Source organism: Lawsonibacter sp. JLR.KK007 (genome assembly GCF_036941135.1).
In the GTDB taxonomy this organism is placed as follows: Bacteria; Bacillota; Clostridia; order Oscillospirales; family Oscillospiraceae; genus Lawsonibacter.
Window position 1 is genome coordinate 1,293,879 of record NZ_JAYWSY010000002.1, and the last position, 115,343, is coordinate 1,409,221.

Annotated in this window: 104 protein-coding genes and 14 pseudogenes (2 of these 118 cut by a window edge); 84 read left to right on the top strand and 34 right to left on the bottom strand. The window is 56.1% G+C overall.

What is annotated here, in order from left to right; translation table 11 throughout:
• Positions 1-481 carry the 3' portion of a galactokinase gene (locus tag VV088_RS16280; RefSeq protein WP_334601768.1) on the top strand. Its footprint begins 821 nt before the window's first position, so 481 of the gene's 1,302 nt are visible here — the last part of the coding sequence; its start codon lies off the left edge, out of view; it ends in the stop codon at positions 479-481.
• Positions 482-618: 137 nt separating this feature from the next.
• Positions 619-2,115: a UDP-glucose--hexose-1-phosphate uridylyltransferase gene (gene galT, locus VV088_RS16285; RefSeq protein WP_334601769.1), complete on the top strand. Its 1,497-nt coding sequence runs from the start codon at positions 619-621 to the stop codon at positions 2,113-2,115.
• A gap of 46 nt (positions 2,116-2,161) precedes the next feature.
• Here galT and VV088_RS16290 read toward each other — a convergent pair whose 3' ends face one another.
• The 3 genes from VV088_RS16290 to VV088_RS16300 all read right to left on the bottom strand — a co-directional run bounded on the left by VV088_RS16290 (position 2,162) and on the right by VV088_RS16300 (position 5,193).
• Positions 2,162-3,691, bottom strand: a complete 1,530-nt coding sequence (locus tag VV088_RS16290) for a sodium/proline symporter (RefSeq protein ID WP_334601770.1) — start codon at positions 3,689-3,691, stop codon at positions 2,162-2,164.
• 204 nt (positions 3,692-3,895) lie between these two features.
• Entirely contained in the window at positions 3,896-4,486 is a 591-nt protein-coding gene (locus tag VV088_RS16295; protein ID WP_334601772.1) for a TetR/AcrR family transcriptional regulator, read from the bottom strand.
• A 2-nt stretch (positions 4,487-4,488) separates the two neighbouring features.
• Complete coding sequence (locus tag VV088_RS16300) at positions 4,489-5,193, bottom strand: hypothetical protein (RefSeq protein ID WP_334601773.1); 705 nt, start codon at positions 5,191-5,193, stop codon at positions 4,489-4,491.
• A 118-nt stretch (positions 5,194-5,311) separates the two neighbouring features.
• Between VV088_RS16300 and VV088_RS16305 the strand changes: the two genes are divergently transcribed.
• From VV088_RS16305 to VV088_RS16320, 4 genes are all read left to right on the top strand, one after another.
• A complete protein-coding gene (locus tag VV088_RS16305) occupies positions 5,312-5,974 on the top strand; it encodes a helix-turn-helix domain-containing protein (RefSeq protein WP_334601774.1) in 663 nt (220 codons plus the stop codon).
• A gap of 81 nt (positions 5,975-6,055) precedes the next feature.
• Positions 6,056-6,631, top strand: coding sequence for a 5'-deoxynucleotidase (gene yfbR / locus VV088_RS16310; protein ID WP_334601775.1), 576 nt, complete (start codon positions 6,056-6,058; stop codon positions 6,629-6,631).
• 14 nt (positions 6,632-6,645) lie between these two features.
• Positions 6,646-6,915: an ACT domain-containing protein gene (locus VV088_RS16315; RefSeq protein WP_334601776.1), complete on the top strand. Its 270-nt coding sequence runs from the start codon at positions 6,646-6,648 to the stop codon at positions 6,913-6,915.
• Positions 6,916-6,927: 12 nt separating this feature from the next.
• The gene (locus VV088_RS16320) at positions 6,928-8,286 is read left to right on the top strand and encodes a PFL family protein (protein WP_334601777.1); all 1,359 of its coding nucleotides are present in this window, start codon (positions 6,928-6,930) and stop codon (positions 8,284-8,286) included.
• Between the two features lie 50 nt (positions 8,287-8,336).
• Here the strand turns inward: VV088_RS16320 and VV088_RS16325 are convergent, their stop codons facing one another.
• Positions 8,337-9,254, bottom strand: a complete 918-nt coding sequence (locus VV088_RS16325; protein ID WP_334601778.1) for a 5'-nucleotidase — start codon at positions 9,252-9,254, stop codon at positions 8,337-8,339.
• A 21-nt stretch (positions 9,255-9,275) separates the two neighbouring features.
• Complete coding sequence (locus VV088_RS16330) at positions 9,276-9,758, bottom strand: deoxycytidylate deaminase (protein ID WP_334601779.1); 483 nt, start codon at positions 9,756-9,758, stop codon at positions 9,276-9,278.
• Between the two features lie 235 nt (positions 9,759-9,993).
• On the opposite strand from VV088_RS16330, the gene VV088_RS16335 reads away from it, so the two are divergent.
• From VV088_RS16335 to mnmE, 5 genes are all read left to right on the top strand, one after another.
• On the top strand, positions 9,994-10,389 hold the full coding sequence (locus VV088_RS16335) for a hypothetical protein (RefSeq protein WP_334601780.1): 396 nt from the start codon (positions 9,994-9,996) through the stop codon (positions 10,387-10,389).
• A gap of 322 nt (positions 10,390-10,711) precedes the next feature.
• Positions 10,712-12,100: an NAD(P)/FAD-dependent oxidoreductase gene (locus VV088_RS16340; RefSeq protein ID WP_334601781.1), complete on the top strand. Its 1,389-nt coding sequence runs from the start codon at positions 10,712-10,714 to the stop codon at positions 12,098-12,100.
• Between the two features lie 183 nt (positions 12,101-12,283).
• Positions 12,284-12,751 carry a hypothetical protein gene (locus tag VV088_RS16345; protein ID WP_334601782.1) on the top strand — a complete coding sequence of 156 codons (468 nt, stop codon included), beginning with the start codon at positions 12,284-12,286 and terminating at the stop codon, positions 12,749-12,751.
• A gap of 50 nt (positions 12,752-12,801) precedes the next feature.
• Positions 12,802-13,563: an MBL fold metallo-hydrolase gene (locus VV088_RS16350; RefSeq protein WP_334601783.1), complete on the top strand. Its 762-nt coding sequence runs from the start codon at positions 12,802-12,804 to the stop codon at positions 13,561-13,563.
• A 267-nt stretch (positions 13,564-13,830) separates the two neighbouring features.
• The gene (mnmE, locus tag VV088_RS16355) at positions 13,831-15,210 is read left to right on the top strand and encodes a tRNA uridine-5-carboxymethylaminomethyl(34) synthesis GTPase MnmE (RefSeq protein ID WP_334601784.1); all 1,380 of its coding nucleotides are present in this window, start codon (positions 13,831-13,833) and stop codon (positions 15,208-15,210) included.
• Here mnmE and VV088_RS16360 read toward each other — a convergent pair.
• Complete coding sequence (locus VV088_RS16360) at positions 15,170-15,481, bottom strand: hypothetical protein (RefSeq protein ID WP_334601785.1); 312 nt, start codon at positions 15,479-15,481, stop codon at positions 15,170-15,172. The two genes, mnmE and VV088_RS16360, sit on opposite strands and share 41 nt — an antisense overlap.
• Between VV088_RS16360 and VV088_RS22850 the strand changes: the two genes are divergently transcribed.
• Positions 15,404-15,574, top strand: coding sequence for a helix-turn-helix domain-containing protein (locus VV088_RS22850; protein WP_442913181.1), 171 nt, complete (start codon positions 15,404-15,406; stop codon positions 15,572-15,574). The two genes, VV088_RS16360 and VV088_RS22850, sit on opposite strands and share 78 nt — an antisense overlap.
• Positions 15,575-15,611: 37 nt before the next feature.
• On the opposite strand, the gene pta is transcribed toward VV088_RS22850, so the two are convergent.
• Entirely contained in the window at positions 15,612-16,586 is a 975-nt protein-coding gene (gene pta, locus VV088_RS16365) for a phosphate acetyltransferase (RefSeq protein ID WP_334601786.1), read from the bottom strand.
• 267 nt (positions 16,587-16,853) lie between these two features.
• On the opposite strand from pta, the gene VV088_RS16370 reads away from it, so the two are divergent.
• From VV088_RS16370 to lepA, 3 genes are all read left to right on the top strand, one after another.
• Positions 16,854-17,570 carry a helix-turn-helix domain-containing protein gene (locus VV088_RS16370; RefSeq protein WP_334601787.1) on the top strand — a complete coding sequence of 239 codons (717 nt, stop codon included), beginning with the start codon at positions 16,854-16,856 and terminating at the stop codon, positions 17,568-17,570.
• 164 nt (positions 17,571-17,734) lie between these two features.
• Positions 17,735-18,001: a hypothetical protein gene (locus VV088_RS16375; RefSeq protein WP_334601788.1), complete on the top strand. Its 267-nt coding sequence runs from the start codon at positions 17,735-17,737 to the stop codon at positions 17,999-18,001.
• Positions 17,998-19,806, top strand: coding sequence for a translation elongation factor 4 (gene lepA, locus VV088_RS16380; protein ID WP_334601789.1), 1,809 nt, complete (start codon positions 17,998-18,000; stop codon positions 19,804-19,806). Before VV088_RS16375 ends, lepA begins: the two co-directional genes overlap by 4 nt.
• Before the next feature lie 60 nt (positions 19,807-19,866).
• Here lepA and VV088_RS16385 read toward each other — a convergent pair whose 3' ends face one another.
• Positions 19,867-21,243, bottom strand: coding sequence for a hemerythrin domain-containing protein (locus VV088_RS16385; protein WP_334601790.1), 1,377 nt, complete (start codon positions 21,241-21,243; stop codon positions 19,867-19,869).
• 146 nt (positions 21,244-21,389) lie between these two features.
• Here VV088_RS16385 and spoIID point away from each other — a divergent pair, with 146 nt between their 5' ends.
• The 3 genes from spoIID (at position 21,390) to VV088_RS16400 (ending at position 25,846) form a co-directional block, all read left to right on the top strand.
• On the top strand, positions 21,390-22,448 hold the full coding sequence (spoIID, locus tag VV088_RS16390; RefSeq protein ID WP_334601791.1) for a stage II sporulation protein D: 1,059 nt from the start codon (positions 21,390-21,392) through the stop codon (positions 22,446-22,448).
• A gap of 292 nt (positions 22,449-22,740) precedes the next feature.
• Entirely contained in the window at positions 22,741-24,294 is a 1,554-nt protein-coding gene (rny, locus tag VV088_RS16395; RefSeq protein ID WP_334601792.1) for a ribonuclease Y, read from the top strand.
• A 145-nt stretch (positions 24,295-24,439) separates the two neighbouring features.
• Positions 24,440-25,846 (top strand): MATE family efflux transporter, encoded by a 1,407-nt coding sequence (locus VV088_RS16400; RefSeq protein ID WP_334601793.1) that lies wholly within the window; start codon positions 24,440-24,442, stop codon positions 25,844-25,846.
• A gap of 69 nt (positions 25,847-25,915) precedes the next feature.
• Here VV088_RS16400 and rpsR read toward each other — a convergent pair whose 3' ends face one another.
• Genes rpsR through rpsF form a run of 3 tightly spaced genes read right to left on the bottom strand, consistent with a single transcriptional unit; the run spans position 25,916 to position 27,008 of the window.
• Complete coding sequence (gene rpsR, locus VV088_RS16405; protein WP_420908857.1) at positions 25,916-26,155, bottom strand: 30S ribosomal protein S18; 240 nt, start codon at positions 26,153-26,155, stop codon at positions 25,916-25,918.
• Between the two features lie 44 nt (positions 26,156-26,199).
• Positions 26,200-26,700 carry a single-stranded DNA-binding protein gene (locus tag VV088_RS16410; protein ID WP_334601794.1) on the bottom strand — a complete coding sequence of 167 codons (501 nt, stop codon included), beginning with the start codon at positions 26,698-26,700 and terminating at the stop codon, positions 26,200-26,202.
• An 11-nt stretch (positions 26,701-26,711) separates the two neighbouring features.
• The gene (gene rpsF, locus VV088_RS16415; protein ID WP_334601795.1) at positions 26,712-27,008 is read right to left on the bottom strand and encodes a 30S ribosomal protein S6; all 297 of its coding nucleotides are present in this window, start codon (positions 27,006-27,008) and stop codon (positions 26,712-26,714) included.
• Positions 27,009-27,150: 142 nt separating this feature from the next.
• On the opposite strand from rpsF, the pseudogene ilvD reads away from it, so the two are divergent.
• The 3 genes and pseudogenes from ilvD to VV088_RS16430 form a co-directional block, all read left to right on the top strand.
• Positions 27,151-28,656, top strand: a pseudogene (ilvD, locus tag VV088_RS16420) (dihydroxy-acid dehydratase); the annotation flags it as partial.
• Positions 28,657-28,915: 259 nt separating this feature from the next.
• Positions 28,916-29,794 (top strand): BglG family transcription antiterminator LicT, encoded by an 879-nt coding sequence (gene licT, locus VV088_RS16425; protein ID WP_334601796.1) that lies wholly within the window; start codon positions 28,916-28,918, stop codon positions 29,792-29,794.
• A 104-nt stretch (positions 29,795-29,898) separates the two neighbouring features.
• The gene (locus VV088_RS16430) at positions 29,899-32,034 is read left to right on the top strand and encodes a PTS transporter subunit IIABC (protein ID WP_334601797.1); all 2,136 of its coding nucleotides are present in this window, start codon (positions 29,899-29,901) and stop codon (positions 32,032-32,034) included.
• A gap of 110 nt (positions 32,035-32,144) precedes the next feature.
• Here VV088_RS16430 and rocF read toward each other — a convergent pair whose 3' ends face one another.
• Together rocF and VV088_RS16440 are read right to left on the bottom strand one after the other, a co-directional pair.
• The gene (gene rocF, locus VV088_RS16435; RefSeq protein ID WP_334601798.1) at positions 32,145-33,035 is read right to left on the bottom strand and encodes an arginase; all 891 of its coding nucleotides are present in this window, start codon (positions 33,033-33,035) and stop codon (positions 32,145-32,147) included.
• A 105-nt stretch (positions 33,036-33,140) separates the two neighbouring features.
• The gene (locus VV088_RS16440; protein ID WP_334601799.1) at positions 33,141-34,058 is read right to left on the bottom strand and encodes a LysR family transcriptional regulator; all 918 of its coding nucleotides are present in this window, start codon (positions 34,056-34,058) and stop codon (positions 33,141-33,143) included.
• 240 nt (positions 34,059-34,298) lie between these two features.
• On the opposite strand from VV088_RS16440, the gene VV088_RS16445 reads away from it, so the two are divergent.
• Entirely contained in the window at positions 34,299-35,717 is a 1,419-nt protein-coding gene (locus tag VV088_RS16445) for a YfcC family protein (protein WP_334601800.1), read from the top strand.
• An 88-nt stretch (positions 35,718-35,805) separates the two neighbouring features.
• Positions 35,806-36,972, top strand: a complete 1,167-nt coding sequence (locus VV088_RS16450) for a M20 family metallopeptidase (protein WP_334601801.1) — start codon at positions 35,806-35,808, stop codon at positions 36,970-36,972.
• Between the two features lie 48 nt (positions 36,973-37,020).
• Here VV088_RS16450 and VV088_RS16455 read toward each other — a convergent pair whose 3' ends face one another.
• Positions 37,021-37,938, bottom strand: coding sequence for a LysR family transcriptional regulator (locus tag VV088_RS16455; protein ID WP_334601802.1), 918 nt, complete (start codon positions 37,936-37,938; stop codon positions 37,021-37,023).
• A gap of 219 nt (positions 37,939-38,157) precedes the next feature.
• Here VV088_RS16455 and citD point away from each other — a divergent pair, with 219 nt between their 5' ends.
• The 5 genes from citD to citG all read left to right on the top strand — a co-directional run bounded on the left by citD (position 38,158) and on the right by citG (position 43,424).
• Entirely contained in the window at positions 38,158-38,460 is a 303-nt protein-coding gene (gene citD / locus VV088_RS16460; protein WP_334601803.1) for a citrate lyase acyl carrier protein, read from the top strand.
• Positions 38,457-39,371 (top strand): aldolase/citrate lyase family protein, encoded by a 915-nt coding sequence (locus tag VV088_RS16465; protein ID WP_334601804.1) that lies wholly within the window; start codon positions 38,457-38,459, stop codon positions 39,369-39,371. Before citD ends, VV088_RS16465 begins: the two co-directional genes overlap by 4 nt.
• A complete protein-coding gene (gene citF / locus VV088_RS16470) occupies positions 39,368-40,927 on the top strand; it encodes a citrate lyase subunit alpha (RefSeq protein ID WP_334601805.1) in 1,560 nt (519 codons plus the stop codon). The genes VV088_RS16465 and citF overlap by 4 nt, the downstream gene beginning before the upstream one ends.
• Before the next feature lie 90 nt (positions 40,928-41,017).
• Positions 41,018-42,055, top strand: coding sequence for a [citrate (pro-3S)-lyase] ligase (citC, locus tag VV088_RS16475; RefSeq protein ID WP_334601806.1), 1,038 nt, complete (start codon positions 41,018-41,020; stop codon positions 42,053-42,055).
• Positions 42,056-42,065: 10 nt separating this feature from the next.
• Positions 42,066-43,424 carry a triphosphoribosyl-dephospho-CoA synthase CitG gene (gene citG, locus VV088_RS16480; RefSeq protein WP_334601807.1) on the top strand — a complete coding sequence of 453 codons (1,359 nt, stop codon included), beginning with the start codon at positions 42,066-42,068 and terminating at the stop codon, positions 43,422-43,424.
• Positions 43,425-43,459: 35 nt separating this feature from the next.
• Here the strand turns inward: citG and VV088_RS16485 are convergent, their stop codons facing one another.
• On the bottom strand, positions 43,460-43,885 hold the full coding sequence (locus tag VV088_RS16485; protein ID WP_334601808.1) for a helix-turn-helix domain-containing protein: 426 nt from the start codon (positions 43,883-43,885) through the stop codon (positions 43,460-43,462).
• Positions 43,886-44,062: 177 nt separating this feature from the next.
• Between VV088_RS16485 and VV088_RS16490 the strand changes: the two genes are divergently transcribed.
• On the top strand, positions 44,063-44,257 hold the full coding sequence (locus VV088_RS16490) for a hypothetical protein (protein ID WP_334601809.1): 195 nt from the start codon (positions 44,063-44,065) through the stop codon (positions 44,255-44,257).
• Positions 44,254-45,504, top strand: coding sequence for a zinc ribbon domain-containing protein (locus VV088_RS16495; protein WP_334601810.1), 1,251 nt, complete (start codon positions 44,254-44,256; stop codon positions 45,502-45,504). Before VV088_RS16490 ends, VV088_RS16495 begins: the two co-directional genes overlap by 4 nt.
• Before the next feature lie 86 nt (positions 45,505-45,590).
• On the opposite strand, the gene VV088_RS16500 is transcribed toward VV088_RS16495, so the two are convergent.
• Positions 45,591-46,790, bottom strand: coding sequence for a hypothetical protein (locus VV088_RS16500; protein ID WP_334601811.1), 1,200 nt, complete (start codon positions 46,788-46,790; stop codon positions 45,591-45,593).
• 313 nt (positions 46,791-47,103) lie between these two features.
• Between VV088_RS16500 and VV088_RS16505 the strand changes: the two genes are divergently transcribed.
• Positions 47,104-47,814, top strand: coding sequence for a LytR/AlgR family response regulator transcription factor (locus VV088_RS16505; RefSeq protein ID WP_334601812.1), 711 nt, complete (start codon positions 47,104-47,106; stop codon positions 47,812-47,814).
• Positions 47,811-49,043, top strand: coding sequence for a GHKL domain-containing protein (locus VV088_RS16510; RefSeq protein WP_334601813.1), 1,233 nt, complete (start codon positions 47,811-47,813; stop codon positions 49,041-49,043). The genes VV088_RS16505 and VV088_RS16510 overlap by 4 nt, the downstream gene beginning before the upstream one ends.
• 187 nt (positions 49,044-49,230) lie before the next feature.
• On the opposite strand, the gene VV088_RS16515 is transcribed toward VV088_RS16510, so the two are convergent.
• The 9 genes and pseudogenes from VV088_RS16515 to VV088_RS16555 form a co-directional block, all read right to left on the bottom strand.
• A complete protein-coding gene (locus VV088_RS16515) occupies positions 49,231-51,537 on the bottom strand; it encodes a LysM peptidoglycan-binding domain-containing protein (RefSeq protein ID WP_334601814.1) in 2,307 nt (768 codons plus the stop codon).
• Between the two features lie 384 nt (positions 51,538-51,921).
• Positions 51,922-52,775 (bottom strand): annotated as a pseudogene (gene istB, locus VV088_RS16520) (IS21-like element helper ATPase IstB).
• A complete protein-coding gene (locus VV088_RS22855; RefSeq protein ID WP_442913160.1) occupies positions 52,768-53,400 on the bottom strand; it encodes a Mu transposase domain-containing protein in 633 nt (210 codons plus the stop codon). The pseudogene istB (VV088_RS16520) and the gene VV088_RS22855 overlap by 8 nt, the downstream one beginning before the upstream one ends.
• A gap of 35 nt (positions 53,401-53,435) precedes the next feature.
• Positions 53,436-54,047 carry an IS21 family transposase gene (istA, locus tag VV088_RS16530; protein ID WP_334601815.1) on the bottom strand — a complete coding sequence of 204 codons (612 nt, stop codon included), beginning with the start codon at positions 54,045-54,047 and terminating at the stop codon, positions 53,436-53,438.
• A gap of 75 nt (positions 54,048-54,122) precedes the next feature.
• The gene (locus VV088_RS16535; RefSeq protein WP_334601816.1) at positions 54,123-54,551 is read right to left on the bottom strand and encodes a phage holin, LLH family; all 429 of its coding nucleotides are present in this window, start codon (positions 54,549-54,551) and stop codon (positions 54,123-54,125) included.
• Positions 54,552-54,566: 15 nt separating this feature from the next.
• On the bottom strand, positions 54,567-54,812 hold the full coding sequence (locus VV088_RS16540) for a hypothetical protein (protein WP_334601477.1): 246 nt from the start codon (positions 54,810-54,812) through the stop codon (positions 54,567-54,569).
• A gap of 14 nt (positions 54,813-54,826) precedes the next feature.
• Complete coding sequence (locus VV088_RS16545; RefSeq protein ID WP_334601817.1) at positions 54,827-56,035, bottom strand: hypothetical protein; 1,209 nt, start codon at positions 56,033-56,035, stop codon at positions 54,827-54,829.
• A 13-nt stretch (positions 56,036-56,048) separates the two neighbouring features.
• A complete protein-coding gene (locus VV088_RS16550; protein ID WP_334601818.1) occupies positions 56,049-56,411 on the bottom strand; it encodes a hypothetical protein in 363 nt (120 codons plus the stop codon).
• Complete coding sequence (locus VV088_RS16555) at positions 56,412-56,663, bottom strand: hypothetical protein (protein WP_334601819.1); 252 nt, start codon at positions 56,661-56,663, stop codon at positions 56,412-56,414.
• Between the two features lie 734 nt (positions 56,664-57,397).
• On the opposite strand from VV088_RS16555, the gene istA (VV088_RS16560) reads away from it, so the two are divergent.
• The 7 genes and pseudogenes from istA (VV088_RS16560) to VV088_RS16590 all read left to right on the top strand — a co-directional run bounded on the left by istA (VV088_RS16560) (position 57,398) and on the right by VV088_RS16590 (position 64,065).
• Positions 57,398-58,009, top strand: coding sequence for an IS21 family transposase (gene istA, locus VV088_RS16560; protein ID WP_334598916.1), 612 nt, complete (start codon positions 57,398-57,400; stop codon positions 58,007-58,009).
• Between the two features lie 32 nt (positions 58,010-58,041).
• Positions 58,042-58,677, top strand: a complete 636-nt coding sequence (locus VV088_RS22860) for a Mu transposase domain-containing protein (RefSeq protein WP_442913119.1) — start codon at positions 58,042-58,044, stop codon at positions 58,675-58,677.
• Positions 58,670-59,523, top strand: a pseudogene (istB, locus tag VV088_RS16570) (IS21-like element helper ATPase IstB). Before VV088_RS22860 ends, istB (VV088_RS16570) begins: the two are co-directional and overlap by 8 nt.
• Positions 59,524-59,651: 128 nt before the next feature.
• Entirely contained in the window at positions 59,652-61,148 is a 1,497-nt protein-coding gene (locus VV088_RS16575) for a hypothetical protein (protein ID WP_334600064.1), read from the top strand.
• A gap of 84 nt (positions 61,149-61,232) precedes the next feature.
• On the top strand, positions 61,233-62,048 hold the full coding sequence (locus tag VV088_RS16580; RefSeq protein ID WP_334600065.1) for a rolling circle replication-associated protein: 816 nt from the start codon (positions 61,233-61,235) through the stop codon (positions 62,046-62,048).
• A 116-nt stretch (positions 62,049-62,164) separates the two neighbouring features.
• Positions 62,165-62,356 (top strand): hypothetical protein, encoded by a 192-nt coding sequence (locus VV088_RS16585; RefSeq protein WP_334600066.1) that lies wholly within the window; start codon positions 62,165-62,167, stop codon positions 62,354-62,356.
• 95 nt (positions 62,357-62,451) lie between these two features.
• Positions 62,452-64,065: a recombinase family protein gene (locus tag VV088_RS16590; protein WP_334600067.1), complete on the top strand. Its 1,614-nt coding sequence runs from the start codon at positions 62,452-62,454 to the stop codon at positions 64,063-64,065.
• A 243-nt stretch (positions 64,066-64,308) separates the two neighbouring features.
• Here the strand turns inward: VV088_RS16590 and VV088_RS16595 are convergent, their stop codons facing one another.
• Positions 64,309-65,955 carry an RNA-binding domain-containing protein gene (locus VV088_RS16595; RefSeq protein WP_334600068.1) on the bottom strand — a complete coding sequence of 549 codons (1,647 nt, stop codon included), beginning with the start codon at positions 65,953-65,955 and terminating at the stop codon, positions 64,309-64,311.
• Between the two features lie 84 nt (positions 65,956-66,039).
• Positions 66,040-66,462 carry a hypothetical protein gene (locus VV088_RS16600; protein ID WP_334600069.1) on the bottom strand — a complete coding sequence of 141 codons (423 nt, stop codon included), beginning with the start codon at positions 66,460-66,462 and terminating at the stop codon, positions 66,040-66,042.
• Between the two features lie 456 nt (positions 66,463-66,918).
• On the opposite strand from VV088_RS16600, the pseudogene VV088_RS16605 reads away from it, so the two are divergent.
• From VV088_RS16605 to VV088_RS16635, 7 genes and pseudogenes are all read left to right on the top strand, one after another.
• Positions 66,919-67,264 (top strand): annotated as a pseudogene (locus tag VV088_RS16605) (helix-turn-helix domain-containing protein); the annotation flags it as partial.
• A gap of 280 nt (positions 67,265-67,544) precedes the next feature.
• Positions 67,545-68,009 carry a hypothetical protein gene (locus tag VV088_RS16610; RefSeq protein ID WP_334600070.1) on the top strand — a complete coding sequence of 155 codons (465 nt, stop codon included), beginning with the start codon at positions 67,545-67,547 and terminating at the stop codon, positions 68,007-68,009.
• A 1-nt stretch (position 68,010) separates the two neighbouring features.
• Complete coding sequence (locus VV088_RS16615) at positions 68,011-68,670, top strand: Mu transposase domain-containing protein (RefSeq protein WP_334600071.1); 660 nt, start codon at positions 68,011-68,013, stop codon at positions 68,668-68,670.
• Positions 68,663-69,516: pseudogene (gene istB, locus VV088_RS16620) on the top strand (IS21-like element helper ATPase IstB). The gene VV088_RS16615 and the pseudogene istB (VV088_RS16620) overlap by 8 nt, the downstream one beginning before the upstream one ends.
• Before the next feature lie 77 nt (positions 69,517-69,593).
• Positions 69,594-70,301, top strand: a pseudogene (locus tag VV088_RS16625) (DUF4368 domain-containing protein); the annotation flags it as partial.
• Positions 70,302-70,554: 253 nt separating this feature from the next.
• Positions 70,555-70,770 (top strand): helix-turn-helix domain-containing protein, encoded by a 216-nt coding sequence (locus VV088_RS16630; RefSeq protein ID WP_334601820.1) that lies wholly within the window; start codon positions 70,555-70,557, stop codon positions 70,768-70,770.
• 92 nt (positions 70,771-70,862) lie between these two features.
• The gene (locus VV088_RS16635) at positions 70,863-73,169 is read left to right on the top strand and encodes a carbon-nitrogen hydrolase family protein (RefSeq protein WP_334601821.1); all 2,307 of its coding nucleotides are present in this window, start codon (positions 70,863-70,865) and stop codon (positions 73,167-73,169) included.
• 51 nt (positions 73,170-73,220) lie between these two features.
• Here VV088_RS16635 and VV088_RS16640 read toward each other — a convergent pair whose 3' ends face one another.
• A complete protein-coding gene (locus tag VV088_RS16640) occupies positions 73,221-74,030 on the bottom strand; it encodes a helix-turn-helix domain-containing protein (RefSeq protein WP_334601822.1) in 810 nt (269 codons plus the stop codon).
• A 529-nt stretch (positions 74,031-74,559) separates the two neighbouring features.
• On the opposite strand from VV088_RS16640, the gene VV088_RS16645 reads away from it, so the two are divergent.
• The 24 genes and pseudogenes from VV088_RS16645 to VV088_RS16760 form a co-directional block, all read left to right on the top strand.
• A complete protein-coding gene (locus VV088_RS16645) occupies positions 74,560-74,751 on the top strand; it encodes a hypothetical protein (RefSeq protein WP_334601823.1) in 192 nt (63 codons plus the stop codon).
• The gene (locus VV088_RS16650) at positions 74,741-75,079 is read left to right on the top strand and encodes a DeoR family transcriptional regulator (RefSeq protein WP_334601824.1); all 339 of its coding nucleotides are present in this window, start codon (positions 74,741-74,743) and stop codon (positions 75,077-75,079) included. The genes VV088_RS16645 and VV088_RS16650 overlap by 11 nt, the downstream gene beginning before the upstream one ends.
• Positions 75,072-75,365, top strand: coding sequence for a DUF3847 domain-containing protein (locus VV088_RS16655; RefSeq protein ID WP_334601825.1), 294 nt, complete (start codon positions 75,072-75,074; stop codon positions 75,363-75,365). Before VV088_RS16650 ends, VV088_RS16655 begins: the two co-directional genes overlap by 8 nt.
• Positions 75,362-75,877 carry a DUF5720 family protein gene (locus VV088_RS16660; RefSeq protein WP_334601826.1) on the top strand — a complete coding sequence of 172 codons (516 nt, stop codon included), beginning with the start codon at positions 75,362-75,364 and terminating at the stop codon, positions 75,875-75,877. The genes VV088_RS16655 and VV088_RS16660 overlap by 4 nt, the downstream gene beginning before the upstream one ends.
• Before the next feature lie 284 nt (positions 75,878-76,161).
• Entirely contained in the window at positions 76,162-77,199 is a 1,038-nt protein-coding gene (locus tag VV088_RS16665) for a restriction endonuclease (protein WP_334601827.1), read from the top strand.
• A gap of 28 nt (positions 77,200-77,227) precedes the next feature.
• On the top strand, positions 77,228-77,758 hold the full coding sequence (locus tag VV088_RS16670) for a hypothetical protein (RefSeq protein WP_334601828.1): 531 nt from the start codon (positions 77,228-77,230) through the stop codon (positions 77,756-77,758).
• 130 nt (positions 77,759-77,888) lie between these two features.
• Entirely contained in the window at positions 77,889-79,478 is a 1,590-nt protein-coding gene (gene mobQ / locus VV088_RS16675; RefSeq protein WP_334601829.1) for a MobQ family relaxase, read from the top strand.
• 120 nt (positions 79,479-79,598) lie between these two features.
• Positions 79,599-80,246, top strand: a complete 648-nt coding sequence (locus VV088_RS16680; RefSeq protein ID WP_334601830.1) for a CHC2 zinc finger domain-containing protein — start codon at positions 79,599-79,601, stop codon at positions 80,244-80,246.
• Positions 80,212-81,555, top strand: coding sequence for a virulence-associated E family protein (locus VV088_RS16685; RefSeq protein ID WP_334601831.1), 1,344 nt, complete (start codon positions 80,212-80,214; stop codon positions 81,553-81,555). Before VV088_RS16680 ends, VV088_RS16685 begins: the two co-directional genes overlap by 35 nt.
• Before the next feature lie 253 nt (positions 81,556-81,808).
• The gene (locus VV088_RS16690) at positions 81,809-82,006 is read left to right on the top strand and encodes a hypothetical protein (protein ID WP_334601832.1); all 198 of its coding nucleotides are present in this window, start codon (positions 81,809-81,811) and stop codon (positions 82,004-82,006) included.
• 6 nt (positions 82,007-82,012) lie between these two features.
• Positions 82,013-83,677 carry a recombinase family protein gene (locus tag VV088_RS16695; protein WP_334601833.1) on the top strand — a complete coding sequence of 555 codons (1,665 nt, stop codon included), beginning with the start codon at positions 82,013-82,015 and terminating at the stop codon, positions 83,675-83,677.
• A 94-nt stretch (positions 83,678-83,771) separates the two neighbouring features.
• A pseudogene (locus tag VV088_RS16700) lies at positions 83,772-83,855 on the top strand (Maff2 family mobile element protein); the annotation flags it as partial.
• A gap of 70 nt (positions 83,856-83,925) precedes the next feature.
• On the top strand, positions 83,926-84,789 hold the full coding sequence (locus VV088_RS16705) for a VirB6/TrbL-like conjugal transfer protein, CD1112 family (RefSeq protein WP_334601834.1): 864 nt from the start codon (positions 83,926-83,928) through the stop codon (positions 84,787-84,789).
• A pseudogene (locus tag VV088_RS16710) lies at positions 84,702-85,348 on the top strand (MT-A70 family methyltransferase). Before VV088_RS16705 ends, VV088_RS16710 begins: the two are co-directional and overlap by 88 nt.
• Complete coding sequence (locus tag VV088_RS16715) at positions 85,281-86,765, top strand: DNA cytosine methyltransferase (RefSeq protein WP_334601835.1); 1,485 nt, start codon at positions 85,281-85,283, stop codon at positions 86,763-86,765. Before VV088_RS16710 ends, VV088_RS16715 begins: the two are co-directional and overlap by 68 nt.
• Before the next feature lie 4 nt (positions 86,766-86,769).
• Positions 86,770-87,207, top strand: a complete 438-nt coding sequence (locus tag VV088_RS16720) for a PrgI family protein (protein WP_334601836.1) — start codon at positions 86,770-86,772, stop codon at positions 87,205-87,207.
• Positions 87,122-88,075: pseudogene (locus VV088_RS16725) on the top strand (VirB4-like conjugal transfer ATPase, CD1110 family); the annotation flags it as partial. The gene VV088_RS16720 and the pseudogene VV088_RS16725, both read left to right, overlap by 86 nt.
• 691 nt (positions 88,076-88,766) lie before the next feature.
• Entirely contained in the window at positions 88,767-90,560 is a 1,794-nt protein-coding gene (locus tag VV088_RS16730; RefSeq protein ID WP_334601838.1) for a reverse transcriptase domain-containing protein, read from the top strand.
• 122 nt (positions 90,561-90,682) lie between these two features.
• Positions 90,683-92,128, top strand: a pseudogene (locus VV088_RS16735) (VirB4-like conjugal transfer ATPase, CD1110 family); the annotation flags it as partial.
• 41 nt (positions 92,129-92,169) lie between these two features.
• Positions 92,170-94,152, top strand: coding sequence for a CHAP domain-containing protein (locus VV088_RS16740; protein WP_334602078.1), 1,983 nt, complete (start codon positions 92,170-92,172; stop codon positions 94,150-94,152).
• Positions 94,143-94,925 (top strand): phosphoadenosine phosphosulfate reductase, encoded by a 783-nt coding sequence (locus tag VV088_RS16745; protein WP_442913167.1) that lies wholly within the window; start codon positions 94,143-94,145, stop codon positions 94,923-94,925. The genes VV088_RS16740 and VV088_RS16745 overlap by 10 nt, the downstream gene beginning before the upstream one ends.
• Positions 94,919-95,371 (top strand): XF1762 family protein, encoded by a 453-nt coding sequence (locus VV088_RS16750; protein ID WP_334601839.1) that lies wholly within the window; start codon positions 94,919-94,921, stop codon positions 95,369-95,371. Before VV088_RS16745 ends, VV088_RS16750 begins: the two co-directional genes overlap by 7 nt.
• A gap of 2 nt (positions 95,372-95,373) precedes the next feature.
• Positions 95,374-95,625: a DUF4315 family protein gene (locus VV088_RS16755; RefSeq protein WP_204791401.1), complete on the top strand. Its 252-nt coding sequence runs from the start codon at positions 95,374-95,376 to the stop codon at positions 95,623-95,625.
• Positions 95,615-96,322: pseudogene (locus tag VV088_RS16760) on the top strand (DUF4366 domain-containing protein); the annotation flags it as partial. The gene VV088_RS16755 and the pseudogene VV088_RS16760, both read left to right, overlap by 11 nt.
• 12 nt (positions 96,323-96,334) lie before the next feature.
• Here the strand turns inward: VV088_RS16760 and VV088_RS22865 are convergent.
• Entirely contained in the window at positions 96,335-97,552 is a 1,218-nt protein-coding gene (locus tag VV088_RS22865) for an ISL3 family transposase (protein WP_442913182.1), read from the bottom strand.
• 301 nt (positions 97,553-97,853) lie between these two features.
• Here VV088_RS22865 and VV088_RS16765 point away from each other — a divergent pair, with 301 nt between their 5' ends.
• The 14 genes and pseudogenes from VV088_RS16765 to VV088_RS16830 all read left to right on the top strand — a co-directional run bounded on the left by VV088_RS16765 (position 97,854) and on the right by VV088_RS16830 (position 111,103).
• Complete coding sequence (locus tag VV088_RS16765) at positions 97,854-98,600, top strand: hypothetical protein (protein ID WP_334601840.1); 747 nt, start codon at positions 97,854-97,856, stop codon at positions 98,598-98,600.
• A gap of 72 nt (positions 98,601-98,672) precedes the next feature.
• Positions 98,673-100,748: a DNA topoisomerase 3 gene (locus VV088_RS16770; protein WP_334602080.1), complete on the top strand. Its 2,076-nt coding sequence runs from the start codon at positions 98,673-98,675 to the stop codon at positions 100,746-100,748.
• Positions 100,749-100,795: 47 nt separating this feature from the next.
• Complete coding sequence (locus tag VV088_RS16775; RefSeq protein ID WP_334601841.1) at positions 100,796-101,551, top strand: restriction endonuclease; 756 nt, start codon at positions 100,796-100,798, stop codon at positions 101,549-101,551.
• Between the two features lie 68 nt (positions 101,552-101,619).
• A pseudogene (locus VV088_RS16780) lies at positions 101,620-103,095 on the top strand (antirestriction protein ArdA); the annotation flags it as partial.
• A gap of 142 nt (positions 103,096-103,237) precedes the next feature.
• A complete protein-coding gene (gene istA, locus VV088_RS16785) occupies positions 103,238-103,831 on the top strand; it encodes an IS21 family transposase (RefSeq protein ID WP_334599453.1) in 594 nt (197 codons plus the stop codon).
• A 32-nt stretch (positions 103,832-103,863) separates the two neighbouring features.
• Complete coding sequence (locus tag VV088_RS22870) at positions 103,864-104,499, top strand: Mu transposase domain-containing protein (RefSeq protein ID WP_442913099.1); 636 nt, start codon at positions 103,864-103,866, stop codon at positions 104,497-104,499.
• Positions 104,492-105,289: an IS21-like element helper ATPase IstB gene (gene istB / locus VV088_RS16795; RefSeq protein ID WP_334601842.1), complete on the top strand. Its 798-nt coding sequence runs from the start codon at positions 104,492-104,494 to the stop codon at positions 105,287-105,289. The genes VV088_RS22870 and istB (VV088_RS16795) overlap by 8 nt, the downstream gene beginning before the upstream one ends.
• Before the next feature lie 64 nt (positions 105,290-105,353).
• Positions 105,354-106,040 (top strand): annotated as a pseudogene (locus VV088_RS16800) (ATP-binding cassette domain-containing protein); the annotation flags it as partial.
• Positions 106,033-106,764, top strand: coding sequence for an ABC transporter permease (locus tag VV088_RS16805; RefSeq protein ID WP_334601843.1), 732 nt, complete (start codon positions 106,033-106,035; stop codon positions 106,762-106,764). The pseudogene VV088_RS16800 and the gene VV088_RS16805, both read left to right, overlap by 8 nt.
• A 12-nt stretch (positions 106,765-106,776) precedes the next feature.
• Positions 106,777-107,508 (top strand): ABC transporter permease, encoded by a 732-nt coding sequence (locus VV088_RS16810; protein WP_334601845.1) that lies wholly within the window; start codon positions 106,777-106,779, stop codon positions 107,506-107,508.
• A gap of 543 nt (positions 107,509-108,051) precedes the next feature.
• A complete protein-coding gene (locus tag VV088_RS16815; RefSeq protein ID WP_120485201.1) occupies positions 108,052-108,480 on the top strand; it encodes a sigma-70 family RNA polymerase sigma factor in 429 nt (142 codons plus the stop codon).
• Between the two features lie 6 nt (positions 108,481-108,486).
• Positions 108,487-108,723: a helix-turn-helix domain-containing protein gene (locus VV088_RS16820; protein WP_120485200.1), complete on the top strand. Its 237-nt coding sequence runs from the start codon at positions 108,487-108,489 to the stop codon at positions 108,721-108,723.
• 437 nt (positions 108,724-109,160) lie between these two features.
• Complete coding sequence (locus VV088_RS16825; RefSeq protein ID WP_066535507.1) at positions 109,161-109,325, top strand: transposon-encoded TnpW family protein; 165 nt, start codon at positions 109,161-109,163, stop codon at positions 109,323-109,325.
• Positions 109,326-109,426: 101 nt separating this feature from the next.
• Positions 109,427-111,103: a recombinase family protein gene (locus VV088_RS16830; RefSeq protein ID WP_334601846.1), complete on the top strand. Its 1,677-nt coding sequence runs from the start codon at positions 109,427-109,429 to the stop codon at positions 111,101-111,103.
• Positions 111,104-111,156: 53 nt separating this feature from the next.
• On the opposite strand, the pseudogene VV088_RS22875 reads toward VV088_RS16830, so the two are convergent.
• The 5 genes and pseudogenes from VV088_RS22875 to VV088_RS16850 all read right to left on the bottom strand — a co-directional run.
• Positions 111,157-111,417, bottom strand: a pseudogene (locus VV088_RS22875) (protein kinase domain-containing protein); the annotation flags it as partial.
• Positions 111,418-111,459: 42 nt separating this feature from the next.
• A complete protein-coding gene (locus tag VV088_RS16835; protein ID WP_334600141.1) occupies positions 111,460-112,755 on the bottom strand; it encodes an ISL3 family transposase in 1,296 nt (431 codons plus the stop codon).
• A 98-nt stretch (positions 112,756-112,853) separates the two neighbouring features.
• A complete protein-coding gene (locus VV088_RS16840; protein WP_334601847.1) occupies positions 112,854-113,447 on the bottom strand; it encodes a protein kinase domain-containing protein in 594 nt (197 codons plus the stop codon).
• 242 nt (positions 113,448-113,689) lie between these two features.
• A complete protein-coding gene (locus VV088_RS16845; RefSeq protein WP_442913168.1) occupies positions 113,690-114,337 on the bottom strand; it encodes a precorrin-8X methylmutase in 648 nt (215 codons plus the stop codon).
• Positions 114,334-115,343, bottom strand: partial view of a cobyric acid synthase gene (locus VV088_RS16850; RefSeq protein WP_334601848.1) — the 3' portion only. 181 nt of this gene lie beyond the right edge of the window; 1,010 of the gene's 1,191 nt are visible here — the last part of the coding sequence; the start codon falls outside the window, past its right edge — the gene reads right to left on this strand; its stop codon occupies positions 114,334-114,336. The genes VV088_RS16845 and VV088_RS16850 overlap by 4 nt, the downstream gene beginning before the upstream one ends.

Below are 115,343 nucleotides of genomic sequence, written 5' to 3' on the forward strand. Positions count from 1 at the left end.
GGTGGCCGCCCACTTTGGGAAGACAGTCCTCCGGGAGGTGCCCCTGGCCAGCTTCCAGGCCGCCATCCCCGCCCTGCGGAAAGCGTACGGCGACCGGGCGGTGCTGCGTTCTATGCACTTCTATGACGACGACCGCCGGGCCTCTCAGGAGGCCGCCGCCCTGAAACACGGGGATTTTGAGGCGTTCCTGAATCTGGTCAATGCCTCTGGCCGTTCCTCCTCCCTCCTGCTGCAAAACACCTGGTCCATCCACGACCCCAAACAGCAGGCCATCCCCTTGGCCCTGACAGTAGGGGAGCACTTGCTGGACGGCATGGGGGCCATCCGGGTCCACGGCGGCGGCTTCGCCGGCACCATCCAGGCCTGGGTGCCCGAGGAGTACCTCCCCGTGTTCAAAAATGGCATAGAGGAGCTGTTCGGCACGGGCAAGTGCCATGTGCTCCACATCCGCCCCGTCGGCGGCTGTGTGGTGGCGGAATAAAAGAGAACCCCTCTGAGAGACGGACTGTAGGGCGGGACGACCCGGCCCGCCGCCCCCGTGGAATATCTCTTACAACAGCACGGCGCGCCGAGGTCGTCGCGCCCTACAATAAGTGCGGGTAACAAGGAGAGATGACTATGATTGACATTGCCATTGCCAAGCTGGCGGATTACGCCGTGCGAAACGGACTGATTGAGTCATGCGACTACACCTGGGCCATCAACACGATTCTGGACGTGTTGAAGCTGGACAGCTATATAGAGCCGGAGTTTACTTGGGATATAAACAGCCTGGAGCTGGCCCCCATCCTGGAGGAGCTGCTGGACGACGCCTATGCCCGGGGGGTGCTCACCGAGAACTCGGTGGTCTACCGGGACCTGTTCGACACCGAGCTTATGGGGCGGCTTACCCCCCGGCCCTCCTGGGTCATTGAGAAGTTCGAGTACATCCGCCATGACGACCCCAAAGTGGCCACCGACTGGTACTACGCCTTCAGCCAGGACACCAACTACATCCGCCGGGACCGTATCGCCAGGGATATCCAGTGGAAGGCCCCCACCGAATACGGGGAGCTGGACATCACCATCAACCTGTCCAAGCCGGAGAAGGACCCCAAGGCCATCGCGGCGGCCAAAAATCTCCCCGCCTCCGCCTACCCCCGGTGCCAGCTATGCGCCGAGAACGAGGGCTACGCCGGCCGGGTCAACCACCCCGCCCGGCAGAATCACCGGATCATCCCCATCGCCATCAACGGCTCCCCCTGGTTTTTGCAATATTCCCCCTATGTGTACTACAACGAGCACTGCATCTGCCTGAACAGCGAGCATACCCCCATGAAAATCGACCGGGCCTGCTTCGCCAAACTTCTGGATTTTGTCCGCCAATTTCCCCACTACTTTGTGGGTTCCAACGCCGATCTGCCCATCGTGGGCGGCTCCATCCTGGCCCACGACCACTTCCAGGGCGGGCACTACACCTTCGCCATGGAGAAGGCCCCGATTGAAACCCCCTTCACCTTCCCGGGATTTGAGGATGTGGAGGCCGGTATCGTGAAGTGGCCCATGTCGGTGGTGCGCATCTCCTCCAAACATCCCGAGCAGCTCATCGACCTGGCGGACAAGATCCTGCTGGCCTGGCGGGGCTACACCGACGAGGACGCCTTCATCTTCGCTGAGACGGAGAACGAACCCCACAACACCATCACCCCCATCGCCCGGCGGAGGGGCGAGAACTACGAGCTGGACCTGGTGCTGCGCAATAACATCACCACCCAGGAGCATCCCCTGGGGGTCTACCACCCCCACGCCGAACTCCACCACATCAAGAAGGAGAACATCGGCCTGATCGAGGTGATGGGCCTGGCGGTTCTCCCCGCCCGGCTGAAGGAGGAGCTGGCCGCCGTGGCCGATTGCCTGGCCTCCGGCGGCGGCCTGCGGGCCAGCGCGCTTACCGAAAAGCACGCGGACTGGGCGGAGGATTTCGCCAAGCGTTACACCATCACAGCAGAAAACGCCCTGGACATCGTCCAAAAGGAAACCGGCCTGGTCTTCGCCCAGGTGCTGGAGCACGCCGGGGTATACAAACGCACTCCCGAGGGGAAGGAAGCGTTCCTCCGGTTCCTGAACAGCATATAAAACTGAAGGGGTCCCACCAGATGGTGGGACCCCTTTCCGCCTGTGCTTATTTGTCGTACTCCTCAAAGGCTTTGACGACCTCAGCCTCTGGCGCAGGAGTAACCAAAGATACCACTACGATCGCCACCAGCGCCACCAGGAAGGCGGGGAGCAGCTCGTAGATATTCCAAATGCCGCCCAGCGGCTTGATCTGGAACTTCCATACAAAGATCATCACACTTCCGGCCACCAGACCAGCCATGATGCCCTGGCGGTTGCTGCGCTTCCAGAACAGGGCGCACAGCATAGCGGGGCCAAAGGTGGCGCCGAAGCCGGCCCAGGCAAAGGAGACGATCTGGAACACGTTGCTGTCCGGGTCCCGGGCCAGGAACAGGGCGATGATGGCGATCACCACCACGGTGAGCCGGGCGGTGAGCATGGTCTGCTTCTGGGTCAGCTTGACGCCAAAGACGTTCTGCACCAGATTCTCCGAGAAGGCGGAGGAGGCGGCCAGAAGCTGGCTGTCGGCGGTGGACATGGTGGCGGCCAGGATGCCGGCCAGGATGCACCCGGCTACAATGGCGGGGACGATGCCGAAGCTGGACAGCATGTCAGACAGCTTGACGATCACCGTCTCGGTGGCGCTGCCCTCCAGAAGGGGGATGTGTCCGGCGGCGGAGACGGCGTGGCCCACGATGCCGATGAACACCGCCACTCCCATGGACAGCACCACCCACACGGCGGCGATGCGGCGGGAGAGGGTGAGCTCGTTCTCATCCCGGATGGCCATAAAGCGCACCAGAATGTGGGGCATCCCAAAATAGCCCAGGCCCCAGGCCATCATGGAGACGATGCGGATCAGTCCATAGGGCTCGGCGGAATGGGTGGCCGCGTTGTAGGTCTCCCCAAAGCTGAGGAAGCCGGGCAGGGTGCGGGCGTGGTCCAGCACCGCGTCCAGACCGCCGGCCTGCACGATGCCGAACACCACAATCACAGCCAGGGCAATGGTCATGATGATGGACTGAATCAGGTCCATAGTGGCCACGGCGGAGAAGCCGCCCACCGAGGTGTAGCTGATGATGACCACCGCGCCGATGACAACCGCCGTCATATAGTCCCAGCCGAAGAGGCTGTTGAACAGCTTGCCAATGGCGGCCAATCCGGAGGCCACATAGGGCACGAAGAAAATCAGGATGATCAGGGCGGAAATGCACATGATCACCGGCTTCTTCTCCCCGTAGCGCTTGGAGATGAAGCTGGGGATGGTGATGGCGTCCAGCTTGACGCTGTAGCGGCGCAGCCGCTTGGCCACCAGCAGGAAGTTGAGGTAGGTGCCCGCAGCCAGGCCGATGGCGGTCCAGCTGGCGTCGGCCACGCCGGACAGATAGGCCAGGCCGGGGATGCCCATCAGCAGGTAGCTGCTCATATCGGAGGCTTCGGCGCTCATGGCGGTGACCAGGGGACCCATCCCCCGGCCGCCCAGGTAGAAGCCCTCGGCGCTCTTCTTGGAACGGCGGCCGATCATCACGCCGGTGAAGATCACCAGGCAGAGATATATCAGAATGGTCGCCATGATACAGGCTTGCGCGGTTGTCATAGTATTCCTCCCAAACACACGTGTTCCGGGACACACAGGACCGGAACAGGCAGATTTCTAACATCATACCAGAAAGCAAACCGGAACACAACATAGAATGTACTCCGTACTTAAAAAGATAAAACAGCCTATTTCCCTTGATATGATCAAGAAAACAGGCTGTACATTTTATCAAATTCCGTTTTGTACATTCCTACAAACTTTTCATGTTCCGGTCCGAAACCCCTGCAAAAACATGGGCATCATGGTCCGGCTGTACTGGGTGAGGGAGTAGTCCCCGCCGGACAGGCACCAGTCGTAGATGAGGGCCCGCTCGCACAGGGCGTAGGCCCGCACCATCTCGTTGACGGTGACGTCCCCCCGCAGCTCCCCCCGCTCCTGGCCCTGGAGGACGATCTGCCGCAGCAGCCGGTAGTAGATGCGGTTGTGGTCCATGAGGGACTTGTCCCCCCGGGTCACCAGCTGGGAGGAGTACAGCCGGGCCACCAGGTCCAGGGGGGTGGAGTTCTCCATCATGGCAAACAGCTCCTGGTTGAGGTACATCAGCTGGTCGAAGCGGTCCATCTCCGGGTCGATGGTCGCCATCAGGGCCTGGTACTTCTGGTCAAAAACGTCGGCCAGGGTGGACAGCAGGTCGTCCTTGCCCTGGAAGTAGTGGTAGAAGGACCCCCGGGAGGTGCCCGATTCCTCGATAATCTCCTCCACGGTGGTGTCGTCGTAACCCTGGCGGTAGAACAGCTTCCAAGCCGCGTCAATGATCTTCCCCCGAGTGTTCCGGGTGCTTTTTTTCGCCATAGTCAGCCCTCTTTGGTAATTTGATACGCCTTGCACTTGGCGTCGGACAAAATCGCAAGGACGGTCTTGGTGTCCGGGTCATAGCCGCAGCAAACCGCCAGGTCGAAAATACAAGGAATCATGGGAGCGTCCTCCGGCTTTTCGCACTCCGTATAGGTCCAGCCCTCCTCCTCCAGCACTTCCATCCCGGTATCGTAGGTTTCGCAGCACAGGACCGCGCACAGCACATATTTCAGATAGTCGGACAGGGTGGCGCTGAACCGCTTCCAGCCGGTGGGGGCATCCCCCTCGTGGAGCATATAGACGATCGGGTCCGGCTGGCTGAGGTCCCCCTCCCGAATGCCAAATTCCACCACTCCGGCAGCGTAGTCGCTGCCAATTTCCAGATAGTTCTCCACCAGTGTGGACCACTGCTCCTTGGGCAGCTTAAAGAAGGGGGCGAGGGGGTCGTCCTCCTCCAGCTCCTCCAGGTGCTCCTCATAGAATTCCCGGTCCTCCTCAATCCGCTCCTCAAGCACCTCGTAGGAGGTCCAATCTGAATGGCCGGTCCAGATGTCCGCCGTCTCGAACAGAGGGTGGTCACAGGCCCGGCTCAGAAAATCGTTCAGCAGGGCGGGGAGCCGGGGGTCAGGCTGGTAGTCGGGGTTGGGCTGGCAGCCCAGGATGTCCAGAAGCTCCAGAACGGAGATATCGTAGTGAAAAGCCATGTTTTTTCCTCCTTCAATCGGGCCGCAACTGTCAGTTGCGGAGATTTCCAAGCGGACTTGATTGCTTTTTGCCGCTCTGACAGTATAATAGAAGAAAATCGAGAGGAGGTCAAGGTCTATGACATTGGCGGAAAAAATATTGTCCCTGCGCACCCAGCGGGGCATGTCCCAGGACGACCTGGCGGAAAAAATGGAGGTCTCCCGGCAGAGTGTGAGTAAGTGGGAGACGGCCCAGTCCACCCCCGACCTGGATAAGATCATCCGGCTGGCCGATCTGTTCGGCGTGAGTGTGGATGAGCTGGTTCGGGACGGGGAGGCCCCTCAGCCCCCGGAGCCGCCGGAAGCAAAGGTGATTTACGTGGAACGGGAAAAGCGGGGGCTGACCCCAATACAGACCTTAGGTGTTATAGTTGAGGTAACTGGGGTGGGGCTGAGCCTAGTTGGACTGATGGGGGCGCCCGTCCTGATACTCCCCGGCGCGGCGCTGGTCGTCCTGGGCCTGCCCCTGCTGCTGGCAAAAAAGCATCCCTGGCTTATTATGGGCTGGCTGGCCGTTGGGCTGAGCTGTCTGGCTTTGAACCCATACACCAGTGTGTCCCCCTGGGGGCTGATAGGCGGACTTCGGCGGCTGTACTATTATATTACAATACCGGGGTTTCGAGATCCGTCCACGGTTTTCGCCATTGCGGTGGGCATTGTCCGGGGCCTGCTGATCCTGGCGCTCGCGTTTTTCACCTGGCGGGCGTGGAAAAAGAAAAAATCTTTGGAGAAGGACGGCTGAAAAGCCGTCCTTTTTTCAGTTTACAACCGCTTTCGGCTATGGTAGAATAAGGGGACTTCAGAAAAGGAGAGAAAACCTGCCGTGGCATACAACTTTTTCCCCATGATCTCCCGGATGCGGTACATCAACCGCTGGGGCCTGATGCGCAACACCCGGCTGGAGAACATTCAGGAGCACTCCCACCAGGTGGCTGTTCTGGCCCACGCCCTGGCTGTCATTGAAAACCGCTATTTCGGCGGTCAGATTGACCCGGGTACGGCAGCGGTAGCCGCCCTGTACCACGACGCCAGCGAAATTCTCACCGGCGACATGCCCACCCCCATCAAGTACGACAATCCGGACATCCAGTCCGCCTACAAGGATGTGGAGGCGGTGGCGGAGAAAAAGCTGCTGTCCATGCTCCCTCCCGACCTGCGCCCCGACTTTGAGGAGGCGGTCACCATCCCCGATCCGGATATCCGCGCCCTGGTCAAGGCGGCGGACAAGCTGTCCGCCTACCTCAAGTGTGTGGAGGAGCTGAAGGCGGGCAACACCGAGTTCAAAAAGGCCAAGGAGCAGACCTACGCCGCTCTGGTGCAAAATCCCATCCCCGCCCTGAACTACTTTATGGAACACTTCCTGGACGGCTTCGAGCTGACCCTGGATGAGTTGAATTAAGAAAGGAATTTTGTATGAAAGCCATTGTTACCGTCATCGGCAAGGACCGGGTGGGCATTACCGCCTCCGTGTGCTCCCTGCTGGCCCAGCACAACATCAACATTCTGGACATTACTCAGACCGTTCTCCAGGAGTTTTTCACCATGGTCATGCTGGTGGATACCTCCGCCTGCCAGAAGTCCATCGGGGATCTGGCCGGTATCCTGGAGCAGGCCGGTCAGGAGCAGGGCCTGTCCATCCGCATCCAGCGGGAGGACATTTTCAACGCCATGCACCGGATTTAAGCGGAGGTAACTATGCTCAACCAACATGAAATCATGCAGACCATCCAGATGATCGACCAGCAGCATCTGGACGTGCGCACCATTACTATGGGCATCTCCCTGCTCTCCTGCGCCCACAGCGATGTAAAGACCGCCTGTGACAAGGTGTACGACAAGATTACCCGCTATGCTGAGAGGCTGGTGGCCACCGGCGAGGACATCGAGAAGGAGTTCGGCATCCCCATTGTCAACAAGCGCATCTCGGTGACTCCCATCGCCCTGGTGGCCGCCGCCGCGGAGACGGACAGCTACGTCCCCTTCGCCCAGGCCCTGGACCGGGCCGCCAAGACCACCGGCGTCAACTTCATCGGCGGCTTCTCCGCCCTGGTCCAGAAGGGGATGACGGCGGCCGACCGCATCCTCATCAACTCCATCCCCGAGGCGCTGGCCTCTACGGATATCGTCTGTTCCTCGGTCAACGTGGGCTCCACCAAGGCGGGCATCGATATGGACGCGGTGGCCCTCATGGGCCGCACCATCAAGGAGCTGGCGGAGAAAACTGCCAACAGGGGCGGCTTCGGCTGCGCCAAGCTGGTGGTGTTCTGCAACGCCGTGGAGGACAACCCCTTTATGGCGGGCGCCTTCCACGGGGTGGGCGAGCCAGAGCGGGTCATCAACGTGGGGGTCTCCGGCCCGGGTGTGGTATACCACGCCCTTCAGGAGGTGAAGGGAAAGCCCTTCGACGTGGTAGCCGAGACGGTGAAGAAGACCGCCTTCCGCATCACCCGCATGGGTCAGCTGGTGGCCCAGGAGGCCAGCCGCCGGCTGGACACCCCCTTCGGCATTGTGGACCTTTCCCTGGCCCCCACCCCCGCCATCGGGGACAGCGTGGCCCGGATTCTGGAGGAGATGGGCCTGGAGGTCTGCGGCACCCATGGCACCACCGCCGCCCTGGCCCTGCTCAACGACGCGGTGAAGAAGGGAGGCGTGATGGCCTCCTCCTCGGTGGGCGGGCTGTCCGGGGCTTTCATTCCCGTCAGCGAAGACGAGGGCATGATCGCCGCCGCCCGGTCCGGGGCCCTCACCCTGGACAAGCTGGAGGCCATGACCTGCGTCTGCTCGGTGGGCCTGGACATGATCGCCGTCCCCGGCGACACCCCCGCCGAGACCCTCTCCGCCATCATCGCCGACGAGGCCGCCATCGGCATGGTCAACTCCAAGACCACCGCCGTCCGCATCATTCCCGCTCCCGGCTGCACCGTAGGGGATACGGTAGAGTTCGGCGGACTGCTGGGCTCCGCCCCCATTCAGCCCGTTCACCCCTTCTCTGCCAAGGACTTTGTGGCCCGGGGCGGACGCATCCCCGCCCCCATGCAGAGCCTGAAAAACTGATTGTACGAAAAGCCGGGAGCCGTCCAAACGGACGGTTCCCGGTTTTTTGCTTATACCAGAGGGCCGTCTCCCTCCCGATAGGGCACCACCGCTGCCGGGACCACCTCCGACGCCGGGTCCGCATGGACGTACTGGTCGTCAAAGAAGATCTGGGCCCCAAAGGCGGAGAGCACCTCTTTTTTGCTCACGCCGCCCAAAAAATAAGCCTCGTCCACATGCACTCCCCAGCTGCGCAGAGTCTTGATGGCCCGCTCATGGGCGGGGACGCTCCGGGAGGTCACCAGCGCGGTGCGGACCGGCGCCGGGTCCCGCTCCGCGAAGGTGGACTGGATATGGGCCACAGTCTCCAGGAACCGGGCGAAGGGTCCCCTCTGAAGGGGGATGTCCGCCTTCGCCCGCTCGTTTTCCTCAAAGGCCTCCAGCCCCTTCTGCCGGAAGATCCGCTCCGATCCGGCTCCGAACAGCACCGCGTCCCCGTCGAAGGCGATGCGGATCTGCCGGACCCCGGAGCTGGACTCCTGGCGGGGACCGCCGGGCAGGATCACTCCCGCCGCGATGCCGCTGTCCACCGCCTGCTGCACGTCCTCCCGGTTGGCGGAGAGAAACAGGTCTGTCTGAAAGGCTTTCAGGTAGGGGGCAATCTCCGCGCCGCCGGTCAGGGCGGCCCTGGTGATGTCCAGCCCGTAGCTCTGGATGGAGTGAAAAATGCGCAGACTGGTGTTGGGGCTGTTCCGGGAGGTCACGATAACCTCTACCAGCCGCTCCTCCTGCAGGCTGTTCAGCTCCAGGAAGGCCCGCACCAGTGGAAAAGCGGCCCCCTTCTGCAGCACCACAGTCTCGTGGCTCACCTGATAGCTCTCATAAGCGGCCAGGCCCTGCTCCTCATACAGCCTGTTCTCCGCTTCCAGATCGAACAGGGCGCGGGAGCTGATCCCGATCACCAGCGGGCGGGTCAGATCATAGGGCATAGAGCTTCTCCCCCCTCTCCATCAAACCTGAGCGGGCAGGGAGTCGTCCTCCCGGACCCAGTCCTCCACATGGACGACGGAATACTCCTTCTCTGTGTTGCGGATCACCACCCGCTCGATGCCGGCGTTGATGATGAGCCTGCGGCACATGGAGCAGGAGGTGGAGCCAGGGATGAGCTCCCCGGTCTTGGGGTCCTTGCAGACCATGTAAAGGGTGGCGCCCAGCACCTCGCTGCGGGCGGCGGAGATGATGGCGTTGGCCTCGGCGTGGACCGAGCGGCACAGCTCATACCGCTCGCCGGAGGGGATCTTCATGGCCTCTCGGGTGCAGTAACCCAGGTCCATGCAGTTTTTCCGCCCCCTGGGAGCGCCGTTGTAGCCGCTGGAGACGATCTCGTCGTGCTGGACGATGATGGCCCCATAGCACCGGCGCATACAGGTGGAGCGTTCCAGTACCGTCGCGGCAATGTCCAGGTAGTAGTTTTCCTTGTCGATGCGTTTCATGGGCAGGCCCTCCCTGTCATTTGAATTCTACAGACAGTATATCCTATTTTCCCCGCGCCCGCAAGCCTCCCCGCCAAAAAGACCGTTTTGGGGCGGAGAGCCGGGGGCCTTGCAGCGAATTTACATATTGTTTACGAATAACGCCTTGACGGAGCCTTTCCAAGGCGTTATCATAATAAGGTATATTGGCAGGCGGTATTCGCCTGCCGTCCCTATTCAGCCAAGGAGGCGCTCTATGATCCGCAATGCGATCCAGAGATTTATGTACGGCCGCTATGGAAACGACCCCCTCAACCTGTTTCTGATGGGCCTTTATCTGCTGCTCTATCTGGTGTTTATGTTCACCAGGGTGGAGCTGCTGTATATCATCAGCTTTGTCCTCCTGTTTGCCACGCTGTTCCGGCTCCTCTCCCGCAACATGGAACGGCGCCGTGCGGAGAACGCCCTGTTTATGCGGGCCGCCAACCCAGTCCTCCAGTGGCTGCGGCTGCGCCGCACCATCCATCGGGACAAGGAGCACGTCTACTTCAAATGCCCCAGCTGCGGCCAGCAGCTCCGGGTCCCCCGGGGACGGGGCCGCATCACCGTCACCTGCCGCAGCTGCGGCGCCAGCTTCCAGGAAAAAAGCTGAACGTACGCACAAGAGGAAGCAAGGCCGAGGTTTTTGGCCTGCGCTCTGATATCCTGTAGGAGCTGAGTCCGCCGTCCTTTCCGGCGATTTACCTGTACGCCTCATGTTTCTGGTTTGCACGCTTGAGCGTCTGCGTGTTTGCGGCTGCCGGCAGCCTGCATCTGGCGAAAACCAGATCCGAACGCATCTCATAAACGGCCTGCCAGGCTTGGCGGGCCGTTGCCTTTTGCCTGCGCCTGTGCTATACTGACAGGCGGGAAAACGGTCCCTTTTGCTTTCAAAGATCGAATCCAACCTATGGAATGGAGAGAGGAGCGCCACCATGAACGCCAAATACGACGTTGTTATCCTGGGCTGCGGCGAGGCCGGCATTTTTGCCGCCTATGAGCTGGTCCACCTGCACCCCCAGCTGAAGATCCTGGCCCTGGACCAGGGATCGGACATCTACCACCGCAGCTGCCCCATCGTGGCGGGCAGGGTCAAGGAGTGCATCCGCTGCCCCGTGTGCCACACCATGTGCGGCTTCGGCGGCGCCGGCGCCTTTTCGGACGGAAAGTTCAACTTCACCACCCAGTTCGGCGGCTGGCTCACCGACTTTATGGAGCCCGCTCATGTGATGGAGCTCATCGACTATGTGGACTCCATCAACGTGGCCCATGGGGCCACCACCGAGGTCTTTTCCACCGAGAGCGAAAAGGCCCGCCAGCTGGCCCGGCAGGCCCTGGCCTATGACCTGCATCTGCTCCAGGCCCGGTGCAAGCATCTGGGCACCGAAAACAACCTGCGCATCCTCACCAACATCTACGAGGGCCTGATGGACAAGCTGGAGTTCGCCTTCAACACCGAGGTGGCCTCCATCCAGCAGGCGGAGGGCGGCTACCGGCTGCTCCTGGCCAAGGGGGGCGAGGTGCAGTGCAACTATCTGATCGCCGCACCAGGCCGGTCCGGCGCGGAGTGGTTCTCCAACCAGTGCAAGGAGCTGGGGCTGGAGCTGCTGAACAACCAGGTGGACATCGGCGTCCGGGTGGAGCTGCCCGCCGTCATTTTCGAGCACATCACCAACGTGGTCTACGAATCCAAGCTGGTCTACCGCACCAAACGGTACGGCGACAGTGTGCGCACCTTCTGCATGAACCCCTACGGCCACGTGGTGGCGGAGAACGTGGAGGGGATTAATACCGTCAACGGCCACTCCTACGCCGACCCCGCCCTGAGAAGCGAGAACACCAACTTCGCCCTGCTGGTGTCCAACCGGTTCACCAAGCCCTTCAATGAGCCCTACCGCTACGGTAAGCACGTAGCCTCCCTGTCCAACATGCTGGCCGGGGGGGTGCTGGTTCAGCGCTTCGGCGATCTGGTGGGAGGCCGGCGGACCAACGAGCACCGCATGGGCAAGTCCACCGTCCGGCCCACCCTCACCGCCGCAGTGCCCGGCGATCTGTCCCTCACCCTGCCCAAGCGGCAGCTGGACGACCTGATTGAAATGATCTACCAGCTGGACAAGATCGCCCCCGGCACCGCCAACTACGACACCCTGCTCTACGGCGCGGAGGTCAAGTTCTACTCCGCCCGCCTCCAGCTCACCGAGGAGCTGGAGACCGCCCTGCCCAACTTCTTTGCCGCCGGGGACGGCGCGGGGGTCACCCGGGGACTGGCTCAGGCGGGGGCCTCGGGGATTCAGGCAGCCCGGGCGATTTGTGAGAGGCTGTAAAATGGCTCCCTCCCTGAGGGAGCTGTCGCCGCCGTAGGCGGTGACTGAGGGAGTGTCCCTCGATAAACTCCCTCCGTCACGGCTTCGCCGTGCCACCTCCCTCTAAGAGGGAGGCTTGCCGCCTACGGGCGGGATATACGGCCTTTGTAACTAAGTGTACGCGGCAGAAAAGGAGCATCGCGCATGAGTGCACAAGTCGATCAAGATGTGAAGAACATACAGGAATTGCTTTCTAAAGAGGAGCATCGGGCCATTTATGACCAGTATGCTCCCATGCTCCAGGACATGCTCTTTGTTCAGACTTCAGAGGAGTGGCTGGACTTCATTCAGCAGGAGGGCACACTGGAGGAGAAGCCGCTGCGGCTGTATCTGTCGGCCTGGCAGGGATTGTGCCTGCTGTTGGGCTGCTATGAGGGCGAGGTTACCCAGAAAGTGCTGGGCTGGCTCAAGGGCAGGATTCCAGATGAACTGTTGGAAAAACTAAGCGGTTTACCGCCCATTGTCATTGACGTGGATGAGATGAACGGAACCCTGGAAAATCAGATTGCCCCGTATCAGAAAATTTTGTCTCAAGGCGGAGTCCCGCTCCATATAGAGTTTGAGGATATCTACTGTGTGGGAGCGTATTTTCTTTCGATTGAGACACCATAAATCATGCAGGGGCGGCGATCGGCCGCCTCTGTACGCGAAAGGAGTTTTCTATGCTCCCCTGGTTTACCACCGAACAGCTTGCCCCCGACACCTGGGTTATCAGTGAGTACCGCCACTGGGAGGAGACCCACTGCTATCTTCTCACCGGCACAGACCGGGCCCTGCTCATCGACACCGGGCTGGGAATCTGCAATATTTACGACGAGGTGCGAAAGCTGACGGACAAGCCGGTCACCGCCATCGCCACCCACGTCCACTGGGACCACATCGGCGGGCACAAATACTTTCCGGACTTCTATGCCCATGAGGCGGAGCTGCCCTGGCTGAACGGGGAATTTCCCCTGTCCGCCGAGACCGTCCGAGAGATGGTGATGGACCGCTGCGACCCGCCGGAGGACTTTGATGTAAGTACATACACGATATTCAAGGGTAGGCCCGCCCGCCTTTTAAAGGGCGGTGAGAGGCTGGACCTGGGCGGCCGGGTGGTCCAGGCGCTCCATACCCCGGGCCACTCCCCGGGGCACCTGTGCTTTTGGGAGGAGGCACGGGGGGATTTGTACACTGGCGATTTGGTTTATCTGGACACCCTCTTCGCCTACTACCCCTCCACCGACCCGGAAGCCTATCTGGCCTCTCTGGAACTGATCGCCGCCCTCCCCGCCCGGCGGGTCCTGCCCGCCCACCACACGCTGAAGGTCTCCCCGGAGCTGCCCTGCCAGATGCGGGACGCCCTCCGCCAGCTGAAGCAGGAAGGGAATCTCCGCCATGGCGCGGGCACCTTCCAATATGACGGCTGGGCCATCTGGCTGTAAGACATAACATTCCGTTTGACGCTTGCTGGCAGGTTGTTATCCACTTTGTCCACATAGTTTTCCACAGCCGCTTTTCCAGCTGCGGCAGGAGTTTTCCACATGATCCACAGGGTTTTCCACATCTGTTAAACGGCTCTGTGGGACCTCAGCCCCTCCCTTTTGGTTTCCATAATGTCTGTCAAGACGAAATTATCCACAAACTTTTCCGGCCCGGGGCTCTTTGCAGGAACCCGTGCAGCCTCTGTCCAATGCGGAAAGGAGCCTCCCATGACCACTCAGACCGACACCATCGCCGCCATGTCCACTCCGCCGGGAGCGGGGGCCATCGGGATTCTCCGCCTGTCCGGGCAGTCGGCGGTCTCCATTGCGGAAACCTGCTTCAAGCCCTTGGGGCACAGCGGCCTGCGGGACCACAAGCCCCGTGAGCTGGTCTACGGCGATCTGCTGGACAGCGGCGGACAGCCCATCGACCGGGTGCTGTGTACCTACAGCCTGGGGCCCTCCAGCTACACCGGGGAGGATACGGCGGAATTTCACTGCCACGGCTCCCCCATGGTGCTGACGCTGGGTTTGGAGGCCCTCTTTGCCGCCGGGGCGAGACAGGCCGGGGCCGGGGAGTTCACCCGCCGGGCCTTTCTCAACGGCCGGCTGGACCTGGCCCAGGCGGAGGCGGTGGGGGACCTGCTGGAGGCCCAGAGCCGGGAGGGAGCGCGCCATGCGGCGGGCCAGCTGGCCGGGGCGCTGTCCAGGAGGATCGGAGATATCTACTCCGCCCTGGTGGACGTGATGGCCCACTTCCACGCGGTGCTGGACTACCCCGACGAGGACATCGACCCCTTCCGTCTGGAGCAGCTGGATGCGGCCCTGTCCGTCCAGGAGGGGGAGCTGAACGCTCTGCTGGCCTCCTGCGGACGGGCCAAGCTGCTGAAGGACGGGGCGGCCTGCGCCATTGTGGGCCGGCCCAACGCGGGGAAGTCCTCTCTGCTCAACGCAATGGTGGGCTACGACCGGGCCATCGTCACCGACATCCCCGGCACCACCCGGGACACGGTGGAGGAGCGGTGCGAGCTGGGCGGGGTGCCCCTGCGGCTCATCGACACCGCCGGCCTGCGGGACACGACCGACCCGGTAGAGAAGCTGGGGGTGGAGCGTTCCCGCCGGGCCATGGAGGAGGCGGAGCTGATCCTGGTGCTCATCGACTCCTCCCGGCCCGCGGAGGACGAGGATTTTTCTCTGCTCCAGGAGGCGATGGCCCTTGCCCCCACCATTCTGGTGTGGACCAAGGGGGACCTGCCTAGCCAGCCCTGTCCCATGAAACGCTATGAAGAGATCCGTTGCCCGGCGGTGACGGTGAGCGCCAGAACCAGGTATCTGGACGAGCTGTGCAATGAGATCTCCTGCGCCTTTCCCCAGGACCTCTGGGGGGGCTACGGCGAAATACTCACCAACGCCCGGCAGGAGGAGGCGGCCTCCCGGGCCAGGGAGGCTGTCCGCCGGGCCAGGGAGGCCCTCCAGGCTGGCATGACCCCCGACGCCCTCCTCACCGACGTGGAGGAGGCCCTGGCCGCCCTGGGGGAGGTCACCGGGCAGTCGGTCCGGGAGGATGTCACCGACCGGATTTTCCAGCGGTTCTGCGTGGGAAAGTAGGGGCGGCTGCGTCGCTGTCCACCTGCTGGGCTAAATCGTGCAGTTCATCCCCCTTGGCCTTGCGCAGAACGTCCCAGGCAATCGCTTGGGCACAAAGCTGTTCTTCCACTGAAAGAAGTTCCTTATCATTCATGGTGATGGTACGAGCCGATTGAAGGAACTGCGCAACGCAAAGGGTCTGTCCCAATTGCAGATGCAGCTTTTGACTGGGAATAACCAGAGTGATGACTCCAAAATCGAGAACGGAACGCGAACTCTGTCGTTCAGCCAATGTAAGCACATCGCGCTGGCGCTGGACGCCAGTATGGATGATCTGGCAGGTCTGACGGACCAGCCTGAGCCGTATCCCCGGGCAAAACAATAAACCCTCCGGCATAGCCGGAGGGTTTATTACGCAGCGTTTAGGCCAGGGCGGCGGTGATAATGGCCATGGAGTAGACCTCCTGGGCATTACAGCCGCGGCTCAGGTCGTTGATGGGGGCGTTCAGGCCCAGCAGGATGGGGCCGTAGGCCTCAAAGGAGCCCAGACGCTGGGCAATCTTGTAGCCGATGTTGCCGGCGCTGATGTCGGGGAAGATAAATGTGTTGGCGTAGCCGGCCACCTTGGAGTCGGGGCACTTGGTCTGGGCCACACGGGGGGCCACGGCGGCGTCGAACTGGAGCTCGCCCTCGATGGGCACCTCGGGCATGGCCTCCTTGGCCTTCTCGGCGGCGTTGCGCATCTTGTCCACGGCGGGGCCCTTGCCGGAACCGAAGGTGGAGTAGCTCAGGAAGGCCACCTTGGGGTCGATGCCAAAGATCCGGCCGCACTTGACTGTCTCCGCACAGATTTCCACCAGCTCGTCCTCGGTGGGGTCGATGTTAATGGCGCAGTCGGCCATGGCCAGCACCATGTTGCCGCCGGTGGCGTAGGGGCGCACCAGGATGAAGCAGGAGGAGACGATCTTGTTGCCCGGCTTGGTCTTCACCAGTTGAAGGGCGGGTCGGACGGTGTCGGCGGTGGAGTAGGTGGCGCCGCCCAGCAGGGCGTCGGCCATGCCCATGGCCACCAGCATGGTGCCGAAGTAATTGCCCTTGCGGAGCATGGCCCGGCATTCCTCGGCAGTCATCTTGCCCTTGCGCAGCTCCACCATTTTTTCCACCATGGCGTCCATGTCCTCATACGCCTCGGGGTCGTAGATCTCGGCGCCCCGGATGTTGAAGCCGGCCTCCTCGGCAGCGGCCTGGATCTCCTCCGCCTTGCCAATGAGGACAGGAGTCAGGAAGGTACCGGACAGCAGACGGGCGGACGCCTCCAGGATGCGGGGATCGGTCCCCTCTGTAAAGACGATCTTTCGGGGGTGAGCTTTCAGGCTATCAATGAGCTGTTTAAACATGTTGCATCATTCCTCCAAATCAAGTTGGTGCTTCTCACCAGAATTCCGATTATCATGGTAGCATTTCCCGGCAAAAAATGCAAGGGCCACAGGATAGTTTTCTGCCTCCAGCCCGGGAAAAATTCCACAGGTTTTTTAAAAATTCCTCTTTACCTATCGTAATGGTTCAGGTATACTATACGAAGCGTATATGAAACCTTCCGGGGCGGGCCCGACTTGTACAGGGCCGGCCCCGGCAGTCTGCAGTGTTGAGGTGGAGAAAGCGATATGAAGATAGAGAATCCCGAGTTTCCCCGCACCCTGTCCCTGCTGCGGCAGGAGAAGGGTGTCAGCCAGCGCACCGCCGCAGAGGCCCTGGGTATCTCCCAGGCCCTGCTCAGCCACTACGAAAACGGCGCCCGGGAGCCCGGCCTGGTCTTTGTGGTAAAAGCCTGCGACTACTATAACGTGTCAGCCGACTTCCTCCTGGGCCGCACCCTCACCCGAGACGGCACCACCATCACCCCCGATGAGTTGTACGATCTTAGCGACGAGAAGAACAACTCGCTGAAGGGGGGCGTGCTGGCCCTGCTGAGCAAAAAGCTGCTGGTGAACTCCATTGGTGTGCTCTTCGGCCTGCTGGGCAAAACGGGCAGCCGGGAGGCCATCCAGGCCGCCTCGGGCTATCTGTCCACGGCGGTGTATATCATGTACCGCCGGCTCTACGACGCCAACCCGGACAACAACCCGGACTTTTTCTCCGTCCCGCCCCGGCATTTCCAGGCCGGCCTGGCCGAGGCCGACATGCGCTGCTGCGAGGCCGAGCTGTCCGACGCCCTGGCCGCCCACAGCAAGGCCAAGGGGCCCTGGCCTGAGATGACCAACGACGCCCTGGCCCGGGACTACCCCGTCCTCTACCAGTCCATCCTCCAGGTGGTCCACAACACCGGCGAGCGGGTCACCGCCCTCAGTGCGGGACGGAAGGCAAAACAGGAAAAGAAATAACGTCCAGGAGCGCGCAAAAAGCCTCCCCCTTTATGGGGGAGGTAGCTGGCCGGAGGCCAGACGGAGGGGGTGCGGGCGGCGGTTCCCCCCTCAGTCACGCTTCGCGTGACAGCTCCCCCACAAGGGGGGGAGCCTTGCCCTGCGGGGGACGGAGGTGAAGGTATATGGATAACTACAGGATGCAGGAGTTAATCCGGCTCTATGAAGAAAAAATGGAGCTTCCCGACCCGCCTCATTGCTATACGCTCCGGTGTTTAACAGAGACTTCCACATGGATCGGGACTCTGGATCGTGCAGAGCAAAAAATGGTCTTTGAATACATCCGCTACCTTTTGAAGCGGCCAGGGGACAGCACCCTGAAAGCAAAAACATCTATGCTGTTGAAACAGTTTCCCGATTGGGAGAGATACCTCAAGGAGGCATATCTATGACCGACCAAAGTAAAATCCGAAATTTTTCCATCATCGCCCACATTGACCACGGCAAATCCACCCTGTCCGACCGGCTCATTGAAATCTGCGGGGCGGTGGAGCAGCGGCAGATGGAATCCCAGCTGCTGGACAACATGGACCTGGAGAAGGAGCGGGGCATCACCATCAAGGCCCGGGCGGTGCGGCTGGACTACCAGGCGGAGGACGGTCAGGTCTACCACCTGAACCTGATCGACACCCCGGGACACGTGGACTTTAACTACGAGGTGTCCCGCTCTCTGGCGGCCTGCGAGGGGGCGGTGCTCATTGTGGACGCCTCCCAGGGCATCGAGGCCCAGACCCTGGCCAACACCTACCTGGCCATGGAACACGATTTGGAGATTCTCCCCGTGGTGAACAAGATCGACCTGCCCGCCGCCGACCCGGCCAGGGTGAAGGAGGAGATCGAGAACGTCCTGGCCCTCCCCGCCCTGGACGCCCCGGAAATCTCCGCCAAGCAGGGGATCAATATCCCGGCGGTGCTGGAGGACATCGTACAGAACATCCCCGCCCCCGAGGGGGACCCCTCCGCCCCCCTGAAGGCCCTGATCTTCGACAGCCAGTACGACCCCTACGTGGGGGTGATCGTCTATTTCCGAGTCATGGAGGGCGCCCTGAAAAAGGGGATGAACGTGAAGATGATGGCCTCGGGGGCCAGCTATCAGGTGCTGGACTGCGGCTACCTCAAGCCCCTTGGGATGGAGTCCGCCCCCCAGCTGTCCGCCGGGGAGGTGGGCTGGTTCACCGCCTCCATCAAGAACGTGAAGGACACCAGCGTGGGCGACACCATCACCGGCGCGGAGGCTCCCGCCGCCGAGGCTCTGCCCGGTTACCGCCCCGCCCAGGCCATGGTCTACTGCGGCATCTACACCGAGGACGGCTCCAAGTACCCCGACCTGCGGGATGCTCTGGAAAAGCTCCAGCTCAACGACGCATCCCTGTCCTTCGAGCCGGAATCCTCCGTGGCTTTGGGATTTGGCTTCCGGTGCGGCTTTTTGGGGATGCTCCACATGGAGATCATCCAAGAGCGGCTGGAGCGGGAGTTTGATTTGGATTTGGTGACCACATTACCCTCTGTAATCTATGAGGTCACCAAAACAGACGGTACTGTGGTCCGGGTGGACAACCCCCACAACTACCCCGACCCCGGCTCCATCGCGGACGCCAGAGAGCCCTACGCCAAGGTGTCCATCATCTCCCCGCCCGACTATGTGGGCAACATCATGCCTATGTGCCAGGACCGCCGGGGGATCTTCAAGGACATGCAGTACCTGGACACCAATCTGGTGGAGCTGCACTACTCCATGCCCATCGGGGAGATCATCTACGACTTCTTCGACGCTCTGAAGGCCCGCACCAAGGGGTACGCCTCCCTGGACTACGAGCTGGAGGGCTACGAGCCCAGCGACCTGGTGAAGGTGGACCTGCTCCTCAACGGAGACCAGGTGGACGCCCTGAGCTTTATTGTCCACCGGGACAAAGCCTATGGCCGCGCCCGGCGGATCTGCGAGAAGCTGAAGGAGAACATCCCCCGCCAGCTCTTTGAGGTGCCCGTCCAGGCAGCCATTGGCGGAAAGATCATCGCCCGGGAGACGGTGAAGGCCATGCGCAAGGACGTGCTGGCCAAGTGCTATGGCGGCGACATCACCCGGAAGAAGAAGCTCCTGGAAAAACAGAAGGAGGGCAAGAAGAAGATGCGCACCCTGGGCACCGTTCAGCTGCCCACCGAGGCGTTTATGGCGGTTTTGAAATTGGACGAGGAATAAAAACAGCCGGCCGGTCTGCAGACCGGCCGGCTGTTTTCCATATGCCCTGCCTGGCGGCGCTTATTTGGCCGCCTTGCTCTTTTCAAAAAAGCTGTCGATCTTGCCCTTGATCTCGGCGGGCTTTAAGTATTTCAGCAAATAGCCCGCCGGCTTCAGGGCCAGCAGCTCCCGCACGATCTCCGGGTCGTCCCGGCCGGTCAGGAAGATGACCGGGATTCGAGCGAACGCCTCCTCCAGCCGGAGCATCTCCAGCGTCTGCTTGCCGTTGACCACCGGCATCTCGTAGTCCAGCAGGATCAGGTCCGGCCGGTTCAAGGTGATGGTGCGGATCGCGGCCACTCCGGACTCGGCCAGGGCCACCTCATAGCTCCCCTCCAGCATCTGCTTGACACTCTGGCGCACCGTCATGGAGTCGTCCACCACCAGCACCTTGGGCAGATGGCGGACCGCCTCCTGCCGCAGCTGCTCCTCCCGCTGCTCCAGGTACCGCGCCACCTCCTCGGCGGCGTTGTTGTTCTCGATGGGGGTGCCGATGCCGCTCTCCAGAATGTGGGGGGCGATGGCGCAGTAGGCAAAGTACCCTGCGCCGCCGGTGTTGAACAGCAGGCTGATCTGGGGCTTCTCCCGGTCGAACACCTTTCGGAACTGCTCATAGGACAGGAGGTTCTCCTCCTTCAGCTCATAGGCGTGCACCTCCGGGAGGTGCTCCATCACCCGTGTCACGAACTGCCGCGCCGTGTATCGGGCGGCGTTGATCAGCATGGAGTCCAGCTTATTGGTATGGAGGCCCAGGATCTTGCCCACGGTGTTGATGAGGAGCTTTTCCTCAAACACCATGATGACCTCCTGCTTTTTCTCCCCCTGGCCGGCCCCGAAGACCAGGCGGTAGTAGACCCCTTTTCCGAATTTTTCCCCGCCGTAGGCGTCGCTGATGGCCTGGGACTCCAGGTGGAACATATCGAACACCATTTGCGTGATGATCTTCTTAACGGCGGCGATCTCCTCACTGGGCAGCAGGTCCTTCCAGGTGCTCATCCGCTCCCCGGTGATGGCCTGATCCTCGGTGAGGGTGTGGCCGATCAGGAAGCCGGCGCACACACCCAAAAAGTGGTCCACCGCCTCCGGGGAGTAGTTGGTCTGCTCCAGCTCCTGCTCCAGGGCCGGCAAGGTGTTTTCCCGAAAATTCTGATGGATGCGCTGGTGCTGCTCCAGCCCCTCGTAGCCGATGGACGCCATGTAAGCCTCCTCATCCGAGAAGTGCTTGATGGCGTGGCCCTTAAAATATTTGATGCCCTCCTGACAGGTCCATTGGCTGTCCTTTTCCTCCTCCCGGAAGGTGAAAAGCTTGTTAATGATCTTGAAGATGCGCTGGTGTTCCTTGTCGATGCTCTCGACTCCAATGTTATATTCATCCTGCCATTCGAATTGTGTTTCCACATAGACCCCTCCCTGTCAGGTGCCCTGTTTGGCACCTTGATTTCTGTTTTCACATTATACTAGATTCACCGGAACATCGTCAAGGGGGATTCCGGAATATTCCAACCGCCTGTCCCATACCATGAAGAGAAAGGGAGGCGGAGCACATGGCACGAAACAGCAAGGGAAAGCGGTCCGGTCAGGGGGTGCGCCAGCCGGTGAACGCCGCGCTGCTGCTGACGCTGGTCCTGTTCTTTCTTCCGGCGCTGGTGGTGCGGGGGGAACCGGTCTACCAGCGGACCGACGTGGTGGAGCTGCCCAACGGGGAGAGCGTCCTCCCCCTGGACCCCACGCCCTCCGCCTCCCCGGCCGGGAGCCGGGACAAGGGCCGGGTGGTGCGCCTTCAGACCCGGGAGGGCGAGATCACCGAGCTGACCATGGCGGAGTATCTGTGGGGGGTGGTGGCAGCGGAGATGCCCGCCTCCTTTGAGGAGGAAGCCCTGAAGGCCCAGGCCTGCGCCGCCCGGACCTACACGGCGATCCTGCAGAACAGCGCCTCGCAAAAGCACCCGGACGCCGACATCTGCGCCGACAGCAGCTGCTGTCAGGCCTACATTGAGCGCTCTGCGGCGGAGGCCCGATGGGGGCTGAACGCCGGGGAGTACGGAGCCAAGATCGACCGGGCGGTGGCGGAGACCGACAGCCTGGGGGTCCTCTACCAGGGAAAGCCCATTCAGGCGCTGTTTTTCTCCTCCGCCGCCGGAAAAACGGTGGACGCAGTGGAGGTCTGGGGCAACTCGGTGGACTACCTGAAGAGCGTGGACAGCCCCGAGGGGGACGAGGTGCCCAACTACCACACCCAGGCGGCGCTGGGGGCGGAGGAGGTCAAGTCCCTCACCCTGAACGCCTATCCCGGCGCGGACCTGTCCGGGGCGCCGTCCCACTGGTTTGGCGAGGCCAGCCGCAACGAGGGCGGCGGGGTGATCTCCATGACGCTGGGGGGTGTCACCCTCACCGGCGGACAGCTGCGCTCCCTGTTCTCCCTGCGCTCGGCCACCTTTACCGTCACCTGGGACGGGGCGCAGTTCCTCTTCGACGTCACCGGCTACGGCCACGGGGTGGGCATGAGCCAGTATGGAGCCAACGCCATGGCCAAAAGCGGCAGCTCCTTTGCGGACATCCTCACCTGGTACTACACCGGCACGCAGGTGGGAGATCTTTGGTAACCTGGCAGGATAAGGGCCGTCCGGACCGCCGGACGGCCCTTTTTGGAAAAAATTTTCAAAAAACCTGCCCATTCAAATATGAATAAATCTTGACAGAAAAGCGATTGCCCTTTACAATATTAGGTGGACAAATATGAAAAACCTGTGGGGATGTTTTTCAGTTGCCGCATGGGAGGGAGACCCCGCCCCCTGCGGCCTTTTACTGCAAGTCCGCACCGGCCCATCCGCCGGAGGCGGACGCCGCGGCGGTCCGCCGCGGCTACGAAAAAATTTGGAGGTGTAACAAGACCCAATGGACCCAATTTTAGCAGTCATCGGCATGATCGTCACGCTGATTGTGGGCGCTCTGGGCGGGGCTGTGTTCGGCTGGAACCGCCGGAAGGCCACCGCAGAGCGGGAGATCAAGTCCGCCGAGGACGAGGCCACCCGCATCGTCAACGAGGCTTACAAGAGCGCCGAGAGCAAAAAGCGCGAGGCGTTGGTCGAGGCCAAGGAGGAGATCCTCAAGGCCAAAAACGAGCACGAAAAAGAGGTAAAAGACCGCCGCAGCGAGCTGCAGCGCCAGGAGAACCGCCTTCAGCAGAAGGAGGAGAACCTGGACCGGAAGACCGAGAACATCGAAAAGAAGGAAGAGCAGCTCTCCGCCCGGCTGGCCAAGCTGGACGCCACCCAGGCAGAAGCAGAGAAGCTGAAGCAGAAGCAGGTGGACGAGCTGGAGCGCATCTCCGGCTTCACCGCTGAGGAGGCCAAGAACTACCTGCTGAAGCAGCTGGAGGAGGACGTCACCCACGAGTCCGCCATGAAGATCAAGGAGATCGAGGCCCGGTTCCGGGACGAGGCGGACACCAAAGCCCGGGAGATCATCTCCCTGGCCATCCAGCGCTGCGCCGCCGACCACGTGTCGGAGGCCACCGTATCCGTCGTCCCCCTGCCCAACGACGACATGAAGGGCCGCATCATCGGCCGGGAGGGCCGGAACATCCGCACCTTGGAAACCCTGACCGGGGTGGACCTGATTATCGACGATACCCCCGAGGCCATCACCGTCTCCTGCTTCGACCCCGTCCGCCGGGAGATCGCCCGGCTGGCCCTGGAGAAGCTGATCCTGGACGGCCGCATCCACCCCGCCCGCATTGAGGAGATGGTGGAGAAGGCCAAGCGGGAGGTGGACATGGTCATCAAGTCGGAGGGCGAGCGGGCCATCTTTGAGACCAACGTCCACGGCCTGCACCCCGAGCTGGTCAAGCTGCTGGGCCGGATGCGCTACCGCACCAGCTACGGACAGAACGTGCTCAACCACTCCATCGAGGTGTCCCACGTGGCCGGGCTGCTGGCCGCCGAGATCGGCGCCAACGTCACCGAAGCCAAGCGGGCCGGCCTGCTCCACGACCTGGGAAAATCCATCGACCACGAGGTGGAGGGTTCTCACGTGCAGATCGGCGTGGAGCTGGCCCGGAAGTATCGGGAGAGCGAGCACATTATCCACGCCATCCACGCCCACCACAACGACGTGGAACCCAAGACGGTGGTGGCCTGCCTGGTACAGGCGGCCGACGCCATCTCCGCCGCCCGGCCCGGCGCCCGGCGGGAGAATCTGGAGAACTATATCAAGCGCCTGGAGGCCCTGGAGGAGATCACCTCCTCCTTCAACGGAGTGGAGAAGTCCTACGCCATCCAGGCCGGCCGCGAGGTGCGCATCATGATCAAGCCCGAGGTCATCAGCGAGGACCAGATGGTCCTTTTGGCCCGGGAAATCGCCAAGAAGATCGAGGACGAGCTGGAGTACCCCGGCCAGATCAAGGTCCACCTGCTCCGGGAGACCAAGGCCATCGAATACGCCAAATAACACACAACCCGGGACGCCCCCCAGCGTCTCGGGTTTTTTGATGAAAATTTTCCAGACAGCTGGGAGAAAACCGTCAAAAAGCCGCTAGTCAGACCGGGGCCCGATGACTATAATAATCCGAGATTCTCGGAAAGAAGGGACCTCTATGACCAAAGACCTCACCACCGGCAGCCCAATGCGGCTGATCATCGGGTTCGCCCTGCCCACCCTGTTCGGTATGCTGTTTCAGCAGCTGTACAATCTGGTGGACACCATGATCGTGGGCAGACTGCTGGGGGCCTCCGCACTGGCGGCGGTGGGCTCCACCGGCTCTATCAACTTCTTCGTCATCGGCTTTTGCATGGGGGTATGCAACGGTTTCGCCATCCCGGTGGCCCAGCGGATGGGGGCCAACGAGCCCTCCAAAATGCGCCGCTACGCGGCCAACGCCGCCTGGCTGTCCATCCTCTTTGCCCTGGTGCTCACGGCGGCCACCGGCCTGCTGTGCCGCCGGATTCTCACGGTGATGCTCACTCCGGAGGACATCTTCGCCAACGCCTACACCTATATTTTTATCATCTTCATGGGCATCCCCGCCACCTTCCTCTACAATCTGCTGGCTGGGATCATCCGTTCCCTGGGGGACAGCAAAACGCCGGTGTATTTTCTGGCGCTGTCCTCCATACTGAACATCGCCCTGGACTTCGCCCTGATTCTGGGCGTCCAGGCCGGGGTGGCGGGGGCGGCCATCGCCACGGTCACCTCCCAGGCGGTGTCCGGCATCGCCTGCCTGTTCTACATGCGAAAAAAATACCCCATCCTCCGCATGACCAGGGAGGAGCGGAAACTGGACCTCCACTCCTGCGCCGTGCTGTGCTCCATGGGAATCCCCATGGGATTGCAGTATTCCATCACGGCCATCGGCTCCATTGTTCTTCAGTCCTCGGTAAATGCCCTGGGCAGCCTCTACGTGGCCGCTGTGGCGGCGGGAGCCAAGGTCTACCAGCTGCTGGCCTGCCCCTTCGACGCCATGGGCGCCACCATGGCCACCTACTGCGGCCAGAACGTGGGGGCCTGCAAGCTGGACCGGCTGGGCCGGGGCATCCGCTCCTGCGCCCTGCTGGGGCTGGGCTGCTCCGCCATCGCCTTCTGCGCCATGCTCCGCTTCGCGCCCCAGTGCGCCATGCTGTTCCTGGACTCCAAGGAGGCGGATATGCTCCTGCTCACCCAGCTGACCGCCCGGTACATCATCATCCAGTCCGCCTTCTTCTTCCCCCTGTCCCTGGTGAACATTGTCCGGTTCTCCATCCAGGGGATGGGCTTCAGCCCCTTCGCCATCCTGGCCGGGGTGCTGGAGATGGCCGCCCGCACCAGCGTGGGTTTGATTTTGGTGCCCGCCTTTGGCTACACCGCCGCCTGCTTCGCCTCCCCCGCCGCCTGGGTGTGCGCCGACCTGTTCCTGGTGCCCGCCAGCGCCGCCTGTATCGCCAAGCTGCGCCGGCTCTACCCCAATACGCCCGAGGATACACCAGCCGCCCAGCCCGTCCCCCTTCGGGCGGGGGCAAACCGTTGAACAGCAAAACTGCTTTTTCTTCAAACACAAAAAAGCACCCCCGCCTCTCGGTGGGGGTGCAAGCTTTGATCAGTCGGTGACGTAGGGCAGCAGGGCGACCTGACGGGCGCGCTTGATGGCCTCGGTCAGCTGGCGCTGATGCATGGCGCAGGTGCCGGTGGTGCGGCGGGGCAGGATCTTGGCCCGCTCGGACGTGAACCGGCGCAGCTTGGCGGCGTCCTTGTAGTCGATCTGCTCCACTTTGTCGGCGCAGAAAGCACAGACCTTACGGCGCTTACGGCCGCGCATGGGCTTGTTATCGCGTTCCATAGCCATGGAAGTAACCTCCTTTTTACGACCTTATTTGGTCAAAGTCAAAACGGCAGAGGGCCGTCGTCAGTGGTAAGCTCAGAGAAGCTGTCGCCGTCCGCAGGGGGGGCGCCGTAGCCGCTGAGGGCATCGCCGCCGTAGGAGCCGGACCGGGGTGCGGGCTGGGAGTAGCCGCCGTCCTGGCGGTAGCCAGAGGAGTAGCTGCCTCCCCCCTCGCCGTCCCGCTTGGAGTCACCGAAGTAGACGTTGTCGGCAACCACCTCAGCGCTGGTGCGCTTGTTGCCGTCCTTATCGGTCCAGTCCCGCATCTGGAGCCGGCCCTCCACCACCGCCATGCGGCCCTTGGTGAAGTAACGGCTGACAAACTCGCCGGTCTGGCGCCAGGCGACCACGTCGATCCAGTCGGTAGCGCGCTCGCCGGTGTTCTTGTCCTTGAAGTCCCGGTCCACGGCCAGCCGGAAGGAGGCCACCGCAACCCCAGACTGGGTGTGCCGGAGCTCAGGGTCACGGGCCAGACGGCCCATAATAACAATGTGATTCAGCATGAGCGTCCTCCTTACTCATCCTTGCAGACGATCATGGAACGCATCACACCATCGGTGATCCGGAAAATACGGTCCAGCTCTGCGGGGATGGCGGCGGCGGCGGTGAAGGTCATCAGCACGTAATAGCCCTCCATCAGGTCGTTGATGGGATAGGCCAGCCGGCGCTTGCCCCACTCGTCGATCTCGGACACCGTACCGTTGGCCTCGACCACGCCCTTGAACCGCTCCACCAGAGCCTTGATCTGCTCTTCGTTCAGGTCGGGCTTCAGAATATAGAGCGCCTCGTAGTTCGCATTGATTTTTGCCATGTTTTGCACCTCCTTATGGACATATGGCCCCTGGAAAACCCCCAGGGGCAAGGATATGGCTGCCTCCATCTGGAGACAGGCTTTATTATTATACCGGAAATCCCAGAAAAGTCAAGGATTTTTTCAACTGTCCTCCTCCGGGGGTACCGACGGCATTAACTTCTCCCTGGCCAGCCGGGAGATGATCGCCAACATGCTGGAGATCCAAGCCAGCGCCACCCCCTTTGACGCAGGCGTCTACATCGCCAGCTGCGACAAGGGGATGCCCGGCAGCCTGATGGGCCTGGCCCGGGTGAACATTCCCTCGGTGGTGGTCACCGGCGGCACCATGGCGGCGGGGCCCGGCCTGCTCACCCTGGAGCAGCTGGGCATGTACTCCGCCCAGTACGAGCGGGGCGAGATCAGCGAGGAGAAGCTGACCTGGGCCAAGGGCAATGCCTGTCCCAGCTGCGGCGCCTGTTCCTTCATCGGGACCGCCTCCACCATGCAGATCATGGCCGAGGCCCTGGGGCTGGCCCTGCCCGGCTCCGCCCTCCTCCCCGCTGCAAGCCCCGACCTTGTGGACTGCGCCCGCCGGGCGGGGGAGCTGGCGGTAAAGCTGACCGGCATGGAACACATGCGCCCCTCCGACCTGGTCACCATGGACAGCTTCGAAAACGCCATCCTGATCCATGCCGCCATCTCCGGTTCCACCAACGCCCTGCTCCACCTGCCCGCCATCGCCCGCGAGTTCGGCATCGAGATTGACGGCAGCACCTTCGACCGCCTCCACCGGGGGGCTCACTATCTGCTGGACCTCCGCCCTGCCGGGCGCTGGCCCGCTGAATTCTTCTACTACGCCGGCGGCGTCCCCGCCATCATGGAGGAGCTGAGGGACGTCCTCCACCTGGACGCCCGCACCATCACCGGCAGGACCTTGGGCGAAAATCTGGCGGAACTCCGGGAAAACGGCTTCTATGACCGCTGCCAGCAGTGGCTGGACCGGGCCAATACCAAATACGGCTTATCTCTCACCCGTGCGGATATCATCCGCCCCTACGATCAGCCCATCGGCGCGGACGGCTCCATCGCCGTTCTGAAGGGCAATCTGGCTCCCGAGGGCGCGGTGATCAAGCACACCGCCTGCCCCAGGGAGATGTTCTCCGCTATCCTCTGTGCCCGGCCCTTTGACAGCGAGGAGGCGTGCATCGACGCCGTCCTCCACCACCGGGTGAAGCCTGGCGACGCGGTGTTCATCCGGTACGAGGGGCCCAAGGGCTCCGGCATGCCGGAGATGTTCTATACCAGCGAGGCCATCTCCTCCGACCAGGAGCTGGGCCGCTCCATCGCCCTGATCACCGACGGACGCTTCTCCGGGGCCTCCACCGGCCCGGTCATCGGCCACTGCAGCCCGGAGGCCCAGGCCGGCGGCCCCATCGCCCTGGTGGAGGAGGGGGATCTGATCCGGCTGGACGTGAAGGAGCGCATGTTGGACATCGTGGGCGTCAAGGGGGAGCGGAAAACACCCCAGGAGGTGGCGGCCATCCTGGCCGAACGGAAAAGACGCTGGCAGCCCAAGCCTGTCAAATACAAGCGGGGCGTGCTGCGCCTGTTCTCCGATCTGGCCGCCTCCCCGATGAAGGGCGCCTATTTGGAGTACGATCCATAAGCGAGAAGCGGGCTGTCAGCCCGCTTCTTTGGCGTAATTGTCAAAAATCGGCCTCCAAAATTGTACGAACAGCAGAAATTTCCAGGATCGCACACTCCTTGTCTTGACTTCTTTTTCCAATCAGGATATGATTGCGTTAAGTTGAATGTTGGAATGTTACCGGTCCGCCGGGCTTGACCAGCTCTGTCTGAAGTTGTCCTCTGCCGCTGAAGGGGATGTTGGACGGGGTTGGTTTGTTTTTTGTGGGGAGGGCAGAGGATTGCGCATTAAAAAAGTGATCAACAACAACATCCTCTGCATCGTGGACGGCAAGGGAAACGAGATGATCGTCACCGGCAAGGGCCTGGGCTTCAAGCGCAAGGTGGGAGAGCGGGTAGACCCGGCCCTGTTCGAAAAAACCTACCACATGGAGGACAAGGGGGAGCAGCGCAAGCTGCGGGAGCTGTGCGAGCAGATCCCGCTGGAGCATCTGCGGCTGACCCAGGACCTGATCGAATACATCAAAACCCAGATCACCACGCCGCTGAACGAGTCCCTGCTCATCACCCTGGCCGACCACATCAGCTTCGCCATCAAGCGCAAGGAGGAGGGCATTGAATTCACCAATCCTCTCCAGGGGCCCATCATGAGCTACTATCCCACCGAGTACCACCTGGGCCAGCACTGCCTGCGGGTGATCCGGGAGGAGACCCAGACCGATCTGAACCCCGCCGAGGCGGCCTTTATCGCCATGCACATCGTCAACGCGGAGCTGAACACCAGCATGACCGTGATGTATGACATCACCAAGCTCATTGAGGGGACGCTGGAGGTGGTGGAGTATTACTATCAAACGGCCTTCGACCGGGAGTCCCTGGACTTCAACCGCTTTGTGGTCCACCTGCGCTACTTTGCCCAGCGGCTGTTCCAGGCAGCGCCCCGGCATCCGGACGAGTACGACGCGGATTTTCAGGAGATGATCATCCGCAGCTGCAAAAAGCACTACAAATGCGCCCAATGCATCGGTGAGTATATCCAGAACGCCTATCAGAAGGAGGTCTCCGGCGAGGAGCTGATCTATCTGACCATCCACCTGAAGCGGATCAATCTGAGCAGCAAACAGCCGCCATCTGAGCGGGAAACATATACGGGATCGTGACCAATTCGGGCGAGACCCATGCGGTGTATACAAGTGATGCCCTTGTACGCATGGTATGGGTTTTTTATATTCTGCCATACTATTTTGTAAGAGGAGGACATTTTATGAAGGACAAGATCTTTGGTGTGCTTCAGCGGGTGGGCCGCTCCTTTATGCTGCCCATTGCCCTGCTGCCGGTGGCTGGACTGCTGCTGGGAATCGGCAGCTCGTTCACCAACCAGACCATGCTGGAGGCCTATGGCCTCACCAGTGTGATCTACGAGGGCGGCGTGCTCTACACCATCCTGGACATCATGAACCAGTGCGGCAGCGCCGTATTCAACAACCTGGCCCTGCTGTTCGCCATGGGCGTGGCCATCGGCATGGCCAAAAAGGAGAAGGAGGTGGCCGCCCTGTCCGGCGCCATCGCCTACCTGGTGATGAACACCGCCATCTCCGCCATGATCACCGCCCGGGGCGGCGTGGAGGCCATGGCCGCCAACTCCACCACCGAGATGCTGGGCATCACCACTCTCCAGATGGGTGTGTTCGGCGGCATCATCGTGGGCCTGGGCGTGGCGGCGCTGCACAACAGATTCTACAAGATCCAGCTGCCCCAGGTGCTCTCCTTCTTCGGCGGCACCCGGTTCGTGCCCATTGTCTGTACCGCCGTGTTCCTGGTGGTGGGCATCGCCATGTTCTTTATCTGGCCGGTGGTCCAGCTGGGCATTGCCGCGCTGGGCAATCTGGTGATTCAGTCCGGTTACGCCGGCACCTGGATTTACGGCATCCTGGAGCGGGCCCTCATTCCCTTCGGCCTGCACCACGTGTTCTACATGCCCTTCTGGCAGACCGCCGTGGGCGGCACCGCCATTGTGGACGGCGTTACCATCCAGGGCGCACAGAATATCTTCTTCGCGGAGCTGGCCTCCAAGTCTACGGAAGTCTTCTCCGTCTCCGCCACCCGGTTTATGGCGGGCAAGTTCCCCTTCATGATTCTGGGCCTGCCCGGCGCGGCCCTGGCCATGTACAAGACCGCCAAGCCGGAAAAGCGGAAGGTGGCCGGCGGCCTGCTCATCTCCGCCGCCCTCACCGCCATGCTCACCGGCATCACCGAGCCTCTGGAGTTCACCTTCCTGTTTGTAGCCCCCCTGATGTACGCCGTCCACTGCGTGTATGCCGGCCTGTCCTACATGCTGATGCACATCTTTAACGTGGGCGTTGGCATGACCTTCTCCGGCGGCATCATCGACCTGACCCTGTTCGGCATCCTCCAGGGCAACGCCAAGACCAACTGGATCTGGGTGCCCATTGTGGGCGTGGTGTACTTCGTGCTGTACTACTTCACCTTCTACTTCATGATCACCAAAATGGATCTGAAGACCCCCGGCCGGGAGGACGAGGGCGAGGAGACCAAACTCTTCACCCGCTCCGACTTCAAGGCCAAGACCGGCGTGGGCCCCGACGGCTCCTCCCCGGCGGGGGGCGTGTCCGATGCTGTCTCCGCTCTGATCCTCAAGGGCCTGGGCGGCAAGGCCAACCTGTCCGACGTGGACTGCTGCGCCACCCGCCTGCGCGTCACCGTCATCGACGCGGACAAGGTGAACGATGCCATGCTGAAGCAGTCCGGAGCCTCTGGCGTCATCCACAAGGGCAACGGCGTTCAGGTGGTGTACGGCCCCCAGGTGGCGGTGATCAAGTCCAATCTGGTGGACTTCATCGACTCCCCCGAGTCCGATCGTCTGGATGCCCTGTCCGCCCCCGCCCCTGCGGCCGCTCCCGCCAAGGCCGCTGCCAAGCAGAAGCAGGACGCCCTGATGGCCGCCCACATGACCGGCACCGTAATCCCCATGGCCGAGGTCCAGGACGAGGCCTTCTCCACCTGCGTGCTGGGCGAGGGCGTGGCCATTGAGCCCGACCAGGGCAAGCTGTACGCCCCCGCCGATGGGGTGGTGGATAACCTGTTCGACACCCACCACGCCATCGGTCTGATCACCGACGAGGGTGTAGAGCTGCTGCTCCACATCGGCATCAACACCGTAGAGCTGGGCGGCAAGCACTTTGAGGCCCACGTGGCCGTGGACCAGAAGGTGAAAAAGGGCGATCTGCTCATCTCCTTCGACATGGAGGCCATCAAGGCGGCGGGCTATCTGCTGACCACCCCCATGATCGTCTGCAACACCGACGACTACCAGAGCGTCACCCCCCAGGCGGAGGGCAAGATCAAGGCCGGCGCCCCCCTGTTGGCGGTCAAGGGCTGATCCAGCCCGACGCACCCATCCAAACATCAGCAGGCGCTCACCCCCGAACCAGGGGTGAGCGCCTGTCATTCCTTTTTGAACGCGGCCAGAGGGCCGCTGTCAAGAGCGGCTCAGTATACCGTCTTCCCCAGCGCGGACTGGATCAGCTCAGAGGCCAGGATGCCGGTTTTATTCCGCTCGTCCAGGATGGGATTGACCTCCACCATATCCATGGAGCACAGCTTTCCGGCTTCGGCCAGCGTCTCCACCGCCAAAAACGCCTCCCGGACGGTCAGCCCGCTGTGGACCACCGTCCCGGTCCCGGGGGCCGCCTGGGGGTCGATGGCGTCGATGTCAAAGCTGAGGTGGATGCCGGAGCCGCCCGCACCCGCGATCTCGATTGCCTGCGCGATCACCTGCTCCATGCCCAGCTTGTCAATGGCGTTGATGGGGAAAACCGTGACCCCCGCCGCCTTCATCCGCTGGCGCTCAATGGTGTCGATATCCCGGCCGCCGATCTGCACGCACCGTTTGACGTCCACAAAAACCGGCTCCGTCCCATAGTCCACCATGCAGCTGGGGCCATACCCGCACACCGCGGAAAAGGGCATGCCGTGCATATTGCCGCTGGGGGTGCTGTCCTCGTTGTTCCAGTCGCCATGGGCGTCGATCCAGATGACCCCCATGCCGGGGTCGTGCCGCACCGCCGCGGAGATGCTGCCCGCCGCAATACTGTGGTCGCCGCCCAGCACGATGGGAAAATGCCCCTGCTCCAGCGTGCGGGAAACCAGCTGAAACAGCTGCCGGTTGACGTCGATCACCTGCTCGTAGTTCTGCATGTTTTTGGCGGTCGCGCCGGTCACCGGCGGGACGATATCGCCCAGGTCATTCACGGTAAAGCCCATCTGCCGCAGGCCCTCGCACAGGCCGCCGTAGCGGATCGCCATCGGCCCCATGCTGACCCCCCGCTTTGACGCGCCCAGATCCATCTGCACGCCGACAAGATCCAGAATCGGTGCCAAACAAACTCCTCCTTTTCCACTGCCTGGCTGCTCTGCCAGCAAATTTCTGATTTTATTATATCCGGCAGGGAGAAAAAAGCAATTCAAATTATTTGAAGCCGCAATTCAGCATTGTTTTACATACGCCTGGAACACCTCTACCACCGCGTCATGATAGAAGGCGTTTTTCCTCTCCTTGGAGTACAGCAGCACCAGTGGAGAACAGGCAGGAGGATGGCCCAAAAAATAGTAGCAGACTCCCTTCTGCCGGCGCATCCCCTTGATATACCCCAACCGGTTGAACCCGATGCCCATCCCCTCGGCCACCATTTCGATGATGGTGTCAAAGCTTCTGATCTCGGTGATCCGGGCGGGCCGCAGGCCGGCCTCCTCCAGCAGCCGGTCGATCGTCAGCCGCAGGCTCTGGGTCCTGGGAGGCAGGATCATCTCCTGGCCGCCCAGCAGCGCCGGTTCGATCCAGGGATAGGCCAGCTCCGGATCGTGCCGCGCCAGCTGCTCAAAGGGATGGCCCTCCGGCGCCGCCGCCAGCACCGGTTCCTGCTGCAGCACCACGTGATCCGTTCCGGGAATGGCGTCCTCCAGGGTGTAAAACAGGTAGTCCGACTGCCGCTGCTCCCATATTTTCATCAGCTCCTTGTAATTCCCGTCCTGAAAGAGCACGTTTACATCGGGCAGCGCCTTGGTCAGCCTGGAATGCAGCCAGGGCACGGCAGAGATGGCCCGCCGCTCCTGCACCGCGATGCGGACCGTCCGCTTCTGCATGTCGTCTTCCTTCCTCAGCTTCCGGTCAAAGTCCTCCTTCAGCAGGAGCATCTGGCTGGCGTGCTGGATATACTCCCAGCCGATGGGCGTGGGCTCCAGCGTCTTGCCCGTCCGGCTGAACAGGCGCACGCCCAGATTTTTCTCCAGATTGCTCAAAAACATGCTCAGGGCAGGGGCTGTGATAAACAGCTCCTCGGCGGCCTTTGTAATCGTCCCGCAGCGGGCCAGGGTGCAGATATAGGTCTGTTCTTTCAGATTCATGTCATACCTCCAGCTCGGAATCTCCGTTTGCCTGACGCCTTGGAACTGTTCTTTGATTTTATAGTATATCACAGATATTCCTAGAAGAAAAGTCCGTCTTTGTAAGGGATGTCAATTTTCTTTAACCACCTAATAAAAAAAAGTGAATTGCTTTTTTGCCCAAAGCTTTTTATACTGATACTTGTCAAGATCGTCGGAAAGACGGTGTGTGTAAACAATTTGTAAAAGGAGTTGGAATTTATGTCATCTGGAACCTCCCCGCAGGCAAAGAAGAAAGGCTTTACCATGCCCCATACCTTTGTCATCCTGGTTGTCATCATCCTCATTGCAACGGCACTCACTTGGGTGATTCCCAGCGGCGAATACGCCCGTATTGAGGACCCCATCTCCGGACGCAAAATCGTGGACGCAACCTCCTTTACCTATGTGGACAATGTCCGCGTCAGCCCAATTCAGCTTCCCATGCTGATCATCAACGCTTTCTCTGCTAACGCTGACCTGATTACCCTGATCCTCCTCAGCGGCGCGGCCATCCATATGCTGACGGCCACCGGCGCCCTCCAGGCTTTGGTTGCCTCCATTGTGCGCCGGTTCAGCGGCAAGGTGAGCGTTTTTATTCCGCTCCTGATGCTGGTGTTCGCCTTGATCTGCACCACCCAGGGCGTAAACACCTTTATCGCCTTCGCACCCATCACGGTGATGCTGGCCCTGAGCCTGGGACTTGACTCCATCGTGGGCGTGGGCATCATCCTGCTGGGCGGCGCAATTGGTTTCTCCACTGGCACGCTGAATGTCAGCACCACGCTGGTGGCCCAAAAGATCGCTGAGCTGCCCAACTACTCCGGCATCGGCTACCGCTGGGTCTGCTTTGCGGTGTTCTATGTTATCACCTGCACTCTGCTGGTGCGCTACGCCAAGAAGATCCAGAAGAACCCCGAGCTCAGCCCCATGTACGACCTGGACAAGACCAGCCAGTTCAAAAACGCCAACCTGGACGAGTTCGGCACCCTGGACACCCGCAAGATTCTGTGCATCATCGCCCTGGTGATTGCCCTGGTGGCCATTGTCTACGGCTGCATCAACCTGGACTGGGACTTTGCCGAGCAGAGCGGAATCTTCCTGGTACTCAGCATCGCCGTGGGCATTCTGGGCGGCTTTGACGCCAACAAGATCTGCGCCGAGTTCATGAACGGCGCCAAGAAGATGCTCAGCGCGGCCTTCATCATCATGTTTGCCCGGGCCATCGGCAGCGTGCTCTCCGCCGGCGTCATCACCGATACCATCGTTCACTCCATGGCTGTGGTCCTCACCGGCCTGCCCGCCGCCCTGCTGGGCGTTGGTATGCTGGCCGCCAACACCCTGATCAATGTGGTACTCACCTCCGGCTCCGGCCAGGCCGCCGCCGTCATGCCCATTATGATCCCTCTGTCCGACCTGCTGGGCGTCACCCGCCAGACCTGTATCCTCAGCTTCAACTTCGGTGACGGCTTCTGCAACTACATCCTGCCCACCTCCACCGCCCTGATGGGGATTCTGGGCGCGGCCGATGTCCCCTACGACCGCTGGATGCGCTTCATGTGGAAGATCTTCCTGGTATGGCTGGCCGTAGGCGCTGTGCTGGTCGTCATTGCGCAGATGATCAACTACGGCCCCATGTAAGAAACTCAATCACGCTTCTTAACCCGAGGCGCAGACCGGTCTTCGCCTGGTTTGCGCCTCGAAATCCATCAAATTAAGGAGTTTTATCATGAAGGAAACACTGTATCAGCTCATCCTCGATCAGTCCGAGCGGCTGCTGGACATGTCTGACCGCATCTTTGACAATCCCGAGTATGATGGGGAGGAGCATTTCGCCTCCGGCCTGCTGGAGGACTACCTGGAGGAAAACGGCTTTCAGGTCCAGCGCGGCCTGACCGGCTGGCCCACCGCCTTCCGCGCCACCTGGAAACAGGGGGAGGGCGGCCCCCGGATCGGGCTGCTGTGCGAGTACGACGCCCTGCGCCAGCTGGGCCACGGCTGCGGCCACCAGATGCAGGGGCCCTGCATCTGCGGCACCGCCGTTGCCCTGAAGAACGCCGGCTTCGACCAGCCCTTTGAGCTGGTGGTCTACGGCACCCCCGCTGAGGAGACCAGGGGGGCCAAGATCACCATGTGGGAGAACGGCTGCTTCCGGGACATCGACGTGGCCCTGATGATGCACGGCGGCCCGGACACCTGCGTGGACGAGAGGAGCCTGGCCCTGTCCAATTATATCGTGACCTTCCGCGGCAAAGGGGCCCACGCGGCCCTGGCCCCCGACCAGGGCCGCAGCGCTCTGGACGCCCTGCTGCTCACCTTCAACGCCGTGGAGTTCCTGCGGGAGCACGTCCGGGAGGACACCCGGATGCACTACACCATCAACGAGACCCCCGGCCCGGCCAACGTAGTCCCCGCCAAAGCGGTGGGCGCCTTCTCCCTGCGCAGCTACTCCCGGGAGGTGCTCAACGACGTCTGCCGCCGCTTTGAGCAGATCGTCCAGGGCGCAGCCCTGATGTCCGATGTGGAGTATGAGATCGCCAAGGACAAGGATGTGGACAACAAGATCCCCTGCCTCGCCCTCAACGAGATCATTATGGACAACGCCGCCGCCTGCGGCGCGCCGGGCATTGCGCCCCCCCGCAAGAAGACCGGCAGCACCGACTTCGGCAACGTGACCAACCACATGCCCGGCTGTTGCATCCGGGTGAAATTCGTCCCCGCTGGGACCTCCAGCCACTCCCAGACCTACGTGGAGGCCGGAAAGAGTCAGGAGGCCCACGACGCCGTCCTCACCGGCGCGAAGGTTCTGGCAGGCACCGCCTGCGACCTAATCCAAACTCCCGGTTTGATCGACAAGCTGTGGATGGACTTTGAACAGGCCAAGCAGAACGCCTGAGTCCCTCTGTCAAACCGCAATCGCGCCGGCAGTCCGCCGGCGCGATTTTTACAGCTGTGCTGACAGCGCCTTTTGGCTGAGCACCTGTGCCGTGATCCGGATAAACTCCGCCGCATACCGGGACAGCTCTCCGTCCTTTGGATAGCAGGCGTAGAAATGCCGGTGGTTCTCATAATTTTTCAGGGGATAAAAGGCCCCATGCCGCTGCGCCAGATCGTCCATATACAGATTGGAGCACAGCATGCAGCTGCCCGTCCCCAGCGCCACCCGCCGGGCCACCTCGAAGGAATCGCTCTCCAGCAGAATCTTGGGCTGCAGGCCGTAACGGCGGAACAGGGCGTCCTGGACCACCCGGGCGCTGTGCCCCTCCTTCAGGCTGACAAAGGTGTCCCCGGCGGCCGCGTCCAGCGGCACCAGCGTACCGCCGGGAAAGCGGGATGCCAGCCGGGACCCCGCTCCGGCCAGGATGCCCGTCACCTCCTCCTCAATCAGCTCATAGCGCAGCCGGGGACTGGTGGAGTCGATCACCGCCAGGGCCACGTCCACCCCGCCCTTCAGCACCAGCTCCTCCAGGTCGGCGCTGCCCCGCTCGGTGATCTCCAGCGCCACATGGGGGAACCGGGCCAAAAACCAGGGCAGGGCCAGGGGGAGCACCTGCATCCCCCGCTGAACGCTGATCCCCAGCCGGAGCCGTCCCCGGCTCTCGTCCCGGATCTCCTGAAGCTGGCGCTCCAGCCGGTCATTGGCGGCCAGGATTGCCTCCGCCGCCTGAAGGCAGGCTTCCCCGGCCAGGGTCAGGTGAACGGGAGAGACGCTGCGGTCAAAGAGCGCGGCCCCCAGCTCCACCTCCACCTGCTTGAGCATCTGGCTCAGGGAGGGCTGGCTGATGTAGAGCTTCCGGGCGGCGGCGGTGATGCTGCCCTCCTGTGCGATCGTTTGGATATACCGGGCCTGTTTCAGATTCATGGAGCGGTCCTCCTGCTTTTTGCAAAATCCCCAAATATCATAGGAATGATCCTATCTTTATTATAGTATATCTTCTATTTTTGTCAATAATAAAGGTCCTCCCATAGGAAAAATCCTATGGGAGGAGGACAGGAAAGATATTTGTTCCAGCACCGTATTTCGTGTTACAATACAGATACCAAGGGCCATCATAACAATATGTCAAAGGAGGCGCGTAGTATGGAGATCTTAAAGCCGGCCATCGCCGGGACACTGGAGTCCAGCGACGCCCAGGTGACGGTAGAGCCGGGGCAGGACGGCATTGAGCTGTCCCTCACCAGCAGCGTGATGAACCAGTACGGACGGCAGATCAAAGCCACGGTGCTGGAAACGCTGGAGCGGCTGAACGTTCAGCATGTCCGGATCACCGTAGTGGACAAGGGGGCGCTGGACTGCACCCTGAAGGCACGGGTGGAGTGCGCGGTGTTCCGCAGCTGCGGCCAATCGGAAGAAAATATTCCCTGGGGAGGTGTGGTGCAATGATCCCTCGTCCCAAACCGGAGCGGTTCCGCCTGCGGCGGACCATGATGTTCATGAACGCCCAGAAGCCGGGGCTCATCAAGGACGCCTACATCTACGGCTGTGACTCCATCATGCTGGACCTGGAGGACGCGGTGGCTGAAAACCAGAAGGACGCCGCCCGCTTTTCCCTGTACCATGCTCTGAAAACCATCGACTACGGCGATACTGAGGTCATCGTCCGCATCAACGGCCTGGACACCCCCCACTGGCGGGAGGACATTCGCGTCTGTGTAGCGGGCGGGGTGGACGGCATCCGCATCGCCAAATGCGAGTCCGCTCAGGACGTCCACACCGTGGAGAAAGCGGTGGAGGAAGCTGAGAAAGAGTTCGGGGTCGAGGTGGGCCGCACCCTCCTGATGGCGGCCCTGGAGAGCCCCAAGGGGGTTCTGAACGCCTACGAGATCTGCTCCGCCTCGGAGCGGATGTTCGGCGTGGCCATCTCTGGCGGCGACTTCCGGAAGTGCATGCAGACCACCCCCCAGCACAACGGCATCGACATGCTCTTTGCCCGGGGACAGATGCTGCTGGCCGCCCGGGCGGCGGGCATCCAGTGCTTTGACACGGTGTTCACCGACCTGGACGATGAGGAGGGCTTCCGGGCCGAGGTGTTCCAGAACAAGGCCATGGGCTTTGACGGAAAGAGCCTCATCAATCCCAAGCAGATCCGCTTTGTCCACGAGGTCTTCGCTCCCACCGAGAAGGAGGTCATCCAGGCGGAAAAGATTGTCCGGGCCATCAAGGAGAACGCGGAAAAGGGCCTGGGTGTGTTTACAGTGGACGGCAAGATGATCGACATCGCCTTCCTGCCCGGCGCGGAGCGCACCCTCCGGCTGGCCAGGGCCTGCGGCATGTATGAGGGGGATCTGGTATGAAGAACGCAGTTGGAAGAGAAATCCCGGACTCCCTGCTGGTCAACGGCAGAGAGGTCTATCAGGGAAAGCAGTATATGGACGGCAAGTACCTCCAAAAGGCCGCCCCCCGCACCCGGCGGTATGAGAAGCCCCAGGAGAGCAAGCTCCTGGACTCCATCGCGGAGGCCCTCAGGCACTGCGGGGCCAAAAGCGGCATGACCTTCTCCTTCCACCACCACCTGCGGGACGGAGACTATGTGGTGAACATGGTGATGAAGGCCGCCATCGAGGAACTGGGCCTGGAGGAATTGACCATCGCCGCCTCCAGTCTGGGCTCAGCCCACGACCCTATCGCCGGCTACATTGAGGACGGCAAAGTGGTGGGCATTCAGACCTCCGGCATCCGGGGACGGATGGGCGAGGTGGTCTCCGCCGGCAGGCTGAAGACCCCCGCCATCATCCGCTCCCACGGGGGACGGCCCCGGGCCATCGAGGGGGGCGAAGTCCACATCGACATCGCCTTTATCGCCGCTCCTACCAGCGACTGCGTGGGCAACTGCCGGGGGGTGGGCGGCAAGTCGGACTGCGGCTCCATGGGCTACGCCATGACCGACGCCAAGTACGCCGACCATGTGGTGGTGGTCACCGACTGTCTGGTGGACTTCCCCAACTTTCCCGCCTCCGTAGAGGCCATCGACGTGGATGCCGTCGTAGTGGTGGACTCCATCGGCAACCCGAAAAAAATCGCCTCCGCCGCCGCCCGCATCTCCCAGAACCCCCGGGACCTGATGATGGCGGAAAACGTGGCCAAGGTCATCGCCTCCACTCCCTGGTTCCAGGACGGCTTCTCCTTCCAGACCGGTGTGGGCGGGCCGTCTCTGGCCGCCAACCTGTTTCTGGAGCAGTACATGGACCAGCGGAACATCAAAATGGGCTGGGCCATCGGCGGCATCTGTGGCCCCATGGTGGAGCTGCTGAAAAAGGGAAAGGTGGGAAAGGTCATCGACGTGCAGGACTTCGACCTGGACGCGGTGAACTCCATCCACCGCACGGAGCATCACTATGAGATGTCCGCCAGCCAGTATGCCAACCCCGCCAACAAGGGGGCCTTTGTCAACAAGCTGGACTTCGTTGTCCTGGCCGCCCTGGAGATCGACACCGGCTTCAATGTGAACGTTCTCACCGGGTCCGACGGCGTCCTCCGGGGCGCGCCCGGCGGGCATCCGGACACGGCGGCGGGGAGCAAGGTGTGCGTCATCGTCACCCCCCTGGTCCGGGGGCGGATGGCCACCGTCTGCGAGCATGTGGTCACCGTTACCACGCCGGGCGACTGCGTGGACGTGCTTGTCACCGACTACGGCATCGCCGTCAACCCCCTGCGCCCCGACCTGATCCAGTGCCTGGACGAGGCAGGCATCCCCCACGTCACCATCGAGGCGCTCAAGGAAAAAGCCTACTCCCTGGTGGGCCGGCCCGACGATCTGGAGTGGGAGGACCAGGTGGTCGCCATCCTGGAGGCCCGGGACGGCACCATCCTGGACGTAGTCCGGAAGATCAAGCCCTTCACTCTGGAGTGACCTGTTTCCCTGGCGTTTGCCAACAGCAGCGTCAGGGGACTTTTTTTCAAGAAAAATCTCTGCTATACTGATCCATAAGAGGTGATCATCATGGGCGATACGCTGACTACGATCTCCCCCAGGGATGTCCGGGGGCAAAGGCAGGTCGACGCTCTCCTGGAGCAGGAGGGCATCCGCCGGGACGGCAATCTGGACTACACCTGCGGCTTGTTTGACAGCAGCTGGCGGCTGGCGGCCACCGGCAGCTGCTTTGGGAATACCATCCGCTGTCTGGCGGTGGACCGCGTCCGCCAGGGGGAGGGCCTGCTCAATCAGATCATCTCCCACCTGATGGAGGTCCAGACCCAGCGGGGCAACACCCACCTGTTCCTGTACACCAAGCCCCAGAGCGCCCGGTTCTTCGGGGACCTGGGCTTTTATGAGATCGTCCGGGCGGAGGGGGTGGTCTTTATGGAAAACCGCCGCCGGGGCTTTTCGGACTACTGCGCCGCCCTGGAACGGACCCGGAAAGAGGGGACCTCCGCCGCCATCGTCATGAACGCCAACCCCTTCACCCTGGGCCACCTCCATCTGGTGGAGCGGGCGGCGGCGGAAAACAACGCGGTCCACCTCTTTGTCCTCAGCGAGGAGGCGGGTCCCATCCCCTTTGCGGTCCGGCGGCGGCTGGTACGGGAGGGAACCGCCCATCTGTCCAACGTGATCTGCCACGACTCGGGTCCCTACATCATCAGCGGGGCCACCTTCCCCAGCTACTTTCTTAAGGACGGGGATACCGTCATCCGCGCCCACGCCGCCTTGGATCTGGCCGTCTTCGGCAGGATCGCGCCCTGCCTGAACCTCACCCGCCGCTACGTGGGGGAGGAGCGGACCAGCCATGTCACCGCCCTATACAATGAAGAGATGATCCGCCGCCTCCCCGAGCTGGGGATCGAATGCCGGGTGGTCCCCCGTCTGGAGCGGGACGGACAGCCGGTGAGCGCCAGCACGGTGCGGCAGGCCATCCATGATGGGCGGCTGGAGGACATCCGCCCTTTGGTACCGGACGCCGCCTGGGACTACTTCACCTCCCCAGAGGCCGGGGCTGTCATCGCCGCGATCCAGGCGGAGCAGAATGTCATTCACTACTGAGGAGGGACATATGGAACGGGACGTCACCTTATTGGAGATGTTGGAGGCCAGGGAGGACAGAGCGCGCCGCCTGGAGGCCCTGCGGACCAGGCATGGCTCCGCCGCGGTCTCCTTCACACTGAATATCGCCGGGCCGGTGAAGGACTCCCCCCTGATCCGCCGGGCCTTTCAGGCCGGGCTGGAACAGCTGGAGGCCGGCCTGCGGGCCGCCGGACTGGCCGTGCTGGACCGTCTGGAGCGCCGGGCGCCCACCGGCTGTGAGGCGCAGTATGCCGTTGACGGTCCGGTCCGGGAGTTGCAGCGGGCATGCGTCTCCATTGAGGACGGCTCCCCCCTGGGGCGGCTCTTTGAGCTGGACGTTCTCACCCCGGAGGGCCGCAGGCTGGACCGGGAGGCGGCGGGCGGCGCTCCCCGGCGCTGCCTTGTCTGCGGCGCGCCTGGGACGGGCTGTGCCTCCCGGCGGATACACACGGCGGAGGAGCTCCAAGCGGCCACCCGCCGCCTGCTGGAGGGGCACTTTGCCTCTGCCGACCGGGAAAGGGCGGCCGCTCTGGTAACCCGCGCCCTGCTGGACGAGGTGGGGACCACCCCCAAACCCGGCCTGGTGGACCGGGCCAACACCGGCAGCCACCGGGATATGGATATTTTTACCTTTCACGCCAGCGCCGCCGCCCTGTTCCCCTACTGGGCCAACTGTGTGCAGCTGGGCCAGGAGACTGCGGACCAGCCTCCGGCCAGCACGTTTTCGGCGCTGAGGCGGGCCGGCCAGGGGGCGGAGCGGACGATGTTCGCCGCCACCGGCGGGGTGAATACCCACAAGGGGGCCGTTTTCACCCTGGGGGTCCTCTGCGGAGCCATCGGACGCCTCTGGAGCGCGGAGGCCCCCTGCCGGGACCCGGAGCGCATCCTGACGGAGTGCGCCTCCATAGCCGCCGCTGTCACCGAGGACCTCGCCTCTCTGGACCCGGCCTCCGCCCGCACCGCAGGGCAGAGGCTCTACCTGGAGCACGGACTGACCGGCGTCCGGGGGGAGGCGGCCCAGGGCTTCCCCAGCGTAGCCCGGACCGCCCTCCCTGTGCTGCGGGCGGGGCTGGCCGCAGGGCTCAGCCGCAACGACGCCGGGACCGCCGCCCTCCTCCGCCTGATCGCCCAGGGGACGGATACCAATCTGATCAGCCGGGGCGGGCCGGAGCGAGCCGCCGCCGCCGCGGAGCGATGCCAAAGGCTGCTCCAGCGCAGTCCCTTTCCCGCTGCGGAGGAGATCGCCCGGCTCGACCGGGAATTTATACAGGAAAACCTCTCGCCGGGCGGCTGCGCCGACCTGCTGGCCGCCGCCTTCTTTCTGCAGAGCTGGGAGCTGGCCTCCTGAGTCTGGAAGACTTCGGAAGGCCAGCGGCGTTCTCTCTAAAACAGCGTCTTTTCGTTGGCAGAAAACAGCTTGTCGTTGATCTGCGCCAGGGGGGTGCGGTAGAGGATGCCGTGGCTGATGATGGCGTCCCGCTTCCGCTTGGGATAGATGGGGGCATAGCCCACCTGTTTCAGCAGCTGCTGGACTTCCTCCAGCCCGGCCTCCATGCCGATGCACAGACACAGCAGCCGGTCCCGGGAGGGCTTGCGCCGTCCGGCAAAGACCTGGTAGAGGTAGACCTCGCTCATCCCGGCCCGCCGGGCCAGCTCCGCCTTGGACAGACTGCAGGTCTCATAGAGTCCTGCCAGAAGCCCGGCTATGTCTGCGTCCGAAAAATACGTCTCGTTCTCTGTGATGTACTGATCCAGGTTGGGCTGGCTCATCAGCTCCTGATTCAGATCACTGGTGGATTTCTCCCGCATACCCTGTCATCCCCTTTACTTTTGTTTGGAGCCTTGATATAATATTGTCTATTATTGTAGCCAATTCTGCTGTCAGATACAATATGCTGGCTGCATAGGGTTGGAAATTTCGGGGGGATCGCTATTTATACCTGGCTGTTGGAACAACTGCGGACCGGGTTTGAGGAAGTCCGTCTTTTGAAGGAGAGTTTTCGTGGCAGTGTGCGGCTGATCCTCCGCCGGTTCACTGGCAATGGAGAGGCCTGCCAAAGGCTGCTGAACCGCTCCGGTCCCTATCCGCCTCTGATTCACGAGGTTGCGGAGCGGGACGGGGAAAATATCGCGCTTGCGGTACAAGGATGTGCTGCATTGGATGGAGGCGATCTGAGATGAAATCCTGTCCTCACTGCTCCGCCTCCATCCATGAAAAGGCGTCCTTCTGCCCCTGCTGCGCCCGGACCGTCAACTTGCGGACTGAGGCCTACTCTCCTTGGCGTATGCCAAGGAGGGCGCTGTACAGCGCCCTCGCATCCCTTCTTATCCTGGCGCTGGCTGTGGCGGGCTGGCTGTACACCCGGCCCAAGGTCTATGACAACGGCGCCGCCGAGGTCATCTATACCAACGGCGGCACGGCCTATCGGGTGCTGGCCGGCTGGATAAACGACCGCTTTAATCCGGCCCATCAGGTCAACCAGCCGGCGGATGTGGGGGACATGCTGTACACCTTCCCCCAATGCCTGTACATCAACCGCATGGAGAACAGCACCAACGCCAAGGAAGAGTTTATGGATCAGGTAAAGCAGGTCACCGCCGCCTTTATCGAGACAGAGAACGAAGAGCTGCCCTGGTATTGTGACGAACCGGTCCCCCGGGAAGACTACGCCCCCGATGCCGCCCTGGTTTCCTCCATTCACTTTTACGCCGGCAGCGGTCAGGGGACCCTCCGGTGGACCATTGAAATGAAAAATGGAGACGTTATCCGCCTCTATCAGACCATGCAGGCCCAGCCTATGGAGCTCTACCTCTTTACCCCTGAGAATACCCCGCTGAACACCGTAGAGGAGGTACAGGCCCTCCTGGACAGCCTGGACGTGATCACAGAGGGCAACCATATGAACACGGTGGAGATCCACCTGCCCCCGGTGACCTATGATGGAGGCATTACCATCCCCCGGGGGGTCAACCTCTACGGCGCGGGGGAGGAGGAAGGGCGCACCGCCTTCACCGGCCCCGTCCGCATAACGGGCCAGGCGACCGGGGTCTCCTGGCTCTACGACCTGGACTTTGTGGGCGGCGGAGAGGGCGTGGGCTTCTCTTCTTCCTCCCGGGTGTTCCTCCAGGGATGCCGCTTTACCGGCTGGCGCACCGGCCTGCTGATGCAGGACAACATTGCCTCCGCTTGGAACTGCACCTTTGAGGACAACGAAACCGGCATCCACTTCAACGCCGACACCGGGAGCTTCATGGACTCCCGCTATATGGAGGATGTTTTCCGGAACAACACCACCGCCGTCCTGCTGGAGCGGGTCCCCACCGAGACGGCCATCTCCTTCCCCGAGTCGCTGTTCTCCGGCAACGGCGCCGACATTGACAACCGCTGCGGCCAAGAGATCAGCATCGCCGACACAATCTTTGAGTAAATTCCAGAGAAGGGCGGACCTGCAGGTCCGCCCTTCTCGTTCCGCCTGATGCTGTTTTGATCGCTTACGCCGTCTGCCGGCCTGGGTCAGCGGCCTTCAGCCGCTACGCTCTCGTAGAGGCTTCCAAAATTATCCGTCTCCATCGAGAACAAATAGCTGGTGGTGGTGTGCTCATCCTCCACAATATGGAAGCTCAGGGTACCTTCGCCCTTCATGGCGTTCAGCACAGTGTCCACATACTTGTCGTCGATGAACAGGCGGTCGCCGCCGCAGTACACCGTTCCGGAGAGGCTGGTATCCGTGCCGTCCGCGCCGCGCATGGTGATCGTATACTCGTCCACATAGTTTGTAGAGGAGTTTTTCACCTGATTGCGGCCATATTCATAGAGGAAGAAGGCCACCCGGTTCCCCTCCCCTTCAAACTCGTCCACCGCCACCTGGACCAGCAGCTTGGAGTTGGTAGTCGCACTGTTGCTGAAGGTGCCCGTAAAGCTGGTTTCGTTGGTGATATACCACTCCTCGGTGGGCTGCTGGAAGTCATCCACGTAATAGTTCACGCTCCACAGGCCCTTGACATCGGCGGCCGTACCGCCGCCATCGCCATCCGCAGGAGCCGCCGCGCCCGCCGTGCCGCTCAGGGTGTAGAACTGGTCCGCCTCAATGGTCTCGCCACCGTCGCTGCTCCATACTGTGGAGGGTGTGGACAGATCGTCGTTGAAGGCGATGGTGAACTCGGCGGTCTCGAACTGCTCCGCCAGCTTATTGGGGATGTTGATGTACATCACATAGTCCAGGTCGGTGTAGGCGTCGATCTCAAAGTACTTGTCGCGGATAAAATTGAACCGCACATCGTAGCCGTCCACCTCGTAGGTACCGTTTACCAGGGCGGACCGGTTGAAGCAGCTGTCCGAGATCGCTCCGGTGGACTTGTTCTCAAAGTGGCCCTTGACCACCACCAGCTTATAGCCGTCCTCCACATACAGAGAGGTGGTGGAGTATTCGCTGGTCCGGTACTCATACTCGTCCAGCAGCTCCATGGAGTCAAAGGTCATGGTAAAGTTGTCGTTGTCGATGCTGCCGCCGATCTGGACCGGGGTGGAAGCCGGACCGGGGTCCTGGGTCTCCTCCGGCTGGGAAGAGGAAGCGCCGGAGGTGGATCCGCTTGCATCTGTCCCGCTGCCGCTGCCGCTGCTGCTTTGGGATGTGCCGCCCCCTCCGCCGCAGGCGGCCAGCGACAGCGCCAGCGCCGCCGCCAGGAGCAGGGATAGTGTGTTTCTCATCTTCATCTCTATAACCTCCTAGATTTCATACCGGGAACTGCTGCACAGGCCCGGACTGTGCCTATCACTGTAGCATTTCCGCCCCTGAAATACAATTAACTGGCTGCATAGAGCTGCAAAATTAACGCTCCGCGCCCGCCCCGGTATCCTGCGGTCCCACAAACATACGGCGCCCCGGCAGGTCCTGAACATTTTTCGAGGCTTTTGATAAAAACAGCTTGTGATTGGGGCGATCTTTGATATAATAGCATACATTGATACCGCAAAACAGGCCGCTCCGTTTTGTTGGACGGCCTGCGGCAACAGGGGTGTGAAGCATATGATCCGTGTTCTGATCGCGGAGGATGATCCGCAGTGCTTTCAGCAGATGGAACAGTTTATCCAGGACTACAGCGGCGAGACCGGCCGGGCCTTCCAGATCACCCATTACGACAACGGGGAGGACCTGGTGGAGCGGTACCAGCCGGAGTTCGACCTGCTCCTGCTGGATGTGGATATGCCCTTTGTAGACGGCATGACCGCAGCGGGCCACATCCGCAAAATAGACCCGGAGGTGGTCATCGTCTTTGTCACCAACCTGGCCCAGTACGCCATCCAGGGCTATTCGGTCAACGCACTGGACTACATCCTCAAGCCGCTGAATTACTTCTCCTTCTCCCAGCGGCTCACCCGGTGCCTGCGCTATGTGAAGAAGCGGGAGGACGCCTATCTCACTGTGGCAGTAAAGGGAGGCGCTCTGAAGCTGGAAATCAGGGACATCTATTACCTTGAGCGGCTGGGCCACCAGCTGATGCTCCACACCCGGGACGGCATCCACGCCTCCTCCGCCACCCTCCAGCAGATGGAGGAGCTGCTGGAAGACAAGGGCTTTCTGCGGTGCAACAAGGGCTATCTGGTCAATCTGGCCCATGTGCAGGGGATTCAGGACGGCTGCGCCGTGGTCCGGGGGGATAAGCTGCTCATCAGCCGGGGCCGGCGGGCCCCCTTCCTGGACGCCCTGGCCGACTATGTGGGAGGGATCAGCGGATGAATCAGGTCTATCTCTCCGATATCCCCCGCCTGTTTACCGCCATTGCCGAGTGGGGCGCCTGTCTGATCTTTCTCCGCAAGCGGCCGCTGCGCTGTTCCGGCCTCCGGCTGTGGGGAATGCTGGGGCTTGGGCTGGCGGTCCAGTGCCTGTTCCTCTGCTTGACCGACGGCCTGCATATCGCCCTGTGGCTCCCCTGCATGATGGGGGCGGTGGGGCTGATGTTCGCCCTCATCGCCGCCTGCTGCAGCGTGCCGCTGACCACTGTGGGCTACTTCACCGCCTGCGCCTTCCTCACTGCAGAGTTCGCCGCCTCTCTGGAGTGGCAGCTGTGGTCCTACACCCAGCACACCCTGAACCTTCCCCAGGACACCTGGAGCACCACCGCCCTGTCGCTGGTCTTTTTGGCGGCAGTCTACGCCCTTGTGTTTGCGGCGATGCGCCGGCTAACCAGCCGCCGGGAGGACCCGCCCGCCGCCTTCGCCTTTCGGATGGAGGAGCTGTGGCCCCCGGTGGTGATCAGCATTGCCTGCTTTTTGATGAGCAATCTGTCCTTTGTCTCCTCCAACACCCCCTTCAGCAGCTCCGTTCTTGAGAGCATCTATAACATCCGCACCCTGATGGATCTGGCCGGGGTGGCCATGCTGTACGCCTACCACGTGCAGCGGTGTGAGCTGTACATGCAGCGGGAGCTGGACGCCATCCAGAACATCCTTCAGAATCAGTACATCCAGTACAAGCAGTCCCGGGAGAGCATCGACGTGGTCAACCGGAAGTACCACGACCTGAAGCACCAGATTGCGGTCCTCCGGGCGGAGCAGGACCCCCAGCGGCGGCTGGACTTTCTGGACGGGATGGAGGAGGAGATCCGCACCTACGAGGCCCAGAACAAGACGGGCAACTCGGTGCTGGACACCCTCCTTACCGGCAAGAGCCTGTACTGCGCCCGCCACGGCGTGGAGCTCACCTGCGTGGCCGACGGAGCTCAGCTGGACTTTATGGATGTGATGGACATCTGCTCCATTTTCGGCAACATTCTGGACAACGCCATCGAGTATGCGCTGACCCTTCCGGACAAGCGGAAGCGGCTGATCCACCTGGCGGTCTACGCCAAAAAGGATTTTCTGGTTAGGCTCTGCTCCGCAACGTCTTTTCGCGCTTGCTCTCCTGATAATCGTGATAGCGGTTTTCCAGCCACCAGGCTTGGTGCTGATACTGTTCCGCTTTGGTAGCGGCCCTGGCACAGTCTTTCTCCAATTCCTTGTGTGATTTCTTCATGGTAAAGAGGATCAAACCAGTTTTGATGGTTTGATCCTCTTTTTCAATGGTAACGGTTTCAGATCCTGCTTGAACCGTGTTCCAATGTCCAAACCACGGAGCGTTTCCGCTGTTAGTCAGACAGGGGCGGAATCGTGGTACTTACTGGGCCGGGACGGTTAAAACCTGTCCAACCTGGATGAAGTTCGGATTTGCGATGATGTCCTTGTTGGCCTCATAGAGGCGCGTCCATTCGGTACCGCTCCCCAACACATTCTTCGCGATCTTCCACAGAGAATCGCCAGCCTTGACGGTGTAAGAATTGCCGGAAGCGGGGACCTGGGGATCGGGCTGGACGGGAACGGAGTTCTCCAGCAGGGAGGTGTGCGGGTCATTTCCGGTATAACGGTAGATGGGAATGTTCTTGGTGGTTTCATCATAGCCTACCAGTCCGTACTGGTAGAGGGTGCCGTTGTATTGGGCGCTGTCGCCCACGTCAGGCTCCATCAACATGCCGATGACAGTACCGGACTCCTGGTCCATGGGAATGGCGATTGCGCCGTTCTCGAAGGTAACAATCTCAGCGTCCCGCAGGCCAGCGATGCAGCTCTTGCTGCCGTCCGGCTCAATGTAGTAGTACTGCTGGAGTGAAACGGCACTGCCGGCGGGGAGGCGGAAGTACTCCGCGTTGTGGTGGCTCAGGATCTCCAAAAGCTGGTCAATCCAGGGCTGAGAAGCATCTACCACATAGGCGGTGGGCCTGGGACGGGAACGCTCCACCGTGTCTTGCAGGCTGATTGCGTTGGAGCCGGTGGTTTCAATGTTGCCATAAATATCAGCCAGATGTTCCGGCAGAGGCGTGGGACTCTTGCGTGCGCCGGAGGCGCTCTGCTTCAAGACCAGAATGTCATCTTCACTGTAAGTACGGCCCTTTTCAACCACGCTCTGGCGGGCGGCAGTCACAGCGGAGACAATTGCGGCGGCATTATCCGCGGTGCTCTCGTAAATGGACTTGGTAGATACCACCTGGCCGTAAACCCGGCGCGGGAAGGCAAACAGGGCGCCATCCGCACCGTGGCTTTCAATCAGGATCGAGATTGTGCCTGCCAGACCATAGTAGGCGCGTCCAATGGGATTATTGCTGGTGATACCATAGTGATAAGGCCGGAACCCGGTTGCTTTCAGATCCGAATGCATCTTGTCCACAATCACGTTGGTGGTCAGGTTGGTAACCTCGGGATCATTGTTCAGGCTGGTAGCACCGGTAATCTGAAAGTCGTTGAGCAGGAAACGCTCAGGGTCGTTTTCATAGTTGCCCACTTCTGAGAAGAAAAACTCGTGATTGTCGATTGCCACGTGGGGCATAAAGGTGTAGAAAGCATCATGGAGCATAGCGGTCTGCTCCGAGCTGACCACCATATGATCCCGGTTCATGTCTACGCCGTTGTAGTCGCCGCGCCAGAACAGGAAGCCGCCTTCCACGTTGATGCGGGGGACCATTACTACATCAATGCGGTCCAGAATGTCCTCGCCGTAGTCTCCGCACAGGTCCTGGATCATAACCAGGGCGCTCTCACCGGCGGCGGGCTCGTAGGGATGAATCTGGGCCTGCTGCCACACGATAGGCTTGCCGCCGTCCTTAAGGATCTGGGCAGTCTGCTCCATGGTGGCTCCATCCGGAATGTTCTGCTTGGTAAAGACCAGAATGGGGTAGTCATAGTTATAGTGAGAAGTCTTTCCCATGCTGTATACGTGCATGTAATCGCTCTTTGCTGCGTATTCCTCGATAAAGTCCATCATCTCGGACTGTGTGGTGGCCTGATACATAGCACGGCCTTCCTGGAAGGCAGGAGTGGTAAACGGCTCATAACCTACTAGGTCCTCGGTGCCCATCAGGTGCTCCATTTCATCGGTGCCCTCAATGGGGACCAGATGCTGTACCCCCTGATTAAAGCCCGCGGGTGCAGTCTCGCCATTCGCCCCGACAGGGTTGTTATTGCCGGTCTCAAAGCCGCTGCCAGCCATGGGTCCGGTTTTGACCAGGATCTCCTTGCTGCCGGCCTGCATATCCTGCTCGCTGACCACAAATAGCTTGATAATGTTGTAATACTGGCTGGGTTCCTTGCCCCGGACGAAATAGCAGTAGCCGCCTGTGGAATCGACTATGTATGTGCCGTTCTCAGCTGGCGTCAGCTCCTCCAGGGCTGGATAGGACGGGTTGGTGGGGGTGGTCAGCACCTCGGGAACGTCCTCGACGGTGGCTGCGGAGTTCTTCTGGTACCAGATCGGCACCCCTTTGAAGACGCTCAGATTTACTTCATCCTGCGGAACGTCCTCCGGATAGACAAATTGCAGGGTGACTGTGGATTCGTTCTGCGTTCCTTCTGCCGCAAAGGCACCTGGAATCATCATGCTGAGCAGCAGGGAAAGAATGCACAGAATGCTGAGGAAACGTTTTCTCATTGGCATAGAATTAGTTCTCCTTTCTGTCCTTTTTATGGGTGGAACAGCTTGTATATACAGCCTCCTTTACTTAGAACCTGTATTTGTAACCTCAAACGACCGATGCATTCGGGTTGGCAGGTTCTCAAATAGATCGACCGGTCAGAAATATCCGCATAATAGACCAGCTCGTATTTTAATTATAGTACACCATGGAAAAATTGTCAATTTTTTTGAAAAATTTAAGTGGGAATCGCGTGATTTCAGGCATAACCGACAAAATGATCTCCGTGTCCTTGGGTAAATGTCCAACTCCCTGTTTTCCACCAGATACAGTGTCAACGCCGATATGAAATTGTAAGAAAAGGCCGAAGAAATTTTGTAGTTTTTCGGCGGTGGTGGGTAACAAAATCAGCAGCTGCCTTGCTCAAAAAGAGAGTTCACGATTTGCTGCTTCTGGCGCATAAATTCCTTGCGTTCTTTCAGGCGGTAAGACTCGCCCTTGATGTTGATAACGGTGCAGTGATGCAGGACACGGTCCAGGATGGCGGAGGCGATGGTGACGTCGGCAAAGACCTCGTTCCACTGGGAGAAGGTCTTGTTGGAGGTAAAGACGGTGGACGTCTTCTCATATCGCCTGGCAATCAACTGGAAGAACAGGTTTGCGCCCTGGATGTCCATGGGGAGGTAGCCGATCTCGTCGATGATAAGCATCCTGTACTTGGCGAGAACCTTGAGCTTGTCCGGCAGACGGTTCTCAAAATGGGCCTTCTTGAGCTGCTCAATAAGCTGATGGCAGTTGATGTAGTAGGTGGAAAAGCGATGCTGTGCCGCCACAAGGCCCAGAGCGGAGGCCAGATGGGTCTTGCCCACGCCGGGCGGGCCAAGGAAGACCACATTCTCCCCGTTTTCCAGGAAGCGCATGGTAGCTAACTCATCGATCTGGCGCTTGTCGATGGAGGGCTGGAAAGAGAAATCGAAGTCGTCCAGGGTCTTCTTAATGGGGAAGCCGGACATCTCCCCGCAAGGGGGACGCGATAGCTCTAAGCGGCAAAGCCGCTAAGAGCTATCCAGTGGATCTGCTTCTCATAGGCCCGTCTCCGCTTGGATTTGGCTTCTTCTGAGAAAATGTGATCCAAAACCTCCACAATGTTGAGCTTGTCCGCCACCGCCCGTTCCAGGTAGTTGTCCAGAATCTCCAGGGTGTTTTTCATCTTAAGGCTTTCCAGGTTTTCCCTCAGCCTGTCCATGGTAAATTCAGTCATACAGCACCTCGTCATATCTGGATAAATCGGAGGGCTTCAAGGGGAAATCTATCACTTTGCCCTGTTCCAGCAGAACATTTTCCGCATCTATTGTCTGTTTCAGCGTAAGCCTTCTATAGTGCTGAGGATTGACAACCATGTCCTTTCTCTGATACGATATTCGGTGCAGAGCGATCTGCTTTCCCTCGTAATACGCAGCCAGCATACTGTCGAGGGCCACGACTGCCACATCTTTGCCGATATACTCCGCTGGCACGGAGTACTGATTGCCGGCGTACGAGATGAGGCAGTCTTTTTGTACTCGCCTCAGGTTGATTTTGTCGATAATGTACTCGCGGGAGAGAGGGCTCAGCCCCTCTTTTTTCAACCTCTCAAAGGGAATTTCGTTGGTGGTGGCGTGGACTTTCCCATTGACCTTATTGCACCAGGCCAGAGCCTGTCCGTTCAAGTCCGCCAGGCTGTTGTACTGGATCCCCACCATAAAATTATCTCTGACAAACTGCACCGTCCGCTCTACTTTCCCCTTCGTCTGACCCCGATATGGCCGGCACAGAATGGGCTTGAACCCATAGAATCCCGCGAAGTCCTCAAACTGCCGGTTTAGCGTGGAGTCCTCCTGCTTCAAAAGCCGCTTGATGACTACCTGCTTTTGGATGGCTCTTAGCGGCTTTGCCGCTTAGAGCCATCGCATCCCCCTTGCGGGGACATGTTATCATACAGAATCTCCTCCGGGTAGCCTCCGAAATACCGAAACGCGTTCTGATGGCACCGTATCAACGTATTTGTGCTCATATCCGTGACAAATTCTATATACCGCATCCTCGAATACCCCAGGATTATCAGAAAACAGTACAGCTTCTTCCACTTCCCGTCCTCGTACACCAGGTGATCCTCGAAGAATCCCCAGTCCATCTGCCCTTGCTTTCCGGGCATCGTCTCAAACCGCACCGTTGCTTTCTCATTCAAGTCCATCTTCCGGCTGCTCACATACGCCTTGACAATACTGTAACCTCCGTCAAACCCCATCTCCCGCAGCTTCTCCAGGATCCGCAGCGCTGAATACGGCGCCTCTTCCAGCCACTCGTCCACGATCTGCTTGTACGGGTCCATCTTTGTGGGCTTGGGTTCGCTCAATGTGTACTCCGGCTTCTGCGGCGATTCCGCGTACCGCTTTGCTGTTCGCGGGTCCATGTGGTACTTCCGGCCCAGCTCCACATAGCTCAGCCCTTTTTGTCTGTCGCTTCGGATATCCATCCACTGTGCTCCTTTCATTTCCTGACTCCCTTTCCGGGCTCTTTTTCGCCCTGATTGGGAGTCTATCTTTTTCCCTTCACCTCCGCCACAAAACTACATTTTTTCCTCGGCGTTTTCTTTCATTTTATCATTGGCGCTGACAGTTACTGCCTCAGCGAGCTCAGAGACGTCCAGGCCGTCAGAGACAATTTCCTTGGTCTGCACCTGGGCCTTTTTCGTCTCCGTGTTGATCTCCCAGACGGAGCCCTCAATCATATTGAGCACCGCCTCGGTAACCTCCACGCCCAACAGCCGCAGCTGCTCCATCACAAACTTCCGGCGCTTCTCTCCATCCGGGTCGGTGTCGTGGTACAGCTGCTCCGCCGCCCGGGTGAAGGACACCACCAGCTGGTGGATGCGCTCCTGGGTGTCCTTTGTGATCCTGGTCTCAAACCAGACCCTGGCCTTGGGTACCAGGCAGGCCAGCAGGCCCACCACAAAAACGGCCAGCAGATTACCGATGATCTCGTAGATGTTTCCCATGTTGTTTTTCCTCCTTTAATTTTTCAGTGTTTGCTCCAGGTCCTCAATCCGGTGGTTGGCCACCTTGATCTTCTCTTCCTGGAGTTCGGTCCGCTCCTCCAGCTTGTACACCCGGTCGATCACCTGGTTGTGGACCTCTACTTTCCGCTCCAGCTGCTCCAGCCGGTACTGGGTCAGCTTGGAAGACACCAGAATGCCCCCAAAGGCTCCCGCCCCGGAGCCCGCCAGCCCGATCAGGGCGACTAGGATCGTCTCGCTCATGGCTTGCACCTCCCTTACAAAAACCTTCTGGCCTTGCCGTTTACGCCAATGTAGCCTCTCACGACCTGGCGGGCCTTGCCGTTTACTCCAACATAAAGCTTGTCTGCTCTGCGGGCCTTGCCGTTGACGCCAACAAAGGCCCGAAGATTGCGGACCGCTGCGGTGTTAGAGTAGGTCCACCCGGAATACTCCCCTTTTGAGTCGTAGGCTCTTACTCGATACTGGACCTTCTGATACCCGCGGCTGACCGTGTCCGTTACAGAGGTGCTGGAGGTGGTCGCCACAGAAGACCACGAGCTGCCATTATAGGACCGCTGAATTTCATATCCGGAAAGATTCCCATCAGGATCAGTCGCCGCGCCCCAGGTAACCGCAAACTCTTCATCCGGGTGAACCGCGTCCGGAATCGAGACAAAGGGAGGTGAATACGGCGCTTCATTTGCGTAATATGTTATGGAATATACAAAATCGGTCATAATAAGTTCGCCATTAACTGTGCGGGCAAAAGCTCTTAACCGCATTGATTCCGTGCCATCTGGAACTGCAACAGAAAACGTTTTTTCCCCATTTCCTCCAATTCCCTGATAGCTTCCTCCATCGATACTGCACGAAATACCATACCATATCCCGCCGTATTTGGTACTTGGAGCAACAACGTACCCGGTCGCTGTTTGGCCTGGAACAATTTTGCTGGGGTCCAAAACGATACCTGTTGGAGCAATATCCTCCGAACCCTTGTACACGTACCAGTAATACGAGCCGTCGTATCCGCTCGGCTGAGCAGACTGTTTTTCAGAGTTATAAAGACCTACATAATCCCCTTTTGTGACCTGCGGCTCATAAACATTAAAGCTTATAGTCGACCCAGAAGCCTTGTTGCGAAGATATACAGAAGCCCCCACCGCCCACTCTACGGTGCTGGAATCTACATTGTCCGGGACAATGCACAGGATGGAATGTCCGTAATCTGTGGTGTACAGATATCGTCCATATGTGGATACCGAATAGGCTACGGTAACTCCGGTCGATGTATGGTCGCTGCCAGATCCTCTGTAAAACGGCATGTTGGGGGATACGCCCGTTATCTGCATTTCAGCTGTCGGAGGTACCGTACTGATCCTAAATTTTGCACTGTATGTAGCTGCTGATACGACAGACCGTCCATTGGCCAGAGCATTTTTGTTGGCTTTATACTGGTCCCACACATATCTCATTTTCGCCATTCAGCCAGCTCCTTTACTCATACACCAAATAAACCGCCCCGGTTTCCAGGGGACTGACGCCTGGGGTAAGGTCAGAGGCGCCGTAGGTAATCATGCGGCTGAAGCGGTTCGCCAACGCGGCAAACATTTCGTTTGGCGTAGCCTCACTGCCCAGACCCTCCAGCGCAGCGGTGGCATCGGTCAGGAGATTGGCCTTGTTCAGCACGGTGCCCTGCTGCGCCCAGCCGTCCGGATTCTTTCCGTTCAGATCGATGGGCAGCGTTCCCGCCACCAGTGCTGCCGCAAACGCCTCGTAGTTGGGGTACACCTGTAAAAATCCGGCAATGGACTTCAGATACCGGGAATCGCCAGTTCCCATAATAATTCCATCGTTCATTCAAACATCTCCTGCATCAATTTCTCCGCTGGAAAACCAGCTGTTCTCCATGCGCTCGATGGCCTGGCTGACGCCAAGCAGCGCAAGCTCGATCCGGTTCGCCCCCTCGGTTCCCAGGCGGTTCATGGTCTCGGGCAGTTCCACCGCCCAGGGCAGGTTGGGGAACACGTCCTGCACCATGCGCACGCGGTTCAAGTAATCCGCCGCGCCGTCAGGGCGCGGGACCGTGTTCACGGGCCAGGTTTTAGACATTGCACCACCTCCTTTATCGGTTCCGAGGCGCAAAAAACGCCTCCGCTTCGTCCTTGACAAAGCGGGGGCGTGCGGGTATAATAAACGCAGAAGGGCGCTGTTACGGACGGTCAGCCCATCACTGCTAACTAATCTACGTTAGCCGCTCGGGTCGCGACCGGGCGGCTAACAAGCATTTATGGCCGACAGGTACATGAGTATCGCCAAACCTGTCAAGAAACAAGCCGCTTTGAGCAACCAGTTCTTCCACATCTGCACCACCTCCCCCGTTTAAGTCTCGCGTCGGGGTCATAACGGTGGGCCAACCGCCTTATGTAACAGCGCACACTTCTGTCCCGCCGGTCCGGCGGGCACATTCATCATACCGTATGCACCGTGTTTTGTCAAATCCTGCCGCCTGTGAGGGCGGCGTTTTTTGTGGTCAGATTGCGGGTCCCGCAACAAAAGGCTTTGTTGCATCCGCGCTTTTTGTAAACACGCTGTTTACAAGCTCATAAATTCCAACATCCCCATTCGGGTCGATACAGGGGACATATTCATAAAGCAAATCACCGGTTGTATCTGCTGTTGAAGCGTAAATTTTCAGGCTGTAGAACTTGTAGTCAAGCGGTGTCAGCGCCAATGATAAAATGAAAGAAAACGCCGAGGAAAAAATGTAGTTTTGTGGCGGAGAGGAGGGAAAAAAGATAGACTCCCAATCAGGGCGAAAAAGAGCCCGGAAAGGGAGTCAGGAAATGAAAGGAGCACAGTGGATGGAAATCCGAAGCGACAGACAAAAAGGGCTGAGCTATGTGGAGCTGGGCCGGAAGTACCACATGGACCCGCGAACAGCAAAGCGGTACGCGGAATCGCCGCAGAAGCCGGAGTACACATTGAGCGAACCCAAGCCCACAAAGATGGACCCGTACAAGCAGATCGTGGACGAGTGGCTGGAAGAGGCGCCGTATTCAGCGCTGCGGATCCTGGAGAAGCTGCGGGAGATGGGGTTTGACGGAGGTTACAGTATTGTCAAGGCGTATGTGAGCAGCCGGAAGATGGACTTGAATGAGAAGGCGACGGTGCGGTTTGAGACGATGCCAGGAAAGCAAGGGCAGATGGACTGGGGATTCTTCGAGGATCACCTGGTATACGAGGACGGAAAGTGGAAGAAGCTGTACTGCTTTCTCATGATTCTGGGGTACTCAAGGATGCGGTACATCGAATTTGTCACAGATATGAGCACAAATACGTTGATACGGTGCCATCAGAACGCGTTTCGGTATTTCGGAGGCTACCCGGAGGAGATTCTGTACGATAACATGTCCCCGCAAGGGGGATGCGATGGCTCTAAGCGGCAAAGCCGCTAAGAGCCATCCAAAAGCAGGTGGTCATCAAGCGATTGCTGAAGCAGGAGGACTCCACGCTAAACCGGCAGTTTGAGGACTTCGCGGGCTTCTATGGATTCAAGCCCATCCTGTGCCGCCCCTACCGGGGTCAGACGAAGGGGAAAGTAGAGCGGACGGTGCAGTTTGTCAGAGATAATTTTATGGTGGGGATCCAGTACAACAGTCTGGCGGACTTGAACGGGCAGGCCCTGGCCTGGTGCAATAAGGTGAACGGGAAAGTCCACGCCACCACCAACGAAATCCTCTTTGAGAGGTTGAAAAAAGAGAGACTGAGTCCTCTTACCCGCGAGTACATTATCGACAAAATCAACCTGAGGCGAGTACAAAAAGACTGCCTCATCTCGTACGCCGGCAATCAGTACTCCGTGCCAGCGGAGTACATCGGCAAAGATGTGGCAGTCGTAGCCCTCGACAGTATGCTGGCTGCGTATTACGAGGGGAAGCAGATCGCGCTGCACCGAATATCGTACCAAAGGAAGGACATGGTTGTCAATCCTCAGCATTATAGAGGGCTTACGCTGAAACAGACAATAGATGCGGAAAATGTTCTGCTGGAACAGGGCAAAGTAATAGATTTCCCCTTGAAGCCCTCCGATTTATCCAGATATGACGAGGTGCTGTATGAGTGAATTTACTATGGACAGGCTGAGGGAAAACCTGGAAAGCCTTAAGATGAAAAACACCCTGGAGATTCTGGACAATTACCTGGAACGGGCCGTGGCGGACAAGCTCAACATTGTGGAGGTTTTGGATCACATTTTCTCAGAAGAAGCCAAATCCAAGCGGAGACGGGCCTATGAGAAGCAGATCCACTGGATAGCTCTTAGCGGCTTTGCCGCTTAGAGCTATCGCGTCCCCCTTGCGGGGAGATGTCCGGCTTCCCCATTAAGAAGACCCTGGACGACTTCGACTTCTCTTTCCAACCCTCCATCGACAAGCGCCAGATCGACGAACTGGCCACCATGCGCTTCCTGGAAAACGGGGAGAATGTGGTCTTCCTTGGCCCGCCCGGCGTGGGCAAGACCCATCTGGCCTCCGCTCTGGGCCTGGTGGCAGCACAGCACCGTTTCTCCACCTACTACATCAACTGCCACCAGCTCATTGAGCAACTGAAAAAGGCTCATTTTGAGAACCGTCTGCCGGACAAGCTCAAGGTTCTCGCCAAGTACAGGATGCTCATCATCGACGAAATCGGCTATCTCCCTATGGATATCCAAGGTGCAAACCTGTTCTTCCAGCTCATTGCCAGACGGTATGAGAAAACATCCACCGTTTTTACCTCCAACAAGACTTTCTCCCAGTGGAACGAGGTCTTTGCCGACGTCACCATCGCCTCCGCCATCCTGGACCGTGTCCTGCATCACTGCACCGTTATCAACATCAAGGGCGAGTCTTACCGCCTGAAAGAACGCAAGGAATTTATGCGCCAGAAGCAGCAAATCGTGAACACTCTTTTTGAGCAAGGCAGCTGCTGATTTTGTTACCCACCACCGCCGAAAAATGACAAAATTTCTTCGGCGTTTTCTTACAATTTCATATCGGCGTTGACAGGCTATACAGCCAAAATAAGTTTGGGAGACTATGGGAGGATAGGAAACCTATCGTGGCCACTACTGGCCGTGTAATTCCACTTTTAATTTTCGGTCTGGCAATCGTTTTTATCCTCAAGGGTCTTGTAGCACTTACTCACTTTTTGCGTCTCCATTTCGACAAAATCTTTTTTGCGTTTCTCTGTCTATGGGTAGTCCTTGACGCATGTCAAAGAGAAAAGGCACAGGCAAAAACCAAGTCAACCCACAAAAAGAGGAAAAGAGCACTAAGCAAGGAGTTGTGGAAATTGATTATTTCCGGGTTCCGCAAGTTTCCAATCTTGAAGTCTAGGGGGAGCGGCATGGTTTTACTAATCAGCGAAATTTTTTCCATAAAGCTCCCCCTGGAGCTTTATATCAGTTTGCTGGTAAATCGTGCGCTTCTTGACCCGGCCCGTGGTAATCCCTTGCACTTAAAGGAAGGTCAATACCTTCCAACAATCCGTTGTACGAAGTGCGGTCTAGAGCAAGAACACTTTGCGTTAAAGGTCACAACAGAAGGATTTACGCCAGAGCAGATTAGGGGGCTTGCTCCTGTTATATCTTCCGCTCTGGTGGGTGATGTCAAAGATTATGCTGTGACAAGGACAAGGGAAAATCTGGCAAAAAAATATATTGATTTTATCATTGAGGATATGACGATGGATCATAGGCTTGTATTTTCATCCGAGGAGAAAATGCTTTCTTCGCCCATAACGAGACTGCTTATTGATAAACGCACTACCATTGATTTGACTACATCAGGGTCTATGATCTGTGCCGGCAAAACCCGGAGCGGCAAGACAACCGGAATAATTTCCCAATTATTGCAAGTGGTTCCATACGGCCCGGACCAATACTGGTCGGAGTGCCTAATAGTAGACCCGAAGCGGGCGGAGTTAAGCCGATTGCCGTACACGGTCACTGTGGATGAAGATGGAGGAGGCCGAGCGATATTAGCGGCGATCAAGCGGTTTGCTGGCAGCATAACCAAGCGGCAGGACGTGCTCAACGGTTTATCGGAGGTAGACGGCAATGCGGTCCACTGGTGGGAAGCCGTAATGCACCCAAGTTTCTTATTTTTAGACGAGTTTGTATCACTAAGAACCTTATTTCCAAAACGGGCGGAGAAGGAGGACCCGGAATATTGCATAGCAACATTTGACGCACTCTTAAAACGCATAGTGACGATGGGCGCCTCTGCTGGCTGTTATGTGATAATCAGCATAGCGGAAGCGTCAGTAGAGGAAGGAGGCTTGCCCGCTATGCTCCGGTCAGCCATGTCAACAAAAATCCTGTTTCGCCCAACAATGCCGGAGGCCCGGCTATTATGGAGTGCTGAGAAACTGGAGAACTTACCAGACAAGGCATACCAGCCCGGAGATGCATGGTTTTCCAGTACAGATGGGAAGCATGACGAAGTAAGTTTTGTACGATTTCCCCAGATGAATTTCCCGATCTACAAGGAGTTGGGCCGTTATTTGAAAGAGTATTATGCAGAAGCTGGGGCGGGCGGCGAAGCGGAGCGGTAGCCGCCCAGCCCCCGGCGGGGCCAGAGGCCCCGCCGGTATACTTGACTAATTAACATATTTGGATACCTGAAAGGGGTGATGCCTATGAATGGATTGCACGTCAGCGGGAGCGAGGTTTACCAAAGGGACATAGCGACGCTGAAAAAATACCGTGAGGACTATTATAAAATTACGCTTCATAAGCAAATACGCCGGGCAGGGTATGAGGCAATCGAAGGTGACGGGGATAAGTACAAGACAGGAAAAAAGAACACAGCGGAAAATGAAGAGAAATTGTCGGCCAGTTTATCCCGAACGAGAGCAGTAATATTTGAATTGGCGTTATGTAACGATTGGGAGTGGTTTGTTACTCTAACACTCAATCCAGAATATCACGACCGAAAAGACTTGAAAAGTTATAAAAAGAGGCTATCAACATGGATAAAAAATTATAATCGGATACACAAAACGGATATAAAATATTTGTTGATACCAGAAAACCATCAAGACGGAAGCTGGCATATACACGGCCTAATGATGAAAATACCAAAAGAACATTTGAGAAAATTTACAGAGCAAGAGAAATTGCCAATAAAAATACTGATAGAACTAAAACGTGGAAATAAAATATATACGTGGGAAGCCTACGAAAAAACATTTGGATATATAACAATATCGGAAATAAGACACCTAGAGAGTGTATCAAAATATATAACGAAGTACATCACGAAGGATATAGTGAAAACAAGGATAGGACTGAACGACCATCTATATTACTGCTCACAAGGATTAAAACGGACAGAGCTGATTTATACAGGTCAGTTAACAAAAGCGTTAGACGAAGATTACAGCAACGAATATGTGAAGATAAAGATGTTACAGAGCTTTGACGAGGCGATAGCGTACTTTGTGGATGGGTAGGACAAGCTGAAAGATCGCAGAGGGTAACAGGGGGGCGATCCCCTACAAAATAACGGCCCCGCAGGGCCGCACCTTTGAAAACCGGAAATAAAATAGCATAGGAAGGGGGTCAGCACATGAGCAGAGGGGTCCCCCAGAGCACGATGGGGGAACTGGTAACAGCTACAACCGGAGAACAATATTACATCATCGGGAAAAACCGAATAAAAATAACAGAACATTTTCCCGTCAATGGGAAACGGATAGAGGACCTCATAACAGATTTGATAGCCGATAAAATCAAGGAAAAAGTAGCGAAAACATCATAAAAAGATTGAAATTCCCTCACATTTATGGTATACTATTCTTGTTAGAAAGTGTATCGTAAGTGTGGGGGCTGTTTCCTCAAAGGAGGATTTTTATAATGAAACAGCCCATTTACAACACAGCTTTGTATCTCCGCTTGAGCCGAGACGATGAAGGAGCCGGGGAAAGCAACAGCATAGCCACGCAACGCATGATGTTACGCCGGTACGCAGAACAAAATAGCTTATTCGTTGTAGATGAATATATCGACGATGGGTATTCCGGTACAAATTTCAACCGTCCGAATTTTCAGCGCATGATAGGCGATATTGAAGCGGGGCGTATAAATTGCGTGGTGGTAAAAGACCTCTCCCGATTTGGTCGGAATTATCTTGAAATGGGAATGTATACGGAAATGCGTTTCCCTGAGTTAGGTGTCCGCTTTATCGCCGTTGACAGCGGAGTAGACAGCAACAACCAGCAATCAACCGAATTTACCCCATTTTTGAATGTGATAAATGAATGGTATGCACGAGACATCAGCCGCAAGGTCACCAAGGCATTTCGTACACGTCACGAAAACGGGGCGCACTATGGAGCATACGCCCCGCTGGGCTATCAGAAAGACCCGGAGCAGACCGGGCATTTACTGGTGGACGATGGGACAAAGTGGATAGTAGAGAAAATCTTTGCTCTGGCCATCCATGGGGCGGGAGCCGCCAGGATCACCCACATACTTGCCGCCGAGCAGATACCAACTCCCGGATGGCTGAACTTCCAGCGATACGGCACCTTCGCCCATATCTACGAGGGCCAGCCGGAAAGCAGACGGTATGAATGGACCATTTCCCAAGTGCGGAAAATCCTGCGGGATGAAACGTATATCGGCCATAGCGTCCACAACAAACAAGGTACGGTATCCTTCAAGAGCAAGAAACGGGTAAACAGGCCTAAGGATGAATGGTGGACCGTGGAAGATACCCACGAGGCTATAATCAGCAAGGCCGACTTTGACCAGGTACAGGAGAACATAGCCAGCCGCCGCAGACAGAGGAAGAACGGCACAACGCAGATTTTCGCCGGGTTAGTCAAATGCGCTGATTGTGGGTGGACAATGGGATACTGTGAAAACAAGCAGAACAAGGTCCCCTATGGTTACTATCACTGTGTTAAAAACGGGCAGGGCCTTAGTCAATGCTCTATGCACTATGTCCGGTATGATGTGCTTTACAGTTTTGTTCTCTCCCGTCTGCAATACTGGATAAACGCCGTCCATCAGGACGAGCAGGCCATAATAGAGCGGCTTTCCAAGTCCACCATGACGGAGCAAGCCGCCACAAGCAAGCGGGCCGCACAAGAAAAGAGACGGGCAGAAAAGCGGTTGACCGAGCTTGACAACCTGTTAGCTAAGATTTACGAGGACCGGCTGAACGAGAAAATCACGGAACGCAATTTCTCTATGCTGTCTCAGAAATACCAGCAGGAGCAGGGCGAGCTTGAAACGAGGATTGAAGCATTGACGGCCCAGCTTGCCAGCACCAAGGAGCAGGAGGACGGCATAAACAGGTGGATTGATTTAATCAAGCAGTTTTCCAGCCCCACCGAATTGACCGCCGAAATGCTCAATACCTTGATTGAAAAGGTCGTTGTCCACGAGGCCACCAAGGACGCAGACGGCAAGCGCACCCAGGAAATTGAGATTTTTTACCGCTTCGTCGGCAAGATTGACTAATATCATTAACTGTATGTCTCCGGGACCTCATCCTTACCAATTCTTCCCAGGTTGTTTTCTCTTGTTGTCTCCTGTTTTGTTTTAGCACCGGAAACCGTTGTACTGCAATGGTTTCCGGTGATTCTTTGTTGTAGCTTCATGCTCCCTACATTTTGCTTGTGTATGAGCTTTTTCAATGCCCGTATGGGTTTTGTATGGGTTTCTGTAAAGTGAATCTCCTCTGTCTGTCCATGCGCAGAAAAGCTATTCTCCCACAGTCAGACGATATACAGCCGCACTGGTAGTACCTTTCCGCTCCAGGATGCCATCCTGGACCAGCTTATTCAATATACGGTATGCCTGTGGCGGCGTGACACGCAGTAATTCTATTACATCCCTCCTCGTAATACTTTGTTGTTTCTTCGCCAAGCTGATAACTAATTCCCGATATCTAAGCTGATCAATCCCTCTTTGCCGCACGTACTGTGCCGGGTTTCGATATGCTTTCGCGTCTAAGATATATACGCGGCCCTTCCCACTTCCGACTGCTTCAATTATGCCCGCCTCTATCAGGCGTTCCAGCGTGCCGCGTATTTTCGTCTCTGGAATATTGATATTTTGAACAATCTCCGCCAGCGACACCCGCCGTCCCCGCTTCAAAACGTTCAACACGAACAATGCGTTCAACGGCATCGGTTCCCCTGTACGTCTCTGCTCCTCTGTGATGAGAGAAATCAACCGCTCATCCGGAGCCCCGCTGGGAATAAAGAGTCTGACCACATTTGAAGTCGTCTCTGAATAGTCTGGAACATCCCGTCCATAGCGTAGGGAGCCCTCATAGATCCGATCCACTCCCCGCCCGGATCGTTCCGCAAGACCAATACGTTTCAATGCGTCTGCAAGCACAGGATTGCGACCATACGGTTCCGCGCTCAAAATATTTTGAACCGTCACGCCTTCTATAAATCCACCAGGATTACTCACTGTGAGGCCGTCCTCGTCCAGCTGCACTAGTACTCTTCCAAGCTGTGTATAATCCCGATGGGAAAAAGCATTTACGACTGCTTCCCGCACAGCCCGCTGGTCATACGCAGGAACAGAGATCCGAAACAGCCCCGATTCCATTTCCTGTACGGGGTTTCTGGCATCAATGAAATCAAATACTTTCTCAATTGCCGCCAACAATGGTAAGAAAAAAGTCTCGTTTACCGTTACCTGCGTTCCACGGCGCATCAAAAAAGCGCTCTCCGCCGTCGGCATCAGTTCCCTCAGCTTTTCCTGCTTCCCAAGTAAAAGCAAGCCTGCGTAAGTGGGAACATATCGTTCGCCGCTTATTGTCACAAGTCTCAGCGCCTTGTCCAGCTCGTCATCCGGCAGTTCCAGCAGGACTTTTTCTCCATGATACGCAAGGATGATCTTGCGAAGCCGTTCCCGTTCCAGCGAGTCTAAATCCTGGTATTGGGCTCCTGGAACAGGCTGCGCCGAAAAGTCAAGCAGAGAAAGCGCGCTCAGTCTTGAATTAATCTCATGGGGGTACATCGGAACATTTTCCGGCGTGCCGTCCGCTTTCAGTCGCCGGCGTTGAATCTTCCCCGCAGAAGAAGCCACAATGCTGCGGCTCCTTGGCACATGGATCACCAGCGCCGGACGCTCCCCATGAAGATACTCTATTCGAACCGAAATGGGTGGGACTGTCCGGTTGGCAATAAAGGCTGAAAGCTGTGTTGCATCCTGGTGCTGTTCGTGCAGTCCCGTAACGGTACCGTCGTCCTCTACACCCAGATATAAATCTCCGCCGTGGGTATTCGCAAACGCAACAATAGCATCAATCAAATCCGAGTCTGACAGTTTCTTGACATCACTCTTAAATTCTATCTCTATTGTTTCATGTTCAGGAATTATACGCTCCATCTTATCACCCCTTTGTACAACATTAGCACAACGGTGTAAGTATGTCAACAAAATTTCACACGCGTGCAAGTTTGTGTGAATAACTTATGCGATTTTCAACACTTCATATATCGCATATAGACAATCCTCTATTGTAAGCGCTTTACCATTTTCAAAAAACACCGCTGTAATGCTCCGGTTTTTACAACTTTCCTGTGTGGTTAATTCATCATCAAACATCTCACTAATCTTATCCGAATCTGCTCTGGAAATATCTAATGCATTTCTCCAATACCTTACAAAATGCTTTTTAAAAGATTCATAGTCAGAATAAAGCCCCATTGGATTATCCTGCAGACCGTAACGTACCGGCTGGAAAAGAGATGCTATATCTCTTATGTATTCATATACCAAGTTTTCTCTGCCCCTGACATTTGACATATTTGCTGATGCCGAAGTGACGTCAAGATCAAACTTTGTACGCATATGAGTTTGAAAGTGGTTTCCTATCATAGAATATTGATACATATTGCAATTTCCTTTCTAAACATCTTTCATTAACCAATTATTTCCAACAACTCTCCACAATTCCTATACCGGTCATCCAAATTCCCCGCCAGGCACTTCATCACAATACCTATCTGTCTATCTGACAAGTTCGGAGCGGCATTGGATAAATATGACCTCATGTCGCTTCCATGGGGCGCTCTCCCGCAAAGCAACCAATACCAGATTGCACCTATGGAGTATATATCACTCCTGCAATCTCTCAATTTCGGGTTTTCCTGTAATGCAGGATCAATAAAAGCTGAGGTTAGATAACGTAACTTCTGAAAGTATAGGAAAATCAAGGTTTTCGAGCGGCGGACAAGCATGATATGTACTAAAAAATCGAATATCGGCGCATGAGCGGCGTTCATATTCCCTGCCGGGGAGATGGAACGCCGCTTTTTTATGTCCAGACACCGAAAGGAGCGGAAAGCCATGCCAGTATTCCGCGTGGAAAAGAGTAAGGGCTACACGGTGATGTCGAACCATCACCTGCGGGACAAGTCCCTGTCCCTGAAAGCCAAGGGCCTGCTGTCGCAGATTTTGTCACTCCCGGAAGATTGGGATTATACCTTGACCGGCCTGTGCTATATCAACCGGGAGAGCAAGGACGCTATTCGTTCCGCCGTCAACGAATTGGAGCGGGCCGGGTACATCGAGCGCCACCAGACCACGGACGAGGGCGGCAAGTTCAGCAGCAACGAGTACATCATCCACGAACAGCCCATTTCTTTGCCGCCGTCGTTGGATAAACCGTCGTCGGAAAACCCGACAACGGAAAAACCGCCGTCGGAAAATCCAACGCAAATAAATAAAGATAGAGTAACTAAAGACCAAGCTATTACTGACCCATCAATTACCCATTCCCTTCCCTCCCTTTCGCCCCCTCCCGCTAGGGCTGTTGCGGCTTCGCCGCCGGAAAGGAACGGAACGGAAGTGTCAGCGCCAATGATAAAATGAAAGAAAACGCCGAGGAAAAAATGTAGTTTTGTGGCGGAGAGGAGGGAAAAAAGATAGACTCCCAATCAGGGCGAAAAAGAGCCCGGAAAGGGAGTCAGGAAATGAAAGGAGCACAGTGGATGGAAATCCGAAGCGACAGACAAAAAGGGCTGAGCTATGTGGAGCTGGGCCGGAAGTACCACATGGACCCGCGAACAGCAAAGCGGTACGCGGAATCGCCGCAGAAGCCGGAGTACACATTGAGCGAACCCAAGCCAACAAAGATGGACTCGTACAAGCAGATCGTGGACGAGTGGCTGGAAGAGGCGCCGTATTCAGCGCTGCGGATCCTGGAGAAGCTGCGGGAGATGGGATTCAACGGAGGTTACAGTATTGTCAAGGCGTATGTGAGCAGCCGGAAAATGGACTTGAATGAGAAAGCGACGGTACGGTTTGAGACGATGCCCGGGAAGCAGGGGCAGATGGACTGGGGATTCTTCGAGGATCACCTGGTACACGTTGATACGGTGCCATCAAAACGCATTTCGGTACTTTGGAGGATACCCGGAGGAGATTCTGTACGATAACATGAAGCAGGTAGTCATCAAGCGGCTGCTGAAGCAGGAGGATTCCACGATGAACCGGCAGTTTGAGGACTTCGCGGGATTCTATGGATTCAAGCCCATTCTGTGCCGGCCATATCGGGGTCAGACGAAGGGGAAAGTAGAGCGGACGGTGCAGTTTGTCAGAGATAATTTTATGGTGGGGATCAAGTACAACAGTCTGGCGGACTTGAACGGACAGGCCCTGGCCTGGTGCAACAAGGTGAACGGGAAAGTACACGCCACCACCAACGAAATTCCCTTTGAGCGGTTGAAAAAAGAAGGACTGAGCCCTCTCTCCCGCGAGTACATTATCGACAAAATCAACCTGAGGCGAGTACAAAAAGACTGCCTCATCTCCTACGCCGGCAATCAGTACTCCGTGCCAGCGGAGTATGTCGGCAAAGATGTGGCAGTCGTGGCCCTCGACAGTATGCTGGCTGCGTATTACGAGGGGAAGCAGATCGCTCTGCACCGAGTATCGTACCAAAGGAAGGACATGGTTGTCAATCCTCAGCATTACCGAAGGCTTACGTTGAAGCAGACGATGGATGCGGAAAATGTTCTGCTGGAACAGGGCAAAGTAATAGATTTTCCCTTGAAACCATCGGATTTATCCAGATATGACGAGGTGCTGTATGACTGAATTTACTATGGACAGGCTGAGGGAAAACCTGGAAGCCCTTAAGATGAAAAACACCCTGGAGATTCTGGACAATTACCTGGAACGGGCGGTGGCGGACAAGCTCAACATTGTGGAGGTTTTGGATCACATTTTCTCAGAAGAAGCCAAATCCAAGCGGAGACGGGCCTATGAGAAGCAGATCCACTGGATAGCTCTTAGCGGCTTTGCCGCTTAGAGCTATCGCGTCCCCCTTGCGGGGAGATGTCCGGCTTCCCCATCAAGAAGACCTTGGACGACTTCGATTTCTCTTTCCAGCCCTCCATCGACAAGCGCCAGATCGACGAACTGGCCACCATGCGCTTCCTGGAAAACGGGGAGAATGTGGTCTTCCTTGGCCCGCCCGGCGTGGGCAAGACCCATCTGGCCTCCGCCCTGGGCCTTGTGGCGGCACAGCATCGCTTTTCTACCTACTACATCAACTGCCATCAGCTTATTGAGCAGCTCAAGAAGGCCCACTTTGAGAACCATCTGCCGGACAAGCTCAAGGTTCTCGCCAAGTACAGGATGCTTATCATCGACGAGATCGGCTACCTCCCCATGGACATCCAGGGCGCAAACCTGTTCTTCCAGTTGATTGCCAGGCGATATGAGAAGACGTCCACCGTCTTTACCTCCAACAAGACCTTCTCCCAGTGGAACGAGGTCTTTGCCGACGTCACCATCGCCTCCGCCATCCTGGACCGTGTCCTGCATCACTGCACCGTCATTAACATCAAGGGCGAATCTTACCGCCTGAAGGAGCGCAAGGAATTTATGCGCCAGAAACAGCAAATCGTGAACACTCTTTTTGAACAAGGAAACGCTTAGTTTTGTTACCCCCCCCTCCGCCGAAAAACAACAAAATTTCTTCGGCGTTTTCTTACAATTTCATATCGGCGTTGACACGCCCCAACCGCTATGATGAAGTGGGTTTGTTCTCCGGCATACTCTTTTGTGCCGATTGCGGCAGCGTCATGTACCAGCAGAGATACCAGACGGACAAACGGCGGCAGGACTGCTACATATGCGGCAGCTACAAGAAGCGCACCCGTGACTGTACGGCGCACTTTATCCGCACCGACCTCTTGACCGCCGGAGTGACCGAGAACCTACGGAAAGTCACCAGCTACGCCGCCAAGCATGAAGCCCGGTTTATGAAGCTCTTGACCGAGCAGACCGAGGACGGGAGCAAACGCCGGAACGCCGCCAAGAAGAAAGAGCTGGAAGCGGCAGAAAAACGGATTGCGGAACTCTCCGCTATCTTCAAGCGGCTGTATGAGGACAGCGTGACCGGGCGCATATCGGACGAGCGTTTCACGGAGCTTTCGGCAGACTATGAAGCCGAGCAAAAGGAACTGAAAGAGAAAGCCGCCGCTTTGCAGAGCGAACTTTCTAAGACGCTGGAAGCCACGGCAAACGCTGAAAAGTTTATGAAAGTGGCACGCAAGTACACCAGCTTTGAGGAACTTACCCCTACCCTGTTACGGGAGTTTGTGGAGAAAATCGTAATCCACGAATCGGAAGCCCTTGACGGGAAACGCCGGGGGAAGCTCCGCAGACAGGAAATCGAAATCTATTACTCTTTTGTCGGCAAGGTAGAATTGCCCGACTAAAGCCCGACCCGTCCGGCAGTCAGCCGGACAGGGAACGGCAAAATTTTTTACACTTCTTTTACTTCTTTATCTCACATGAGCAAAATCGCAGGGCGTCAAGCAGGTCATGGCTAATTAGAGGTAATCAAAAGAGGAAAGGAAAAGCACAATCCAGACGGAACCGGCGATACCGTCAAGAAATATTTGTGAGTTAGCAAGAAACCTGATATAATGAGGGCAAGCGCCCATCCGGGGCAGAAAGGCAGGGAGAAAAATGCACATCAGCTACAAACCGCTCTGGCACACGCTAATAGAGCGGAACATGAGGAAAGAGGATTTAAGGCTTGCCGCTGGCCTGACCACAAATATGATTGCCAATATGGGGAAGGGGAAGCATATCAGCATGGAAACACTGACAAAGATTTGCGAAACATTGAATTGCGGTATTTTAGATGTAATAGAGTTGGAGCAGGATGAGATTTCTAAATAATGAGATACGACAATAAGCATCAACTTCCCAAATAGGTTTGTTTTGACTTATTATGAGTGATGCCTATTATATGATGAAAGTGAGGTCTGCATATGGGAAAGAATGACTGGAATACGGTCACAAGAGAAGATGTGATAAAAGCAATTCATATGTTTACAAATGATAACCCGGAATATCCGGAACCTAAGTCAACTTTTTTACTGTTTGAGGGGAAAAAACTTCCGGCAAAACATATCCGGGGAATGGCTTATAAGGAAGCACATGGGATAGAAATATCAAAAAATGAGTATGCCGGAGGAATGGAAACTGTCCGCTTCTTCCGAAAGCTGGGCTTTGATGTATTTTATAACGGCGAGATTTTATATGGGAATTCAAGACAGCCAGTATCCAATGGAAGTCTCCCAGAAAATCCATCATATGAGAGTTTGAAAAATATTCCATTTAAGAATCCATCAAAAACGGGGCAAAAAGATACGATTCTGATAAAAAAAACAGATGAAAAAGCAGAAAAAATTAAAATTTCATCGAAAGGAGTAATTGAGCAGAAAAATGCATTGCAGTTGATTCTGAACCGTTATTTTGATTGCGACATAGTTTGTGAGAAAACTTTTCCGTGGCTAAAAACCCCGGACGAAATAACTGATGAATACAGACCTATTTATGATGGATTAAAGCAATTACAGGGAGACACCAGTTTTGCCAAAAGAAATGTTGTTCTACGGTGTGATTTTGTGTGTGAAAGCCGGAAAGTTATCATTGAATACGATGAAAGACAGCATTTTTCACAAGCAAGGTATGTATCATTATCTGCCTATCCGAAAGACATTATGCTGGGTTATGAAAAAGAATTATGGATGCGGGCGTGTAAAGATATACAGGCAAAAGATAATTTCCCCGAAAATAGAGACGCAATTCGGGCATTTTACGATAGTGTCCGAGATATTGAGTGCGCTAAACATGGATATAGGCTGGTGCGTATTATGCACGGACAGTTTGACTGGAACAGCGAAAATGCAGAATGTCAGATAAAAAAATTGCTACACGTAAATCCAATGTACAAGAAAGAAATGGGAAAAAACAAAGGTATGAAAATCGGTCTATACTTACAGACCCAAACCGCCTGTAGCCCGGAAGCATTTCAACGTGCCATGGACATTGCATCTAATGCTGATTTTGATATCCTTGTATTTCCAGAGGATTGCTACTGCCCGGAAATAGAAGAATTATGGCAGTTAGATATTGCTCAGGAAGATGATGTCGAAAAAATCAGGAAATACTGTCTTAACCTTAGCCGGCAGATAAAAAAAGCTGTAGTATTTAGTCCATTTGATAAATACTGTACACCATACAGTGTGTTCGCAAACTATAAAGCAGATGAAAAGGAAACAGAGTTTGCCGTTTATATAAAGCACACTATGGCAGAGTCATCCGCATTTGATTTTACTGACTACAAAGAAATTGCAATGGAAATATTTTCCCCGATTATCTATAGGGAATATAAAATCGGAATGACCATCTGTTATGACTGCAATCATGCGCTTTTCAGCCGGATGTGGGGAATAAAGGGAGTGGATATTATTCTCAACAGTACGGGCGGTGATGTAATATATGACAAATGGTACAAATACAATAAAGTGAGGGCAATAGAAAATCATTGCTATAATTTTGTAACTATGGGTGGGGCAGGAACCAATGATAATGCACATACATATGTTTATGGCTTCAATCCGGAGGGTGGCGAGCTTCCATTTTATAATCTCATGGTTCATACAGATAAGACAAATGAAATCAATACAATATATGTGTATGATATTTCTTTAGACAATGGGAAAGCACAGGTTGAGAACAGTCTTTATCAGAAAGAAAAAGCGAATAAGCATCAGGATTATTTTTTCCCGGTGGAACATATGCATACTGTATTGGAACAGGCAGAGAAAATAGATACAAATTTGTATATTCTTACCTGTCAGGAGAATACTTTAGTATTTTGCATGGTGGAAGGATTGGATATCATGCAGCCAGAGCATTCTCTTAAATTGCTTTATTCTGATAAGCTAAAAGGGTATCAGAATAAACGGTATATCCTCGTAAATCATCATGAAAAAGAAATTGAGCAAGATTTTTTTGAAACAAAACTCTCTGTTGTTTTGAAAGTTCGTGCCATGGAAAATTTTTGTGCAGTAGTATTGCAATCACCAAATATTAAACATTGCTATCAAACGGGAAACAACAGAACGGCACAGGTCATTCCTGTAGAGGATAGATATTATGGAATAGATATTTCCCGTACAAGCGGGCCAGAAGCAATCTGGAAAAATAAACAGGGAATGAAATCTGAATGGAGAAAAAATTTTGAATGGTTAATTGAGCAGGTTCATAACAGCAACACAGATTCATAAATATACGAGCCACTGCCGCTGCATGGATAAAAACCAAGCAGCGGCATTTCCTTATCTCCGTTTCATCCTGCTCAATGGTGAATCCTTATATGCCGGAGTTTTCTTCATGACATTTTTCAGAACCGTGCGCTCCTGCTCTGACAGCTTCTCATACCGAATTTGAAGCTGCGTACACATAAGGGCGGTGAACACATCCAGATAGGAACCCGGCACGGACAACGCCCTCTTTGCGTCCTTGATTAGCTTCATGCCATTGGAGCCGTCCGGCGCACTGTCCGTATCGTCCTTGTGCGCTTCCCTTATGGCATGGAGGATAGTGTCCCAAGTCCGGTGCGTGACCTGACAGAAATAATCTTCTTCCTGTATCTGCATGGCTTCCAACGCCTTTAACGCAGTATCTTCCTCTACCGGCTGATATTGGGAAAGGACTTGCCCCCGCAGGACTTCCAGAAGGCTGTTGAAGTTTTGGAAGTGAGAGGTTGCGACACCGTCCACATAAATCTCTGTATCCGTCATCAGGGTAACGAAATCCTCATGCGTGGCAATCTCACACAGCAGCCGGTTGTTGATACGCCCGCTTTTTAACAGTTCCACCATATCATCACTCAAATGCAGCTCCGTAAGCCCCGTGTCCGGATGGTTCCTGTTCTCTGTCAGGCAGAGAAGGTAATCCGTTGACACCCCATAAAACTTTGCCAGCTCCACAAGATTTTTGTGGCTGATTTCCTTTAGTTCGTCATTCTCATAGCTTCCTAAAGCTGATTTGGAAATTTTTGTAACCGCCGCCAGTTCCTCTAATTTTAAATGCCGTTCCATCCTTAAATCCTTTAACCGCTCCTGAATCGTTATCCCCTGCTTCATGGCTTCCTGCTCCTTCCCTGCGGCCAGCCTGCCGCAATAAGGCCATTATACCACACCCATTCCGCAATCGTGGAATTTTTTGGATTTTGGGCTTTATTCCTGATTTATGGACATACGGCACAAGGCTCAAAAATGTTCTATGATACAGGTAAGTTCATCGATGGATTATCCCAATCGAATGACCGGCCTGTATGGGATATGCTCCCCGGCGATGTAGCGCAACGACTTCCGGCAGGGAAACGGAGGAACCCTGACCGCAACGAGCGTACCAAGGAGAGCGAAACGCCGCCTAGACGGGGGCAGGAACGACAGCAGAGGGAACCGGCAAAATGAACACCGAAACGATACCGAAACACAACAATTTCACAGGGCATAGTCTGCCCTGTCCGTAATACCAAGGGGGATTTTGGGGCGGCTTTACGGCTGTATTTCCCTTGAAAATCGCCCCGAAAAGCTACACAAAAAACTACTGTCCGCCCATTCCGGCTGTTACTGCTGAAACGGGCGGTTTTTCTATGAAGGAGGCACCATGCCGAGAATGTCAAAGAAGTTGAAGAAAGAGCTTGCTTTCTTCCTGAACGACCGGGGGCGCAGAAGCTACAACGGACTCTGCCGGAAATGCCAGCATGAATGTAAGCAGAGTTTCCGGGCTGTCATTATCGACTGCCCCCACTACCAATCCAAACGTGCCAAAAGGAGGACACCACCCAATGAATTATGAGTTTATGATAACCAGTACACCCCTGCCGTCCTGTATGCCGCTCCCAAGAGCGACGCTCCGCCTGCCGGTCAGCAGCACGGCAAAAGTCATGTATGCCCGCCTGCTGGATGAAATCCTGACAAGGGGAATCGAGGACAGCAACGGGATTTTGTTTATCCGCTTCCCCATCATGGAGATAGCGGCGGCACTCTCCCGAAGCCCCCAGACCTGCAAGCGTTCTTTAAACGAACTGGAACAGGCCGGGATGATTATGCGTGTCCGTCAGGGAATCGGGGAGGTCAGCCACATCTATATCCTACTCCCAAAGGAGGACGCCGCCCATGAATGAGAAGCTGGAAAAACTGAATCAGGAGATTGCAAAGACCGAAGCGAAACTGCGGAGGGCGGAGCATAAGGAAAAAATGCTGGAACACCAGATAAAAACACTGAACCGGAAGGAACGGACACACCGGCTCTGCACCAGAGGGGCAATGCTGGAAAGCCATCTCCCCCACCCGGAATCCGTGACGGACGGGCAGGTCAGCACTATCTTAAAAGTGCTGTTCTGCCGGAGCGACACCAAACGCCTTGTGGCACAGGTTCTTACAGAAAACCGGAAGGAGGACACGGAATGAAATTTTCAAAAAGCGAACTGGACATTATCTACCAGTATGCCGCACCGACCAAGGAGGAAACCCTTGCGGGCATGAAGGAAATCGTGCCGGTGATAAAGGACTTATTGACAAAGGCAATCGTGGAGAACGCCATCCGAAAACTGGAAAAGATACCAGAACCGGAGTGCAGCCAGTTTGTCGCCGCCACAAAAGCCCGGTTCCTTGCAGAGCGTGACAATTCCATCCGCCAACGGCTTGCGGCGGCAAAGGCACAGGAGCCAATCATGCAGGGGCATGACCTGTCAGGGAAAGAACGGTTCCGACCGGAAACCCGTCACATGATTACACTGGAAGTACAGAAAGATTGCTTTGTCGGCTTTAAGGGGGAGCGGTTCCGTTTCTATCTCTCCGATGAAGGCTACCGGAACGCAAAACACAGCGAACAAGAGGGGGAAATCAGGATAAAGAGCCATGCCGCCGTTGTTGCCGGGAAACTCTATCCTGACAAAAAGCCCAGACAGCAGGAACGGTAAAAAGGGCAGAAAAACGGAAACCCGGAAAATCCCCCTCTGAAAGAGGGCGCAATTATACACCACTTAGGGAAGTGGTGCATTGCGCCCTGCCGGGGGCGTCCTGCGGACAGCAGATGATTTTCACAGATTTTCAATCTGCTCCAATCATCACAGGGGAAGCTACACTTCTCCTGCGCTGGCTCCGCCAGCTACCCCTTTGTGGACTTATCAAAAGTTATCTATTCAGAATTGGGTATCAGTGATATAATTACAATAACCAAAAGCTAATTAAAGGAGTGAGTGCTATGCCAGACCGAAACTATTATATGATTAGAGCCATGCTATCCCGTGAAGATGATTTTAAAATTTTCTTTGATAACAACGTTGTTGCTGTTGGATGGAGCAACATTGACTTTGCTTCGCTCCCTAATTCTCAAGAAGTAAAAAATGCAGTCCATAGAAGTTATTATGAGAAAAGCGATAAGGCACAACAGGTAATTTCCAAAAATCTGAATGAGGTAGAACGCTTTAAGGATATGAAAAAGGGCGATTACATTCTTGTGCCGTTTAATTCTTATATTGCGCTTGCAGAAGCAAATGAAAAGGAAATCTATTCACCGGAAGATTACGAGCAGGATTTATCGAATCAAAGAAGTGTGAACTATCGTTATGAGAATGGGAAACTCCTGATTATCCCACGTAATGAATTGTCAGAAGGTTTACAAAGACGTTTGCGTGTCCGTGGAAATACGGTTGCCAATTTATTTGAATTTAAAGATGAAATTGAAATGATTTTCAGCAGGAAATCTTATTCCTATTCTCAGGAAATGCAGGACATGGAACAAGAGGAAGTGAAAAAACTGAAAGCTGGGTTGCTTGAAAATATCCAGAAAGGAAAAACAAATCTTCAAACGGGCGGGATTGGACTTGAAAACCTTGTTTGTGAATTGATGAAATGTGAGGGATATGAAGCGGAGGTGCTGGCAAAAAATAAATTCACAGGTAAGGCGGACGCTGATATTCGTGCCATTAAAGAAGATTCTTTTATGTCAAAAAAGATATTTGTGCAGGTAAAACATCACAGTGGCTATTCTGGCAGACAGGGTATTCAACAAGTCATAGATGTGTTGGCACAAAAAGAATATGAAGGATACGAAGGATATTTTATAACCAGTGCAATGGTGGCTGATGATATAAGAGCATTTGCAGAAGAAAACGACATTGAAGTTATGGACGGAAATGCTTTGGTTGAGTTGATTGTAAACAATCTGGATAAGCTGTCAGAAACGACAAAACGATTATTAGGAATTTGTATCGTTCCCCGTATGCTTTCTACAGTATAGGAATTAAAGTGATGAAGGGTTGATAAGTATGACAGAACCAGAAGTAAGTTTGCGTTTAGCGATGTACTACATTAAAAACCAGCTCACTGAACAGAATGTTAAAGTTTCCATTGATGGCGCACATATCAAAACTGGAAAAGTATTGCATTTTGACATTGAAGGATTTTTAAGAGAAAATAATTGCGCAAAAATAGATGGAAATTCTGACCGTTGGCAAGGTAGGTATTGTATAAAAGGACAAAGAGCAGAAATTGTTTTAGAATCCATTCCGGGATATGGAGATGTTCAAATCCTCTTGCAAAATGGAAAAACTTTGTTTGTGGAAAGTAAAAAAAGTAAACAGGGAAAAAGTGGTCAGGAGTACCCTCTTATGAGGGAGGCTATCGGGCAACTGATGACCAGTTCTTTTATGAATGAAAATAGTATTCCTGCCGTTGCTGTACCATATACAAAAAAGAGTTTAGAATTAGCAGAACGATGGTCAAAGTTGGAGCAAATACAAAAAGTAGGCATACGTTTTATTTTGGTACAGGAAAATGGAAATATAGTAACTATATAAGTAATGCCGAGTTCATTGTTCCCAAACAACTAAATACCCGCCGCCTACCAGCGACACATCCAAGCAGGAAATCTGAAAAGGTATCCTGCTATTTTTTTGCCCGGAATCCGGGAGAAAGGAGGACGCATTCTTGCCATGCCCGCATTGTAAAATCACCATCATTAAGCGGAGCAACAATGAATCCGCTGTTTCCGCCGCTGCCTACCAGAGCGGCGAGAAGCTGTTCTCTGAATATGACCAAGAACAGAAATATTATCCCTACAAGAACGAAGTTACCCACAAAGAAATCATGCTCCCGCCCCATGCGCCGCCGGAGTTTGCAGACCGGGGTACCTTATGGAACTCCGCCGAAGCGCAGGAAAAACAATGGAACTCCCAGCTTGCCCGGAGGTTCGTGCTTGCCATCCCGAGGGAAATCCCATCGGAACAGCACGCCGACCTTGTCCGTGATTACTGCCGGGAGTTTTTTGTTTCCAAAGGCATGATTACCGACTTCGCCATCCACGACAAAGGGGACGGGAACCCCCACGCCCATATCCTGCTCACCATGCGGGCGATGGACGAAAAAGGCAGATGGCTCCCCAAGAGCCGCAAAGTGTACGACCTTGACGGGAACGGCGAAAGAATCCGGCTCCCGTCCGGCAGATGGAAAAGCCACAAGGAGAACACCGTGGACTGGAACGACCGGAAATACGCTGAAATCTGGCGGCAGGGATGGGCGGACACGGCTAACCGCTATCTGGAAGCCAACAGCCGTCCGGAACGGCTTGACCTGCGCTCCTATGCCCGACAAGGGATTGATAAAATCCCCACCGTCCACATGGGAGCGGCCGCCTGCCAAATGGAGAAGAAGGGAATCCAGACCAACATCGGCAACCTGAACCGGGACATCAAAACCGCCAACCGGCTCATGCAGTCCATCCGGCAGATGGTACGGAGCCTGAAGGGATGGCTGTCTGACTTAAAAGAGAAAAAGGCTGTATTGCTGGAAGCATTGGAGCAGGCGAAGGAACCGACACTCCCGGAACTGTTATTCCGGTATCTGGAGCAGCGGAGCGGGGAACGTGCCGGCTGGACTTCCAGAGGGAAGCTGAAAGGAACCGTTGCCGATTACAATAAAGTGCAGGCGGCGATGGACTTCTTGCGGAAAAAGGAAATCTCCACCATGGAGAGCCTTGACGCCCGGCTGGACGAAATCAGCCAGGCCGCCGTTTCCGTCATGGGGAGCATGAAAAAAAGCGAGAAGCGCATAAAAGCCATAGGTACCATGCTCTCCTACATTGACAAATATGAAGCCGCCAAGCCAGTCCATGCGGAGTATGCCGCCATCGGCTGGAAGAAGAAAAAGGAGAAGTTTGCGGAGAGCCACAAGGAGGAACTGGACGCTTACAATGCCGCTGTCCGGTATTTGAAAGCCAACCTGAAAGGCAATTCCTATTCCCGCAAAGATTTGGAATACGAACGGGGACAGCTTACCGCCGCCCTGCCCGGACAGAGGAAGGAACTGGAAGCGGTTCAGGCAGACGTGAAGGTACTCCGTGACGTGCGCCACTGGCTCAACCAGGTGCTGCCATCCGAACAGTACCGCCAGACCGCCGAGCCGGGAAAGAAACCGTCCGTACAGGAGAGCCTGAAAGGGCGGCAGGAACGCATCCGGCAGGAGCAGGCAGTGAAAAGCCATCCGAGCCGGACAGAGAAACAACAGAATATGGAACTTTAAACAGGCACTTGTTTTGTGATTGGAAACCGCAGGCAGGTGCTTTTTTCTTTGTAACAGATTTACCGACAACGTGAGCGACATTGTGTCGCCCACGTTGGGATTATCAGGAGGGAACGCCTATTGAACGTATTTGAAGCCGTAAAGCAGTCCGTCACCACAAGGCAGGCTGCGGAGCGTTATGGAATCAAAGTAAACCGGAACGGGATGTGCGTCTGCCCGTTCCACAACGACAAGAACCCAAGCATGAAAGTTGACCGCCGCTTTTACTGCTTCGGCTGCGGAGCCACCGGGGACGTGATTGATTTTGTTTCCCGGCTCCACGGGATCGGGAGCCGGGAAGCCGCCCTCATGCTGGCGCGGGACTTCTCCATCCCCTATCAGGACGGGAGGAACGCCGGGAAGGAGCCTGTCCGTCCACGACTGCGGCGGGAAACAGAGGAACAGAAATTGAAACGCATGGAGCGGCACTGTTTCCGGGTGCTGTCCGACTATTACCATCTCCTGCGCCGCTGGAAGGAGGAATACGCCCCACGCCAGCCGGATGAAGCATGGAACCCCCGGTTTGTAGAAGCCCTGCAGAACATGAGCCGGGTGGAATACCTGATGGACGTGCTTCTCTCCGGGGACATTCAGGAGCGGGCGGCGCTTATCACAGGACACGGAAAGGAAGTGAGGAACCTTGAAAGACGGATGGCAGAATTTACCGCCCCAGATACGGCAGGAAATAGCGAACATGGCAGACAGCGCAGAGCCAGCCCGGAGCGTTGAGGAAGTGAAGGCCATGCTGGAAACCACCGAAAAAGGCGGCTTCCGCAACAGCATGAGCAACTGCCTGACTGTATTCCAGTGCGACCCGCTCCTTTCCGGGGCGGTTGCCTATAACCTGCTGACTGACCGCACCGATATTTTAAAACCAATCGGCTACAAAAGAACTGCCGGAAGCCCCATGACCGACACGGACATGAAATATATCCGGCTGTATCTGGAAAAGACCTATGGCCTGACAAGCGAGAAAAAGATACAGGATGCCGCCGCCCTTGCCGCCGATGAGAACAGCTACCACCCTGTCCGGGATTATTTAAACGGCCTGACATGGGACGGAACCGAACGGATACGCTCCTGCCTGCATCACTTTCTGGGAGCCAGTGAGGACGACTACACATACCAATCCCTGCGCCTGTTTTTGCTGGGAGCCATCCACCGGGCATTTTCCCCCGGCTGCAAGTTTGAAGTCATGCTCTGTCTGGTGGGCGGGCAGGGAGCCGGGAAGTCCACTTTCTTCCGCCTGCTGGCAGTCAAAGATGAGTGGTTTTCGGACGATTTGCGGAAGCTGGACGATGACAATGTATACCGGAAGCTGCAAGGCCACTGGATTATTGAAATGTCGGAAATGATTGCCACGGCAAACGCCAAAAGCATAGAGGAAATCAAGTCATTTTTGAGCCGACAGAAGGAAGTCTACAAGATTCCCTATGAAACCCACCCGGCAGACCGCCCAAGGCAGTGCGTGTTCGGCGGCACGTCCAACGCCCTTGACTTCCTGCCCCTTGACCGTTCCGGCAACCGCCGCTTCATTCCCATACAGGTATGCCCGGAACAGGCGGAAACACACATCTTAGAGGACGAAGCCGCTTCCAGAGCCTATCTGAACCAGGTATGGGCGGAAGCGATGGAGATTTACAGGAGCGGCAAGTGGAAGCTGACATTCAGCCCGGAAATGGTGCGCTACCTAAAGGAACGCCAACGGGACTTTATGCCGGAGGACACCAAGGCCGGGATGATACAGGCTTTCCTTGACAGCTACCCCGGCGATACCGTCTGCTCCAAGCAGCTTTACAAAGAAGCCCTGAACCATGATTTTGACGAGCCGAAGCAATGGGAGATACGGGAAATCAACGAGATAATGAACCAGTGCGTCACCGGCTGGAATTATTTCTCCAACCCCCGGATGTTCGCCGGGTACGGCAGGCAGAAGGGATGGGAACGAGAGCATCCGGCAACAGACACCGGCAACGGGGCGGGAAAAACCCCGGAGGGATTTACGCCGGTGCCGGAGCAGATGGAGCTTCCATTCTGAAAAAATCCGGGTAAGGACAGCCCGTTGCACACTCCGTTGCTATCCCGTTGCCGACCCGGTTGCCGGGAAAAATCCCGTAACTGCGGGCTTTTCTCCCCTTTAACAACCAAAGCAACAGAAAAATAAAAGAAAAAGTATAAAATAACCCAACTGCCAGACAAGGATTAGTTTTAAGGTTTTTTGAAGCCCGTTGCCGGACTTCGTTGCCGACCTTCCCTGTCTGGCTGTTTTCATGTATGGAGGACAACTGCCTATGGCGAAAAATAAAACAGAGATTCATGTCACCACAGTATTTGACGGCGAACTGGACGCTACGGACGTTTTCGTGAGCCTTATCGCACAGAAACACACCAGAAAAACAGATAAAGAATATCTTGCTAAATCACAAGAAATGGGATATAATAAAGACGAGGTTCCATGTGACCGTGTTCCGTCTGGATTGTGCGGGTAAACGGTTATGATGAACACAATGGAATATACAGGGATGGACGCACTCCTTGCCGGGAGTTTCCGGGCAGCTATCTATTGCAGGCTCTCGAAAGACGACGACCTTCAGGGCGAGAGTGCCAGCATCGCAAACCAGCGGGATATGATGGAAAAGTTCTGCGAAAAACAGGGATGGGAGGTTGCGGCGGTCTATCAGGACGACGGCTTCACCGGCCTGAACATGGAACGCCCCGACCTGAAACGGATGTTGAAGGCAATCGAGCGGAAGCAGATAAACCTTGTCATTACGAAAGATTTATCAAGGTTAGGGCGGAACTACTTGCAGACCGGGCAGCTTATCGAGGACTTCTTCCCAAGGAACGGCGTGCGCTACATCGCCATGAATGACGGTATCGACACCATGCGGGACAACAACGACATTGCGCCATTCAAAAATATCCTGAACGAGATGTACAGCAAGGATATTTCCAAGAAAGTCCATTCTTCCTATGTGCTGAAAGCCCAGAAAGGCCAGTTCACCGGCTGCCTTGCCCCCTTCGGCTACCGGAAAGACCCGGAAAATAAGAACCGCCTGCTGGTGGACGAGGAAACCGCCCCGGTTGTCCGGCTGATTTTCGGGTATGCGCTGGACGGGCACGGCCCCAACTACATCCGGCGCAGGCTGGAGGAAGAAAAGCACCCCTGCCCTACATGGTGGAACCGGCAGCGTGGGCACCGGAACATCCGCACCAAATGGGAGAAGAAAGACCCGGAGAACGGGAAATATGTCTGGGATTTCTCCGTTATCAAAGAAATCCTGATGAACCCCGTGTACACCGGCGCAATCGCTTCCCAAAAGACCGAGTACCGCTTTAAAATCGGTACTATCCGGGACAAGAAGCCGGAGGACTGGATTGTGGTGGAAGGGACGCATGAGCCGCTGGTGGACAAAAAGAGTTTTGCCATCGTGCAGGAAAAGCTGAAATCCCGCCAGCGGCCGGGGCAGTCCGGGGAAATCAACCTCTTTGCAGGGCTGATAAAATGCGGGGAGTGCGGGAAATCCCTCACCATCCGCACCACACATGAGAAGTTACCGAAGCGGATTTTCTCCTGCAAGACCTACAATGCCTATGGAAAACAGCATTGTACCCAGCACAGGGTTGAATTTGACACGCTCTATTCCCTTGTGCTGAATAAAATCCGTGAGTGCGCCGCCGCTGCCCTGACCGACAGCGAAGCGGTGGCCGGGCGGCTGACCGACACCTGCGAAGCCGAGCAGAAAGGCCAGAGGGAAGCGATGGAGCGCACCCTTGCCAAAGACGAGGAACGGATTGAAGTGCTGGAAAAGATGGTGCTGCGGCTCTATGAGGACATGGTTGCCGGGCGAATCACAGACGCAAACTTCAATCTCCTGCTGGAAAAGACGCAGAAGGAACAGGCGGAACTAAAGGCAAAAGTCGAGAAAGGCAGGAAGCACCTTGCCGATGAAATCCGGCTTGCCGTGGACGCAAGGCAGTGGGTGGAATCCATACAGGAATACCGGGACATCACCGAACTGGACGCTTCCACTTTAAACCGCCTGATTAAAGAAATCGTTGTCCATGAAACCATAGGCAGCGATAAGACAAGACACATTTCTATCGAAATTCATTTTAATCTCAAACCCATACCGGAAGTGGAGCAGGTCACAGGCTGACCGCTCCCCGCTCCGGGGAGGTTCTTTAAAAACTCCATATATATTTCTTGACGTGCCGCCGCCCGCCAGAAAGCTGTATTGTTCCTACTAATTGGGGATAACACAGCTTGTCGCCGGGGGAGGCGTGGCCCTGATCGGCATTACCCTGGTTCCCCTGCTGTCCGGCCTGCTGGGCTGATGTTCCCCGCTAAATCCCCTCGCGGCCTCCCGCCCCCGGCGGGGGGCCGCGGGAAAGGAGGTGCTTTCTCTTGATACTGGACTGGCTGGAAGAATGGTTCAAGGGTGTGCTGATCGACGGCATCACCAGCAACCTCACCGGCCTTTTTGACACGGTGAACGGAAAAGTGGGGGAGATCGCCGCCGACGTGGGAGCCACGCCGCAGGACTGGAACAGCGGCGTGTTCAATATGCTCCGCAGCCTGTCGGAAACGGTGATCGTCCCCATCGCTGGGGCTATCCTCGCCCTTATCATGTGCTACGAGCTGATACAGTTGATTGCGGAACGGAACAGTATGCACGACATGGACAGTTGGATGCTGTTCCGCTGGGTATTCAAGTCCGCCGCCGCGATCATCCTTGTGTCCAACACCTGGAACATCGTCATGGGCGTGTTCGACCTGACGCAGAGCGTTGTCAATCAGAGCGCCGGGGTAATCATCGGCAATACCAGCATCGACATTACAGCCGTTGTCACCGACCTGGAAAACCGGCTTTCGGATATGGACATCGGCGGTCTGCTGGGCCTGTGGTTCCAGTCCCTCTTTGTAGGGCTGACGATGAATATTCTCTCCATCTGCATCATGCTTGTGGTCTATGGCAGGCTGATTGAAATATACCTTGTGACCTCGCTGGGGCCTATCCCCCTTGCCACCATTGGGAACAGCGAGTGGCGGGGCATGGGGCAGGGCTATTTGAAATCCCTTTTTGCCCTGGGCTTTCAGGCGTTCCTTATCATGGTGGTAACGGGCATCTACGCCGTCCTGATACAGAATATCGCCCTTGACGGGGACGTTTCCGGGGCGATATGGGGCTGTATGGGCTATACGGTGCTGTTGTGCTTCTGCCTGTTCAAGACCGGGAGCATCGCCAAGGCCGTATTTGCCGCCCACTGACGGAGGGAGGACAAGCTATCAAAAAATACGGCATTATCTACGCTGACCCGCCCTGGCAGTACAAGGTGTACTCCAAGAAAGGGGCTGGCCGCTCCGCTGAAAGCCACTATCCCACCATGAGCATTGAGGACATCCGGGCCTTGCCGGTTAGCGAACTGGCCGACCGGGACTGCGCCCTGTTCCTCTGGATAACCTTTCCCATGCTGCTGGACGCATTGAGCGTCATAAAGGCGTGGGGCTTCACCTATAAGACCGTGGCCTTTGCCTGGGTAAAGCAGAACAAAAGGCCAACACCCTGTTTTGGGGCATGGGCTACTGGACACGGGCCAATGTGGAGCTGTGCATCCTGGCGACCAAGGGACGGCCAAGGCGGAAATCCGCAGGCGTTCATCAAGTGGTGCTGGCCCCGGTGGAGGAACACAGCAAGAAACCCGATATTGTCCGGGATAAGATCGTTACGCTTATGGGCGACCTGCCCCGGATAGAGCTGTTTGCCAGACAGACGCCCCCCGGCTGGGACGTTTGGGGCAACGAAGTGGACAGCGACATCACGCTATGAAGCGGAAAGGAGGCTTTTTGTTATTCCGCAGTACACATTAGCATCTCTTTTTGACGGCATAGGGGGCTTTCCCTACGCCGCTTCTTTTTACAATATCATATCCCTGTGGGCAAGCGAGATCGTCCCGGCCTGCGTGTCGGTGACGCAGAAGCACTTCCCGAACATGGCCCACGCCGGGGACGTGACCCAGCTCCACGGCGGGAAGCTCCCGCCTGTGGACATCGTGACATTCGGCAGCCCGTGTCAGGGGCTTTCGATGGCGGGCCAGCGCCGGGGGCTGGCGGACGAACGGAGCGGCCTTTTCATGGAGGCCATACGGATCATTGATGAAATGAGGGAGGCGACACATGGTAGATACCCAAGGTTCGCGCTGTTCGAGAACGTCCCCGGCGCTCTGTCGTCCGCAGGAGGACGTGACTTTGCGGCTGTGCTGCAATCGTTCACAAAGGCCAAAATTCCAATGCCTTATTCTGGACGGTGGGCAAACGCCGGGATGGTACGAGGGGTCGGAGTTGATCTCGCTTGGTGCATGTACGACGCCCAATATTTCGGCACAGCACAGCGGCGCAGGCGCCTGTTTCTTGTCTGCGATTTTGCAGGAAAATGTGCCGGAGAAATACTCTTTGTCCCCAAAAGCCTGCGCGGGTATTTTGAGGCGGGCGGAACGCCGCGGCAAGGACTTGCCGCCTTTACTGAAAGCCGCCCTGATACAGCAGGCGGGGAAATCGTTGTTCTGAACGATCAAGGCGGGGCGTCGCTGACAGTGGAGCGTTCCGGCATCTCCCCCACCCTCCGCAGCCAGACCCACGGCAATCTGCCAGTGGTGGCCGCTGGCTTTGACTTACAGCAGATCACCAGCAAGACCAACCGCTCCACCCTGCGGCCCGTCCAGCCTACCCTATGCGAAACGGGACAGCCCCATGTGCTGACGATGGCAACGGGGCAGGCCAACGCGGAAGTGCTGGCGGACATCGCCCCCACCCTCAACTGCAACCACGAACAGCCCCTTTTGGTGCATCCGCAGATCGCCGGGACGCTGTGCGCCTCCGGCGCTGGCCTCTCCCGGCCCGCTGGCATGGGGAGCGAAACCGACTTCTGCATCACCAGCGCGGGCTTCCGCTACAAGGCCGGGAGCGCGACGGGGAGCCTGGGCTATCAGGAGGAAACCGCCCCGACCCTGCTTGCCGCACAGCAAAGCGGCGTACTGCATCATCACTACGCCGACCTGATCGTGCGCCGCCTGACGCCATTGGAATGTGAGCGTTTGCAGGGCTTCCCGGACTTCTGGACGGAGCAGGGCGGCGGGCGGAGTATCAGCGACACCAGCCGCTACCAAATGCTGGGAAATTCTATCGCCGTCCCCTGCGTGGCCTACATCATGCAGGGTATCTATCACGCTCTGGAAAGGAGGAATTGACCCTATGGCCTATGTGTCCGTCCCCAAGGACTTGACCCATGTAAAAAGCAAAATGCTGTTCGGCCTGACGAAACGGCAGATCGTATGCTTCGGCGCGGCGCTCCTGATGGGTTTGCCGCTCTTTTTTATGCTCCGGGGCAGCATCCCCACCAGCGCCGCCGCCCTGGTGATGATCTTCGCCATGCTCCCCGGCCTGCTGTTCGGGCTGTATGAGAAGCACGGCCAACCGTTGGAGGTGGTGATCGGGCAGATCGTCCGAAACCGCTTCACCATGCTCAAGGTGCGGCCCTATCAGACCAATAACCTTTACGCCGTGTTGGAGCGGCAGCGTCAAATGGAAACGGAGGTGAAAGCGGTTGTCCAGAAAGCAAAACGGCGGCAGGCCGGTAAAGCTGTCCCGCGCCGAAAAGCGGGAGATACAAGCCATCATCCGCAGGTATAAGGGCGACGGCAAGCCCCATACCGCCCAAGAGAGCATCCCCTACGAGGTCATGTATCAGGACGGCGTTTGCAGACTGAACCAGCGTTCCTACTCCAAGTGCATTGAGTTCTCCGATACCAATTACCAGCTTGCCCAGCCGGACGACCGCACGGCCACCTTTGAATACCTCTGCGACCTCTATAACTATGTGGACGCCTCTATCCACGTCCAATTCTCCTTTGTCAACCGCAGGACAGACCCGGCGCAGTACGCCCGCAGCTTCGAGATCGCCCCGCAGGGGGACGACTTCGACGACATCCGGGCCGAGTACACCGGCATCTTACAGCGGCAGCTGACGAGGGGCAACAACGGCATCGTCAAGACCAAGTATCTGACGTTCACCATCGAGGCGGACAATCTGAAAGCGGCGCGGGCGAGGCTGGAACGCATTGAAACCGACCTGCTGGGCTACTTCAAGATGATGGGAGCCGCCGCCCGTGTGCTGGACGGGGCCGAACGGCTGGAAGTGCTGCACGGCGTTTTCCACCCGGACGGCGAATTGTTCCGCTTCGACTGGAAATGGCTTCCCACGGCGGGGCTGTCCACCAAGGACTTCATCGCTCCGTCCTCTCTCCGCTTCGGGAACAGCCGGGTATTCGGCATCAGCGGCAAGTACGGGGCGGTGAGCTTCCTGCAAATCCTGGCCCCGGAGCTGTCCGATGAAATGCTGGCGGATTTCCTCAACACGGAAAACGGCATCGTCGTCAACCTCCATGTGCAGGCCATTGAGCAGACCGAGGCCATCAAACGGGTAAAGCGGAAAATCACCGACCTGGACGCCATGAAGATACAGGAGCAGAAAAAAGCGGTGCGCTCCGGCTACGACATGTTGCGCCCAGATAGGGTGAAATAAGGAGTTGACTAAGGCACAACCCCGTAAGATAACGCGGGAAACGGCCTGCCTGACTGAAAGGCGAAAGCTGACACGGGACCACAGCATGGCAGGGAAGCGGTAAGTTGTCCTATACACAAGGGCACGACTGAACTGCAACGTTAAGCGGATATGAGGATAAACCTACAGAATGTATAAAGCGAGTTTCAAGTTCCCGTTTAGCCCGGGCGGAGGAATGTGTATGTACCTGTCGAATCGTGACAGTATCAACCTCCGGTATGAATAACATTACATATCCATGTCGTGTAATGGGTTATCAACAAATTCATAAGACAAGCCAGAGAACTGGTTTAACGAAACGAAAGCATATCCGACAATCCGCATTTGCCTACTTATTACACTAACTGGGGATTGCCTAAGTTGGAACGTCTGAAAAGACTATGCGAAATGCCGTAAGGTGATAAATTCCAAGCCCGCGAGGGTAAGGGAGATGACGCTGAATATCCAATAAGGCAACGGAGTTCTCATAGTATCCAAGGTGTTGCTGTAATGGTTCAACACACAGGCAGACTTCGTGTGCTGCTGGTTCGATTACCGCTGAAAGGGCGACCAAGTATGCGGGAGAACAGGAAAAGGAGAACAGTCATTGGCTCTAAAATCAAAAGTGCGATTAGGGAGGAATACCTCAATGCAACCAACGACAGCGATTTTAGATAGAATTATGCAAAATTCAAGGAAAAACAACAAGGAAATCTTCACAAGACTATACCGCTATATGCTAAGACCCGACCTGTACTATCTTGCGTACAACAAACTTTACAGGAATAAAGGAGCGGCAACAAAAGGCGTGGACGACGACACAGCGGATGGGTTCAGCGAAGAAAAAATCAACAGAATCATACAATCTTTGGCTGATGAAACCTATATGCCGAAGCCTGTGCGCCGCGAATATATTCCGAAGAAGCGCAGCAGTACAAAAAAACGTCCTCTCGGACTTCCATCCTTTACGGATAAGCTCGTTCAGGAAGTGTTGAGAATGATATTGGAAGCAGTCTATGAGCCGACATTTTCAGATTTTTCACACGGTTTTCGTCCTCACAGAGATTGCCACACGGCCCTGAAGTCTCTGAAGAAGGAATTTACGGGCGTATCGTGGTTCATAGAAGGCGACATTAAGGGGTGCTTTGACAATATCGACCACCAGGTACTCGTTGGTGTTATCAGCTCCAAAATCAAGGACGCGCGGCTGATCAAGCTCATTTGGAAGTTTCTTAAAGCGGGATATATGGAGGATTGGAAGTATCATACTACATACTCCGGCTGTCCCCAAGGCGGCATCATATCGCCGCTGCTCTCCAATATATACCTGAATGAGCTTGACAAGTTTGCGGAAAAGGTTGCAAGGGCGTTTTACAAGCCGAGAGATAGAGTTCGCACTCCCGAATATGCCAAAATCCAGTGCAAAAAGGACTATGCGCAAAAATTGCTGAAAACGGCGACGGGGCAGAAAAAAGTCGAACTTTTGAAAAGGGTAAAATTCTTAAAATCCGAGTTGCGCAAAGTCCCCTGCTCCTCCAAAACGGACAAAGTGATGAAATATATCCGCTATGCAGATGACTTCATCATTGGAGTTAAGGGTGATAAATCGGACTGTGAACAGATAAAGCGGCAGTTTTCAAACTTTATCAGTGAACATCTCAAAATGGAATTGTCCGAAGAAAAAACACTGATAACGCACAGCAACCAATACGCAAGATTTCTGGGTTACGATGTTCGGGTAAGACGGGACGGTAAAGTAAAGCCCACCGACAGATGCTTAAAGCGCACATTGAATTATACTGTGGAACTAAATATACCGTTCGCGGATAAAATCATGCCGTTCCTATTCGACAAAGCAATCATTAAGCAAACGCATGACGGTAAAATCGAGTACATAGCAAGAAAGTATCTTTACAGATGTACGAATTTAGAAATCATAGATACGTACAACTCCGAGCTCCGAGGTATTTGCAATTACTACAGTATTGCCAGCAACTTCACAAGTTTGAATTATTTCGCTTATCTTATGGAGTATAGCTGTCTGAAAACCCTCGCGGGCAAACACAAAAGCACCAGCAGAAAAATCAGGGAACAGTTCCGCACCGGCAGCGGTGACTGGGGCATCCCGTATAACACCGCCAAGGGACAACAGAAATACCGGACTTTCGCAAAGTATATGGACTGTAAAGACAGTGATCGTTTCAACGACGTGATTGTTGAGTACGCAATCAGACACGCAGGAACCAGGACTACCCTCGAAAAGAGATTGTCTGCGGGAATCTGCGAGTTATGCGGGAAAACGAATACTCCTCTTGCTATGCACCATGTAAACAAAGTGAAGAACCTCAAAGGAAAACAGCAATGGGAAATTGTAATGATAGCCAAAAGGCGGAAAACATTAGCCGTATGCAAAGACTGTCACTATAAAATCCATCACCCTTGAATTTCCATAGTTTGAAACAATGATGGCGAGCCGGATACATCGAGAGGTGTAAGTCCGGTTCTGGGAGGGGTCTGGGCAAACCTGCCGCAGTAATGCGGTAAGGCGGCTCTTTCCTACTCTACGATATTCTGCCCTCCGACCTTGCCACCTACGGCACGGACGCCAAGCAGTTGCTTTCCAAGCTGCAGACCCGGAATGAACGCCTTTTCATGGTGACGTTCCTGATCTTGAACATAGCTGACACACAGCGGAAATTGAGCAACGATGTCTTTCAGGCCGCGGGCGTGGCGCAGAAGTATAACTGCGCCCTGGTGCGGCTGGACGACCAGCAGGAGCAGGGCTTGATGTCCTCCCTCCCCCTGGGGCAGAACCACATCAACATCCAGCGGGGCCTTACCACGTCCAGCGCCGCCATTTTCGTCCCGTTCGTCACGCAGGAGCTTTTTCAGGGCGGCGGGGCCATGTACTACGGCGTCAACGCCAAGACCCACAACATGATAATGCTGGACAGAAAACTTGCACGGTGTCCTAACGGGCTAAAGCTGGGTACGCCGGGAAGCGGCAAGTCCATGTCCTGCAAGTCCGAGATCGTCAGCGTGTTCCTCACCACGCCGGACGATATTTTTGTCTGCGACCCGGAGGCCGAGTATTTTCCCCTGGTACAGCGGCTTCACGGGCAGGTTATCAAGCTGTCCCCCACCAGCAGGGACTATGTGAACCCCCTGGACATCAACCTGAATTACAGCGAGGATGAAAACCCGCTGGCGCTGAAAAGTGACTTCGTGCTGTCGTTCTGCGAGCTGGTGATGGGCGGCAAGAACGGCCTGGAGCCTATCGAAAAGACGGTGATCGACCGGGCCGTGCAGGTGATCTACCGGCCCTACCTGGCAGACCCCAGCCCGGAGAAAATGCCTGTCCTCTCCGACCTCCACGCCGCCTTGACCGCCCAGCATATCCCGGAGGCCGACCGTGTGGCGCAGGCCCTTGACCTCTATGTGTCCGGCAGCCTGAATGTCTTTAATCACTGTACCAATGTGGACATCAACAACCGGCTTGTCTGCTTCGACATCAAGGATTTGGGCAAGCAGTTGAAAAAGCTGGGGATGCTCATTGTCCAAGATCAGATATGGGGCCGCGTCACCGCCAACCGCATACAGGGCAAGGCCACCTGGTATTTTGCCGACGAGTTCCATTTGCTTCTGAAAGAGGAACAGACGGCGGCTTACAGCGCCGAGATTTGGAAGCGGTTTAGAAAATGGGGCGGCATCCCGACCGGGGCCACGCAGAACGTGAAAGACCTGCTTTCCTCCCCGGAGATCGAAAATATTCTGGAAAACAGCGACTTCATTTGCCTGCTCAATCAGGCCAGCGGCGACCGCAAGATTTTGGCTGAACGGCTGAATTTGTCCCCCGACCACCAGAAATACATCGACAATTCCGAACCGGGGGCCGGACTTCTCATTTTTGAGAACGTGATCTTGCCCTTTACCAACCCCATCCCCAGCAATACCGAGCTGTATAAAATTATGACGACCCGGCTTTCCGAGGTCGTGGAGGGCGGCGCATGAGCAGGAAGCACCTGAAACCCCGTGACAAGGTGACGCAGCGCATGACCCGTGACGGCGTGGTGCTGGAAAATCAGACCACCGGCGAGGAAGCCAATATCTCTGACCGGGAGGCGGAACAGGACTTTACTCCCAGCGAGGCCACCGGCAGGGCCGAAAAGGTGCTGGAACGTGTTGACCGGGCGCAGGAGCGCCGCAGTATGAAAAAGGCGGCGAAACAGGCCGGACAGGTGGAGGCTGACGCAGGCCCCCGCCCGTCCGCCCGCCTGCAATTCCCCGAGGAAGAACGCTCCACGCCGGAGCTGAAGAAGTACATCCGCAAGTCCGACCAGCGGGCCGACCGTCTGGATGCGGCGAGGGCCGCTATTCCCAAGGAAAACGTCAAAATCAAGGAAAAAGTCTTTGACGAGGCTACTGGCAGGGCGAAAACCCGTGTGCGCCGGGAAACGAGAGACAAGCCGCCTCCCGCCATGAAGCCCAACCCGGCCAGCCGCCCCGTTCAGGAGGTTTTACTGTTCACCCACGGCAAAATCCATGAGGTGGAGCATGAAAATGTGGGCGTGGAGGGCGGACACAAAGGGGAGGAATTGGCCGAGCGTCAGGCGGGCCGGGCCGTCCGGGGCGCTATTCGCTGCCACCGCATGAAACCCTATCGGGAGTTGTCCAAGGCCGAACGGCTGGCGGAAAAGGCCAACATCGAATATTTCTACCAAAAGGCCCTCCATGACAACCCCCAGCTTGCCCAAGCGGCCAGCAATCCCATTTCCCGGTTCTGGCAGAAGCGGCAGATCAAGCAGCAGTATGTCAAGGCGGCGAGGACGGCGGGGCAGTCGGCGGCGCATGGGGCCGGGGCCGCGCAGGGGGCGGCGAAAGCGGCCAAGTCCGGCAGTAAAGCCGCCAAGGAAGCGGCCAAGGAGAGCGAACGGCTGGCCTCCTTTGCCGTCCGGCACTGGAAAGGCTGTCTTGCGGCCCTGGCCCTGCTGATTATGACGGCGTTCCTGATGGGCGGTTTACAGTCCTGTTCCTCCATTATCGGCGGCTTCGGTTCCGGCTTCACGGCTACCTCCTACCTCTCCGACGACGCAGACCTGATTGCCGTGGAAAACACTTATGTGGGCATGGAGAACGATTTACAGCAGCAGATCGACAACATTCCCAGCACTTACCCCGGCTATGACGAATACCGCTACGATCTGGACGAAATCATCCACAATCCCCACGAATTGGCCTCTTTCCTGACCGCCATCCTCCCGCGCTATACGCTTGCGGAGGTTCAGGCGGAATTGCAGCGGGTATTCAACAAGCAGTACACCCTTACCACCACGACGACGGTTGAAGTCCGATACCGCACGGAAACCCGGACGGACAGCGAGGGCAACGACTACGACGTGGAAGTGCCATACAATTACTACATTCTCAACGTAGAGCTGACAGCCCGCTCTATTGTTTCCATCGCCCCGGAACTGCTGACGCCAGAGCAGTTGGAAATGTTCAACGTCTATCTGGAAACCAGCGGCAACAATCCGCTGGTATTCGGCGGCGGTTCCCCCGACATCAGCCCGTCCGAGGACATCAGCGGCGTTCACTTCGTCAACGGTACGCGGCCCGGCAATACCGCCGTGGTGGACATCGCAAAATCGCAGGTGGGGAATGTGAACGGCCAGCCCTATTGGAGCTGGTACGGCTTTGACAGCCGGGTAGCCTGGTGCGCCTGCTTCGTGTCCTGGTGTTACAATCAGGCGGGGCTTTCGGAGCCGAGATTTTCCAGTTGCACATCCGGCGGCATGGCCTGGTTCCAGTCGCGGGGCCAGTGGGCCAACCGGGGGTACAGCGACATCGCCCCCGGCGACGCAATTTTCTTCGATTGGGACAACAGCGGCAACGCCGACCATGTGGGCATCGTGATCGGCACAGACGGTACAAACGTCTACACCGTGGAGGGCAACAGCGGAAACGCCTGCAAGATCAAGAGCTATCCCCTGAACAGCAACGTTATCCGAGGTTACGGATTGATGAATTGGGACTAAAAAATATATGGAGAATTGGAGGTAAATCTATCAATATTGTTTCTTTTGGCGGTGGCACGAACAGCGCCGCCGTCCTTGTTGGACTTCACAAGCACAGCATCCCCGTTGACCTGATTTTATTTGCCGACACGGGCGGCGAACAGCCCCACACCTATCAATTCATCCGCACAATGGATGATTGGCTGGTCGCTCACGGTATGCCGCAGATCACGGTGGTGGAGAAGTACGACCGCAGCGGCCACCGGCTGACCCTGGAAATGGAGTGCCTGCGCTCCTGCACCCTGCCGTCCATCGCCTACGGCCACAAACGATGTTCCCAAAAGCACAAGATCGGGCCGCAGGAAAAGTTCTGCAATCACTATCCGCCTTGCCGGGAGGTATGGGCGCAGGGGGAGACGATCATCCGCTTTATTGGCTATGACGCCGGGGAAATGCGGCGGTACGAACATTCCAAGAAATTCAACGACACCGATAAGAAGTACATCAACCGTTATCCCCTGATTGAAGATTGGGGCTGGGACAGGAGCGATTGCGTCCGGGAGATTTTGGCGGCTGGCCTGCCGCTTCCGGGCAAATCCTCCTGTTTTTTCTGTCCCAGCATGAAACAGCCGGAGATTTTGGCGCTGAAAGAGCATTACCCTGACCTTTACCAGCGGGCTATTGCTATGGAGGACAAGGCCATGCCTCACCTTACCAGCGTCAAGGGGCTGGGTCGCAGCTACGCCTGGCGGGAACGGTTTGGGGCGGCGGATGGAGGGCCGGGGCCGTGCTGACGCTGACGCCCATATCCCTGAAAGACGCCAACGCCTTTGTCACCCAGCATCACCGCCACCACCGCCCCGTCACCGGCCACAAGTTTTCTATTGCCTGCGCCGAGGCCGGGCGGCTGGCTGGCGTGGCTATCGTGGGCCGACCCGTCAGCCGGTATCTGGACGACGGCCACACGCTGGAAGTCAACCGGCTTTGCACGGACGGTACGAAAAACGCTTGCAGCTTCCTCTATGCCGCAGCGTGGAGGGCGGCGCGGGCGATGGGCTATCGGAAGATCGTCACCTACATTCTGGACACGGAGAGCGGGGCCAGTCTGCGGGCCGCTGGCTGGGCCTGCGCTGGGCTGGCGGGCGGCAAACGCTGGACGGGGAGCCGACGCCCCAAGGAGGACTTATACCCGGCGCAGATGAAATACCGCTATGAAAAATCCATCGGAAAGGAGTTTTGACTATGGCAAACAAACTTGACCGCATCGAAAAGGACATCCAGAAAGTGAAGTCCAAGATTGCGGAGTACAACAAGCAGCTTCGGGAGCTGGAGGGGCAGAAAACCGAACAGGAAAATTTGCAGATCATCCAGCTTGTCCGGGGCATGAACATGACGAGGGAGGAATTTGCGGCGTTCCTGCGGGGCGGGGCCTTGCAGACCGCCCCCACCCTGACGCCCTATCACGAAAAGGAGGACACCGGCCATGAGGAATAAGATCATTACCCGTTTTCTCTCTGTCATTCTGGCTGTGGGCCTGTCCGCCGCCATGTTCACCACGACGGCCTTTGCCGGGGGCGGCGACGAGGAAGGAGAGGTCATACCCACCGAGTCGACCGGGGAAGTGGTGTCCACGCCTGACCCCAAGCCCCTGACCCCGGAGGGTAATCTATCCCTGGTGGACGACATCGACGGCGAGACGTCCGAGGATAAACAGTTTATCACTGTCGTTTCCAAGACCGGCAATTATTTTTTCATCATCATCGACCGGGCCGGGGACGGCGAGAACACGGTGCATTTTCTCAATCAGGTGGACGAGGCCGATTTGCTGGCGCTGATGGAGGTAGAGGAAGAACCGCCCGCCGTCTGCTCCTGTTCCGTGAAGTGCGAGGCCGGGGCCGTCAATACCGCCTGCCCTGTCTGCGCCAACAATCTGACTGCCTGCGCTGGGAAAACGCCGGAGCCGCAGGAGCCGGAAGAACCCGAACCCCCGGCCAAGGAGAACAAGGGCGGCATGGGCGGTCTGCTGGTGCTGCTGATCATGGCCCTGGCTGGCGGCGGCGGGGCGCTGTACTACTTCAAGTTCCGCAAGCCCAAGGCGGATGTGTCCGGCAGCACCGACCTGTCCGAATATGACTTTGACGACGAGCCGGAGGATGAAGAAATGGAGGGTGAAACTGAGGCTTCGGTAGAAAGAGTGGTCGGGTCAGCGGTTAGGGAGAGTGGGATGAAGATTGGAGCAGGAGAGCATAACCATAGCGAGAAGATTATCCACGTTGCGAAAGCCAAAAGCGGTACGGATGATGAGTTTGATTTTGTTGTTGATGGCCTCGGAGCGGGCATTAGAAAGCCTGAATCTGGCGGCAGCAACAATGGCGTCAAAGTGGCGTTTGATTTTCTTGCGCAGCTCGCGGAACACGAGGATCCTGCACCGCTGGGCCCAGGCCATCCACTTGGTGAGCGCAGCGGCGATCTCATCAGGCCCGGCCTTGAGAGCCAGACGAAGATTCTCTTTGAGCAGGTAGGCACGGTAGAGCTTAGGATTGGCCCTGGTCAGGAATTGCAGCTGTGCTTGCTGATTTTCAGAGAGATGCTCCGGGTTTTTGAGCAGGACATAGCGTAGATTCTTCACTGATTTTGCCTGGTTCTTTTCAGGAGCAGCCTCGCCCTTGGCCGGACGACCGGGCTTGCGCTTGGGCAGAGTTTTGGCCTGCTGGCGAGCCTCAGACCTGGCTTCCCGACGCACCTGATCTAGGGCGTCTGTGGCCCAGGAAACCACATGAAACGGGTCTACGCACCGCTGTGCATGGGGGCAGTATTCCTCGACACAGGATGCGATCCATTTGGCCCCATCCGCTGAGGCACAACGGATAGAGGCCCGCTGCTCCGGTGTCAGCCGTTCAAAGAATTGGGAGAGAACTTCTTTCCCGTATCCCTTTGCACACCAGACCACGCTGGCTGTGTCGTGGTTGATGACTACGGTCATATACTTGTGCCCTTTCTTGTAGCTGGTTTCGTCAATGCCGATATTTTCCAAGCTGTCAAAGCGAGAGGGATTGGCTGTTTCCAGCTCTTGATATACCCGATGGCAGATGCCGCCCACTGTGTGCCATTCCACCCGCAGATATTCCGAGACCGTGCTACGGGATGCGTGTACGCTCAGCCATGCACAGGTTTCCTCAAAACTTTTGGTGAAACGGCTGTTGTGCCGTGCCCAGGGAACCGATGCTGTCACCACGCCATGTTTCCGGCAGCGTACCCGCGGCTCGTATGCCTCAATATATACTTTGCTTCCGCCTATGTCCAGGGCGCGCCAACGCCGACGTCCGCGCCCCTTGTCGTACCGCGCCGCCTTGCGATGACAGATTCCGCACCGGCACTGCTCGTGCTCAGTTGGCCGCACGGCGATATTTATTTCGTTCATCTCGGGATTGACGGTGATGTCCTCCAGGACAAAACCGGCGCTTCCGATGATGGTCTGAACAAGCTTCTTGGCTCGCACTTGGGGGGCCTTCTTCCATGATTTTTGTTTCGCAACTTAATCATAGTCGTTTCCTCTGTGTTGCCAAGGGCTTGTTCAGTTTTTACCACCCACTCATTCTACCGATGAGCCGTGAAACTTAATATTTTGTGTGTGCCATTAGGTATAACGCCTATGGCACACATATTGAAAAAATCCATCAAGGAGAGTATAATAGCGACACCAAGTATTTTTGGAGGAAACCATGTTTATAAAGTACGGAGCAGAAGCTAATTTGAAATCCTTGATGGAATTTGGAAAGATGTATTTTAATCCGTGTAAATATTTTAGGGCTTTAGAAGCAGAACAGTTACTTAAAGGCATTGGAGATTGCAACGACGGCGGTATTGTTACCAATGCTGGCAGAGTTTTTGTGCAAGACAAGGCCAATAATTTCTATGAAGCTGAGGAACAATGTATTGCTTTTGTTATTCAACGGTGTCTGTCTATCCCTATATTTTGCTTAAAACAATCTTCCGACGTTACACTTTCTGCGGATGAATGCGCTGAAATACATAAACAATTCCCGAACCACACCCATGCTTTGATTATTGAGGATGAAAAATCTTTTTTGGAGAATATTCAGAGCAGTTTCCAACAAAAAGCATTTAGTCACCATGTTTTCTATGAAGAAAAATTTACTATTGATTTTTTGGATTTTTTAGAAGCAGGGTTGTCTGATATTGACTTCAATATACCGAAGTCAAGTTCAGAGTATTATGCAGAAATTTTTACTGACCCTGTTGATAAAAATGCAGAAAATCTTAAGGTAAAACATTTTCGCATTGATAATTCCAATTTCTTCAAAACAATGTATCGGAAAAAGCCGTTTTTTTCAAGTCAAGCTGAATACCGAATTGTACTTCCATACGAGAAAATTGGGACAGGTACAGTTTATAAAATCCATCCATTCAGTGCTACATTGTGCAAGATAGATGATTTAACACAATAAATACTTACACATTAGAGTGCCGTGCTATTGAACAGATAGTGCGGCATTTCTTGTTTTTTAGGAAAGGAGCAAATTGCTGTGCAACTTGTAATTGCAGAAAAACCCAGCGTGGCCCGGAGCATCGCCGCCGTGATCGGGGCGACCGACCGGCAGGAGGGCTACTTGCAGGGCAACGGCTACATCGTGTCCTGGTGCATCGGGCATCTGGTGTCCTTTGCGGACGCCGCCCTGTATGACGAGCGTTTCAAGAAGTGGCGCTACGAGGATTTGCCCATCATCCCGGAGAGCTGGCGGCTGACCGTCCCCCCGGACAAGCGGGAGCGTTTCGACACCCTGCGGACGCTGCTTCGCTCCGAGGACGTGAGCGAGGTTATCAACGCCTGCGACGCCGGGCGGGAGGGCGAATTGATCTTCCGCACGGTCTACCACCTGGCGGGCTGTACCAAGCCCATGAAGCGGCTGTGGATTTCCAGCATGGAGGACAGCGCCATCCGGGAGGGCTTCGCCCACCTGAAACCGGGCCGGGACTATGACCCCCTGCATCAATCGGCGCTGTGCCGGGCCAAGGCGGATTGGCTGATCGGCATTAACGCCACCCGGCTTTTCTCTGTGCTGTACCACAAGACCCTGACCGTAGGCCGCGTCCAGACCCCCACCCTGAAAATGCTGGTGGAGAGGGAGGTCAAAATCACCGGCTTCCAGAAAGAGAAATATCACATCGTCCATATCGCCGGGGGCGGCGTGGAGGCGGCAAGCGACCGCTTCCCCGACCCCGCCGAGGCGGAGAGCGTCAAGACGGCCTGCGGGGGAGCGCAGGCCGTTTGTGCTTCCATCCAGCGGGAGAAGAAAACCGAACAGCCGCCCAAGCTGTACGACCTCACCACCTTGCAGCGGGAGGCCAACCGGCTTTTCGGCTTCACGGCGAAACAGACCCTTGACTATGCCCAAACGCTCTATGAAAAGCGTCTGCTGACGTACCCCCGGACGGACAGCCGCTTTCTCTCCGACGACATGGAGCAGACGGCGGCGGGCATCGTGGCCGACCTCGTTCCCATGCTGGCGTTCATGGAGGGTGCGGCGTTCTCCCCGGAGATCCGCCGCATCCTGAACAGCGCCAAGGTGAGCGACCACCACGCCATCATCCCCACGGCGGAGTTCGTGAAGCAGGGCTTTTCCGGGCTGGCGGACAGTGAAAAGAAACTGCTGTCCCTGGTGTGCTGCAAGCTGCTGTGCGCCGTGGCCCCGGCCCATGAGTACGAGGCCGTCACCGCCGTTTTCACCTGCGCCGGGCAGGAGTTCACCGCCAAGGGCAAGACCGTCCTGGCCGCTGGCTGGAAAGACATCGACCGCCGTTTCCGGGCCTCCCTGAAAACCGACGCCGACGAGGACGGCGAGGCCGCGCCGGAGCTGCCCGCCATCACCGAGGGGCAGGTTTTCGAGGATGTGGCCGCTTCCGTCACCGAGCATTTCACATCGCCCCCCAAGCCCTACACCGAAGATACCCTGCTGTCGGCTATGGAGCGGGCCGGGGCGGAGGATATGCCGGAGGACGCCGAGCGTAAGGGCCTGGGTACGCCCGCCACCCGCGCTTCCATTCTGGAAAAGCTGGTGCAGATGGGCTTTGTCCAGCGCAAGGGGAAGCAGCTTCTTCCCACCAAGGACGGCATCAACCTGGCGGCGGTTCTGCCGGAGGCCCTGACCTCCCCGGCCCTTACCGCCGAATGGGAAACCCGCCTGTCCGAGATCGCCAAGGGTGAGGCCAACCCGGACGAGTTCATGGCCGGTATCGAGGCGCAGGCCCGCGACCTGGTGAAAACCTATTCCAGTATCAGCGAGGATAAGCAGAAATTGTTTCAGACCGAGCGTGTGGCCGTCGGGACGTGTCCCCGGTGCGGCGAAACCGTCTACGAGGGCAAGAAAAATTACTACTGCGGCAACCGGGCCTGTCAGTTCGTCATGTGGAAGAACGACCGCTTTTTTGAGGAACGGAAAAAGGCGTTTACCCCGAAGATTGCCGCCGCTTTGCTCAAACATGGAAAGGTGAAGATCAAGGGCCTGTTCTCCCCCAAGACCGGCAAGACCTACGACGGCACGGTGCTTCTGGCCGACACCGGCGGCAAGTATGTCAATTTTCGCATTAGCATTTAATTGAAAGAGGGGCATAAATGCTGTATAATTAAACTGGAGGTGGGCCAATGAAATTTACAGATAGATGCCCCTCAACGTGGAGAGAACTACAAGATGATGTTGCTCTCTTATTAAACCAAGCTGGCTATCAGGCAGTAAGTCCATACACAATAGAAACTGCCCGTGGATGTGTCGAGGTCGATGTTTTAGTTGAATCTCCTGATGAACTTATAAAGAAGATTATCTGTGAGTGCAAGTATTGGAACAGTCCAATTCCCAAAGAAAAAGTACACGCTTTCAGGACTGTTGTTTCTGATTCTGGTGCATACTTGGGATTAATTATTTCAAAGTGTGGATTTCAGTCAGGTGCTATTGAAGCGGCAAAATACTCTAATGTTCGGCTGCTCACTTGGGAACAATTTACGGATTTAATTTCTGAAAAATGGATTCTATGTCAGTTGAAGAAAATAAAAAGGGAGTCCGTTCCTTTGTCAGAGTATATCAACCCGTTTCATTTTCCATTTGAAAAGCTAAAAAAAGAGGACATACCCAGATATCGGGCCGCTTGTGATAAATTTAGTTCCTTGCGGCACACTTGTTGGATGATAACTAAAACCGATTTGGAGGATGATTCTTTTCCAACATCATCAATGTGGTATCACTGTAACGGGTATACCAGCATTGAAAGCTATCTCAATTTTCTTTCGGAGAAAATTGAGATTGCGCTAAACGAATTTAGTGAGATTTTAGAAAGTTCAAATATTCAGATTGCTCCAGAGCGACTTGAAAAGCTGGAGGGGCATATCTACATGTTCCTTAACTAATATAATCATAGTTTTTAAGCGGCCAAACTGATGTTTGGCTGCTTTCTTTTTTAGAAAGGAGCGACCGAGTGAGCGAAGTATTTTCCATACAGTTGAGCAATCACACCACCCAGCGGGACGGCAAATCCGGTGTCTGGCTGGACTTGCCCGCCACGGCAGAGCAGGTGCGGGCGGCAATGGGGCAGATCGGCGTCACACAGGATAATCCCTGGGACTATTTCATCAGCGGCTTTTCCTCCCCGGAGGGCCGACACCTGGCTATCCCCTATGACCTGGCCCTGGCCTCCGGCGTGAATGAGCTGAATTTCCTTGCCGCCCGGCTGGAAAAGCTGGACGCCTATGAGATCGGCACACTGAACGCCGCCTTGCAGCAGAAGAACACCGAATTGCGGACGATCAGCCGCATCATCGACTACCCCGACAATCTGGATTATTTCGTCAATCTCCCCGACATCCATACCGTAGCGGCGCTGGGGGACTACTATCTGAACCGCTCCGGCATGGTGGATATGCCGGACGCCTGGAAGCCTGCCATTGATGTGCAGGCGTTGGGGCAGCACATCGCCGGGCTGGAACAGGGAGCCTTTACCGAGTACGGCTATATTGTCAGGAGCGGCGACCAGTGGCGGCAGGTCTATGAGGGCCAGATCATCCCGGAGGAATACCGGGTGCTGTCCTTTCCGCCCCCGCAGGTGGAGCGGGACGAGGCCAGCCGTCCCCAGCCCCAGCGGTCGCAGACTGCCCCGGCCTCCCAGCCCGTCATTCCCATTGTGCTGACCGGCAGAAACAACGCCGAGCGCATGAAAGAGATCACCGACAAACTGGAAGCCGGTATTCAGGCCCTTTTTGAGAGCGAACAGTACAAAAACTATCTCACCGCCATGTCCAAGTTCCACAATTACAGCTTCAACAACACCCTCCTGATCGCTATGCAGAAGCCGGACGCCTCCCTGGTGGCGGGCTACAATAAGTGGAAGGACGAGTTTGAACGCCATGTGAAGCGGGGCGAAAAGGCCATCAAGATTTTGGCCCCGGCCCCCTACAAGGTGCGGCGGCAGGTGGAAAAGCTGGACACCAGCGGCAAGACCATCCCCGGCCCGGACGGAAAGCCGCTGACCGAGGAACAGGAAGTGACCGTCCCCGCCTTTAAGGTGGTGTCGGTGTTCGATGTGTCACAGACCGAGGGCCGGGAGATACCCGACATCGCCGTGGACGAGCTGACTGGCAGCGTGGAGCGGTATCAGGACTTCTTCGCCGCCCTGGAGCGGACTTCCCCCGTCCCTATCGCCTTTGAGGACATCGAGAGCGGGGCGCACGGCTACTACCACCTGGAGGAAAAGCGCATCGCCATCGACGAGGGCATGAGCGAATTGCAGACCTTGAAAACGGCCATCCATGAGATCGCCCACGCCACCCTCCACGCCATTGACAAGGACGCCGCGCCGGAGGAATTGGCCGACCGCCCCGACCGCCGTACCCGTGAGGTGCAGGCCGAGAGCGTGGCCTATACCGTCTGCCAGCACTACGGGCTGGACACCTCCGACTGTCAGCGCCAATGATAAAATGAAAGAAAACGCCGAGGAAAAAATGTAGTTTTGTGGCGGAGAGGAGGGAAAAAAGATAGACTCCCAATCAGGGCGAAAAAGAGCCCGGAAAGGGAGTCAGGAAATGAAAGGAGCACAGTGGATGGAAATCCGAAGTGACAGACAGAAAGGGCTGAGCTATGTGGAGCTGGGCCGGAAGTACCACATGGACCCGCGAACAGCAAAGCGGTACGCGGAATCGCCGCAGAAGCCGGAGTACACATTGAGCGAACCCAAGCCAACAAAGATGGACCCGTACAAGCAGATCGTGGACGAGTGGCTGGAAGAGGCGCCGTATTCGGCGCTGCGGATACTGGAGAAGCTGCGGGAGATGGGGTTTGACGGAGGTTACAGTATTGTCAAGGCGTATGTGAGCAGCCGGAAGATGGATTTGAATGAGAAAGCGACGGTACGGTTTGAGACGATGCCCGGAAAGCAAGGGCAGATGGACTGGGGATTCTTCGAGGATCACCTGGTATACGAGGACGGGAAGTGGAAGAAGCTGTACTGCTTTCTCATGATTCTGGGGTACTCAAGGATGCGGTACATCGAATTTGTCACAGATATGAGCACAAATACACTGATTCGGTGCCATCAGAACGCGTTTCGGTACTTTGGCGGGTACCCAGAGGAAATCCTGTACGACAACATGTCCCCGCAAGGGGGATGCGATGGCTCTAAGCGGCAAAGCCGCTAAGAGCCATCCAAAAGCAGGTGGTCATCAAGCGATTGCTGAAGCAGGAGGACTCCACGCTGAACCGGCAGTTTGAGGATTTCGCGGGCTTCTATGGATTCAAGCCAATTCTGTGCCGGCCATATCGGGGTCAGACGAAGGGGAAAGTAGAGCGGACGGTGCAGTTTGTCAGAGATAATTTTATGGTGGGGATCCAGTACAACAGTCTGGCGGACTTGAACGGACAGGCCCTGGCCTGGTGCAATAAGGTCAATGGGAAAGTCCACGCCACCACCAACGAGATTCCCTTTGAGCGGCTGAAAAAAGAGGGCCTGAGTCCCCTCTCTCGTGAGTACATCATCGACAAGATCAACCTTAGGCGGGTACAAAAAGACTGCCTCATCTCCTACGCCGGCAATCAGTACTCCGTGCCAGCGGAGTATGTCGGCAAAGATGTGGCAGTCGTGGCCCTCGACAGCATGTTAGCAGCATATTACGAGGGAAAGCAGATCGCTCTGCACCGAATATCGTATCAGAGAAAGGACATGGTTGTCAATCCTCAGCACTATAGAAGGCTTACGCTGAAACAGACGATGGATGCAGAAAATGTTCTGCTGGAACAGGACAAAGTGATTGATTTTCCCTTGAAACCCTCCGATTTGTCCAGATATGACGAGGTGCTGTATGACTGAATTTACTATGGACAGGCTGAGGGAAAACCTGGAAGCCCTTAAGATGAAAAACACCCTGGAGATTCTGGACAATTACCTGGAACGGGCGGTGGCGGAGGATCTCAACATTGTGGAGGTTTTGGATCACATTTTCTCAGAAGAAGCCAAATCCAAGCGGAGACGGGCCTATGAGAAGCAGATCCAGATGTCCGGCTTCCCCATTAAGAAGACCCTGGACGACTTCGATTTCTCCTTCCAGCCCTCCATCGACAAGCGCCAGATCGACGAACTGGCCACCATGCGCTTCCTGGAAAACGGGGAGAATGTGGTCTTCCTTGGCCCGCCCGGCGTGGGCAAGACCCATCTGGCCTCCGCTCTGGGCCTTGTGGCGGCACAGCATCGCTTTTCCACCTACTACATCAACTGCCATCAGCTTATTGAGCAGCTCAAGAAGGCCCATTTTGAGAACCATCTGCCGGACAAGCTCAAGGTTCTCGCCAAGTACAGGATGCTTATCATCGACGAGATCGGCTACCTCCCCATGGACATCCAGGGCGCAAACCTGTTCTTCCAGTTGATTGCCAGGCGATATGAGAAGACGTCCACCGTCTTTACCTCCAACAAGACCTTCTCCCAGTGGAACGAGGTCTTTGCCGACGTCACCATCGCCTCCGCCATCCTGGACCGTGTCCTGCATCACTGCACCGTCATTAACATCAAGGGCGAATCTTACCGCCTGAAGGAGCGCAAGGAATTTATGCGCCAGAAACAGCAAATCGTGAACACTCTTTTTGAACAAGGAAACGCTTAGTTTTGTTACCCCCCCCTCCGCCGAAAAACAACAAAATTTCTTCGGCGTTTTCTTACAATTTCATATCGGCGTTGACATCGAAACTCCTGGATTTTATCCCAACCTGACCGGCACAGAAAATCTTGAAATCTTTGCGAAGCTGCGCGGGACACCCCGGCCCAATGCCGTCAAGAAAGCGCTGGAAGTTGTGGGGCTTCCTTATCGGGACAAAAAGCTGTTCAGCAAGTATTCTCTCGGTATGAAGCAGCGCCTTGGCATAGCTAATGTCATCCTGCATGACCCGGAGCTTTTGATACTCGACGAACCGACCAATGGGCTTGACCCCATCGGCATTGCCGAAGTACGAAACTTTATCAAGGGTTTAAGCGCGGAGCGCGGTAAAACTATTCTGATTTCCAGCCACATCCTTACTGAAATCGCACTTCTGGCGGACGATATTGGCATCATCGACCACGGCGTACTGTTGGAAGAAAACAGCATGGAGGATTTGGAAAAGAAAAATCGGAAATACATCCAGCTTCAGGTTTCGGATGTCCACAAAACCTCTTTGATTTTGGAACAGCAGTTCCGTGTGACTGATTATGCGGTGCAGGACGAACATAACCTGCGGCTCTATGATACCGCACTGGATATGGCAGCAATCAACAAGGCTCTTGTGGTGCAGGACGTGGCTGTTATCAGCTCCCAAATCTGCAATGATACCCTTGAGGATTATTTCAAGCAGATTACAGGAGGAGAGGGCATTGCTTAAACTGATACAGGTTGAATTTCTAAAGCTGCGTCGGAGAAAGTTTATCTGGCTCATGCTGCTGGCGGCGCTCTTTATACCTCTTGCCGCTGTGTTCTACTTTGCAAATATCAAGGGAACCGGCGTGGAACCCATCGAGTTCTACAAGTGGACGGCGTTTAGCTATACCCCGTGGATTATCCTGCCGGTGGTGCTGGGGATGCTTTGTACCATGCTGATGTATAACGAAAACCAGTATGATATACTTAAACAACTCTGGATTGTGCCGGTCAATAAAGTGGCGTACTTTTTCAGCAAATTCGTTGTGATGCTGACATACTCGATCTGCTTTATGCTGATTATTGCAGCCGCGTCCATTCTTACCGGCGTACTGCCTGGCTATATCACCTTTGACAGCACAAGCACACTTTATCTTCTGCGAAAGTGCATGGAAATCTCCCTGCTGACCGCTTTTGCGGTGTTGCCGGTGCTGGCGGTTGCTGCGGTGCAAAAGGGCTATATTCTTCCCGTCTGTTTGACGCTGGTTTATACATTTCTTGGCTTTATCCTCTTAATGGTAAATATGTACCTGCATCCGCTCTCCAGCATGACAGCCATTGTTATGCGGGATATTCCAGGTGTCGTGATTACCCAGCCGCTTAATATTCCGGGGGCGTTCCTTTGCATAGGTGTGTGGAGCGTAGCTTCTGTAATGCTGGCCGGGGCTGTTTTGAAAAAGAGAAAGTGAGGTGCATCTGAAATGAAACTTTTGCTTTGGGCGGAGCGCTGGAAACTCCGCCGCTCCAAAATCCTGTGGATTGCCGGTTTTGCAACGGTTATGGTGGCGTTGATTATCTTTGCACAGGGGCAATTCATGTTCTATGGAAGCCGCTATATCGACAAGGCAGGATGGTTTATGACAGCGACCCAATCCCTTGCTACCTTTTATGTATTGCCTGCGGTGATTGCCCTGCTGGGCAGTTATATGATCTGTCGGGAGGAACAGGAGGACACCCTAAAATCCCTGCGCCTTATTCCCGTGGATGAAATGAAACTGACACTTGCCAAGATGGTGCTTACCCTTGTGTTCAGCGTCCTGATCTATCTCCTGCTTTTTGTTATTACCTTTCTCATTGAGGCCGTTCTCCACCTTGAAGCTCTGCCTATTAGCCTTGTTTTAGAGAACCTGAAAATATATTTTATGGATGGAGCTGGCGTTTTTTTTGCCATTTCTCCGATTATCGCTTTGGTTTCCCGGATGAAAAAGGGCTACTGGTTGGCGCTGGTATTTGCTGAAATCTATTCTTTCGCTGGATTGTTTGCAAGTATGTCCAACACATTAAAAACGGTCTATCCTATGACAGCCGTTTTTAACCTTTCTGGTTATTACCATGCAAGCGTCATTCAGACTTTAATCGGTGTCATAGTTCTGCTGACCTGTGTTGTTCTTTCGCTGTTCATTTTGAAAGGACTGAACAAGACAGCCAAATAACCACAATATTTTTAATAATCTGCCGCACGACGGCAAAAGAAAAAAGCCGTCGTACAGCAGTCCATAAAAGCCAAGTCTGCCCAGCGGCAGAAAAGAAAAAAACCGCTGCTGGGCAGACCGATTTCCCGTGCCTATTTGTTCCATGCGGCGGTTTTAAGAGATTAAAGCCGCCGTTCTTTTATCCCCCAAAAGAATGATGCGGTAACGCTGGAAAGTACGGCGGCTGACAGGAGGCAGCCGCCATGAAGTACATACCCGTTCGACACGATTTGACAGCATTTGAACCGTCAAAAAAAGCCCGTCCCCCGCCTGGGAGAACTGTGGCCGCGAGGTTATACTATACGGTGCAGATAAAGTAAATTATACTGTGCAGCTCGCCCGGTGGGTCTGTGACCTGCCGGGCGAGTTTTGTCGTTTCCAGACCGGCCCGAAAAAAATTTTTGCAAATCGGGCCATTTACCGCGCAGTTTGGCCCAATCACTTCGCTCTGTTAGCGGAAAGGGAGAGAACCACCACCATCCCCCGACGAAAGGGGGTGAGAAGATGGGAACTATCCCCCGCTTTAGCAGACCGGGCCAGTTTGACCGCTATTGCAAGCTGGTACTGGAACATGAGGCCATTGACTATCTGCGGAAAATGGACAGCCTGCGCGACCGTCATATATCGTTGAGCATCCTGCCGCAGAAAGAAATGGACAAGCTCTCCACGGTAGACCGCTATCCCAGCGACAGCCATGTTTTTACGTCGCATGGATGTGACCTGCCGATTGAGAACGAGCTTGTGGCCGACGCCTTTGCCGCCCTGACGGAGCAGGAACAAAGTATTCTGATACTGCACTGTGTCCTGGGAATGTCGGACGGCAAGATCGGTGAGATCATGGAGCTGTCCCGCTATGCCGTCCAGCGGCGCAGACGGAAAGCACTGGACGAACTGCGGAACAAGTTGGCGGCGATGATGCCGAAAGGAGGTTGAACGCGAATGTCGGAACCTGACTACAAGGGCCGGGCGCTTCTCCCCATGCCGGTGATCGAAGCCGCCCGCGCCGGGGACGCCGGAGCCGTGGAACAGGTCTTGCGGTACTACGAGGGCTACATAAACAAGCTCTGTACCCGGACGCTGTATGACGAGTACGGCTATCCCCATGTGTGCGTAGACGAGTACATGAAGCATCTCCTGGAGATCAAGCTCATCTATGCCATTGTTGCCGTAGACTGACGGCAACCGGCCCGGCAGGGCAGGCGGAACACCCTTACCCTTTCCATGTTCCCCTGCCTCCGGCCCGGCGCTGCACCTTGACAAAGAAAGCCCGCAAGATAACGGCGGCGCAGCATAGGGCAACGGACACATTCTGTATGCGTCGCATCGGTGGGTGCGCCATAACCCCGCATCCTGCGGGAGAGCGAGAACCGCCTACACCGAAAAGCTGGCAGCTTATAATCAGCGGCGCATACGCTAACGATACTCCCTTACAGCCACAGTCCGAGCGTTCAAAGCGTCGCAGGCAATGGGTAGGGCCGCGTGAGAACCACGCGGGGGTGAAAGTCCCGTGGTGCTGGTCGCCGCCAGCCGTCCGATTTATGCCCTTTTATCAGAATAGTGGACAAGCCGCTATTCATAAACTGTACTATTTATTTGCGAAAGGGGGAAGTCCTTTGCCGCAAAATCAGATCAGCGCCACAACGACGCATAAAATTGGCAAAACGACTTACTTTGTCTGTGCGTCGGCCAGCGAGAAAGCGACCGACACCATAGACAAGAAGATCAAGAAACTTATCCGCAAGGATATGGAGCAGAACGCCGGAAGCGTCCAGAAATAGGGCGCTCTTTTTATATTTTTTGAGCTGACAAGGACAGCGGTTGATGGTATAATGTAATCAGTACATATATCATGCTTGTCTGCTGTCGGAAAGGAGGAACAATGTTGCAGGCAGACAAGATAACCGCTTTATATTGCCGGTTAAGTCAAGAGGATATGCAGGCAGGCGAGAGCGAGAGCATCCAAAATCAAAAGTTGATCTTACAACGGTATGCGGATGAACATTTCTTTTTGAATACCCGCTTTTTTGTCGATGATGGCTTTTCCGGGGTGAGTTTCGAGCGTGAGGGGCTGCAAGCCATGCTCCGCGAGGTTGAGGCCGGGAACGTGGCGACGGTCATAACGAAAGACCTTTCCCGCCTGGGCCGGAACTACCTGAAAACCGGGGAGCTTATCGAAATCGTGTTCCCGGAATATGAGGTGCGCTACATCGCCATTAACGACGGCGTGGACACAGCAAGGGAAGATAACGAGTTTACCCCCCTGCGGAATTGGTTTAATGAATTTTACGCCCGCGATACGTCCAAGAAAATCCGGGCGGTGAAGCAGGCCAAGGCCCAGCGGGGCGAACGTGTCAACGGAGAAGTCCCCTATGGGTATATCGCAGACCCGAACGACCGCAATCATCTCATTCCTGACCCGGAAACGGCCCATGTTGTCAAGCAGATTTTCGCCATGTATGTGCGGGGCGACCGTATCTGTGAAATTCAAAACTGGCTGCGGGACAACGAGATTTTGACTGTTGGAGAACTCCGCTACCGCCGAACAGGAAGAACCCAGCATCCCCGCCCCCAACTGAACGCCTGGTACAACTGGCCTGAAAAGACGCTGTATGACATTCTCGCCCGGCAGGAATATTTGGGCCATACCATCACGGCGAAAACCTACAAGGTGTCCTATAAGTCCAAAAAGACACGGAAAAATGCGGAGGACAAGCGGTATTTCTTCCCCAACACGCATGAACCGCTGATTGACGAGGAAACCTTTGCCCTTGCCCAAAAGCGCATCGCTACCCGCCACCGCCCTACCAAGTCTGATGAAATCGACCTGTTTTCCGGGTTGCTATTCTGCGGAGATTGCGGCTACAAAATGTATCTCCAAAAAGGAGCCGGAACGCCGGAGCGGAAACACGCTTACACCTGCGGCAACTACCGCAACCGGGCCAGAAATGATTTTCTTTGCACGACACATTACATCCGCAAAAGTGTCTTGAAAGAACTTGTTTTGGCTGACTTGCAGCGTATTATGTCCTATGTGAAAGGACATGAGCAGGAGTTTATTCAGACCGCTACCGAGTGCAGTGAACAGGCCATGAAAAAGGCGCTGGGCCACCAGCGCAAGGAACTTGACAAGGCGGAGGCCCGGCTGGGCGAGATCAACCTTTTATTCCGCAAACTGTACGAGGACAACGCATTGGGCCGGTTATCGAATGAACAGTTTGTGTTTCTGACCTCCGGCTATGAGGACGAGAAAGCGGCGTTGACGAAACGGGTGGCGGAACTGCGGAAAGGGCTTGACACCGCCGCTGAGCGTAGTGCCGATGTGAAGCGGTTTGTCGCCCTGGTACGCCGGTACACGGAGATCAGCGAATTGACCTATGAAAATGTCCATGAGTTTATCGACCGCATTTTGGTCTACGAATTGGACAAGAACACCAACACCCGCAAAATCGAAATCTTTTACAGCTTCGTGGGCAAGGTAGACACCGGCGACCAGCCCACCGAAAGCGTTTCTTATTTCAGGCAGATCGGCGCTGATGTCAAAAGCGTTGTCGTTTAGGGCTGAAAGCAAAATGCTGGGGCAAGATAGCGTACCATTCAAAAACGGTTACGTTATCTCACCCCAGCAAAAGCCCCGCCCGCCACAACTTCACCTGTCTTAGTAAGCTTTGTATTATTTTCCGTATCTAAAAAAGCACTAACCCCAAAATCAATAATCTTAAATATCTTCTCCTTTGTTGAAAATACAACATTGCTCGACTTTAAGTCCCGATGTATGATTCCCTTTTTATGGGCATACTCTAATCCTCTTAAAATTGGCTTTATGACGTTTACACTGTTTTCAAAGCTTAATATACTGTGCTTTTCCTGTAATTCGTTTAAATCATAGAGGCTTCGGTAGAAAGAGTGGTCGGGTCAGCGGTTAGGGAGAGTGGGATGAAGATTGGAGCAGGAGAGCATAACCATAGCGAGAAGATTATCCACGTTGCGAAAGCCAAAAGCGGTACGGATGATGAGTTTGATTTTGTTGTTGATGGCCTCGGAGCGGGCATTAGAAAGCCTGAATCTGGCGGCAGCAACAATGGCGTCAAAGTGGCGTTTGATTTTCTTGCGCAGCTCGCGGAACACGAGGATCCTGCACCGCTGGGCCCAGGCCATCCACTTGGTGAGCGCAGCGGCGATCTCATCAGGCCCGGCCTTGAGAGCCAGACGAAGATTCTCTTTGAGCAGGTAGGCACGGTAGAGCTTAGGATTGGCCCTGGTCAGGAATTGCAGCTGTGCTTGCTGATTTTCAGAGAGATGCTCCGGGTTTTTGAGCAGGACATAGCGTAGATTCTTCACTGATTTTGCCTGGTTCTTTTCAGGAGCAGCCTCGCCCTTGGCCGGACGACCGGGCTTGCGCTTGGGCAGAGTTTTGGCCTGCTGGCGAGCCTCAGACCTGGCTTCCCGACGCACCTGATCTAGGGCGTCTGTGGCCCAGGAAACCACATGAAACGGGTCTACGCACCGCTGTGCATGGGGGCAGTATTCCTCGACACAGGATGCGATCCATTTGGCCCCATCCGCTGAGGCACAACGGATAGAGGCCCGCTGCTCCGGTGTCAGCCGTTCAAAGAATTGGGAGAGAACTTCTTTCCCGTATCCCTTTGCACACCAGACCACGCTGGCTGTGTCGTGGTTGATGACTACGGTCATATACTTGTGCCCTTTCTTGTAGCTGGTTTCGTCAATGCCGATATTTTCCAAGCTGTCAAAGCGAGAGGGATTGGCTGTTTCCAGCTCTTGATATACCCGATGGCAGATGCCGCCCACTGTGTGCCATTCCACCCGCAGATATTCCGAGACCGTGCTACGGGATGCGTGTACGCTCAGCCATGCACAGGTTTCCTCAAAACTTTTGGTGAAACGGCTGTTGTGCCGTGCCCAGGGAACCGATGCTGTCACCACGCCATGTTTCCGGCAGCGTACCCGCGGCTCGTATGCCTCAATATATACTTTGCTTCCGCCTATGTCCAGGGCGCGCCAACGCCGACGTCCGCGCCCCTTGTCGTACCGCGCCGCCTTGCGATGACAGATTCCGCACCGGCACTGCTCGTGCTCAGTTGGCCGCACGGCGATATTTATTTCGTTCATCTCGGGATTGACGGTGATGTCCTCCAGGACAAAACCGGCGCTTCCGATGATGGTCTGAACAAGCTTCTTGGCTCGCACTTGGGGGGCCTTCTTCCATGATTTTTGTTTCGCAACTTAATCATAGTCGTTTCCTCTGTGTTGCCAAGGGCTTGTTCAGTTTTTACCACCCACTCATTCTACCGATGAGCCAAATCATATCCTTCAATATACTCCATTCTTATAAACGGTCCTTCAGAAATTCTGCCTGCATCGTATATTTTAACAATATTCATATGATTTAACTGAAAGAGCATCTTAGCCTCTCTGAAAAATCTCCTTTCTCTATCTTCCTGCTCTTTTGATGATACAAAAATAGGAGTGTATACTTTTACCGCAAAGTCCATATCCAAACAATTATTGTGGTATTTAAAAACACAGCCAAAGCCTCCGGAGCCAATCTGCTCAACTCTTTTATACTGTTTTATCTGTAAAAACGGATCTGCTTCTTCATCAGAATGTTCCTCTATATATTCAATCAAACGATTTATGGAATCTGCAATCAGTTGTCTTCTTCCCGCATAGCTGCTGGACTCATTCTGCATATATCGTCTAAACTCATCTGCTGTCCTACAAACTCTGATAAACTTCGGGATTTGCTCTTTACTTACGTTTTCCAATAAAGAGTTCCTTGTTTGAGTATAATATTTATCGTCAATGGTTCCATCCGTTGCCTTTGACAGCAACCCTATTTTATACTCATCTAACATATCTATCAATTCGGTCTTTGTCATCGTCCCATCTCTCTCCTTAACTCGACATCTTCTCAGTCAAAACCAATTGTATTCTTAGTTATTATACCTCAAAACCAGGAGAGCCACAAGCATCCGCCCATAAAAACATCTGACCATAGTTGAGAGCTATTCCTGCTTGTGTTTCTGCTATTCTTGTATTTCTATGCCGTCTCAAGCTGCGGTGCTCATTGCTTCTGCCCAGTCAAAACCTTCTCACAAAACCTCTCCCTGTTCCCTTCCAATTAACACCTAATTTCCTCCGTAGTCTGATAAAGCAGCGCATTACAAACCGCCGCCGCTACACCGCTACCGCCCTTTCGGCCCATGGAAAGGATAGCCGGGACTCCCTTCTCCTGACAGACCGCCCATGCTGCCTCCTTACTCTCCACCACGTTGACAAACCCCACCGGCACGCCGATTACCAGGGAAGGACGCAGGCCTGCTTCAATCAGCTCCGCAATGCGCAGCAGCGCCGTGGGGGCATTACCAATGGCAAAAACAGCGCTGGGAAACCGTCCAGATGCCTTCTCCATCGCTGCCACAGCCCGGGTAGTACCCTTTTCCTTTGCCGCCCGTGCCACATCCTCATCCGCCATAAAGCAGCAGACCTGCCCGCCCAGCTTCGTCAGGACGGGCTTGTTAATCCCGGCTTTTGCCATGTTGGTATCTGTGACAATCGCTGCCCTATTTAGCAGAGCCGCTTGGCCCAGTTTCACCGCACCTGGGGTAAAACGGAGATTTCCTGCGAAGTCAAAATCTGCCGTAGTATGGATTACCCGCCTGACCACGGCAGCGCTCTCCTCCGGCAGGACAATCCCTTTCTCCCTCAGTTCCTGGGCAATGATGGACATGCTGGTCCGCTCAATGTCCTCCGGAAGGATGTGCTTCATTGGGATAGCCCCCTCTCATACTGCTCCATCGCCTGGTAGATAGCAGTCAGGGCCAGATTTGCCCGCACCGCGTCCGCCAGCAGATTAAACTGCTCTTCCTGGTAGGCTTGGCGGTCCTCCGGGCGGTAGGGGACAGGGGTCAGCCCCTTGCGTTCCAGCAGCCAGCCGGCCAGTCGGACTACATTTTCTCCGGAATCGAAAATACCGCCGGACAGGCCCAACCACAGTCTCTCCCGGATGGCCGCCGCCAAGCCGCTTTCTGCCAGCCAACGACTATCCTCCAGGGGATCGGCACTTCCAGGCAGGATGACAAGGTCCGGCTCCCCTAGCCGGGACGTCCGCTCCACATACCGCACCCCCAGGGCCGGGTGGCGCTCCAGCGGAGCAAAATCGGTAAAATTGGATATGTGGGGCAAACGGATCACGGCGATGTCTACGAGGCGATCATGCTCCATCCGGGTCAGGCGGGGGGACAGGCTGTCCTCATCGTCGATATCCACTTTAGCATAGGGGACCACTCCCAGTACCGGGACGCCGGTGAGCTCCTCCAGCTGTCTCAAACCGGGGCGCAGGAGGGACACGTCTCCCCGGAATTTGTTGATGATTGTACCGACTACCCGGGTCCGCTCTCGCTCCTCCAGCAGAGCGACGGTGCCGTAGAGCTGGGCAAACACCCCGCCCCGGTCGATGTCCCCTACCAGCAGCACCGGGGCGTTCACCAGCTCCGCCAGCCCCATGTTGACAAAGCAGTCCCCCTGTCTCAGGTTAATCTCCGCCGGGCTTCCAGCCCCCTCGATGACGATGATGTCATGCTCCGCCGCTAGGTTGTGATAGGCCGCCAGTACCTCGGTAGTCAGTGTGGGCTTCAGCCTGAAGTAGTCCGCCGCCTGATAGTGCCCCCGAACTTGACCGTTGACAATGAGCTGGCTCCCCGTGTCGCTGGAGGGCTTGAGCAGCACAGGGTTCATCCGCACATCGGGCTCCAGCCCAGCCGCCCAGGCCTGGA

Coding starts and splice junctions, on each gene's coding strand:
- VV088_RS16595 (WP_334600068.1), bottom strand. CDS start 65,955: ATGGAGCGTATAATTCCTGAACATGAAACAATAGAGATAGAATTTAAG.
- rpsR (WP_420908857.1), bottom strand. CDS start 26,155: ATGGAACGCGATAACAAGCCCATGCGCGGCCGTAAGCGCCGTAAGGTC.
- VV088_RS16550 (WP_334601818.1), bottom strand. CDS start 56,411: ATGAACGATGGAATTATTATGGGAACTGGCGATTCCCGGTATCTGAAG.
- VV088_RS16590 (WP_334600067.1), top strand. CDS start 62,452: ATGAAACAGCCCATTTACAACACAGCTTTGTATCTCCGCTTGAGCCGA.
- istA (WP_334599453.1), top strand. CDS start 103,238: ATGGAAATCCGAAGTGACAGACAGAAAGGGCTGAGCTATGTGGAGCTG.
- istA (WP_334598916.1), top strand. CDS start 57,398: ATGAAAGGAGCACAGTGGATGGAAATCCGAAGCGACAGACAAAAAGGG.
- VV088_RS16660 (WP_334601826.1), top strand. CDS start 75,362: ATGAAATTTTCAAAAAGCGAACTGGACATTATCTACCAGTATGCCGCA.
- VV088_RS16655 (WP_334601825.1), top strand. CDS start 75,072: ATGAATGAGAAGCTGGAAAAACTGAATCAGGAGATTGCAAAGACCGAA.
- VV088_RS16730 (WP_334601838.1), top strand. CDS start 88,767: ATGCAACCAACGACAGCGATTTTAGATAGAATTATGCAAAATTCAAGG.
- istB (WP_334601842.1), top strand. CDS start 104,492: ATGACTGAATTTACTATGGACAGGCTGAGGGAAAACCTGGAAGCCCTT.
- VV088_RS16455 (WP_334601802.1), bottom strand. CDS start 37,938: ATGAATCTGAAACAGGCCCGGTATATCCAAACGATCGCACAGGAGGGC.
- rpsF (WP_334601795.1), bottom strand. CDS start 27,008: ATGGCAAAAATCAATGCGAACTACGAGGCGCTCTATATTCTGAAGCCC.
- VV088_RS16370 (WP_334601787.1), top strand. CDS start 16,854: ATGAAGATAGAGAATCCCGAGTTTCCCCGCACCCTGTCCCTGCTGCGG.
- VV088_RS16430 (WP_334601797.1), top strand. CDS start 29,899: ATGAAGGACAAGATCTTTGGTGTGCTTCAGCGGGTGGGCCGCTCCTTT.
- VV088_RS16340 (WP_334601781.1), top strand. CDS start 10,712: ATGAACGCCAAATACGACGTTGTTATCCTGGGCTGCGGCGAGGCCGGC.
- VV088_RS16535 (WP_334601816.1), bottom strand. CDS start 54,551: ATGGGAAACATCTACGAGATCATCGGTAATCTGCTGGCCGTTTTTGTG.
- VV088_RS16345 (WP_334601782.1), top strand. CDS start 12,284: ATGAGTGCACAAGTCGATCAAGATGTGAAGAACATACAGGAATTGCTT.
- VV088_RS16295 (WP_334601772.1), bottom strand. CDS start 4,486: ATGGCGAAAAAAAGCACCCGGAACACTCGGGGGAAGATCATTGACGCG.
- VV088_RS16810 (WP_334601845.1), top strand. CDS start 106,777: ATGAAACTTTTGCTTTGGGCGGAGCGCTGGAAACTCCGCCGCTCCAAA.
- VV088_RS16540 (WP_334601477.1), bottom strand. CDS start 54,812: ATGAGCGAGACGATCCTAGTCGCCCTGATCGGGCTGGCGGGCTCCGGG.
- pta (WP_334601786.1), bottom strand. CDS start 16,586: ATGTTTAAACAGCTCATTGATAGCCTGAAAGCTCACCCCCGAAAGATC.
- VV088_RS16290 (WP_334601770.1), bottom strand. CDS start 3,691: ATGACAACCGCGCAAGCCTGTATCATGGCGACCATTCTGATATATCTC.
- VV088_RS16820 (WP_120485200.1), top strand. CDS start 108,487: ATGTCGGAACCTGACTACAAGGGCCGGGCGCTTCTCCCCATGCCGGTG.
- VV088_RS16615 (WP_334600071.1), top strand. CDS start 68,011: ATGAAGCAGGTAGTCATCAAGCGGCTGCTGAAGCAGGAGGATTCCACG.
- VV088_RS16545 (WP_334601817.1), bottom strand. CDS start 56,035: ATGGCGAAAATGAGATATGTGTGGGACCAGTATAAAGCCAACAAAAAT.
- VV088_RS16330 (WP_334601779.1), bottom strand. CDS start 9,758: ATGAAACGCATCGACAAGGAAAACTACTACCTGGACATTGCCGCGACG.
- VV088_RS16635 (WP_334601821.1), top strand. CDS start 70,863: ATGGGAAAGAATGACTGGAATACGGTCACAAGAGAAGATGTGATAAAA.
- VV088_RS22865 (WP_442913182.1), bottom strand. CDS start 97,552: ATGAACGAAATAAATATCGCCGTGCGGCCAACTGAGCACGAGCAGTGC.
- VV088_RS16585 (WP_334600066.1), top strand. CDS start 62,165: ATGAGCAGAGGGGTCCCCCAGAGCACGATGGGGGAACTGGTAACAGCT.
- VV088_RS16320 (WP_334601777.1), top strand. CDS start 6,928: ATGCTCAACCAACATGAAATCATGCAGACCATCCAGATGATCGACCAG.
- VV088_RS16670 (WP_334601828.1), top strand. CDS start 77,228: ATGACAGAACCAGAAGTAAGTTTGCGTTTAGCGATGTACTACATTAAA.
- VV088_RS16815 (WP_120485201.1), top strand. CDS start 108,052: ATGGGAACTATCCCCCGCTTTAGCAGACCGGGCCAGTTTGACCGCTAT.
- citC (WP_334601806.1), top strand. CDS start 41,018: ATGGGCGATACGCTGACTACGATCTCCCCCAGGGATGTCCGGGGGCAA.
- VV088_RS16640 (WP_334601822.1), bottom strand. CDS start 74,030: ATGAAGCAGGGGATAACGATTCAGGAGCGGTTAAAGGATTTAAGGATG.
- VV088_RS16650 (WP_334601824.1), top strand. CDS start 74,741: ATGAATTATGAGTTTATGATAACCAGTACACCCCTGCCGTCCTGTATG.
- rny (WP_334601792.1), top strand. CDS start 22,741: ATGGACCCAATTTTAGCAGTCATCGGCATGATCGTCACGCTGATTGTG.
- VV088_RS16305 (WP_334601774.1), top strand. CDS start 5,312: ATGACATTGGCGGAAAAAATATTGTCCCTGCGCACCCAGCGGGGCATG.
- VV088_RS16495 (WP_334601810.1), top strand. CDS start 44,254: ATGAAATCCTGTCCTCACTGCTCCGCCTCCATCCATGAAAAGGCGTCC.
- mnmE (WP_334601784.1), top strand. CDS start 13,831: ATGACCACTCAGACCGACACCATCGCCGCCATGTCCACTCCGCCGGGA.
- VV088_RS16645 (WP_334601823.1), top strand. CDS start 74,560: ATGCCGAGAATGTCAAAGAAGTTGAAGAAAGAGCTTGCTTTCTTCCTG.
- VV088_RS16830 (WP_334601846.1), top strand. CDS start 109,427: ATGTTGCAGGCAGACAAGATAACCGCTTTATATTGCCGGTTAAGTCAA.
- VV088_RS16695 (WP_334601833.1), top strand. CDS start 82,013: ATGATGAACACAATGGAATATACAGGGATGGACGCACTCCTTGCCGGG.
- VV088_RS16500 (WP_334601811.1), bottom strand. CDS start 46,790: ATGAAGATGAGAAACACACTATCCCTGCTCCTGGCGGCGGCGCTGGCG.
- VV088_RS16375 (WP_334601788.1), top strand. CDS start 17,735: ATGGATAACTACAGGATGCAGGAGTTAATCCGGCTCTATGAAGAAAAA.
- VV088_RS16445 (WP_334601800.1), top strand. CDS start 34,299: ATGTCATCTGGAACCTCCCCGCAGGCAAAGAAGAAAGGCTTTACCATG.
- citF (WP_334601805.1), top strand. CDS start 39,368: ATGAAGAACGCAGTTGGAAGAGAAATCCCGGACTCCCTGCTGGTCAAC.
- VV088_RS16335 (WP_334601780.1), top strand. CDS start 9,994: ATGATCCGCAATGCGATCCAGAGATTTATGTACGGCCGCTATGGAAAC.
- VV088_RS16775 (WP_334601841.1), top strand. CDS start 100,796: ATGAAATTTACAGATAGATGCCCCTCAACGTGGAGAGAACTACAAGAT.
- lepA (WP_334601789.1), top strand. CDS start 17,998: ATGACCGACCAAAGTAAAATCCGAAATTTTTCCATCATCGCCCACATT.
- VV088_RS16315 (WP_334601776.1), top strand. CDS start 6,646: ATGAAAGCCATTGTTACCGTCATCGGCAAGGACCGGGTGGGCATTACC.
- VV088_RS16350 (WP_334601783.1), top strand. CDS start 12,802: ATGCTCCCCTGGTTTACCACCGAACAGCTTGCCCCCGACACCTGGGTT.
- VV088_RS16510 (WP_334601813.1), top strand. CDS start 47,811: ATGAATCAGGTCTATCTCTCCGATATCCCCCGCCTGTTTACCGCCATT.
- VV088_RS16465 (WP_334601804.1), top strand. CDS start 38,457: ATGATCCCTCGTCCCAAACCGGAGCGGTTCCGCCTGCGGCGGACCATG.
- VV088_RS16580 (WP_334600065.1), top strand. CDS start 61,233: ATGAATGGATTGCACGTCAGCGGGAGCGAGGTTTACCAAAGGGACATA.
- VV088_RS16740 (WP_334602078.1), top strand. CDS start 92,170: ATGACCCGTGACGGCGTGGTGCTGGAAAATCAGACCACCGGCGAGGAA.
- VV088_RS16720 (WP_334601836.1), top strand. CDS start 86,770: ATGGCCTATGTGTCCGTCCCCAAGGACTTGACCCATGTAAAAAGCAAA.
- VV088_RS16600 (WP_334600069.1), bottom strand. CDS start 66,462: ATGTATCAATATTCTATGATAGGAAACCACTTTCAAACTCATATGCGT.
- VV088_RS22850 (WP_442913181.1), top strand. CDS start 15,404: ATGCAGCTTTTGACTGGGAATAACCAGAGTGATGACTCCAAAATCGAG.
- VV088_RS16485 (WP_334601808.1), bottom strand. CDS start 43,885: ATGCGGGAGAAATCCACCAGTGATCTGAATCAGGAGCTGATGAGCCAG.
- VV088_RS16845 (WP_442913168.1), bottom strand. CDS start 114,337: ATGAAGCACATCCTTCCGGAGGACATTGAGCGGACCAGCATGTCCATC.
- citD (WP_334601803.1), top strand. CDS start 38,158: ATGGAGATCTTAAAGCCGGCCATCGCCGGGACACTGGAGTCCAGCGAC.
- VV088_RS16610 (WP_334600070.1), top strand. CDS start 67,545: ATGAAAGGAGCACAGTGGATGGAAATCCGAAGCGACAGACAAAAAGGG.
- galT (WP_334601769.1), top strand. CDS start 619: ATGATTGACATTGCCATTGCCAAGCTGGCGGATTACGCCGTGCGAAAC.
- VV088_RS16765 (WP_334601840.1), top strand. CDS start 97,854: ATGTTTATAAAGTACGGAGCAGAAGCTAATTTGAAATCCTTGATGGAA.
- VV088_RS16685 (WP_334601831.1), top strand. CDS start 80,212: ATGGCAGACAGCGCAGAGCCAGCCCGGAGCGTTGAGGAAGTGAAGGCC.
- VV088_RS16505 (WP_334601812.1), top strand. CDS start 47,104: ATGATCCGTGTTCTGATCGCGGAGGATGATCCGCAGTGCTTTCAGCAG.
- VV088_RS16300 (WP_334601773.1), bottom strand. CDS start 5,193: ATGGCTTTTCACTACGATATCTCCGTTCTGGAGCTTCTGGACATCCTG.
- istA (WP_334601815.1), bottom strand. CDS start 54,047: ATGAAAGGAGCACAGTGGATGGATATCCGAAGCGACAGACAAAAAGGG.
- VV088_RS16690 (WP_334601832.1), top strand. CDS start 81,809: ATGGCGAAAAATAAAACAGAGATTCATGTCACCACAGTATTTGACGGC.
- VV088_RS16410 (WP_334601794.1), bottom strand. CDS start 26,700: ATGCTGAATCACATTGTTATTATGGGCCGTCTGGCCCGTGACCCTGAG.
- VV088_RS16325 (WP_334601778.1), bottom strand. CDS start 9,254: ATGCCCTATGATCTGACCCGCCCGCTGGTGATCGGGATCAGCTCCCGC.
- citG (WP_334601807.1), top strand. CDS start 42,066: ATGGAACGGGACGTCACCTTATTGGAGATGTTGGAGGCCAGGGAGGAC.
- VV088_RS16555 (WP_334601819.1), bottom strand. CDS start 56,663: ATGTCTAAAACCTGGCCCGTGAACACGGTCCCGCGCCCTGACGGCGCG.
- VV088_RS16400 (WP_334601793.1), top strand. CDS start 24,440: ATGACCAAAGACCTCACCACCGGCAGCCCAATGCGGCTGATCATCGGG.
- VV088_RS16840 (WP_334601847.1), bottom strand. CDS start 113,447: ATGACAAAGACCGAATTGATAGATATGTTAGATGAGTATAAAATAGGG.
- VV088_RS16630 (WP_334601820.1), top strand. CDS start 70,555: ATGCACATCAGCTACAAACCGCTCTGGCACACGCTAATAGAGCGGAAC.
- VV088_RS16515 (WP_334601814.1), bottom strand. CDS start 51,537: ATGCCAATGAGAAAACGTTTCCTCAGCATTCTGTGCATTCTTTCCCTG.
- VV088_RS16755 (WP_204791401.1), top strand. CDS start 95,374: ATGGCAAACAAACTTGACCGCATCGAAAAGGACATCCAGAAAGTGAAG.
- VV088_RS16665 (WP_334601827.1), top strand. CDS start 76,162: ATGCCAGACCGAAACTATTATATGATTAGAGCCATGCTATCCCGTGAA.
- spoIID (WP_334601791.1), top strand. CDS start 21,390: ATGGCACGAAACAGCAAGGGAAAGCGGTCCGGTCAGGGGGTGCGCCAG.
- VV088_RS16450 (WP_334601801.1), top strand. CDS start 35,806: ATGAAGGAAACACTGTATCAGCTCATCCTCGATCAGTCCGAGCGGCTG.
- VV088_RS16440 (WP_334601799.1), bottom strand. CDS start 34,058: ATGAATCTGAAAGAACAGACCTATATCTGCACCCTGGCCCGCTGCGGG.